The sequence below is a fragment of the Anabaena sp. PCC 7108 genome, assembly GCF_000332135.1.
Lineage (GTDB): Bacteria > Cyanobacteriota > Cyanobacteriia > Cyanobacteriales > Nostocaceae > Anabaena.
In genome coordinates, this window is record NZ_KB235896.1 from 2,466,833 (window position 1) to 2,582,175 (window position 115,343).

General features: G+C 39.6%; 86 protein-coding genes and 3 tRNA genes (2 of these 89 running past the window's edge). 55 read left to right on the forward strand and 34 right to left on the reverse strand.

Annotated elements, in window-relative coordinates; translation table 11 throughout:
• A protein-coding gene (locus ANA7108_RS0111875) for a hypothetical protein (protein WP_016951015.1) crosses the window boundary here: on the forward strand, positions 1 to 136 show its final stretch. The gene continues 293 nt to the left of window position 1, outside the view; only the last 136 of its 429 coding nucleotides appear in the window; its start codon lies beyond the left edge, outside the window; it ends in the stop codon at positions 134 to 136.
• Between the two features lie 102 nt (positions 137 to 238).
• Here ANA7108_RS0111875 and ANA7108_RS0111880 read toward each other — a convergent pair whose 3' ends face one another.
• The gene (locus tag ANA7108_RS0111880; protein WP_016951016.1) at positions 239 to 1,420 is read right to left on the reverse strand and encodes an RtcB family protein; all 1,182 of its coding nucleotides are present in this window, start codon (positions 1,418 to 1,420) and stop codon (positions 239 to 241) included.
• Between the two features lie 258 nt (positions 1,421 to 1,678).
• Here ANA7108_RS0111880 and ANA7108_RS0111885 point away from each other — a divergent pair, with 258 nt between their 5' ends.
• From ANA7108_RS0111885 to ANA7108_RS0111895, 3 genes are all read left to right on the forward strand, one after another.
• Positions 1,679 to 2,407, forward strand: coding sequence for an HAD family phosphatase (locus ANA7108_RS0111885; protein ID WP_016951017.1), 729 nt, complete (start codon positions 1,679 to 1,681; stop codon positions 2,405 to 2,407).
• A 42-nt stretch (positions 2,408 to 2,449) separates the two neighbouring features.
• A tRNA-Ala gene (locus tag ANA7108_RS0111890) sits at positions 2,450 to 2,522 on the forward strand.
• Positions 2,523 to 2,617: 95 nt separating this feature from the next.
• Positions 2,618 to 3,199, forward strand: coding sequence for a hypothetical protein (locus ANA7108_RS0111895; protein ID WP_016951018.1), 582 nt, complete (start codon positions 2,618 to 2,620; stop codon positions 3,197 to 3,199).
• A 135-nt stretch (positions 3,200 to 3,334) separates the two neighbouring features.
• Here ANA7108_RS0111895 and ANA7108_RS0111900 read toward each other — a convergent pair whose 3' ends face one another.
• Genes ANA7108_RS0111900 through ANA7108_RS0111910 form a run of 4 tightly spaced genes read right to left on the reverse strand, consistent with a single transcriptional unit; the run spans position 3,335 to position 7,837 of the window.
• Positions 3,335 to 4,378: an ATP-binding protein gene (locus tag ANA7108_RS0111900; RefSeq protein ID WP_016951019.1), complete on the reverse strand. Its 1,044-nt coding sequence runs from the start codon at positions 4,376 to 4,378 to the stop codon at positions 3,335 to 3,337.
• Between the two features lie 3 nt (positions 4,379 to 4,381).
• Entirely contained in the window at positions 4,382 to 5,557 is a 1,176-nt protein-coding gene (locus ANA7108_RS30915) for a WD40 repeat domain-containing protein (RefSeq protein ID WP_237741510.1), read from the reverse strand.
• 22 nt (positions 5,558 to 5,579) lie between these two features.
• Positions 5,580 to 6,437 carry a WD40 repeat domain-containing protein gene (locus ANA7108_RS30920; protein WP_052311095.1) on the reverse strand — a complete coding sequence of 286 codons (858 nt, stop codon included), beginning with the start codon at positions 6,435 to 6,437 and terminating at the stop codon, positions 5,580 to 5,582.
• Positions 6,434 to 7,837 carry an ATP-binding protein gene (locus ANA7108_RS0111910; RefSeq protein ID WP_016951020.1) on the reverse strand — a complete coding sequence of 468 codons (1,404 nt, stop codon included), beginning with the start codon at positions 7,835 to 7,837 and terminating at the stop codon, positions 6,434 to 6,436. Before ANA7108_RS0111910 ends, ANA7108_RS30920 begins: the two co-directional genes overlap by 4 nt.
• A gap of 217 nt (positions 7,838 to 8,054) precedes the next feature.
• Between ANA7108_RS0111910 and ANA7108_RS0111915 the strand changes: the two genes are divergently transcribed.
• Positions 8,055 to 8,357, forward strand: coding sequence for a hypothetical protein (locus ANA7108_RS0111915; RefSeq protein ID WP_016951021.1), 303 nt, complete (start codon positions 8,055 to 8,057; stop codon positions 8,355 to 8,357).
• Positions 8,358 to 8,720: 363 nt separating this feature from the next.
• Here the strand turns inward: ANA7108_RS0111915 and ANA7108_RS0111920 are convergent, their stop codons facing one another.
• Positions 8,721 to 10,028 (reverse strand): aminopeptidase P N-terminal domain-containing protein, encoded by a 1,308-nt coding sequence (locus ANA7108_RS0111920; RefSeq protein ID WP_016951022.1) that lies wholly within the window; start codon positions 10,026 to 10,028, stop codon positions 8,721 to 8,723.
• 627 nt (positions 10,029 to 10,655) lie between these two features.
• Between ANA7108_RS0111920 and ANA7108_RS0111925 the strand changes: the two genes are divergently transcribed.
• The 6 genes from ANA7108_RS0111925 to ANA7108_RS0111950 all read left to right on the forward strand — a co-directional run bounded on the left by ANA7108_RS0111925 (position 10,656) and on the right by ANA7108_RS0111950 (position 17,280).
• Positions 10,656 to 11,918, forward strand: a complete 1,263-nt coding sequence (locus ANA7108_RS0111925) for a VCBS repeat-containing protein (protein ID WP_016951023.1) — start codon at positions 10,656 to 10,658, stop codon at positions 11,916 to 11,918.
• A gap of 495 nt (positions 11,919 to 12,413) precedes the next feature.
• Entirely contained in the window at positions 12,414 to 13,787 is a 1,374-nt protein-coding gene (locus ANA7108_RS0111930) for an aminopeptidase P family protein (protein ID WP_016951024.1), read from the forward strand.
• 42 nt (positions 13,788 to 13,829) lie between these two features.
• Positions 13,830 to 14,315 (forward strand): hypothetical protein, encoded by a 486-nt coding sequence (locus ANA7108_RS0111935; RefSeq protein ID WP_016951025.1) that lies wholly within the window; start codon positions 13,830 to 13,832, stop codon positions 14,313 to 14,315.
• Positions 14,316 to 14,776: 461 nt separating this feature from the next.
• Positions 14,777 to 16,228, forward strand: coding sequence for a signal recognition particle protein (gene ffh / locus ANA7108_RS0111940; RefSeq protein WP_016951026.1), 1,452 nt, complete (start codon positions 14,777 to 14,779; stop codon positions 16,226 to 16,228).
• A 391-nt stretch (positions 16,229 to 16,619) separates the two neighbouring features.
• On the forward strand, positions 16,620 to 16,880 hold the full coding sequence (gene rpsP / locus ANA7108_RS0111945; RefSeq protein WP_013190489.1) for a 30S ribosomal protein S16: 261 nt from the start codon (positions 16,620 to 16,622) through the stop codon (positions 16,878 to 16,880).
• A 7-nt stretch (positions 16,881 to 16,887) separates the two neighbouring features.
• Complete coding sequence (locus ANA7108_RS0111950; RefSeq protein ID WP_016951027.1) at positions 16,888 to 17,280, forward strand: KH domain-containing protein; 393 nt, start codon at positions 16,888 to 16,890, stop codon at positions 17,278 to 17,280.
• A gap of 229 nt (positions 17,281 to 17,509) precedes the next feature.
• Here ANA7108_RS0111950 and ANA7108_RS0111955 read toward each other — a convergent pair whose 3' ends face one another.
• On the reverse strand, positions 17,510 to 18,088 hold the full coding sequence (locus tag ANA7108_RS0111955; protein WP_016951028.1) for a TetR/AcrR family transcriptional regulator: 579 nt from the start codon (positions 18,086 to 18,088) through the stop codon (positions 17,510 to 17,512).
• Between the two features lie 126 nt (positions 18,089 to 18,214).
• Here ANA7108_RS0111955 and ANA7108_RS0111960 point away from each other — a divergent pair, with 126 nt between their 5' ends.
• From ANA7108_RS0111960 to ANA7108_RS30175, 8 genes are all read left to right on the forward strand, one after another.
• Positions 18,215 to 18,691: a GNAT family N-acetyltransferase gene (locus ANA7108_RS0111960; protein ID WP_016951029.1), complete on the forward strand. Its 477-nt coding sequence runs from the start codon at positions 18,215 to 18,217 to the stop codon at positions 18,689 to 18,691.
• 350 nt (positions 18,692 to 19,041) lie between these two features.
• Entirely contained in the window at positions 19,042 to 19,995 is a 954-nt protein-coding gene (locus ANA7108_RS0111965; protein WP_016951030.1) for a PhoH family protein, read from the forward strand.
• Positions 19,996 to 20,129: 134 nt separating this feature from the next.
• Positions 20,130 to 20,537, forward strand: coding sequence for a ChuX/HutX family heme-like substrate-binding protein (locus ANA7108_RS0111970; RefSeq protein WP_016951031.1), 408 nt, complete (start codon positions 20,130 to 20,132; stop codon positions 20,535 to 20,537).
• Positions 20,538 to 20,676: 139 nt separating this feature from the next.
• Positions 20,677 to 21,438 carry a DUF6816 family protein gene (locus tag ANA7108_RS0111975; RefSeq protein ID WP_016951032.1) on the forward strand — a complete coding sequence of 254 codons (762 nt, stop codon included), beginning with the start codon at positions 20,677 to 20,679 and terminating at the stop codon, positions 21,436 to 21,438.
• An 88-nt stretch (positions 21,439 to 21,526) separates the two neighbouring features.
• Positions 21,527 to 23,347 carry an ABC transporter ATP-binding protein gene (locus tag ANA7108_RS0111980; RefSeq protein ID WP_016951033.1) on the forward strand — a complete coding sequence of 607 codons (1,821 nt, stop codon included), beginning with the start codon at positions 21,527 to 21,529 and terminating at the stop codon, positions 23,345 to 23,347.
• Between the two features lie 112 nt (positions 23,348 to 23,459).
• A tRNA-Tyr gene (locus ANA7108_RS0111985) sits at positions 23,460 to 23,542 on the forward strand.
• A gap of 90 nt (positions 23,543 to 23,632) precedes the next feature.
• Positions 23,633 to 23,704, forward strand: a tRNA-Thr gene (locus ANA7108_RS0111990).
• Positions 23,705 to 24,255: 551 nt separating this feature from the next.
• Entirely contained in the window at positions 24,256 to 24,408 is a 153-nt protein-coding gene (locus ANA7108_RS30175) for a hypothetical protein (RefSeq protein ID WP_158318360.1), read from the forward strand.
• 88 nt (positions 24,409 to 24,496) lie between these two features.
• Here ANA7108_RS30175 and ANA7108_RS0111995 read toward each other — a convergent pair whose 3' ends face one another.
• The 4 genes from ANA7108_RS0111995 to ANA7108_RS0112010 all read right to left on the reverse strand — a co-directional run bounded on the left by ANA7108_RS0111995 (position 24,497) and on the right by ANA7108_RS0112010 (position 27,801).
• Positions 24,497 to 25,360: an alpha/beta fold hydrolase gene (locus ANA7108_RS0111995; protein ID WP_016951034.1), complete on the reverse strand. Its 864-nt coding sequence runs from the start codon at positions 25,358 to 25,360 to the stop codon at positions 24,497 to 24,499.
• Positions 25,361 to 25,379: 19 nt separating this feature from the next.
• On the reverse strand, positions 25,380 to 26,084 hold the full coding sequence (locus tag ANA7108_RS0112000) for a CAP domain-containing protein (protein ID WP_016951035.1): 705 nt from the start codon (positions 26,082 to 26,084) through the stop codon (positions 25,380 to 25,382).
• Between the two features lie 288 nt (positions 26,085 to 26,372).
• Positions 26,373 to 27,119, reverse strand: a complete 747-nt coding sequence (locus ANA7108_RS0112005; RefSeq protein ID WP_016951036.1) for a DsbA family protein — start codon at positions 27,117 to 27,119, stop codon at positions 26,373 to 26,375.
• Positions 27,120 to 27,192: 73 nt separating this feature from the next.
• Positions 27,193 to 27,801 carry a Uma2 family endonuclease gene (locus tag ANA7108_RS0112010; RefSeq protein WP_016951037.1) on the reverse strand — a complete coding sequence of 203 codons (609 nt, stop codon included), beginning with the start codon at positions 27,799 to 27,801 and terminating at the stop codon, positions 27,193 to 27,195.
• Positions 27,802 to 28,054: 253 nt separating this feature from the next.
• Here ANA7108_RS0112010 and hemC point away from each other — a divergent pair, with 253 nt between their 5' ends.
• Both hemC and glgA read left to right on the forward strand, forming a co-directional pair.
• Positions 28,055 to 29,023 carry a hydroxymethylbilane synthase gene (gene hemC / locus ANA7108_RS0112015; RefSeq protein WP_016951038.1) on the forward strand — a complete coding sequence of 323 codons (969 nt, stop codon included), beginning with the start codon at positions 28,055 to 28,057 and terminating at the stop codon, positions 29,021 to 29,023.
• Between the two features lie 114 nt (positions 29,024 to 29,137).
• A complete protein-coding gene (gene glgA / locus ANA7108_RS0112020; RefSeq protein ID WP_016951039.1) occupies positions 29,138 to 30,550 on the forward strand; it encodes a glycogen synthase GlgA in 1,413 nt (470 codons plus the stop codon).
• Positions 30,551 to 30,878: 328 nt separating this feature from the next.
• Here glgA and ANA7108_RS0112025 read toward each other — a convergent pair whose 3' ends face one another.
• On the reverse strand, positions 30,879 to 31,943 hold the full coding sequence (locus ANA7108_RS0112025) for a D-alanine--D-alanine ligase family protein (RefSeq protein ID WP_016951040.1): 1,065 nt from the start codon (positions 31,941 to 31,943) through the stop codon (positions 30,879 to 30,881).
• Between the two features lie 343 nt (positions 31,944 to 32,286).
• Between ANA7108_RS0112025 and ANA7108_RS0112030 the strand changes: the two genes are divergently transcribed.
• From ANA7108_RS0112030 to ANA7108_RS0112050, 4 genes are all read left to right on the forward strand, one after another.
• Entirely contained in the window at positions 32,287 to 32,901 is a 615-nt protein-coding gene (locus ANA7108_RS0112030) for a chemotaxis protein CheB (protein WP_016951041.1), read from the forward strand.
• 98 nt (positions 32,902 to 32,999) lie between these two features.
• Positions 33,000 to 34,898 carry a CheR family methyltransferase gene (locus tag ANA7108_RS0112035; RefSeq protein ID WP_016951042.1) on the forward strand — a complete coding sequence of 633 codons (1,899 nt, stop codon included), beginning with the start codon at positions 33,000 to 33,002 and terminating at the stop codon, positions 34,896 to 34,898.
• Between the two features lie 353 nt (positions 34,899 to 35,251).
• Positions 35,252 to 36,958, forward strand: a complete 1,707-nt coding sequence (locus ANA7108_RS0112045) for a PAS domain-containing sensor histidine kinase (RefSeq protein ID WP_016951044.1) — start codon at positions 35,252 to 35,254, stop codon at positions 36,956 to 36,958.
• A gap of 225 nt (positions 36,959 to 37,183) precedes the next feature.
• Entirely contained in the window at positions 37,184 to 38,740 is a 1,557-nt protein-coding gene (locus ANA7108_RS0112050; RefSeq protein WP_016951045.1) for an NAD(P)H-quinone oxidoreductase subunit N, read from the forward strand.
• Positions 38,741 to 39,032: 292 nt separating this feature from the next.
• On the opposite strand, the gene ANA7108_RS0112060 is transcribed toward ANA7108_RS0112050, so the two are convergent.
• The gene (locus tag ANA7108_RS0112060; protein WP_026104140.1) at positions 39,033 to 39,434 is read right to left on the reverse strand and encodes a helix-turn-helix transcriptional regulator; all 402 of its coding nucleotides are present in this window, start codon (positions 39,432 to 39,434) and stop codon (positions 39,033 to 39,035) included.
• A gap of 141 nt (positions 39,435 to 39,575) precedes the next feature.
• On the opposite strand from ANA7108_RS0112060, the gene ANA7108_RS0112065 reads away from it, so the two are divergent.
• A complete protein-coding gene (locus ANA7108_RS0112065) occupies positions 39,576 to 42,068 on the forward strand; it encodes a heavy metal translocating P-type ATPase (RefSeq protein ID WP_016951047.1) in 2,493 nt (830 codons plus the stop codon).
• Positions 42,069 to 42,706: 638 nt separating this feature from the next.
• Here the strand turns inward: ANA7108_RS0112065 and ANA7108_RS0112070 are convergent.
• Positions 42,707 to 45,082, reverse strand: coding sequence for an ATP-dependent helicase (locus ANA7108_RS0112070; RefSeq protein WP_016951048.1), 2,376 nt, complete (start codon positions 45,080 to 45,082; stop codon positions 42,707 to 42,709).
• Between the two features lie 99 nt (positions 45,083 to 45,181).
• On the opposite strand from ANA7108_RS0112070, the gene ANA7108_RS0112075 reads away from it, so the two are divergent.
• The gene (locus tag ANA7108_RS0112075) at positions 45,182 to 46,855 is read left to right on the forward strand and encodes a glycosyltransferase family 39 protein (protein ID WP_016951049.1); all 1,674 of its coding nucleotides are present in this window, start codon (positions 45,182 to 45,184) and stop codon (positions 46,853 to 46,855) included.
• A 113-nt stretch (positions 46,856 to 46,968) separates the two neighbouring features.
• Here ANA7108_RS0112075 and ANA7108_RS0112080 read toward each other — a convergent pair whose 3' ends face one another.
• A complete protein-coding gene (locus ANA7108_RS0112080) occupies positions 46,969 to 48,054 on the reverse strand; it encodes a RuBisCO accumulation factor 1 (RefSeq protein ID WP_016951050.1) in 1,086 nt (361 codons plus the stop codon).
• Between the two features lie 178 nt (positions 48,055 to 48,232).
• Here ANA7108_RS0112080 and ANA7108_RS0112085 point away from each other — a divergent pair, with 178 nt between their 5' ends.
• From ANA7108_RS0112085 to ANA7108_RS0112095, 3 genes are all read left to right on the forward strand, one after another.
• A complete protein-coding gene (locus ANA7108_RS0112085; RefSeq protein ID WP_016951051.1) occupies positions 48,233 to 49,180 on the forward strand; it encodes a response regulator in 948 nt (315 codons plus the stop codon).
• A 558-nt stretch (positions 49,181 to 49,738) separates the two neighbouring features.
• Positions 49,739 to 50,428, forward strand: coding sequence for a bifunctional demethylmenaquinone methyltransferase/2-methoxy-6-polyprenyl-1,4-benzoquinol methylase UbiE (ubiE, locus tag ANA7108_RS0112090; protein WP_016951052.1), 690 nt, complete (start codon positions 49,739 to 49,741; stop codon positions 50,426 to 50,428).
• Between the two features lie 120 nt (positions 50,429 to 50,548).
• Positions 50,549 to 51,784 (forward strand): DUF445 domain-containing protein, encoded by a 1,236-nt coding sequence (locus ANA7108_RS0112095; protein ID WP_016951053.1) that lies wholly within the window; start codon positions 50,549 to 50,551, stop codon positions 51,782 to 51,784.
• Positions 51,785 to 51,883: 99 nt separating this feature from the next.
• Here ANA7108_RS0112095 and ANA7108_RS0112100 read toward each other — a convergent pair whose 3' ends face one another.
• From ANA7108_RS0112100 to topA, 6 genes are all read right to left on the reverse strand, one after another.
• On the reverse strand, positions 51,884 to 53,026 hold the full coding sequence (locus tag ANA7108_RS0112100; protein ID WP_026104141.1) for a cold-shock protein: 1,143 nt from the start codon (positions 53,024 to 53,026) through the stop codon (positions 51,884 to 51,886).
• A 160-nt stretch (positions 53,027 to 53,186) separates the two neighbouring features.
• Positions 53,187 to 55,817, reverse strand: coding sequence for an HD family phosphohydrolase (locus tag ANA7108_RS0112105; protein WP_016951055.1), 2,631 nt, complete (start codon positions 55,815 to 55,817; stop codon positions 53,187 to 53,189).
• A gap of 166 nt (positions 55,818 to 55,983) precedes the next feature.
• Positions 55,984 to 56,895 carry an ADP-ribosylglycohydrolase family protein gene (locus ANA7108_RS0112110; protein ID WP_016951056.1) on the reverse strand — a complete coding sequence of 304 codons (912 nt, stop codon included), beginning with the start codon at positions 56,893 to 56,895 and terminating at the stop codon, positions 55,984 to 55,986.
• A gap of 87 nt (positions 56,896 to 56,982) precedes the next feature.
• Positions 56,983 to 57,483: a type II 3-dehydroquinate dehydratase gene (gene aroQ, locus ANA7108_RS0112115; RefSeq protein ID WP_042490445.1), complete on the reverse strand. Its 501-nt coding sequence runs from the start codon at positions 57,481 to 57,483 to the stop codon at positions 56,983 to 56,985.
• Positions 57,461 to 57,598 carry a hypothetical protein gene (locus ANA7108_RS30490; RefSeq protein ID WP_016951058.1) on the reverse strand — a complete coding sequence of 46 codons (138 nt, stop codon included), beginning with the start codon at positions 57,596 to 57,598 and terminating at the stop codon, positions 57,461 to 57,463. Before ANA7108_RS30490 ends, aroQ begins: the two co-directional genes overlap by 23 nt.
• Positions 57,599 to 58,190: 592 nt before the next feature.
• Positions 58,191 to 60,839: a type I DNA topoisomerase gene (gene topA, locus ANA7108_RS0112125; RefSeq protein WP_016951059.1), complete on the reverse strand. Its 2,649-nt coding sequence runs from the start codon at positions 60,837 to 60,839 to the stop codon at positions 58,191 to 58,193.
• A 1,259-nt stretch (positions 60,840 to 62,098) separates the two neighbouring features.
• Between topA and ANA7108_RS0112135 the strand changes: the two genes are divergently transcribed.
• The 6 genes from ANA7108_RS0112135 to tilS all read left to right on the forward strand — a co-directional run bounded on the left by ANA7108_RS0112135 (position 62,099) and on the right by tilS (position 68,728).
• A complete protein-coding gene (locus ANA7108_RS0112135; protein ID WP_016951061.1) occupies positions 62,099 to 63,127 on the forward strand; it encodes a serine hydrolase in 1,029 nt (342 codons plus the stop codon).
• A gap of 280 nt (positions 63,128 to 63,407) precedes the next feature.
• Positions 63,408 to 64,388, forward strand: a complete 981-nt coding sequence (locus tag ANA7108_RS0112140) for a metal ABC transporter substrate-binding protein (RefSeq protein ID WP_016951062.1) — start codon at positions 63,408 to 63,410, stop codon at positions 64,386 to 64,388.
• An 85-nt stretch (positions 64,389 to 64,473) separates the two neighbouring features.
• A complete protein-coding gene (locus ANA7108_RS0112145) occupies positions 64,474 to 65,250 on the forward strand; it encodes a metal ABC transporter ATP-binding protein (protein WP_016951063.1) in 777 nt (258 codons plus the stop codon).
• Positions 65,250 to 66,101: a metal ABC transporter permease gene (locus ANA7108_RS0112150; RefSeq protein ID WP_016951064.1), complete on the forward strand. Its 852-nt coding sequence runs from the start codon at positions 65,250 to 65,252 to the stop codon at positions 66,099 to 66,101. Before ANA7108_RS0112145 ends, ANA7108_RS0112150 begins: the two co-directional genes overlap by 1 nt.
• Before the next feature lie 352 nt (positions 66,102 to 66,453).
• Entirely contained in the window at positions 66,454 to 67,494 is a 1,041-nt protein-coding gene (locus ANA7108_RS0112155) for a LuxR C-terminal-related transcriptional regulator (RefSeq protein WP_016951065.1), read from the forward strand.
• A 217-nt stretch (positions 67,495 to 67,711) separates the two neighbouring features.
• On the forward strand, positions 67,712 to 68,728 hold the full coding sequence (gene tilS / locus ANA7108_RS0112160; RefSeq protein ID WP_016951066.1) for a tRNA lysidine(34) synthetase TilS: 1,017 nt from the start codon (positions 67,712 to 67,714) through the stop codon (positions 68,726 to 68,728).
• A gap of 244 nt (positions 68,729 to 68,972) precedes the next feature.
• Here tilS and hmpF read toward each other — a convergent pair whose 3' ends face one another.
• A complete protein-coding gene (gene hmpF, locus ANA7108_RS0112165) occupies positions 68,973 to 70,733 on the reverse strand; it encodes a pilus motility taxis protein HmpF (RefSeq protein ID WP_016951067.1) in 1,761 nt (586 codons plus the stop codon).
• A 430-nt stretch (positions 70,734 to 71,163) separates the two neighbouring features.
• Here hmpF and ANA7108_RS0112170 point away from each other — a divergent pair, with 430 nt between their 5' ends.
• The 6 genes from ANA7108_RS0112170 (at position 71,164) to ANA7108_RS0112195 (ending at position 83,718) form a co-directional block, all read left to right on the forward strand.
• The gene (locus ANA7108_RS0112170; protein WP_016951068.1) at positions 71,164 to 72,369 is read left to right on the forward strand and encodes a response regulator; all 1,206 of its coding nucleotides are present in this window, start codon (positions 71,164 to 71,166) and stop codon (positions 72,367 to 72,369) included.
• Between the two features lie 194 nt (positions 72,370 to 72,563).
• The gene (locus ANA7108_RS0112175; protein WP_016951069.1) at positions 72,564 to 72,929 is read left to right on the forward strand and encodes a response regulator transcription factor; all 366 of its coding nucleotides are present in this window, start codon (positions 72,564 to 72,566) and stop codon (positions 72,927 to 72,929) included.
• A gap of 13 nt (positions 72,930 to 72,942) precedes the next feature.
• Positions 72,943 to 73,470 carry a chemotaxis protein CheW gene (locus ANA7108_RS0112180; RefSeq protein WP_016951070.1) on the forward strand — a complete coding sequence of 176 codons (528 nt, stop codon included), beginning with the start codon at positions 72,943 to 72,945 and terminating at the stop codon, positions 73,468 to 73,470.
• Positions 73,471 to 73,486: 16 nt separating this feature from the next.
• Positions 73,487 to 76,411, forward strand: coding sequence for a methyl-accepting chemotaxis protein (locus ANA7108_RS0112185; protein WP_016951071.1), 2,925 nt, complete (start codon positions 73,487 to 73,489; stop codon positions 76,409 to 76,411).
• Positions 76,412 to 76,530: 119 nt separating this feature from the next.
• Positions 76,531 to 81,414 carry a response regulator gene (locus tag ANA7108_RS0112190; protein ID WP_026104143.1) on the forward strand — a complete coding sequence of 1,628 codons (4,884 nt, stop codon included), beginning with the start codon at positions 76,531 to 76,533 and terminating at the stop codon, positions 81,412 to 81,414.
• Between the two features lie 234 nt (positions 81,415 to 81,648).
• Positions 81,649 to 83,718 carry a prolyl oligopeptidase family protein gene (locus ANA7108_RS0112195; protein WP_016951073.1) on the forward strand — a complete coding sequence of 690 codons (2,070 nt, stop codon included), beginning with the start codon at positions 81,649 to 81,651 and terminating at the stop codon, positions 83,716 to 83,718.
• Positions 83,719 to 84,022: 304 nt separating this feature from the next.
• On the opposite strand, the gene ANA7108_RS27255 is transcribed toward ANA7108_RS0112195, so the two are convergent.
• From ANA7108_RS27255 to ANA7108_RS28190, 5 genes are all read right to left on the reverse strand, one after another.
• A complete protein-coding gene (locus ANA7108_RS27255) occupies positions 84,023 to 84,373 on the reverse strand; it encodes a hypothetical protein (protein ID WP_016951074.1) in 351 nt (116 codons plus the stop codon).
• Between the two features lie 313 nt (positions 84,374 to 84,686).
• On the reverse strand, positions 84,687 to 85,895 hold the full coding sequence (locus ANA7108_RS0112205; protein ID WP_016951075.1) for an XRE family transcriptional regulator: 1,209 nt from the start codon (positions 85,893 to 85,895) through the stop codon (positions 84,687 to 84,689).
• Positions 85,896 to 85,906: 11 nt separating this feature from the next.
• Positions 85,907 to 87,343, reverse strand: a complete 1,437-nt coding sequence (locus ANA7108_RS0112210) for a 7-cyano-7-deazaguanine synthase (RefSeq protein WP_016951076.1) — start codon at positions 87,341 to 87,343, stop codon at positions 85,907 to 85,909.
• On the reverse strand, positions 87,340 to 87,867 hold the full coding sequence (locus ANA7108_RS0112215) for a hypothetical protein (RefSeq protein WP_144052380.1): 528 nt from the start codon (positions 87,865 to 87,867) through the stop codon (positions 87,340 to 87,342). The genes ANA7108_RS0112210 and ANA7108_RS0112215 overlap by 4 nt, the downstream gene beginning before the upstream one ends.
• 478 nt (positions 87,868 to 88,345) lie before the next feature.
• Positions 88,346 to 93,109, reverse strand: a complete 4,764-nt coding sequence (locus tag ANA7108_RS28190) for a Calx-beta domain-containing protein (protein WP_016951078.1) — start codon at positions 93,107 to 93,109, stop codon at positions 88,346 to 88,348.
• Positions 93,110 to 93,885: 776 nt separating this feature from the next.
• On the opposite strand from ANA7108_RS28190, the gene ANA7108_RS0112225 reads away from it, so the two are divergent.
• Entirely contained in the window at positions 93,886 to 96,636 is a 2,751-nt protein-coding gene (locus tag ANA7108_RS0112225; RefSeq protein WP_026104145.1) for a pitrilysin family protein, read from the forward strand.
• A 494-nt stretch (positions 96,637 to 97,130) separates the two neighbouring features.
• Here ANA7108_RS0112225 and ANA7108_RS0112230 read toward each other — a convergent pair whose 3' ends face one another.
• Both ANA7108_RS0112230 and hemJ read right to left on the reverse strand, forming a co-directional pair.
• A complete protein-coding gene (locus ANA7108_RS0112230; RefSeq protein ID WP_016951080.1) occupies positions 97,131 to 97,991 on the reverse strand; it encodes a DUF6671 family protein in 861 nt (286 codons plus the stop codon).
• A 67-nt stretch (positions 97,992 to 98,058) separates the two neighbouring features.
• Positions 98,059 to 98,652 (reverse strand): protoporphyrinogen oxidase HemJ, encoded by a 594-nt coding sequence (hemJ, locus tag ANA7108_RS0112235; protein WP_016951081.1) that lies wholly within the window; start codon positions 98,650 to 98,652, stop codon positions 98,059 to 98,061.
• Positions 98,653 to 99,126: 474 nt separating this feature from the next.
• Here hemJ and ANA7108_RS0112240 point away from each other — a divergent pair, with 474 nt between their 5' ends.
• The 3 genes from ANA7108_RS0112240 to ANA7108_RS0112250 all read left to right on the forward strand — a co-directional run bounded on the left by ANA7108_RS0112240 (position 99,127) and on the right by ANA7108_RS0112250 (position 100,380).
• A complete protein-coding gene (locus ANA7108_RS0112240; protein WP_016951082.1) occupies positions 99,127 to 99,309 on the forward strand; it encodes a CsbD family protein in 183 nt (60 codons plus the stop codon).
• Between the two features lie 85 nt (positions 99,310 to 99,394).
• Positions 99,395 to 99,835, forward strand: a complete 441-nt coding sequence (locus tag ANA7108_RS0112245) for a hypothetical protein (RefSeq protein WP_016951083.1) — start codon at positions 99,395 to 99,397, stop codon at positions 99,833 to 99,835.
• Between the two features lie 23 nt (positions 99,836 to 99,858).
• On the forward strand, positions 99,859 to 100,380 hold the full coding sequence (locus tag ANA7108_RS0112250; protein WP_016951084.1) for a hypothetical protein: 522 nt from the start codon (positions 99,859 to 99,861) through the stop codon (positions 100,378 to 100,380).
• A 60-nt stretch (positions 100,381 to 100,440) separates the two neighbouring features.
• Here ANA7108_RS0112250 and ANA7108_RS0112255 read toward each other — a convergent pair whose 3' ends face one another.
• The 3 genes from ANA7108_RS0112255 to rpe form a co-directional block, all read right to left on the reverse strand.
• A complete protein-coding gene (locus tag ANA7108_RS0112255) occupies positions 100,441 to 100,788 on the reverse strand; it encodes a hypothetical protein (RefSeq protein WP_016951085.1) in 348 nt (115 codons plus the stop codon).
• The gene (locus tag ANA7108_RS0112260) at positions 100,785 to 101,036 is read right to left on the reverse strand and encodes a hypothetical protein (protein ID WP_016951086.1); all 252 of its coding nucleotides are present in this window, start codon (positions 101,034 to 101,036) and stop codon (positions 100,785 to 100,787) included. Before ANA7108_RS0112260 ends, ANA7108_RS0112255 begins: the two co-directional genes overlap by 4 nt.
• Positions 101,037 to 101,292: 256 nt before the next feature.
• Positions 101,293 to 102,000, reverse strand: a complete 708-nt coding sequence (rpe, locus tag ANA7108_RS0112265) for a ribulose-phosphate 3-epimerase (RefSeq protein ID WP_016951087.1) — start codon at positions 101,998 to 102,000, stop codon at positions 101,293 to 101,295.
• Between the two features lie 92 nt (positions 102,001 to 102,092).
• Between rpe and ANA7108_RS0112270 the strand changes: the two genes are divergently transcribed.
• The 4 genes from ANA7108_RS0112270 (at position 102,093) to ANA7108_RS0112285 (ending at position 108,499) form a co-directional block, all read left to right on the forward strand.
• On the forward strand, positions 102,093 to 103,691 hold the full coding sequence (locus ANA7108_RS0112270; protein WP_016951088.1) for a S8 family serine peptidase: 1,599 nt from the start codon (positions 102,093 to 102,095) through the stop codon (positions 103,689 to 103,691).
• A 383-nt stretch (positions 103,692 to 104,074) separates the two neighbouring features.
• Positions 104,075 to 104,581 carry a DUF4347 domain-containing protein gene (locus ANA7108_RS30925; RefSeq protein ID WP_016951089.1) on the forward strand — a complete coding sequence of 169 codons (507 nt, stop codon included), beginning with the start codon at positions 104,075 to 104,077 and terminating at the stop codon, positions 104,579 to 104,581.
• A 120-nt stretch (positions 104,582 to 104,701) separates the two neighbouring features.
• Complete coding sequence (locus ANA7108_RS28195; protein ID WP_016951090.1) at positions 104,702 to 107,707, forward strand: hypothetical protein; 3,006 nt, start codon at positions 104,702 to 104,704, stop codon at positions 107,705 to 107,707.
• A gap of 579 nt (positions 107,708 to 108,286) precedes the next feature.
• Positions 108,287 to 108,499, forward strand: coding sequence for a hypothetical protein (locus ANA7108_RS0112285; protein ID WP_016951091.1), 213 nt, complete (start codon positions 108,287 to 108,289; stop codon positions 108,497 to 108,499).
• Positions 108,500 to 108,533: 34 nt separating this feature from the next.
• Here the strand turns inward: ANA7108_RS0112285 and ANA7108_RS0112290 are convergent, their stop codons facing one another.
• Positions 108,534 to 109,709, reverse strand: a complete 1,176-nt coding sequence (locus ANA7108_RS0112290) for an AI-2E family transporter (RefSeq protein WP_016951092.1) — start codon at positions 109,707 to 109,709, stop codon at positions 108,534 to 108,536.
• Positions 109,710 to 109,990: 281 nt separating this feature from the next.
• Here ANA7108_RS0112290 and ANA7108_RS28800 point away from each other — a divergent pair, with 281 nt between their 5' ends.
• Together ANA7108_RS28800 and ANA7108_RS0112295 are read left to right on the forward strand one after the other, a co-directional pair.
• On the forward strand, positions 109,991 to 110,377 hold the full coding sequence (locus tag ANA7108_RS28800; RefSeq protein ID WP_084776921.1) for a hypothetical protein: 387 nt from the start codon (positions 109,991 to 109,993) through the stop codon (positions 110,375 to 110,377).
• A 293-nt stretch (positions 110,378 to 110,670) separates the two neighbouring features.
• On the forward strand, positions 110,671 to 112,083 hold the full coding sequence (locus tag ANA7108_RS0112295; protein WP_016951093.1) for an LCP family protein: 1,413 nt from the start codon (positions 110,671 to 110,673) through the stop codon (positions 112,081 to 112,083).
• 112 nt (positions 112,084 to 112,195) lie between these two features.
• Here ANA7108_RS0112295 and ANA7108_RS0112300 read toward each other — a convergent pair whose 3' ends face one another.
• Complete coding sequence (locus ANA7108_RS0112300) at positions 112,196 to 112,348, reverse strand: hypothetical protein (RefSeq protein WP_016951094.1); 153 nt, start codon at positions 112,346 to 112,348, stop codon at positions 112,196 to 112,198.
• Positions 112,349 to 113,004: 656 nt separating this feature from the next.
• On the opposite strand from ANA7108_RS0112300, the gene ANA7108_RS27275 reads away from it, so the two are divergent.
• The 3 genes from ANA7108_RS27275 to ANA7108_RS0112315 all read left to right on the forward strand — a co-directional run.
• Positions 113,005 to 114,042: a glycosyltransferase family 2 protein gene (locus ANA7108_RS27275; RefSeq protein ID WP_016951095.1), complete on the forward strand. Its 1,038-nt coding sequence runs from the start codon at positions 113,005 to 113,007 to the stop codon at positions 114,040 to 114,042.
• Between the two features lie 365 nt (positions 114,043 to 114,407).
• Positions 114,408 to 115,127 (forward strand): TVP38/TMEM64 family protein, encoded by a 720-nt coding sequence (locus tag ANA7108_RS0112310; RefSeq protein ID WP_016951096.1) that lies wholly within the window; start codon positions 114,408 to 114,410, stop codon positions 115,125 to 115,127.
• 175 nt (positions 115,128 to 115,302) lie between these two features.
• A protein-coding gene (locus tag ANA7108_RS0112315; RefSeq protein ID WP_016951097.1) for a glycosyltransferase family 39 protein crosses the window boundary here: on the forward strand, positions 115,303 to 115,343 show its start. The gene runs 1,576 nt beyond the window's last position; only the first 41 of its 1,617 coding nucleotides appear in the window; its start codon is at positions 115,303 to 115,305; its stop codon lies beyond the right edge, outside the window.

The following is a 115,343-nucleotide window of genomic DNA, read 5'->3' on the forward strand; positions in this document are numbered from 1 at the left end:
CACCGAACGCCTCTCCGACTATTGGGAAGTTACATTTGAAAAACCACTTCCATGTGAACAAGAAATTGACAATGTTCAGACTTGGTTTGTCTATAAACCCCACGTGCAAGAACTCAGAAGTGTTCTTGTTCCTTAGGGACTTTTAATTCAAAAATTTCCTATTTTTACGGTGCGTTATTAACGCACCAATCATATTAAAATGATCGTAAAAAAGGTGGGCATTGCCTACCCTAAAAAATTAACCTTTAACACAAAGCACTTGCTTAAGAGTTGCCACTATTTCTACTAAATCAGCTTGATTTTCCATCACCTGCTCAATTGGTTTATAAGCACCGGGAATTTCATCTAAAACTCCCGTATCTTTACGGCATTCTACACCCTGAGTTTGCTCAATTAAATCATCAAGTGTGTAGACGTTTTTTGCCTTACTTCTGGACATTAACCGCCCAGCACCATGACTACAAGAGCAAAAACTATGAGCATTACCTTTACCTTTAACAATGAAAGATTTCGCTCCCATTGAACCAGGAATAATCCCATAATCTTCTGTCTGGGCGCGAACTGCACCTTTCCGAGTGACATACACATTTTCACCAAAATGTACTTCTTTTTCGGCGTAGTTGTGATGACAATTTACCTCTAATAAAGGTTTAGTAACTTTCCCTCCTGTCAGATGTTTTTCGACAATTTTTTTAAATCGCACCATCATGACATCACGGTTAAAAAGTGCGTAATTTTGCGCCCATTGTAAATCTTGCCAATATGCTTGGAATTCTGGTGTACCAACTACAAAGTGAGCTAAATCAGGATCTGGTAATTTATTACCTGCCATTTTTGCTAGTTCTTTGGCGGTGTTAATATGGCATTGTGCTAGTTTATTACCAATGTTACGAGAACCAGAATGCAACATTAACCAAACTTGGTTTTCTGTATCGAGACAAATCTCAATAAAGTGATTTCCTCCCCCCAGGGAACCCATTTGTTTCATTGCTTTGCTTTCTAAATCTTGCACACCACGATGCAAGTTAGAAAAATCTCGCCAGCGTTGCCAGTTAGTTACTGTTTTTTCTACATCTTTATTTTCATTAAATCCTGTAGGAATTGCTGCTTCAATATCCAGGCGAATTTTCTTGAGTTTACCTTCTAATTGTTCAGCAGTAAATGATGTTTTGATGGCGCTCATCCCACAACCGAGATCAACGCCCACAGCAGCAGGAATAATGGCATCTTTAGTGGCAATAACTGAACCAACTAATGCACCTTTTCCTAAGTGAACATCGGGCATTAAGGCAACGTGTTTAAATACAAATGGCAAGGATGCTACATTCTTAGCCATTTTGGTTTCATCTGAGCCTAAAGAATGATTTGCCCAGGATAAAACGGGGTGTGGCGTGGTAATTCCTAATTGTTCGTAGGGCATAAATTTAATTAATTTGATTAATTAATTTGGGATTTTGTATTGGGGAAATTTATAGATAGACTATTAGAGAAGTTACAGAAATAATAGTCTATATTATTGGTATAGATTTAGACATTGTGAAGAATAATACTATTTGTTTGTATTACAAGAGTAATATATAAGTAATATATTTGTCAAGCGATCGCTCACATTAACAGACACCAGAATGGATCATAATAATTTTCAGGATATTGCTTTCCCAGTGTTTGGCATAGTGGCATGAGTTTAAAGGCAGTTTTATTCGATTTTAATGGTGTGATTATTAAGGATGAGCCAATTCATCTGAAACTGATAGACGAGATTCTGGTGCAGGAAAATCTTCAACCCCAAAAGGTGCATGAACTTCAAGCTTCTCTGGGAAGGAGCGATCGCGCTTGTTTTCAAGACCTGCTCAAAAATCGTGGTAGAGTTATTACTGAAGAATATCTCATCCAGTTGCTGACTCGCAAAGCTCAGGCTTATGTCCTGGAATTGGAAAAGCTAGAAAAACTGCCTTTGTATCCAGGGATAGATGACTTAATTTTTCAGGTGCGATCGCATAATCTTAAACTAGGTTTAGTTAGCGGTGCTTTACGTCAGGAAATAGAACTGGTGTTAGAACGTGGCAAACTAGCAGAATATTTTGAGATTATTGTTGCTGGGGATGATACTAACACTAGTAAACCCCAACCAGAAGGTTATTTGCTGGCAGTAGAACGCTTCAACCAAGAATTTGTAGAATTAGATTTGCAACCCCAAGATTGTTTAGCCATTGAAGATACCCCTGTGGGTATTCAAGCAGCTAAACGCGCCCATATGCAGGTAGTTGGTGTAGCGAATACTTATCCTTTTCATATGCTCCAACGTCAAGCTAACTGGACAGTTGATTATTTAACTGATTTAGAATTGGAACGGGTAAAGGAAGTTTTTTTGCAAAAAGATATAAAATCTGCCGTGCCTGAGTGTTAAAATATAGTACGTCTGTCAGAGTTTCTAACTCTGCATTCACAAGGGGAATTAGCTCAGTTGGTAGAGTGCTGCGATCGCACCGCAGAGGTCAGGGGTTCGAGTCTCCTATTCTCCATTCTACATCTGGTGTCACTTGCCAGATTATTTGACCCTTTTTTTATTTCTTTGTGAGAAATCCGGGCTAAATATAAAACCTTTCCTAAAATTACGATGAATAGCAAAACCAAAATCTTCACTATTGCAACTCTCACCCTCACTGCTTCAGTTTTCACAGTGGGAACAGTTACCGCACAGACAAAATTAACAAGTCAGTCAAAAGTAACTATTAATGGTATTGGTGCAGTAAAAGCAGGAATGAATCTTCCTGAAGCTGCTGAAGCTGCTGGTGTTCGTTTATATGTTTCCCCTTCTCCCAGTGACAGCTGTTACTATATTCATGGAGAAGGAGAACTGAAAAATATATCCTTTATGGTGACAAAAGATGATGTTAAAAGTCGTCAGAAATATGTCACCAGTGATGTTATTGCTAGAGTTGATATAGATGACCCCAGAGTAACTACAATTTCAGGGGCAAAAATTGGTGACACTGAAGCAAGAATTAAATCTCTTTATCCAGGACAAATTGCAGTGACACAGCATCAGTATATTCAAAAAGGGCATTACCTAACTTTAATACCCAAGGATAAAGCTGACCAAAATTATCGGGTTATTTTTGAAACTGATGGACAGCGTGTCACTAGATATAGGTCAGGTAAATTACCAGAAGTAGCTTATGTAGAGGGATGTAGTTAAAATTTGGGAATGGGGAATTAAGTATTGGGAAATCAATTTCTAGGCAATAGTTAAAGTACGTTAAAACGCATTCTGAACATAGTTGGTTTCAACCGACTTTAGCTATCAGACTCTTAATTTATTCCCTGACTTTATTTATTCCCTGACTTGTACAATACCTTGTAAACATCCCCTCAACCACAACCGAAAACCATGATGATATAATTGATATTTAGTTTCCTTATCCGTGCGAAATTCTTGCATAAATTCCAACAACATTTCTATAACTTCCATCACATCAAAAACATCAACATTAATTTCTTGACTAATAGTTAAAGCTGACATTGGTTGCATTTCCCCAACAGTCAAAACCCACAACACATTAACAGCAACATCAGAAAAACCATCACCTTGCATTTTCTCCCAATGTTGTTGATAATAACTTTCCAAACCTAGAGGAAAATTATTAACATCATTTTCATCATAAAAACCCTCAGCAAAAGCTGTTAAAACCTGCTGCACATACATAAAATTATCTTCATCATCAATCAAATCAATTATATTCCTCTGTGAACTCTGTGTCTCTGTGGTTCGTTTTTTCCGAATAAATTCCTTCACATCCTCTCGATTTTCCCTCTGAAAATCCGATAAATCTAAAACCTGAGAAGGTGCTTCAATTAACAACCCTGTATGCGACTTTTTATAAGGACGACGTGCAAAAATAAAATAAACTTTATCCGGTAAATATCGGGGAAGATGAAATAAATTAGTCCCAATAGCTTGATCTGCTAAATTAATCGCTTCCAAACCATCAATAATAATAATTAACTTTGATTCTAGTGATAACCTCTCGCTGATTTGTTGTAACAACAACGAAAAAACCGAACTATCATAATTATCAAAATGCAGATTTTCCCGATTTAAGCAACTCTGGAATTTAGTAATTAACTGTGTGCAAACATCTGTGAAAAATTCCTCAACCCGATTTTTACCAGGAAATTGGGCATGATAATAAATAATATCAGGATTTTGCAGTACCAATTGATCAAGAATCGTACTTTTACCGCTACCGGGAACACCGACAATAGTAAAATAACCCTTGGGGTAACGGTGGAGAAAATTATCAATAGCAGAGAAGACAAAATCACGACCTACAAAATTTTCACTCTTTACTAAAGCAGAGAAAGATAAACTATTCATCTGTCACCTTCCTTGCAAACGCAGAAAATGTAACCTTCCTGATGCTTCCCCTGCAACAATTGTCACCCCATCGGGAGCAACTACACAGCAAGTTATAGGACTTTCTCCAGTGAAGGTTGCTATTTCCTTTCTGGTTGCTAAATCCCAGATTTTGATAGTTTTGTCATCTGAACCAGAAATCAGGGTTTTACCATCGGGTGTGAGTGCGATCGCATTTACCCAGGAACTATGACCTTTGAGGGTGAAATTTTCTCGTCGTGTTTCTCGATCCCAGATTTTGATAGTCTTGTCTCTTGAACTAAAAATCACCATTTTTCCATCGGCTGTGTAGGTGATCTGTTCTCCTCTTCTTTGTAGATTCCAAATTTCGATAGTGCTGTCAACTGAATGAGAAATATCGCGTATGACTGCTTTACCATCAGGTGTGACTGCGATCGCATTTACTGAGTAACTATTACCTGTGAGGGTAAACTTTTCTTTACCTGTTCCTAAATCCCAGATTTTGATAGTCTTATCCCAAGAACCGGAAATCACATTTTTTCCATCGGGTGTGACTGCGATCTCTCTTACCGGATTAGTATGACCTTTAAGAGTAAACTTTTCTGTTCCTGTGATTAAATCCCAGATTTTGATAGTCTTGTCATGTGAACCAGAAATCACGTTTTTACCATCGGGTGTGACTGTGATCGCATTTACTGAGTCTCTATGACCTGTAATGGTAAACTTTTCTGTTCCCAAATCCCAGATTTTGATAGTGTTGTCAGATGAACCAGAAATCAATGTTTTCCCATCGGGTGTCACAGCGATCGCATTTACCGAGTTAGTATGACTTCTAAGGGTGAACTTTTCTGTTCCTGTTCCCAAATCCCAGATTTTGATAGTGTTGTCCCTAGAACCAGAAATCACAGTTTTTCCATCTGGTGTCAGTGCGATCACATAAACCGGTTCACTATGACTTGTGAGGGTTAACTTTTCTGTTCCTGTTACCAAATCCCAGATTTTGATAGTCTTGTCAGATGAACCAGAAATCAATGTTTTTTCATTCGGTGTCACTGTGATCACTCTTACCCAATTCCTATGACCTATAAGGGTGAACTTTTCTGTTTGTGTTTCCAAGTCCCAGATTTTGATAGTCTTGTCAGATGAACCAGAAATCAATGTTTTTTCATTCGGTGTCACTGTGATCACTCTTACCCAATTCCTATGACCTATAAGGGTGTAACTTTTCTGTTTGTGTTTCCAAGTCCCAGATTTTGATAGTCTTATCAGATGAACCAGAAATCAAGGTTTTCCCATCGGGTGTGACTGCGATCGCATTTACCGAGTAATCATGACCTTTTAAGGTGAACTTTTCTTGACCTGTTACCAAATCCCAGATTTTGATAGTTTTGTCAAATGAACCAGAAATCACTGTTTTTCCATCCGGTGTGACTGCGATCGCATTTACCAAGTGACTATGACCTAGAAGGGTTAATTTTTCTTGACCTGTTCCTAAATCCCAGATTTTGATAGTGTTGTCCCTAGAACCAGAAATCACCGTTTTACCATCGGGTGTCAGTGCGATCGCATTTACCGATTCACTATGACCTTCTAGAGTGCGAATTAATCCTCCACCACCAGGAGGTGTGAGGCTACCTATTAAACTATATAAACCTGTATTTTTATCTGTGGCGATTTGTGCTAATAAATTTTTAATTTCTGGTAAATCAAAATATGTTAGTCGTGCTGATAGCTGTGCCTTGACTTGTTTTGGATCTTTAAATATTATGTGTGTTGAGCTAAATAAAGCCCTTTGAATTAATTTTAATGCTTTGACAATTTCCGCATACTTTGAATTATTCCTAATTTCAGAAGTATATAATAAATCATAATCTTCAATTAATGCTTGCACTCCAAATAAAGGATGATTAATTTTTGCTTCGATAAAGTAGTAGTTAGACAATAATTTACATAGTTTTTCGTACTCTTCATTATTTAATCGTAATTGGAGATATTCACGTAAAAACTGTTCTTGTTCTTCCTCTGACTTTGCATTAAAGAAACTGGGAAAGTTACTCATAGCATTAATCCCTCATCCATCTTATTAGCAACTTCCGCGCTAATTTCTGGTAAACTCACCCCCGCAGCTTCCACAATATCGTTACGTTGTAAAAAATCTCGAAAACTCTCATGATAAAAGCGATAACGGGGCGGTTGATAGGTTTTTTGTTCCTGTAGAAATTGTGTCCAACCTTTAAGAACTTCCTGGACTGTGAGATCATCTTCCTGGGAATATTTGATAATCATCTCACGGGATACAGGACTTTTTAAAGCACACATTACATAAATAATTTTAATTTTATCCTTGGGTAAGGGTTTCTTAGTCATTCCCATAATGCGCCAATGACTCTCATAATATCCCTGTAAACCTGCGGGTAATTCTTCTAGTTGTTCATTTTGATAAAATCCTTCTGCAATTGCTTCTAACACATAGCGTAAATACATGAAATTATTTTCACTTTTAGCAGCTATAGTTTTAACAAATTGCAGTTTACTGAGGTTATTTTGTTGATTAATCCAACTTTCTAAACCTGCTTTGTACTTTTCTAAACTGAGAAATTCTAAAATATAGGATTCAACATCATTTTTACTGTTTTCTTGATATTGTCTTAAATCCAATTCTGTATATTTAGTATTTGGGGAAAGAGATAATCTCTTATCATCTAAATTATAAGGTCTTCTGGTGAGGATGATGTAAACTTTGTCTGGTAAAGACATTGGTAAATTTAATAAATTACCATGATCATCTTGATCAACTTCATCTAAAGCATCAATGACAATGACTAAATTTTCAGAAGCAGATAATTTTTGACTAGCTTTAATTAATAAAGTTGATAAATCATCATTTTCTACATTAGCAATATCAAATCTTTGAGTTAATTGTTGACGAATTAATTTCAGAAATACATCGGGACGATTTCTACCTTCAGCGCGAATATTAAAAAAGCAAATAGTTCCAGGATTATCTACTATATATTTGGCAGCGATGGCACTTTTACCCATTCCCGCATCACCAAGGATGGTAAAATAGCCACTTTGGTGATTTTCGATAAATTGGTTAATAGCGTTAAATACAAATCCGCGACCGCAAAAGATTTGTGTTTTATCTGCAATCACTATTTTAAAATCTTCTGGTATCAAACTTGGATACCAATTATCAACAATATCTGAGGGGTGGAGTTTTTCATCTATATCATTTTTTTCAAATTCTGCATTTATAGCATTCACCACATTTTCTATAACAAATCTATCAACCTGTGTAATATTGGGGCGATTTTGTCCTATTAAATATTTAATTTGGTCTTCACTTGCTTTTGCTGCTTCTGCTAGGGATGCAATAGTAAAACCTGCTCGTTTATATTCTGCTTTGAGTTTAGCTTTACCTGACTCACTAGCTTGGACTTTCCCTGATTGAGTCATAAATAGTATTGATAGTAAGTTGAATTTTTTATACTATAGCAAAACTGAGTGATTTATGTCTAGGGAATTTGGGGTATTGATCTTTCCCTAAACTCCCTAAAAGCTAGGGAGAAAAAGTCAATATTTATAACCTAATTATATCTTTTTAATGTTTTGTACATTGCTTACTATATGAACAAGTTAAGGAAATTGATTGAAACTAAAAGGAAGAAAAGCTATGAAATTCAAATTTTTCACCAAGAACCAACCTCAAGAACAGGAAGTTAAAAAACAGATGCAAGAAAAAATCATTGCTGAATTTATCAGACAAACTCAACTCACATTTAATTTAGCTTTAGGTGTCAGCACTGCATCAGCAATTATAACTTTATTAGGTGTGGGTTTATTGTATATAGATAAAATTCCCGAAGCAAGTCTCACCGCAGGAGGGGGAATTATGGCTAGTATTGGTAGTGTACAATTTGCAAAAGAAACTAGAGAAGAGTTAGAGGAAATTTTACAATCTTTAGATGATGTCTGAAAACCGAATAATGGTTAATAATGTAAGGGTTTAGCAATGCTAAACCCCTACCCAATTTTACAATTTTCTGTTCTTTAGTCATCTTTAGATGACTTTTGCTATGAGACTGGGAATATGGCTTACGCCACGCTTCGCTATCATTCCCAGGCGGTTTATCGGTTTTAGGTTAATTTAACTCAGCAAAAAAGTATTTTATTTAATGAGAATTGATCTGTTAGCTTCCACACCCGCCCAGAAATGAATTTCCGGGCTAATAGCCAAAGTTTACTAAAGTAAACTATAAAAGACCAAATCAGATCCCCGACTTCTTTGATATCTCCTCAATAAATTCCCAAATTAATATCAAGAAGTCGGGGATCTATATCATCTTTCTACATCCTTAATTTCTTTAGGCACTCTCGCAGTTAAAACCTCATTTCCGTCTGCGGTGACTAACACATCATCTTCAATTCTAACCCCAATTCCCACCCAACGGGGGTCAATTTCTGGTTGGTCTTCTGCGGGTTTGGTATCAGGTACAATATAAAGTCCTGGTTCTATTGTTAGCACTTGACCAGGTTGTAAAAGTTGCGGATTTTCTCCATGTTGATAAACACCAACATCATGCACATCTAAACCTAACCAATGACTGGTGCGGTGCATATAAAATGGTTTATATTTTTCCTCTTCAATTAATTTGTCAATTTCCCCTTTCAATAAACCCAATTCTACTAAACCTTCTGTGAGAATACGCACTGCTTTTTTATGAGGTGCATCAAAAGCATTACCGGGTTTGACTTCTGATATGGCTTGTTTTTGTGCTTCTAAAACAATTTCATATAACGCTTTTTGTTCTGGGGTAAATTTTCCACTTACCGGAAATGTACGGGTAATATCAGAATTGTAATAACCGTAAGCACAACCAGCATCAATTAATAACAATTCGTTTGCTTGCATCTGACAATTATTTTCTACATAGTGCAGAACGCAAGCATTTTTACCAGCAGCAACAATGGAAGGATAAGCTGGTCCCATTCCACCCCGCAGTCGGAAAATATGTTCTATTTCTGCTTGGATTTCATATTCATAGCGTCCCGGTGCGGTAATACTTAAAGCGTGATTATGTGCTTCCACCGCAATATCCGCCGCTTGACGCATTAAGTCGATTTCGGTGTTACTTTTATGTAATCTCAAACTATGTAAAATAGTGCTGGTATCTTCTATCGCAACTGGTCCTGTTCCCCGTTTGGGATAGGTACGCAGTAAACTTTGATAATGTTTAAGAATGGTATCATTAAAATTGCGATCGCGTCCTAGATGATAATAAATGCGATCGCTCTTTTCTAAATACTGCGGTAACTTCTCATCCAACTCTGCAATGGGGTAAGCTTCATCTGCACCATAGATTTCCTTTGCTGCGTCCACTCCACAGCGATAACCACTCCAAACTTCCTTTTCCCTATCTTTAGGTTGAACAAACAAAATAAACCGATGTTCTGAGTGATGGGGTGCTAAAACTGCGACTGCTTTAGCTTCATTAAAACCAGTTAAGTAGTAAAAATCACTATCTTGACGATAAACATACTCGACATCGTTGTGCATGACTGCTGAAGGTGCGCTGCGAAAAATCGCTGTACCACTACCTATTTTCGCCATTAACTGCTCACGACGTTGCTGATATTCTGATTGCATAGCTAATTGACTTTTGGAAATATAGTATCGTTTTTAACTTTAGTAACTAGATGATTAGTTACTACTTTAAGTTATTCTAGCCAATTTCTCATGCACGCAATTAATTATTTCATGACTTACGCAAAGAAGCCTCAAAGTCTCATTCATCATTTATTTGTGCGAAAGTTCTGTTATAGCAATTATCATTCAAGTGAGATCCAAGCTGTAATAATTAAACGCAGCGAAAAGTTCCTCGAAGCCGGGTTTCCCGGCGTAGGAAACTTTTCAAGACAGATGAACGCAGATGAACGCAGATGTTTTTGTACTTCACTCTTCCTAGGAAAGGCTATATTTGTTTTATTTCCATAGAATTAATAAATCTTCTCTAACATTAATTGCCACTAATTGAAATTGTCAAAGAAGCAAGACTTTATCCTGAAATTATGACATTGACAAACAAAAAATAAAATCTTTTTTTGATTGTTTAAGCACAACTTTTATTTTGGCAAAATATAATTTTTTAACATTAAGGATATTATCTTTAAATAATGACATTTGCTCAAAAGAATTAGCTAAATGTTTTTGATTAACAGAATCTTTATTGAAACCAAATTAAAACTTTATATTAATTACTCTTAAAAACACACCATGTTTAAAGCAGCAACTCAGTCAGGATTATATTTAGAAAACCAAGCGACTGCGGGATTAGACTCTCTTGCTAAATCACAAGATTTTACAACTTCTCTTAATACCTCAACTGCCAGCAAGAGTTCTGCCAGCACACTAGAGAACGAACAATCTCCTCTACAATCTCCTTTCCCACTTGATTTAATACCTCAGTTCCCATCAGGAAGTTCCAACCCCAATCCTAATCCTTATTTAACTAGTGCAGCCATTGTTCCTGATTTCAATGGTGATGGTAAAACAGATAAACTTTGGGTAAATGCTCAAACAGGTGAAATTATCGTTCGCTTAATGAATGGTACACAAGTTATGGAACAGGCTTCTTTAGGTCAATATGACTTGAATACCTGGACTTATAAAACCGCTGATTTTAACAGCGATAATAAAACAGACTTTCTGTTACGCAACAAAGAAACAGGTGAGAATGTAGTTGTACTAATGGATGGTGCAAGAGTTTCTAGTTACCTGACTTTAGATAGAGTTGATCCAGGTTGGACTGCAAATATTGGCGATTTCAATGGCGATCGCAAAACCGATATTTTCTGGAATAATGCTACCACTGGTGAGAATGCCATTTGGCAAATGGATGGAACAACAGTAGTTAGTGCAAATGTGCTAGAAACTACAGACCCAGGTCTGACTGCAACCATTGTTGACTTTGACGGTAACGGTAAGAGTGACATCTTCTGGCGTAACAGCACAACCGGTGAAAATACCGCTTGGTTTATGGATGGTAGCCAAGCCACCAAATATAATCTCCAAGCACAGGATGCATCCTGGACTTCTACCCTAGGCGATTTTAACGGCGACTTCAAAACCGACATTCTATGGCGTAACACCAGCACAGGTGAAAATAAGATATGGACAATGAATGGTATTTTTGTTACCGAAGGTACTGTTAATACATTGGGTACAGACTGGGCTGCGAATATTGGCGATTTCAATGGCGACGGTAAAACTGACATCTTCTGGCACAATTCCACAACTGGCGCAAACACCGCTTGGTTGATGGATGGTACTGCTATTAGTTCTGAAGCTTTCTTGCCTAGCAATAGCACAGCTTTAACATCATCTCTTGGTGATTTTAACGGTGATGGCAAAACCGATATCTACTGGAGAGATCAACAAACAGGTGCAGACACAATCTGGACAATGAATGGCACTCTAGCCAGTGAAACTCCTGTAGCTGATGCAGATAAGCTGACTTCAGAATGGTACACAGGCTAATATCATGTCTAGTTGAATACTTATCATTTAGATTGACGCGGGGACATAAGAGACGCGGAGACATGGGGACGCGGAGAGTTTTTTTGATAAGTGATTAGACGGACACAACATAACTGACGACTTTTCTGAAATTTTACCAAGCGATCGCTCTTTTGATTTAACAGAGTGCGATCGCTTTTTTTGATCTATATCTCGTTCCCAGTCTCTGACTGGGAATGCTATCACAGAGTCTCTGACTCTATTTTATCCCGTTCATCCTTAAATCCTGGAAATCCTGATTCAGACATCTTCCGTAAATGTGAACCTGACGCATAGAGAGGAAGAGAAGTATTGACATGGAGTTTTGGATGTGTTATCGTTAACTTGATAAGGAAGAAATATCATGCAATAAAATTAAAATAATTAAGCTCATAACTTAAAAATATTTAATAGTTTTATTCCATCAGACAGGGGTTTAGCATTGCTAAACCCCTACAAAATATGTGGTTTTAACTTATGCACACCTCCACCAACCTCACCGAAACCCTCCGTCACCGTCGCCAGAAACTAGCTACCCTGATTGATTTTCCGGCAATTCTTTGGTCTGGTAGTAGCAGTCCCCGCAACTTCCTCGCTAATACCTTTCCCTTTCGCGCCAATAGCCATTTCCTCTATTTCGCCGGAATTCCTTTACAAAACGCCGCTATTCGCCTAGAAAGTGGCAATCTACAACTATTTATAGATGACCCCCACCCCAGCAGCGCCCTGTGGCATGGAGAAATGCCCACTCGTGAAGAAATCGCCGCCAAAATAGGCGCAGATGATGCCAGACCAATGGCAGAATTAGAAGATTATTTAGAAAATGCTGCTACTCTTCCTGTTCAAGATGCTGCTACTTGGACACAGCAAACACAATTATTAGATAGATGGGTGTTACCAAAAAATCAACTTGCAGGAATTGATTTAGAACTAGCTAAAGCTATTGTTTCCTTACGTCTCACCCACGATGCAGCGGCGTTAGTAGAATTACGTAAAGCAGCGGCTGTGAGTGTAGAAGCACACAAAGCAGGAATGGCTGCTACACCTCAAGCTAAACTAGAAGCAGAAGTCCGCGCCGCAATGGAAGCAGTAATTATGAGTCAAAATATGACCACTGCTTACACTAGCATTGTGACGGTACATGGCGAAGTTTTACACAATGGGCATTATTACAACTCCCTGCAACCAGGGGATTTACTTTTAGCTGATGTCGGTGCAGAAACTGAGACAGGTTGGGCTGCGGATATTACCCGCACTTATCCGGTTTCCGGTAAATTTTCATCTACTCAAAGAGATATTTATGATATTGTTTTAGCTGCCCATGATGCTTGTATTGAAAATATTGCCCCTGATGTGGAATATGCAGAAATTCATCTGTTAGCGGCAACTGTGATTGCTGAAGGTTTGGTAGATTTGGGGATTTTACAAGGTAAGCCAGAAGATTTAGTCAAAATGGATCTTCATGCGCTGTTTTTTCCCCACGGAATTGGGCATCTTTTGGGTTTAGATGTTCATGATATGGAAGATTTAGGCGATGTAGCAGGATATGATGAGGGCAGAAAAAGAAGCGATCGCTTTGGCCTGAGTTATCTGCGGTTAAATCGTCCCCTGCGTCCGGGAATGTTAGTCACCATAGAACCAGGATTTTACCAAGTTCCAGCCATTCTCAATAATCCGAAAACTCGTTCTCAATATCAATATTTAGTCAATTGGGAAAGACTAGAACAATTTGCCGATGTGCGTGGAATCCGCATTGAAGATGATGTATTAGTTACAGAAACAGGTAGGGAAGTTTTAACCGCTGATTTACCAAATCAAGCTAGTGCTGTCGAAGACTTGCTAGTTAGTTAAACTAAATCGTGAGACAAATTCAAAGTTATCAGGAGCAAGCCCATGCGATCGCTACTCGCCGGAGTTATTATCAGCCTAGGACTATCGCCATTCTTAGCTCAAGCACAGCAACCAGTTGCAGATTCCAAAGTTGCAGCAATGGTAGAAGCACTGCGACTAGCTGCACCTCAACCCAACAAGCCAAATGATGGATATTATAGTCAATGGCAAGTCAAACCAGAAACCCTCAAAGGTTGGTCAAAAACTTGTCTGAAAAAAGAATTAACACCAAGTCAGTTTGAAAATAACCCCAAAATAGCCCGTCAAGTTATCTCTTGCATCACACAACGAGAGTTAAATAATCAATTTCTGGCTACAAAAAATAACGAAACCGCTGCTGTGCGTGGAGTCGCTTGTTGGTGGATGACTGGTAATTATACAGGCTGCGACAAAGGTTTTACTGCTGACTACGTTAAAAAAGTTGTCAGTCTTTATCAACAAGAACGTTCAAAACCAGCAGCCAATCAATCAAAAAAAGGCAGTTCTTAAATAATTCGTAATTCGTAATTCGTAATTCGTAATTCGTAATTCGTAATTCGTAATTCGTAATTCGTAATTCGTAATTCGTAATTCGTAATTCGTAATTAAGTTTTGTGACGGGGATTTAGACCCCGACCCAAAACTTGCCGGTTATTGAACAGGGGGATTTAAACCCACGGTACTCGGTTAAAAAACAGGACTTACGTAAAAAACCTTTCAAACCCTCTTTCCTTCGCGTTCTTCGCGTCTTCGCGGTTCAATAGTTCATGATTCGTGCGTAAATCCTGTAAATATTGAATATTCTTCCTCTCCCTGCACCCTGCGGTTAGCAACCTCAGCCTAGATGTCGGCATACCGTTGCTACACTCGCCGTGAAAACTACTAAGCTGGTAAAAAGAATCTTAAAATTCTGAATCGCACCCAGCAGCAATTCAGACTCCCCCATTGACTAACTACGTTGTAACTGAATTATGTTTGATGCACTGTCTGACCGTTTAGAGTCCGCCTGGAAAAAACTGCGGGGACAAGATAAAATCTCTCAATCCAACATTCAAGACGCTTTGCGGGAAGTGCGCCGCGCCTTGTTGGAAGCAGATGTCAACCTCCAAGTAGTTAAAGATTTTATTACCGAAGTTGAAACCAAAGCTCAAGGAGCCGAGGTAATTGCAGGCGTGCGTCCTGACCAACAGTTTATCAAAATTGTTTACGATGAACTGGTGCAGGTAATGGGGGAAGAAAATGTTCCCCTGGCAGAAGTTGAGGGTAAAACCACTGTTGTCCTCATGGCTGGTTTACAAGGTACTGGTAAAACCACCGCTACTGCTAAATTAGCTTTACATTTACGGAAATTAGAGCGTAGTTGCTTATTAGTTGCCACAGACATATATCGTCCCGCCGCTATTGACCAGCTAATCACACTCGGTAAGCAAATAGACGTACCAGTATTTGAATTAGGTAGCGACGCAGATCCTGTAGAAATTGCCCGCCAAGGTGTGGAACGCGCCAGGGCTGAAGGGATAAATACAGTCATTATTGATACCGCAGGTCGGTTACAAATTGACCAAGAAATGATGGCGGAATTAGCCCGGATCAAGTCAACAGTCCAACCAGATGAAACCCTCTTGGTTGTTGACTCAATGACTGGTCAAGAGGCAGCAAATCTCACCCGCACCTTCCATGATCAAATTGGGATTACTGGGGCAATCCTGACCAAAATGGATGGTGATAGCCGGGGTGGTGCAGCCTTGTCAGTACGCCAAATTTCCGGTGCGCCAATTAAGTTTGTCGGTGTCGGTGAAAAAGTCGAGGCGCTGCAACCGTTTTATCCTGACCGGATGGCTTCCCGGATTCTCGGTATGGGAGACGTTCTGACTTTAGTAGAAAAAGCCCAGGAAGAAATAGACTTGGCAGATGCCGAGCAAATGCAAGAGAAAATTTTGTCGGCCAAGTTCGACTTTACAGATTTTCTCAAACAGATGCGTCTGTTGAAAAATATGGGTTCTTTGGGTGGGATCATGAAGATGATTCCGGGCATGGGCAAGCTTTCCGATGACCAGTTAAAGCAAGGGGAAACCCAGCTAAAACGCTGTGAAGCCATGATTAATTCCATGACTGGCCAAGAACGGCGTGATCCAGATTTATTATCTAGTTCTCCGAGTCGGCGGCGGCGAATTGCTTCTGGTTCAGGCTATAGAGAAGCAGATGTCAGCAAATTGGTAGCTGATTTCCAAAAAATGCGATCGCTCATGCAACAAATGGGTCAAGGCAATTTCCCCGGTATGCCCGGAATGTTCGGCGGCGGTGGCAACCCCTTAGCCGCAGGTAATCGCCCCTCTCCAGGTTGGCGCGGTTATCCTGGTGGCGCACTACCCGCCCAAAAGAAAAAGAAAGAGAAAAAGAAAAAAGGCTTTGGCACACTTTAACGATTGGGAAAAAACTCTTCCCCAATCACCGAAGAGGACGAGGAGACGCGGGGATACGGGGACGCGGACAGTTTCCCTGTCATCTGCCCGACGCGGGATATGAAGCTCCCTTGGGAACGAATGTTCATGGGTATGAAGCCCCCTCTGAATCTTCGATTCAGACGCTTAGAATTGGGTTCTGTTGCAATCCTCGTCCAATTCCTGTCTCCGCGTCCCCCCATCTCCGCGTCCCCGCGTCTTTTCATGAATCGTCACCCAATAATGCCTAGCAAGTGCTAAAATTGTCATTTCAACATCGGAACTTTTGAATAGAGGCAGTCTAGCCTAGTCACTGCTTCATTAACTAGCCACAAACTAAGCACCTAACCAAACAGGAGAACGATTTCTCAACATGATCAAACTGCGCTTGAAGCGATTCGGTAAAAAGCGGGAAGCAAGTTACCGCATTATTGCTATTAATGACCTATCTCGTCGTGATGGTCGTCCCCTAGAAGAACTAGGATTTTACAACCCCAGAACCGATGAAGTCAGACTAGACGTTCCCGGCATCGTCAAACGACTACAGCAAGGCGCTCAACCCACCGATACTGTACGTCGCATCCTTGTAAAAGCTAATGTTTTTGAACAGGTCAGTGCAACAGCCGCATCATAAACTTGAGATGAAATCACTAACAGCCAGTCCTAACTATGTTGGGCTGGTTAAGTTTCTTGTCCAACCGTTTTTAGAATCTCCAGAGTCTTTAAGCGTCGATTGTGAAATATCTGAAAACCTTAACAGGACTTGGATTCGCATCGCCTTTGAAACCACAGACAAAGGAAAAGTCTTTGGTCGTGGAGGACGGAATATTCAGGCGATTCGTACGGTAATCGCCGCAGCCGCAGAATTAGCAGGGCAATCAGTATACCTGGATATCTACGGTAGCAGTTCCCAAAGTCGAGATGGTATGTCTTTTGATGAAGAACAGGAAGAAAGAATACCACCACCAAAATCGAGAGAAAGAAGTGGAAGCATTCCCATGCCTGTTGCTAAACCCCGCTCTCGCTTGGTCTAAACTGGGAAATTTAAGAAGACTTAACCAGTAATCAGTTGTGGGAAAGATTGAGACAGGTAGCAACAAGATAGTCAAAGCTTTTCGGAATCTTTCGTTACTATGACGGAGTTACCAGTAAGTATGGACATCTGTTGCTGTCCTATTCTCAGAATCAATTGAATTTTAGATTTTGGATTTTAAAGCAAAGATTTATATAAGCCCTTTGAAACTTACGGATCAGTGTTCAAGATCATGCCAGTAAAGTATTGATATGTCGCCGCACAAGGTATTTTTGTTGCTCTGCCGAGAATTGCTCAGGACAGATGACAATTCTAGTGCCAATGCCATCCACTAGGGCGATGAGTGCATTGGCTTCGAGGGTTACATCAAGATCGGCTCGAATCAGATTAGCTCTTTGCAAGTCAGCTAACTCTTGAGAAATAATTTGCTGTAAAACGTCATAGCGTTTTTGGTGTTCCTGAACTAGATGTTCGCGCCCGATTGAATAGCCCAAAAACGCCACCCAAACTTTCCAATCGGCTTTATCACTGATATTCAGAGGGAGAGCCGTAAAAATTATCTGTTCTAGCCTGTCAATTCCTTCCTGTCCCTTGATACATACTTTCATATTCTCTAGCACGTTTTCAAACACTCGTTCTAGGGCAAATAAGATGAGTTCTTCTTTATCTCGAAAGTAGTGGGTAACAACCCCAGTCGATGAGCCAAGTTCCTGCGCGATCGCTCGCATACTGGTACGATCTAATCCTTCACGGATAATCACCCGCCATGCCGCATTAGCAACTTCAATGCGGCGGTTATCATAACTCATAACTCTCCCTAGTTTGCAGCCACATAAAACAATCATCTTGACATCTAATCATAACAGTTGTTATATTTTTTCTTGAAACATAACAACTGTTATCATATTTATTTTTTTACACACCTAAAGTTTGCTATGATCCGACCAATCATGCCCGATGACACAGATGCACTAATTGCCTTAGCTGACTCTATCGAATTCTTTTCGTCTGACGAACTAGAGGAGTTGCGTCAGATGTTGACCAATTCGTTGAGCAAAGATAGCGACATTCATCCATTCTGGATTACAGACGACGATGACGGACTTGTGGGATTAGCCTACTGCGAACCGGAACGAATGACCAGCGGGACATGGAACCTGCAATTGATTGCCGTCCACCCGACTCACCAAAGGCAAGGACGTGGTGCGAAACTGCTACTCTTTGTAGAGCAGACTTTGGCAAACCGGGGTGCGCGGGTCTTACTGGTTGAGACGATGGGTACGCCAGATTTTGAGTATGTGCGAGCATTCTATCGCCAGAACGGTTACGAAGAAGAAGCACGTATACGCGAGTTCTATGCACAAGGGGCAGACAAGATAGTTTTCCGCAAGGCACTCTCTACTCAGGGGTAGTGAATTAGAAACACTCACTTTTTCTATACTCAATGCCACTTAGGGCTTAAGGGAACACCAGAAAATAAATTATCCAATCTTGTGGGATGGGCATCCTACCCGTCCTTTATTGATTAGCGGGCTTTTCGTCCCGCACCACAAGAAATTTTTGTACATTTTTTTATTTGGAAGTCCCTAACAGAACCGTATTGTCCTGACTCCTGAACTCTTGCAATTTTTTCATCATACTTTAAGTTAAAATAGTATAAATTTTTAGAAATTTTAGAAAAACTTAAAAAATAATTTGTTGGTTTCTTCAGGACAACATCATCTTGATCAAGAACTGCTCCTCAACTAATTGTAAAAAAACTATGGCAGGTGCTTTAACAATTCAGCTGCCTAATATTCCTAGTGCGATCGCACTAGCAGGATATGGGGAAGCAAATCTCAAATTCCTATCTCAACAAACAGGAGCCAGCTTAGTTTTACGTGGACAGGAACTACTGATTGCTGGGACAGACAAGCAAGTTGAACTAGCGGCGCAATTAGTGCGATCGCTCGAAAGTCTCTGGAGTAAAGGTAATAATATCTCAACTGCTGACATTTTAACAGCCCGTCAAGCCATAGAGAGCGATCGCCAAGGTGAACTACAAGACCTACAGCGAGACATCCTTTCCAAAACTCGCCGGGGTCAAGAAATTCGCGCCAAAACCTTTCGTCAGCGACAATACATCGAATCCATCCGCAAGCGTGACCTCACCTTTGGTATTGGACCTGCTGGAACTGGTAAAACCTATCTCGCCGTTGTTGTCGCCGTCCAAGAACTCCTCTCCAATCAGTTTGAACGGATCATTTTAACCCGTCCAGCCGTCGAAGCCGGTGAAAAACTCGGTTTTCTACCCGGAGATTTACAGCAAAAAGTCGATCCCTATCTCCGCCCTCTTTATGATGCCATTCATGAATTTATCGACCCCGAAAAAATCCCCAATTTGATAGAACGTGGTGTAATTGAAGTTGCACCCCTCGCCTATATGCGAGGGCGGACTTTGAGTAACGCCTTTGTAATTGTCGATGAAGCCCAAAATACCACACCCGCGCAGATGAAAATGGTTTTGACTCGCTTGGGTTTTGGTTCTCGCATGGTGATTACAGGTGACATCACCCAAACCGATTTACCCATTAACCAACAATCAGGTTTATCTGTAGCTTTACAAATTCTTAAACACGTTGAAGGCATTGCCTTTTGCGAATTTACCCAAAAAGATGTCGTGCGTCATCCTTTAGTGCAGCGTATTGTTGCTGCCTATGAACAGTACGAAAAATAGTTAATTAATCAGACAATTTGGGATTTTAGATTTTAGATTTTAGATTTTAGATTGATTCCATAAATCCGTGGGCTTCTAACATCAATAAATCATTAGTTATTAGTCATTAATCATTTAGTAAAAAAACCTAGCTTATGAGTACTACTTTGAGAGAATTTATAGAAGCTTGTCAAAACTTAGGTAATGTCAGGCTTATTGTCACCAGCAGCGCCACTGTTTTGGAAGCAAGATGTAAGATTGAAAAACTATTTTATGCCGAATTGCTCAAAGGCAAATATGCAAATATGCACACCGATGACTTTGAATTTCACCTGAATATGGACAAAATTACTCAAGTGAAATTTGAAACAGGTGAAGCCAAAAGAGGCAACTTTACAACTTATGCAATTCGGCTTTTAGATGAAAAACAAGAACCTGCATTAAGCATATTTCTACAATGGGGTAAACCCGGAGAATATGAACCAGGTCAAGTAGAAAATTGGCAAGCATTAAAAGAAAAATATGGAGAAGTTTGGCAACCTTTACCAATTGAAACTTTGTAATCCCTCGTTCCCAGTCTCTGACTGGGAATGCAATTAGGAGGCTCTGCCTCCCTAAAAATATCAATTAACACCAATTATTAACCCTAAATCTTCCTATAATATTAGTATGTTTATTAAAATAAGTTTCAGCTTTTTTTTAATGCTTTTACTCGTAGTAGGAAACAGTGAAGCTCAAGCCGGAGAATTAGCAGAACGATTAGCACATTTCCCTCAATGGGAAAAATTAACTTCAGTTAAACCAGCCGAAGGGGATTTAGTATATCCTGATTGGATGGCTGGAAATTGGCAAGTTACCAGTACTTTAGTAGATTTAGCCGCACCTTTAGCACCAGATATCATCACACCTGGGTTTGAAGGAAATCGTCGTCAACTAAATCAACCTGTTACTTTTTTAGTAAGATTTATAAAAGTTAAACCGCAAGTTTCCGGTTCAAAACTTATACCCAAAATAGATAATCAAAATCAAATATTAGTAGCTGATAGAGTATTTAATAGCTTAAATTTATCAAGAGCTTATTTAGGAAATGAAGCTGTTTTATCAGTCAAAGTAGATCCAGAATCTCCTAATCGTCAAATTACATTTTTACGTGGCGAACGTCAATTAGTTTCTATTGTTACTGCACGTACTACAGAAACATCACCTAATAAGTTCATCACGACAGAAGTATTTCAACAATTATTTAAAGGTGGTTCTCGTCCCTATTTCAATTCTGTAGAATCGACAACAGCCTACCACAAACTTTCAAAATCTCATCCATCTATTGAAGCAGATCAAGTTACTGCTGTCTACCTTTCTCCCCAAGATCCTGATTACTTTACTGCAGGTTCTCGACCTGTTGCTCTTTATCGTTATCGTCTGGAATTTTTCTCCTCAACACCGCAGAATACGTCTCAAGAATGATTTAATCATTTACAGCTTGACTCTTTTGTAGCATAACTGTAGTATAAAGTTTACCAGCCAATGGTTATGCTTTATAATATTATTCATCATGGCGAATTTTCGCGATATTCTCAATTATTTTCGTCCTTACTGGAAGCTGAGTATTTTCAGCATTACCGCAGCCAGTCTTTACGAAATTCTTGATTTAGTTCTCCCTTATGCGATTGGACAAATATTAAATATTTTGTCTAATCAACCCTTAGACCAACCAATACAAAAAGCGATTTTTACTCTGGGAAATATCACAAATTATCCAGTTGATAAAAATCTATCACTAGCTTTTTTACTGGGGTTAATCTTTTGTGTTACCGTAGTTAGAGCGCCAACACAGCCTTGGTTAACTAGTTGGTTTCACTGGGATATCGCTTTAAGAGCGCGTCGAGATAAAAGCCAAAAAGCTATCGAAAAAATTCTCACTCTCCCGCTGGAATTTTACGATGAAAATAATCCTGGACGCATTGCAGGAAGAGTATCGAGAGGAATTTTAAACCATACTTGGGGTTATCCAGAAATTGCTGGACAATTTATTCCTAAACTCATGCGTGTGGTGGGAATATTTGTATTTATTTCCTTGATTGAATGGCGAATTGCAGCCTTATTATTAATTTCCTTTGTAGTTATTCTCAGCTTTACATTCCAGCAATTACAGCGGCTAATTAGGTGTGAAATTCTGATAGATAAACATATCGAAAATACAGAAAGTCACACTTCAGAAATTATCACAAATATCAAAACAGTCAAAGCATTTGCAACAGAATCTCAGGAACTTGAGCGACAAAAACAACGTTTGCATCGAGAATTAAAAGTAGTGGATTACCGACTTCACAAAGGTTATGTAAAACTAGCAACTTTGCAAAAAACTGTAATTCAGTTTTGTGTGTTTATGATTTTGGGTTTAACTCTAGCTGCCACACTAAATGGTAAAATTTCTCTTGGTCATTTTGTAATGACTTTAACTCTTTCTAGCATGGCATATTCTGAGTTAGAACCTATCAGCAACCTGGCAGAATCTTTTGCTCGTCGTTATTCTTCTATGATGCGGTTCCATGAATTGCTACAAACACCATCAGGAGTAGATTCATATGGACTTATCTCAGAAAAAATTCAGACGGAAATCCCTGATGAATTTACTGGAAAAATAGAATTTTCTCACGTTAGTTTTGGATATGATGGCAATCGTCAAGTCTTGCAAGATATTAACTTGTTAATTGAGCCATATCAAACAGTAGCCTTAGTAGGAATATCTGGATCTGGTAAATCTACTTTAGTTAAGTTGCTTTTGCGCTATTTTGAACCGCAAACAGGGCAAATTTTGATTGATGGTGAAGACATTCGCACCTTAGATGTAGGTAATTATAGACGCAGATTAGCAATTGTTCACCAAGAAGTAGATATTTTCAACGGTACTATCCTAGATAACCTCAAATATGGTCGGCCAAATGCGACTTTTGATCAGGTACAGGAAGCTTGTAGAATGGCCAAAGTTGACGAAGTAGTTCAGCACCTACCCCAAGGTTATTACACAGTTGTGGGTGAAAGAGGTGTGAGGTTATCAGGTGGACAAAGACAGCGCTTAGGAATTGCTAGGGCGTTGTTGGTAGAACCGGACATATTGATTTTTGACGAAGCTACCTCTAGCTTAGATTATGAGTCTGAGCGTTCCATTCAATTAGCCATGCGTTCAATTCAAGGAACTCGTACCACAATTATCATCGCCCACCGTCTCACCACAGTCAGAGAAGCCGATAAAATCGTAGTCCTCGACAAAGGGAAAATTGCCGAAGTTGGTAGCCACGCTGAGTTATTGCACCAAGAAGGCATTTACCACCGTTTACACTCCCTGCAAGAAACAGGAGATATCATCGTTTAACCACTCGAAACTCTTTTGGTATAGACCTTTTAGGTTTTACAGAAAAAAAATTGTTTTTAACCCTTGCCAAATCTAAAAGCTAGTGATATTATTGTAAAACGTGGGACATAACGGGTCGATGTCCGAGTGGTTAATGGAGACGGACTGTAAATCCGTTGGTTTACGCCTACGCTGGTTCAAATCCAGCTCGGCCCACTGCTCCTACAGAAGTGAGTTACAATAGCTGAGTATTGAGCAAATTTTTCAGCTTTGTAACTCATAACTCTAAGTAATAGGTAAATTTTCGCCCGTGTGGCTCAGTGGTAGAGCACACCCTTGGTAAGGGTGAGGTCACGAGTTCAATCCTCGTCACGGGCTTTTTAGCATAAGCAGCCATGTTGCCCCACGTCTCACTCTTAGGAGCGTGGGATGAATTGTGAGTGAGTGACGAATTGAGCAACGAGCGAAATTGAGCATAGCGAAATCAGCAATGTTGGTCGGTGTTAGCGAAGCGGCACGAAGTGCGGAATGAACACTTTCTTGGTTTTTTCCAAATATTTGATATAATTTTAACCAGTAGGTGTAATCCAATTAAATGCTGAAAAGCAGCCTATTAAAATAAAAGCTAATTGTTTGGCTCAACCAAAGAACTGTGGGGCGCACGGTCTTAAAGCTCAGTCAACGTCTTCATAGAAGAGTCGCGCTCGTTGCCCACACTCACCTGTTCGCGTAGCGTGCCGTAAGGCATAAGGGAGTGTGTGGAGTACGTCACCACTATCGCATTACAGGTAATAACTTACATAACAGGATTAGTAATCAAACAAGATTTACATATAAAATCTTTGTTATCAGAAAAAATCAAAATCTAGACCTCTTGCAAAATTATTTTATGCTAAGGTGAGAGACTTTGACCTGAATTTGCCCCGCCAATGGAATACGAACAAACAAAGCGATTGTCCAATCGAGAATTTAAACGTCTGGTTGGGGTACAACGTCGCACATTTGATGAAATAGTCCATGTATTGCGAGATGCTGCAACTAAAAGACTTTTCACACTATTATCTGCCATATCTCATTTATAGCAACGGACAAGGGGGTTAGGACATCTACCAATGCTAAAACTTAGACAGCAAAAGAGTTTTAGCACTGTCACCTGTCACCTGTTAAGAGTCACCTGCTATACTTACAATCTGCTGTAATTACCTGTGGGTAGGCTTCTAACCAAGCATCAATATCAGATAGCAACTCTTGAGAAATTTCCCACGGGAAAAGATGGGCAGTGTTGGGGTAACATTGCCACTGAGAATTTCTCAGGTGTTTGGCAGTCTCTAAACTAGAATCAGCGGTGATGTGGCGATCTTGAGAACCAGCAAGTACTAAACTGGGGCATTCAATATGTTTTAGGTCTGGAAGTCGGTTATAGCCAGCTTTAATGGCGCTATAAAGGGCGCGGGTGGCATGAGTAGATGTTTGTAAATAGGCTTGTATGGCTTCTTTGGCGATATAGCTGTAAGCCGTAGTTGTGTGTTGTTGAATTAAGTAGCGCAAGAGCGATCGCTTGCCAAAAGTTTCAATATTCCACTGCCAACCAGGTTTGATATAGTTTAATAGTCCCGCAATAGCAGTATAGACATTATCCTGTAAAGAAATCGGCGGATGATTGCCCCAAGGTCTAGCTGAAGTTGCTACCAAAATTAAACCAGTTATACGCTGTGGTAAGCGGAGTGCCAATTCCATCGCCAAAATACCACCAAGTGACCAGCCTAATACTAAACATTTTTCAATTTGAAAGCGGTCTAGGAGAGCTTCTAAGTCATCTAAATGCTCATGCATTTCAAATTTGCTATAGCAGCGACTTTTGCCGTATCCTCGCAAATCTGGGGCAAATGTTTGGAAGCGTTTTGATAAATGATTTGTAAAAACTGAAAGATTACGACCAGTTCCAGGATGACCATGTAAACCTAGAATCGGAAATCCTTGACCTTGAATGTGAACATTCAGAGGTACAGATTTAGTATTATAGCGATCGCTCATAACTTGCCACTACTCCTGTTTATTTTTCGATATAGCCGCCTGCATAGGTAATTACACACATATTTCTATAGGATTTATGAGAACCGTAAGCGACACCAGTCACCTTAAAAGCCGGGTTAAAAATGTTTGTTCGATGACCGCGTGAAGGTACACCATCATCAATAATTAATTGCATGACAATATCTTGTCCATTGTTGATGCCATAGCTGATATTTTCCCCAGCAGTGGTTTGCCATTTACCATAACGATTAATGCGAGTAGCAGAAGTACTCCCATCACTACCATTATGACCTGTATAACCTTTTGCTCCTTGGTCTTTGACGTGATCTTTAGCACCTAAAGACATTCCCTTAGAGGCTTTTAATGTACCTACAGGACGGACTGATTTAAGAAATGCGATCGCTTCATTAACTGGTTTTACCCCTTCTTGAGTAATTAAATAGGTATTATTAGCAATTTTGACTTTATTACCCTCAAAGCGTTTTTTATAGTTTTCTAAAATGGGTAAGTATGACTGAGGATTAGTTCTAACTTTGTTAGTTTCATCAATCACTTGTTGTTCTAATGGTGACAAGTAACTTTTCTGCGCGAACAAAGTCGAATTATTATTCTTAACTATATTTGGAGTCAATTGTGCTGTTGATTGTTGAGATTGCAGCAGTTGCTCATAAAAACTAGCTACCAGAGTCAAAGGCAAAACTATCCAAAATCCTAATTTACGCATTTAATAACCTCACATTTTGATTTAGACAAGTTATAAAAAGCCCCAATTTTCTAAATTAAGGGCATTTTGACTATAGCGGTTGTCAGTTGGATGAAAACATAAATTTATCATAAGATATAGCTCTAGCATAGCCTTAGCCATATGCCACTCTATCAGATGCCAAATGACGTTTAAATCTGTTACCTGCTATCAGGACAAAGTGTGATGTTAGTTCACTTAATTAAATCTCAAAATGAATCTCCGCATCAAAATATCTCTCCTTTGATATAGACTTGAGCTAAACTAGTGCTATTTCTCACTTGTCAATATATTCTCGATTTCTGATAGCTGAACTGGCCCAGAAAAATTCTGACTATTGAGTATGAAGGAAGGTGTGCCAGCAAGTCCCAATTTATAAGCCATTTCTAGGTCTTTTTCAATTGCTTGATTAGCTCGATTTTGATCAGTTTTAAATTTTGCTAAATCCAACTTGAGATTTTTAGCAATATCTAAATACAAAGTCTCACCTAGTTGCTTTTGATTAGTAAAGAGGGCATCATGATATTGCCAAAATTTACCTTGTTGAAATGCCGCCCAAGCTGCTTTTGCCGCTGGTAAAGCTTGCTCATGAATTTGGCTCAATGGCAAATGTTTATATACTAAAGTAAATTGATTTGGATACTTTGCTAACAACTCTTTGAGTTTTATATGTGCTTCTGCACAATAGGGACATTCAAAATCAGAAAACTCTATCAACACAGTTTTTAATTGACTCGAACCTGTAGTGGGTGAATCACCTATGACATCTTTTGTGTTAGTTTTGAAATTCTGTAGAAATTCTTGCCTTGCTTGCTGTACTTTCTGCTGCTGTTCCTGTTGATAGGTTTGCACCGATTCGATAATTATCTCTGGGTGTTTGCGGATAATTTCTAGTACTTGCTGTTCTAGTTGGGGATCGATTTTGGTATCAGCTTGAGCAGGAAGTGACCAGAAAAGACTCAAACACAGTAAGCTACAAATTACCCAGATACGCAGGGGTTTCAAAATATTGAACATGGGAAAATACTAGAAAAATTAAGACTATTTTAGTATCGCTGATAATGAGTTACAAAACATAGTGATGATATATCTAATCTGCTATTTCTCTAATTTTTTCCCGGAAGGCTATGGCCGCATCTAAAGGATCATCTGCTACTACATATTGTGCCAAGATTGTCAAATTTAAGTTTGGCAATAGTTCACTTTTTGAAACCAGTTGATAACTTTCACCACGCAAATTGTAAACTGCAAATTGATTGTTTTGGAAAAACCAAACTTCTGTCACACCCAATCTTTTATAAACTTCTAATTTATCAATTCCCCCACTGGTGACTATAACTTCAATGGCTAGATCAGGAATTTCCTTTTCTACACCTATACAGTAGGATTCATCTGGTTCTACTCCTCCTCTTTTTGCTTGTTTGCGGAAGGTTGTAGAACCAAGGGGAAAATAACGAATGCGTTTTTCTTGAAAGTAACTTTCTAATAAAGAGCCAATCACAGTTTTGCGAATTTCGTGGCGACGACTTGGTGACACTAATTCTATGACTCCATCTAAATATGTAACTCTATATTGTAAACTGTCACCCAAATCATTGAGTAAAGCTTCATAATTTTCCCAATTAACGCCAGTAATAGTTTGCCGTTCTTCTGGATCTTCTGCTTGTAATAATTCAGATAATTCTTGAAGTAAAAGCATATAATTTCCTAAAACCGAATTATTGCTAACTTGATTATATTATAATTTCCATAATTTCCAGATACCCGACTTCTTTGAGAAGTCGGGTATCTATGTTTTATTTCTATTCCGCCAATTTGGCTAAATTGTAAATAAATGTAAAGCCACTGGCAAATAAAATCTTCAGAGAATTAGATTGATCTAATCCAGTAAGTCACTCCCTGCGGTAGTCTAGATAGATGTTAATTTATTGCCTGGTTTGACAAATAGTTTTATGACTTCAGTTTCTAGTCCTGCACGCACTATTCGTATTGGTTCACGTAAAAGCCAACTAGCTTTAGTTCAAACATACTGGGTACAAGCGGAACTCCAGAAAAGCTTTCCCGACATTACTTTTGAAGTCCATACCATGTCTACCCAAGGGGACAAAATCTTGGATGTAGCATTAGCCAAAATTGGCGATAAAGGACTATTTACCAAGGAACTTGAATTAGGCATGATCAATAAAGACATTGATTTTGCTGTTCATTCCCTCAAGGATCTACCAACTAACTTACCCGAAGGGTTAACACTGGCAGCTATTACAGAACGGGAAAACCCCGCAGACGCTGTAGTGTTGCATGAAAAGCATAAAGGTCAGCAAATCGAAACTTTACCAGCAGGTGCGGTAATTGGGACTTCTTCTTTGCGAAGATTGGCACAGTTACGCCATAAGTTTCCTCATTTTACATTTAAGGATGTACGGGGCAACTTAATTACACGCATGGAAAAACTGGATAAAGGTGAATATGATGCGTTGATTTTAGCGGTAGCTGGTTTAGAAAGATTGGAAATGAGCGATCGCATTCACCAAATTTTGCCCCCAGAAATTTCCCTTCATGCAGTCGGACAAGGGGCTTTGGGCATAGAATGCCGGGCTGATGATACTGAAGTAATTGCCTTACTGAAAGCCATTGAACACCCACAAACACGCGATCGCTGTTTGGCTGAAAGATCATTTTTACGAGTTCTAGAAGGCGGTTGTCAAGTTCCCATTGGTGTAAATACAGAAATTAATGGTGATGAATTAACACTAAAAGGTCTAGTTGCTAGTGTTGATGGTCAACGACTCGTTAAAGATACTGTTAGCGGTGCAGCTGCCGATGCCGAAAAATTAGGAGCAGAACTAGCCAGTATTTTACGGCAACAAGGTGCTACAGAAATTTTGGAGGAAATCTTTACCGATATCCAACGCGGCTCATAAGGTGATAGGTTACACACAATAGATAACAGACAAAACAAAAATTTGAGATTTGAGATTTGAGTTAATCAATCCAAAATCCAAAATCCAAAATCCAAAATCGAATTACTAATCACCATGAAAATTTTATTTGTTGCAGCAGAAGCTGCCCCCATTGCCAAAGTTGGCGGAATGGGTGATGTTGTAGGTGCATTACCCAAATTCTTAAGAGAAATGGGTCATGATGTCCGGATATTTTTGCCTTACTATGGCTTTCTCCCAGACAAAATGGAGGTTCCTAAAGAACCGATATGGCGTGGATATGCAATGTTCCAGGAGTTTGCCGTTTACGAAAGTGTTCTGCCTGGTACTGATGTTCCCTTGTATTTATTTGGACATCCAGTCTTTCTACCCCGCCGGATTTATGGTGGAGAAGATGAAGATTGGAGATTTACCTTATTTTCCAATGGTGCAGCGGAATTTTGCTGGAATTACTGGAAGCCAGAAATTGTCCATTGTCACGATTGGCACACAGGAATGTTGCCAGTATGGTTAAACCAATCTCCCGATATCACCACTGTCTTTACTATTCATAACTTGGCATATCAAGGTCCGTGGCGTTGGTATTTGGAGAAAATTACTTGGTGTCCCTGGTATATGCAAGGACACAACACCATGGCCGCAGCAGTGCAGTTTGCCAACAAGGTGAATACAGTTTCTCCGACTTATGCAGAGCAAATTAAAACACCTGCTTACGGAGAACAAATCGAAGGTTTATTGTCTTTTATTAGCAGTAAGTTATCAGGGATTATCAACGGTATAGATACTGAAGTTTATAACCCCGCAAATGATAAATACATTACCCAAACTTTCACCACCGATACCCTAGACAAACGCAAAGCTAACAAAATTGCTTTGCAAGAAGAAATGGGTTTAGAAGTTAACTCTGGTGCCTTCTTAATTGGCATGGTCAGTAGGTTGGTAGAACAAAAGGGTCTGGATTTGGTTTTACAAATTTTAGACCGCTTTATGGCTTATACAGATGCTCAATTTGTCTTGTTGGGAACAGGCGATCGCTATTATGAAACCCAAATGTGGCAACTCGCATCTCGCTACCCTGGACGCATGGCAACTTATTTGCTGTATAACGATGCCCTTTCTCGTCGCATTTACGCTGGTACTGATGCCTTCTTAATGCCTAGCCGTTTTGAACCTTGCGGTATCAGTCAAATGATGGCTTTGCGTTATGGTTCTGTACCAATTGTCCGTCGTACAGGTGGATTAGTGGACACTGTATCGCATTACGACCCAGTAAATGAAGCAGGTACTGGTTATTGCTTTGACCGTTATGAACCCTTAGACCTTTTTACCTGCATGATTCGCGCTTGGGAAGGTTTCCGTTTCAAACCGCAATGGCAAGAATTACAAAAACGCGGTATGAACCAGGACTTCAGTTGGTATCGTTCTGCCAAGCAATACGATAAACTGTACAAATCAATCTACGGTTTACCAGAAGAAGAGCCACAGTCAATATTAACCGAGGCTGTATAGCAGGTGACAGAAGAGGACGCGCAGAGTGGGAGACGCGGTGAGGAAGTCGGAGTCTTGGCGGTTGCTATACCCGATTAAGATGAAGCTGCATAGAATAGGAGATCAAGACTAATTGACCGCAGATATAGACATCCTTAGGGTGGCTTCTCCAAAAATACGCAGATACAGCAGTTATCGGTCGAATGCAATACAATCGAGGGCGGGGAAACCCCGCCCCTACAGGCTTGGCGATGAAACCCTGTACCTCATAACAGCAGGAAGCGCTGTAAATGCAGATAAATCAATGAATTTCATGATTCTATGCAGCTTCACATAAAATTGGCAATTGCTATATTTTGGCAGTAGAATGTCTTTCTATCGCTAGTTGAATCAATTGATCTACGAGTTGGGGAAAGAGAATACCAGTATTTGCCCAAAGTTGAGGATACATACTTGTGGCTGTAAACCCTGGTAAGGTATTAATTTCGTTAATTAAGATTTCCCCAGTAGCTTCTACATAGAAAAAGTCTACTCTCGCTAAACCAGCAGCGTCAACGGCTGCAAAGGCTTGTAATGCCATTTCTTGAATTTGCTCGACAATTGCTTTTGGAAGATGTGCAGGAATGAATAAATCGGCTTTACCTTCGGTATATTTAGTTTCGTAATCGTAAAAATCACTATCAAAAGTAATTTCGCCAATTACAGAAGCTTTGGGATTATCGTTCCCTAAAACGGCGCATTCTACTTCTCTGGCTACAACTCCGGCTTCTACTATAATCCGTCTATCATAAGTGGCGGCATTATCTAAGGCGGCTTCTAATTCTCGGCGCGATCGCACTTTGGTAATTCCCACCGATGAACCTAGGTTAGCAGGTTTGACAAAACAGGGATAGTCCAATGTTGCTTCAATTTCATCACAGAGTTTGGGAAACACACAAGAATTTGACCAAACTTGCGCTCTCGTTATGGCTTTATATTTTACTTGTGGTAGTCCCGCTTGGGCAAAAGCGGTTTTCATGCCGATTTTATCCATTCCCGTAGCTGAACCTAACACCCCAGAACCCACAAAAGGCTTTTGCATTAAGGTGAGTAAGCCTTGAATTGTACCATCTTCACCATTGGGTCCGTGGAGAATGGGAAACCACAGATCAATTTCTGCCGTTTGTGGTGGAAATTGCCATAAATTAAGTGTAACGGCGGGATTTTCCATAGCCACACCAGATGTTAAAACTTGCTGTGCAGTTTCCCCAGCTTGCCAAAAGCCATCTTTTTGAATGTAGAAAGGCAGAATTTCGTACTTATTACTATTTTCTTCTGCACTTAAGGCTTTAGCGATCGCTCGTGCTGAAATTATTGAAACTTCATGTTCTCCAGAACGTCCACCAAACAGCAAGCCCACCCGCAGCTTAGTCATCTTCTCTACCTCGATACTTCTAAAGCAGATAGCGTACCATAAGATATCCAACTTCTTAGATAAATGCTTCTTTAAGCTGGGTGACAACATAGGCCAGTTTAAAGTCAAGGCTTTATTTGAGCTATCAATTCATGGTCAAATTTTTGACATTACTAAACTTTATGACTATGATTTTTTCTCATAAATGATTTAAGATGGCTATATATAGAATTAATATTTGATTTTTAAAATATACGTAGGGTGGGCAATGCCCACCTAAGACTGGTTTTGGTGGGCTTAAAAATTTTCAAATATCAAATATGATTCCTATAGTTGGCAGTAATATTTAAAGAAGATTGAAAAAATGGCAGACAATGCCGAGAATAATCTACCCCACTTTAATAACGCCGCCTTTGATATTGTGGCCATGGCAGCATCCGCAGGTGGGTTAAATGCTTTGAGTGCCGTACTATCGACATTACCCGCAGATTTTACAGCTGCGATCGCTATTGTGCAACATCTCGCTCCCCGTCATCCTTCACTCATGGCTGATATTCTGGATCGACGTACCGCGTTGCAAGTCAAGCAAGCAGAAGAAGGAGATCAGCTTACCCCAAGAACAGTTTATCTTGCTCCTCCCGACCACCACCTGCTAGTTAACTGTGACGGCACACTTTCTTTATCACAGTCAGAATTGGTACACTTCTTGCGTCCCTCGGCTGATTTATTATTTGAATCAGTTGCAGATAGTTACAAAAACCGTGCCATTGCTGTTGTCTTAACTGGTACTGGTAATGATGGAACGATGGGAGTACAAGCAGTGAAAAAAAAGGGGGGTACTGTCATTGTTCAAGATGAAAACACGGCTGAATTTTTTGGAATGCCAGGCTCGGCCATTGAAAGTGGTAATGTGGATTTTATATTGCCCTTAAATGAAATCTCACCAGCCCTGGTGAGTTTGGTTATGCATGGTGTTTAAATAAAAAAAATAAACCAAGAGGATGAATCTACCACAATCAAATTTATCCGCTGACTGGTAATGATTTATGTACTGATGGATTGACTGCGGATGTTTTTATGAATTACATAGAAAAAGATCCTGAATTTGAAAATCTACTTATATATTTGCGGCAAAATCGGGGCTTTGATTTCACCGGTTACAAGTATTCGACTTTGATGCGACGTGTATGCAAGCGAATGCAATCATTGAATTTAGAAGACTTTGGAAGTTACTTAGACTATTTAGAAGTACATCCAGAGGAATTCAATTATTTGTTTAATATTATCTTAATCAATGTCACCAGTTTTTTTCGCGATCCCTTAGCTTGGGAAGCCATAGTTGAGAAAGTTTTGCCTAATATCATCCAAGGCCAGAAAAAAACTGACAAAATTAGGATTTGGAGTGCAGGTTGTGCTTCTGGTGAAGAAGCTTACACCATCGCCATGCTGATGACGGAAATGTTGGGGTTCGAGGAATTTCGCCATCGAGTCAAAATCTATGCTACTGATGTAGATGAAGAAGCTCTCAACCAAGGGCGGCAAGCTACATATTCAGCTAAAGATATCCATCTAGTACCACAGCACCTACAGAAAAAATATTTTGAAGTCATCAATAATCGTTATGTCTTTCAGCAAGATTTACGCCGGACTGTAATTTTTGGTCGTCATGACTTGCTGCAAGATGCCCCAATTTCTCGCTTAGACCTGTTGGTTTGTCGCAACACTTTGATGTATTTTAATTCGGAAACTCAGGGGCGGATTCTGAGAGGGTTTCATTTTGCCTTGAAAGACACAGGTTATCTGTTTTTGGGTAAAGCGGAAATGTTGTTGATGTATCCTAATCTGTTTACACCTTTAGACTTAAAGAACCGTATTTTTACTAAAGCATCACAACCTAATCTGCGTGATCGTCCCTTATTTATGGCCAATTCGGGACAAGAGGAATCGAGCTATTTTTTATCTAAGCAAGTGCGTCTGCGGGATTTAGCTTTTGATGCTACACCCATCGCTCAAATAGTCGTTGATACTGATAATAGATTAGTGATGTTCAACGAACAGTCCAAGATTTTATTCAATCTCTCAAATAAAGATTTAAATTGCCCTTTTCAAGATTTGGAAATATCTTACCGTCCCCTAGAATTGCGATCGCTGATTGAACAGGTTTATAACGAGCGCCATTTCGTATTCGTACCTAATGTAACGAGATATTTGTCTAATACTGAAATTCAATCTCTAGATGTGCGAGTTAAACCTTTATTAGATACTAATGATATAATTTTAGGTGTGAGTATAACCTTTGATGATGTTACTAGTTATATTCACCTTCAAGAAGAGCTACAACGTTCTAAACAAGAACAAGAGACAACAAACGAAGAACTCCAGTCTACTAATGAAGAATTAGAGACAACAAACGAAGAACTCCAGTCTACTAATGAAGAATTAGAGACAACAAATGAAGAACTCCAGTCTACTAATGAAGAATTGGAGACAATGAACGAAGAAGTCAATTCTACTAACGAAGAGTTACAGTCCATCAATGACGCATTAAACCAGAAGACTAGAGAACTAAACAAAACGAATGTTGTTTTAGTCAGCATCCTCAGAAGTCTACAAACAGGCATATTAGTTATTGATCAAAATTTCACTATTTTGGTTTGGAATCATTTTCTCGAAGATATGTGGGGGTTGCGAACCGATGAAGTATTGGGTCATTCCTTGTTTAGCCTTGATATTGGTTTACCAATCGAGCAATTGCGCTCTCCCATTCTTGATACTCTCTCCAACAAACAAGGATTTCAAGAAATGGTTTTAAATGCGCTCAACCGTCGGGGTAGACAAATCAGATGTTACGTTTCTATTACTCCTATGTTGGGTACAGATATGAAAGGAGCAGTTTTGATGATAGCAGATGTAGAAGCAGTTAACAGTATGATGTCGAGCGAAGATATTGAAGAACGAAGGCAGCAGAATCAGTAGGTCGGCGTATTTATCTTAGGATCAGGCAGGGGGTAGGGGGACGCGGGGATGGGGAGATGGGGAGATGGGGAGGAAGAGGACGCGGGGACACGGAGACGCGGAGACGCGGGGAGGCTCAAGATGGGGCAGAGAGGAGGGGGAAAGAGGATTTTAAGTAATTGGACAAAAATATTTACAGTCATTGCGAGCGAAGCGAAGCAATCCCAGCCCTTGCGATTGCGTCATTCCACTGCGTTCCATTCGCAATGACATTGTGTAATTAATTCTGTCCTAGTACTTAGCGTAGGTCATCTTTCTTCACATAGTTTGGTTTTTTTGCGCCAATCGACTTAAACCATAGAAGCATTTTGATCATGACACAACAAAATCTAGAACAACTGATGGCGATCGCGCAAACAAGACTAGATAACCTGTTAAAACGTGCCAATCAACCAGAAGAGCAACGTAGATCGCAAGATTCTCATGCAGTTCTATTAAGTGAAGCGATCACCGAAATTTCTATTTCTTTAGAAGAATTAAACGTCTTAGTAGAAGAACTACAACAACAAAATGAGGAATTAATCGCTACCCGTCAGCAAGTAGATGCTGAACGCCAACGATACCTAGATTTATTCAACTTTGCCCCCGATGCTTATTTAGTTACTGGTGTGGATGGTTTAATCCAAGAAGCGAACTATGTTGCCGCTCAGTTACTCAATGTCCGTCATTCTTATCTAATTGGCAAACCACTGACTGTGTTTGTGCATCCACAGGAACGGCAAAACTTTCGCAGCTTAAAGTTGCAGTTGCAACAGGAAGGTCAAATCCGCATCACCGAGTTACACATATTTCACAATGAAGGTAGCACAGACTTTCCGGCTGAAGTGACGGCAGTTATTGAACGCGATCGCACAGGCAAAGTAACTAGTTTACGCTGGCTGTTCCGAAATATTAGCGATCGCAAACAGGCGGAACGGAAAATCCGTGAACAAGCGGCTTTAATTGATGTTGCTACTGATGCTATTTTTGTCTGCGATTTGGAAAACCAGATTTTATTTTGGAGCCAAGGGGCTGAACGCTTATATGGTTGGACGACCGAAGAAAGCTTAAGTAAAACAACTCATCAACTTTTCTACAAAGAATCATTATTGCCACTGGAAGCAGGTCTAAAGGCTACTATCGAACAAGGTTCTTGGCAAGGTGAGTTAGAGCAAATCACCAAAACTGGTAGAGAAATTATCGTTGCTAGTCGTTTGACATTGGTACGCGATGAATCTGGAAAACCCCAATCCATTCTCGCAGTCAACACCGACATCACCGAGAAAAAACAAATAGAGCAACAATTTTACCGCTCTCAACGGTTGGAGAGTATAGGAACTCTAGCTAGTGGCATTGCTCACGATCTCAACAACGTCTTTGCTCCCATTCTGATGATTGCCCAATTTTTGCCTTCAAGATTCAAAAATGCTGATCGGCAGAATCTAGAACTTTTCAAAACTATAGAAACCAGTGCCGAGCGTGGTGCTGGCTTAGTTAAACAAATTCTCACCTTTGCTCATGGTACTGAAGGAAAACGCATCCTTTTAAACCCTGGATATTTGCTCCAAGAATTGCTGAAAGTCATCAACCAGACATTTCCTAAATCTATTGAAGTTCGTATTGATATTCCTATAAACACTTTGTGGATGGTGCGAACCAATCCTACCCAACTAGATCAGGTATTTATGAATTTGGTAGTTAATGCCCGTGACGCTATGCCCAATGGTGGTATTCTCACAATCACAGCCGAAAACCGCATAATTGACCAAACCTTTGCCCAAATGCACCTTGATGCCAAAACAGGAAGCTACATCGTTGTTACTATCTCAGATACAGGAACGGGAATTCCTCCAGAATTTTTAGAGCGCATATTTGATCCCTTTTTTACAACTAAAGAAATTGGCAAAGGTACAGGACTAGGGCTGTCAACGGTTTTAGGTATTATCAAGAATCACGACGGCTTTGTGCAAGTATCGAGTCAGGTAAGTAAAGGGACAAAATTTCAGGTGTTCTTACCCACAATAGAACAGTCAGTGACGTGAGGATAGATGTGGAAAAATTTAACTAGTTGAGAGAAATTTTTCAATGTTTATGGCCACAATAAAGCATTGTGTATCTCTATGTATATAATTACAATTATTTATGTTGAATCTCTAACCAGCATCTGAGAGTTTAAAATATACGGATAAATGCAATTTTGGTTAAGAACTATAGATAGAATGAACAGAGTTAGCCTTAATATCTAATCGCCAGAACCTATACAACTCATGGATTTTGCTAATATTGCATCCCAGTTAAATGCTGGAACGATTTTACCAGAGGGGATTGTAATTATCACCCTCTTGGGGGTTTTGATTGTGGATTTGATTTTGGGGCGTACATCTTCACGCTGGATTGGATATCTAGCGATCGCAGGTTTGCTAACTGCAATTGTCGCCCTATGCTTCCAATGGGATGCTACCAATCCTATCGGCTTTACTGGTAGCTTTAATGGAGATGACCTCAGTATTATCTTTCGCGGTATCATTGCTCTGTCTGCCGTTGTCACAATACTGATGTCAATTGGCTACATTGAGCAGAGTGGCACCGCGTTAGCAGAATTCATCGCCATTTTGATGACTGCGACTTTGGGAGGAATGTTTTTATCCGGTGCTAGTGAGTTGGTGATGATTTTCATCTCCCTAGAGACACTGAGTATTTCCTCTTATTTGTTGACAGGTTATACCAAGCGTGACCCTCGCTCTAATGAAGCAGCGCTGAAATATCTGTTAATTGGAGCTTCCAGTACAGCAGTATTTTTGTACGGTGTATCACTGCTGTATGGTTTATCCGGTGGACAAACAGAACTGAGTGCGATCGCTAATGGTATCGCTGCCGCTAACGTCAGTCAATCTTTAGGTTTTGTAATTGCCCTCGTTTTCGTGATTGCAGGTATTGGTTTCAAAATCTCCGCTGCCCCCTTCCACCAATGGACACCAGACGTTTATGAAGGCGCTCCCACCCCAGTAATCGCCTTTTTATCCGTTGGTTCCAAAGCAGCAGGTTTTGCTCTCGCTATCCGCTTATTGACGGTAGTTTTCCCCCTCGTCGCTGACGAATGGAGGTTTGTTTTCACTGCCCTTGCAGTGTTGAGTATGGTGTTGGGTAACGTCGTTGCTCTAGCCCAAACCAGCATGAAACGGATGTTAGCTTATTCATCCATTGCCCAAGCAGGTTTTGTGATGATTGGCTTAATTGCTGGGACTGATGCCGGATATTCCAGTATGATATTTTACCTACTGGTTTACCTGTTCATGAACCTGTGCGGCTTTACTTGCGTGATTCTGTTCTCTTTGCGGACAGGAACTGACCAAATAGCCGAATACTCAGGTTTGTATCAAAAAGACCCACTTCTCACTTTAGCATTAAGCATCTCTCTCTTATCCTTGGGTGGTATTCCCCCACTAGCAGGGTTTTTTGGGAAGATTTACCTATTCTGGGCAGGTTGGCAAGCCGGTCTTTACTGGTTAGTCTTGCTGGGCTTAGTTACCAGCGTTGTTTCCATCTACTACTACATTCGTGTAGTTAAGATGATGGTAGTCAAAGAACCCCAAGAAATGTCCGACGTGGTGAAAAATTATCCCGAAATCCGTTGGAATTTACCTGGGTTTAGACCTTTACAAGTGGGTTTGATAGCAACTTTAATCGCTACTACTGTAGCGGGAATTTTGTCAAATCCGTTGTTTACCTTAGCAAATAATTCTGTTGCGAATACTCCCATTTTGCAAGCTGAAAAAATTGCCAGTACTCAAGCAAGTGCAATTATCACTGAACAAGCAGAGTAATTCTCGGTAAGGTAATTGAAAATATCAATTACCTATTACAATACCTTGTCCATTTTCTGTAGGTTGGGTTAACCGATAGCGCAACCCAACAAATGGGTTGGGTTTCATCCTTCAACCCAACCTACAAATCAAGGCTTTTCCCAATTTGGACAGGGTATTGCTATTACCAAATTAATAGCTGCATAGAATACAGTATCAATAATAATTGAACGCAGATAAATGCAGATAAACGCAGATAAACGCAGATAAACACAGATAAAGATTAAGCAATTGAAAATCTAAAATCTAAAATCTAAACTTCATCCAAGTGTTCTGCTAAAGAACTATATAAATTAATAATGTGGCTGTCAGCCAAACTGTAATAAACATTTCGTCCTTCTCGACGATAGCTGACTAAACGCATGGCTTTTAATAATCTTAGTTGATGACAAACTGCTGATTCACTCATTTTCATCAACGCTGCTAAATCGCAAACACACAATTCTTGGTTTGCTAAAGCAGATAGTAAACGCAGACGGTTTGGATCTGCTAATACCCCAAAGATTTCTGCCATCAGCTGCGCTTTATTTGTAGGTAGGATTTGTGACTGAGTTAAGCGGACATTATCTAGATGTATCAAATGAGTTTCACAAGTGGGCGTGGCATCAGCACTTTGTAGTAACTCGTTTTCTGACTTTGAATTTCGCTTATTCATCACTTTTTGGTTCGCAGCAATGGTAATCAATATCAATATTCATATTAACTAAAAATGTACTGATTAAATAGTTGAACAGTTGTTCAATTGTTGTATTAGAATATTGACAGTTAACTTTGTAGCCTTTTTTGTAAAGCTGCTATGACTCAAACTCCCTCAATTAAAACTCAAGCTTTGCAGGTTGGTGGCATGGACTGCGGAAGTTGTGCTAAGACAATTGAAGTCAGCTTGCAGCAGTTAAGCGGCGTGACGGAAGTATCTGTGAGCTTTGGGACAGAAAAAGTTAAAGTATCCTACGACCCACAGATAGTCACTGAGAAAACAATTTTTGACCGCATCAAAGCTTTAGGTTACACAGTTGAGCAGAGTCATGAAGCGGCTACCCATAATCACAGTAATTCATGCTCTCACGACCACGATCATCATGTCGATGTGGCTTCAACTCAAAGCCTACAAACTATGATTGGCGGCATGGATTGCGGTAGTTGTGCTAAGACTGTTGAGGTTGGTTTGCAGGAGATAGCAGGTGTTTTGGAGGTATCGGTCAGCTTTGCCACCCAAAGAGCGGAAATATCCTATAACCCTCAGCAAATTAATGAAACGGCAATTTATAACCGGATTAAAGCTTTAGGTTACACAGTTGAGCAAAGTGATGAGGCTTCCACAAATCACAGCCATTCCCATTCTCATGACCACAAGCACGAACACCAACACCCTCATTCAGTTCGCCAGCAAACTCAGAATACAGACCCGACAAATTGGAAGTTCTGGATTCACAACCGCCGAGGATTAAGTGTAATTTTAGCAGGAGTGGGTTTAGTTCTGGGTTTGATAACTCAGTATTTGGCGCTACCGATTTGGATTGTACGAGCTTTTTATGGCGTTGGTATTATCGTAGCTGGATTTCCTATTGCACGAGCAGGTCTGATGGAGTTACGCTTGCGCCGTGCCGATATGAATTTGCTGATGACAATTTCGGTGATTGGTGCAGTAATTTTAGGAGACTGGTTTGAGGCGGCGTTGGTGATTTTTCTATTTTCCTTGGGGACAACGCTGCAAATTTTCACCTTCAGTCGTACCCGCAATGCTATTAGTAACTTGATGAATTTGACTCCACCGACTGCAACCCTGAAGCGGGGTTCTCAGGAAGTAAGTGTGCGGGTTGAAGAAATTCAAGTTGGGGAAATTCTGACAATTCGTCCAGGACAGCGAGTTGCTTTAGATGGAGTGGTAGTATCTGGAAATTCAGCAATTGACCAATCACCAATTACAGGAGAATCTATTCCTGAAGATAAAGAAATAGGCGATCGCGTTTTTGCGGGAACATTAAATCAAACTGGCTTTTTAGAAGTAAAAGTCACACATACTGCTGCTGACACAACAGTGGCGAAAATTGTTCATTTAGTCGAAGTTGCCCAATCAAGCCGCGCACCTTCCCAGCAATGGGTAGATAAGTTTGCCGAAGTTTACACACCCATTGTCATTGTCAGTGCGATCGCTCTGTCCTTAATTCCGCCCTTGGTATTTGGTCAATCCTTTAATGTTTGGCTTTATCGAGCGCTAGTTTTATTAGTAATTGCTTGTCCCTGTGCATTGGTGATTTCTACCCCCGTATCCATTGTCAGTGCTATTGGTGCAGCCACCCGTCAAGGCATATTATTCAAGGGTGGTAATAGCTTGGAAACTGCGGGAAAACTCACCAGTCTTGCTTTTGATAAAACGGGAACATTGACCCAAGGTGAACCCGTAGTACTTCAGGTTAAGGAATTGGGGGAAACGAGTGCAACGCAGATATTATTCATCGCCGCTGCTTTGGAACAACAATCTGAACATCCTTTAGCTAGGGCGATAGTTGCAAAAGCCAGAGAGCAAGGAATAGAGTTAGAGAATCCCCAGAATTTTACAGCTTATCCTGGTAGAGGTATTGCCGCAAATGTTGGCGAAAAGCAGTATTTTGTGGGCAATCGGCGGTTATTTGTGGATCAAGGCATCAGTTTATCACTAGCTGCGAAATCTCTTTTGGGTGAGATAGAAAATTTGGGACAAACTCCAGTTTTAGTCGGTAATAGTCAGGGTTTATTAGGAGTGATATCCCTAGCTGATGGTTTACGCTTGGAGGCTGGGGAAACTGTACGATTGTTGAAAAAGCAAGGATTACAACATTTAGTCATGTTAACAGGCGATCGCACTCAGGTTGCCCAGCAAATTGCTCAACAGCTGGATATTCAAGAGTATAAAGCAGAACTATTACCAGAAGATAAACTGCAAATAATTCAACAAATGCGCCGTTCTGGGATTGTGGGTATGGTAGGTGATGGTATAAATGATGCTCCAGCTTTGGCGGCTGCGGATATCAGCTTTGCGGTAGGTGGAATAGATATGGCGTTGGAAACAGCTGATGTTGTACTAGTTAGTGGTGATTTAAGAAAACTCGCTACAGCTGTTGATTTGAGTCGCCGTACCGTCAAGATAATTCAACAAAATATTGTCTTTTCGTTGGTAACAAAAGCACTATTTTTACTTTTAGCCACATTCGGGTTTGTCGGTTTAGCAGTTGCAGTTTTAGCTGATACCGGCAGTTCCTTGTTGGTAACGGCGAATGGGATGCGGCTGTTTAGAGCTAAACTACCTTAAAACTTTCCGGCGTTGCTAAGGGGATAATTGAGGCTGACGCGGTGATTATATACTCAACACGGCTTAATTATTTGATTCTGCGGGTAGGGGTTTAGCAGTGCTAAACCCTTACAAATCTGGTTTTTTCGTGATTTGACAAAAGTCCATATCCTAACGGTTTTGAGTATATTAGGACTTACGCAAGTGTCACACTAAAAATCTGTTGTAGGGTGCGTCAGACCGCATAAATCCAGCAAATAAACAGATTGTTGATATCTGACGCACCCTACCAATGTGCCAGTTGCGTAAGTCCTGTATATATTGATGTAGATTCTCCAATCATTCCGCAATGATACAACGCCACAAAAAAATATAGCAATCGCCAATTAAGCAATTCAAAATTCAAAATTCAAAATTTTAAATTTAAATAGGGCTTGCTAAATAAGGATGAAACCTTTTATTAATAAGGGTTTTGCGGATTTTTAAAACAAGAAAGTGCAAGATTTGGGCTTATGGTGTCTCAAAATTGGTGCATTTTCCTTGGTCGGATTTGGGAAATTGAGGATATCCAGATGGCTGAAACTGTTAAGAGTTCCCTGTTCCCTGTTCCCTACCCTCACAGACAACTTTTATGGCTTACGCTACGCTATCAGCAAGCCCTAAATAGCAACTACATTTTTAGGAAACTGACGCTTTAAAGCTGCAAATACAGGACAAGGGGCTGAAGCTTGTAAATTATGGGGTTTATTCCAAGTAAATGGTGCTTGTTGAGCCGCAGACATCCATAACAACTGCTTGGCTCTGGTCATGGCAACATAGAGTAAACGATATTCTTCTGCGGTTTTTAAGTGTTTGGCTTGTTCCCAAGCTTGGCTAATATCAGGTATATCTTCTGCTTTTTTATGGAGGGCGGCGCGAATTTGGGCGCGGGCAACTTCTGATAAAGTAAAATCACCTAGAAATTTGCTTTGGAGAGGAACCCATAATTTACCGGGAATGAGATTTTCGTGCAAAAAGGGCAAAAACACATAATCCCAATCTAGTCCTTTAGCTTTGTGCATGGTGATAATTGTCAATTGACCTTTTTTGGTGTATTGTTCTTCCAGATTTTCTGTGTCTACTGGTTCAAATCTTTCAGAACTGACAATTTCACTTAAAGCTGATAACATCGCTGCCATTGAGGTGTTACCAAATAGTTGCTGATTTACTCGTTCTGTCAGTTTGTCAGCGGTTGCTAATTCGGCTTGGTCATAATTTAGAGTTAAGGCTAAAAAGGAAATTATCTGATACAAAGGCAGTTCTAAACGGGCGCGGAGTAAACTACGACAAAGATGAGCTGCTTTTTGGACTATATCTGTTTGGGGTGCGGCTAAGGGGCTAGGATATAAAAATTCTTCTGGGAGACTAGCCAGGGTATTGATGTCTTGGGTAGGAATTAATTGACGTTGGACTAATACCTCAAGGGCGGCTTTGAGTTTTCCGGGGGAATGAGGGCGATCGCAAAATTGCAATAATGATAAAATTTCTTGGGGTACATGAGAACGTCGTTCTCTTTCTCCCACGTCGTAAAGTTGAATGTTATGCTCTTTACATATCGGTTCTAAGGCTTCAGCTAACCATCTTCCTTGGCGATTTTCTCGCACTAACACCGCCGCACAGGAATCAGATTTTTCTGTAAATAACTCAATTACTCTTTGGGAAAGTAATTCAACTGTTTGATAAATATCACGGGGAATATAAAGTTCTAATCCCCTTCCTACTGGTTGAGGATTTCCGTTTGTTTGATTAACTAGTTGAATTTTTTGGTTGATAAATGGTGTTTGTCCATATTTATTTTTTGCGAACTCTTGATTATTTACCCATTCCAAAGCAAAGTTAGCTGCATCAATAATGATTTGTGTACTTCGACCTGCTTGATCCATTGTTGCTAGTTTTTCTTGCTTGTGGCAATTTTCGCAAAAGTCCCGAAAATAAATTGGGTCAGCAGGTGTAAAAGTTGAATTAATCGCCTGATTAGGATCACCAACTCTGATTAAGTTCAGTGCTGATTTATTTAAATTCTCCCTATCTGCTTCACTCGCTAATATTTCTAATAACTGAGTTTGCAATGGGCTAGAATCTTGGGCTTCGTCTTCAAATACAGCGAAAACTTTATTCTGTTCAATGCGTCGGGCGCTATCATTTTCGAGAACTCGCAAAGCGGCTAAAATCATATCATCGTAGTCAATAAACTCTGGTGATATCTCCGACGATTTTCCGCTACGCATCAAATTTTCATACTGCTCATATAACCCTGCTGCTATTTGCAAAATTCCATATTTATCTGTGGTTTTTTGACTCCACATCTGCAACTTTTCTGGTAGAATTCCTGAACTTTTAGCTTCATGAATAACGGTATAAGCTAAATCTGGCAATACTTCTGTTCGCAGTACTGACTGACGACGTAATTTTTCTGTTTCTTCTCCATCAAATTGTTCCCCTTTGAGTAAACGCCCATAACTTTCGGGATGGTTAGCAATCCATTGTTCTACAGCGGTGCGAATGAAGCGGTGAGTTTGGTTTGGTGTAATTAATGTGATATTTTCTAACTGCAAACCTGATAAATCAGGATAACGAATCGCAATATCTAAAGCTAAACCATGTAAAGTATGCACAGCAAAGCCTGTTTGCGGTAAAAATAAATCATCTCGTAAATATTTACGGATTTTTAATTTAAGATTAGCAGCAGCAGAACGGGTAAAGGTAACAACTACCAACTGTCGTCGATAATTGCTGTTTGTGGAACGGGAACGCTCATACTGACGCGCAATGGCAATTGCTGCTGCTGCGGCCATCCCTGTAGATTTACCAGCACCAGGAACAGCAGATACAGCCAATGAACCAGATTCCCAGTCAGCCATTTGCTTTTGTCCGGGTCGCAGTGTGGCGCGAATTGCTACAATGTTATCTTGTAATTTAGTAACAGGTGATGACTGAAACACCTCTTCCATTTGAGGTTCTGGAGAAACTGTAACCGTAAAATTATCTTGAGACATATAAAATTTAGACTTTTATTTCAATTATTACAGCGCAGATATGAACAATATTGATTTATTATTTATGTGTATTTTTAGTTGCCAATCTTCAAGTCAGCAATGAGAAATCGCAGAATTTTTCTACATTATCTAGGTTTAGCTAGTGCGATCGCTCTGGGTGCTATCTTGCGTTTTTGGCATTTAGGCTCAAAACCCTTGTGGATGGATGAAATTATTACTGCTATTTTCAGTTTAGGTAAAAATTACTATAATTTACCTTTGGATGTCATCTTTCCTCTTAACCAGGTTCAGGACATTTTTACTTTTCAGCCAGGGGTTAGTTGCGCTCAAATTGCCGAAAATCTTGCTAATTATTCTACCCATCCACCGCTGTTTTTTTGCGGAATGTACAGTTGGTTAGGTTGGATCACTGTGGGTGCAGATTGGGTAACGAAATTGCGATCGCTTCCAGCTTTATTTGGTGTCGCTGCTATTATCGCTATTTATGGTCTGAATAGAGTTGCTTTTTCTCCCACATCTGGAATTATGGCAGCATTCTTCATGGCGTTATCTCCCTTTGCTGTTTACCTATCTCAAGAAGCAAGGCACTATAGTTTACCTATGTTTCTAATTATCTTATCATTATTCTTGCTCATCCAAATTCAAAAAGATATCTTCGAGAATAAACATCTAAGATTGTGGATTTGGTCATTATGGGCAATTGTTAATAGTATTGCTCTTTATGTTCACTACTTTTTCGTAATCGCATTTATCTCTGAACTGGCTACACTATTAGCATTAATTTATCGGGATAAAGCAAATATCCGAAAATTACCCCAAATCTGGTTGTATTTAATTACTTCTATCACCAGTGTTCTGATTAGCTTTATTCCTTGGTTAGTGGTTATATTTAGCCATTTTCGCAAATCAGAAACTAATTGGTTACCTTCTCCCCATCATATTGAACCCATTTATCAAATTCTCATGCATTGGGTATTGATGATCATTACTCTCCCAGTGGAAAATCAGCCTCTACCAATTGCAGTTATTTGTGGTTTTTTAATGGTAATGTTTACAATTTGGGTGGGTTTAAAAGTATTTCCTAATTTAAAGTTACTCTGGTCTAATAGTACAACTCATTTATCTACATTCACTCTTTTAAGTTTTACTTTTTTTGTATTATTACAATTTTTCTTTATTGCTTATTTATTAGGTAAAGACATTACTGTTGTTCCCCGTTATAGCTTTGTCTATTATCCTAGCTTTTGCTCTCTCTTAGCAGCCAGCTCGGTAAAAATGAAAAATTCCCAAAAAAATCCCAAATTTATCTTTTTACTAGTTGGTATCGTCAGTTGTATTTTTGTTGTTAATAATTTAGCATTTCAAAAACCATTTCAACCTGAAAAAGTTGCCCAAAATATGAATCTAGATCCTGCTATACCATTGATGTTGGTGGTAGGATATGAAAGTTATCAAGATGTAGCAGCAGGATTAAGTTTTGCTTTAGCATTAGAACAACTCAGAAGTCATGAAATAAACAGCAAATTAGATCAGGATAGTTTGGCTTTTGTACATAAATATCCTGATTTTTCTGACTTAAATAACCAGCTTGCTCAAATTTCTGTTAGTAATTTATCCCAGTTGAATTTATGGTTTGTAGGTTCAGGGATGAGAAAACAAGATTACCCGCAAAAATTAACAATTACTGGGCAAATTACTTGTAATATAGAACCTACCCAGCACTATCGTATCGGTCAATTTCCCTATCAGCTTTATCGATGTAGTAATTCGTAATTTGGCAATGGGAAAACTCTACGGAATAACGAACCACAGAGGACACAGAGAACACAGAGGAAGAGGAGTTTGAGTGTTTTTTGCGTAAGTCCTAAATTACGAATTACCCAATCTTATTCATCAATCTGCCAAGCATCCTTGGTAAATTCTTCATCAAGAACTTTCTTAGGACGTAAAATTACAATTACTTTCCCCAATAGAGGATTTTCTGGTGCAGTTTCAAACCACTGAAAATCAATTTCACCAGCATTATCAACTGCAAAGTAACTAGACGCATCCCATTCTCTTTGAGCGCGATCTATTACCACCAGCACAGGTTCTATTTTAATGTGGGTAGGGTTGGGGAAGATATCGCTACTAGCAATAATTACTACTGGGTCTTCAGCAGATCGTAGCACGTACCAACCTGGTAAGGATACCCAAGCTTGTTCTCCAGTAAATTTGACGATGCGAAATGGTCCAGTTTCTGTGATTATGGGTACAGCTTTCAAATCCTGTGGTGACAATGGCAACTCACCCACAACAGGTACAAGTCGAGGTAAATCTTCATCTGACTCTAGTCGGAAAAAGGGTAAAATCGGGGCTGGTTTACTGGCGATGTTGGTAAAATCAATTAGTAATTGTTCTATTTGTTTTCTAGCTGCTGGTGAGTGAGCAAAGCGCAACCCCTTAGCAATTAAACGCGATCGCTGTTGTAAGTCTGAGTTCTGCCTAGCCAACTTCCAAACTTGATAAGCTACTGCATCCCCTGGATGAGCCGTAAAACCCTCTGGTGGGCTGGAAAAACGGGAAAAATCTTTAATTGCTTTGGCAATGTCTCTCACCTCGTCTACATCAAGTTTATGGAGGAAAATTAAATCCGCTGCTGCCGCTCGATCTTCTTGTGCAAGTAGGCGTAGTTCATACAAAATATCACTAGCCCTCATACCGTAGTATGCTCTTGTGTCCTCTGATGCGCCAAACTTTTCTAAAGAACTATAAACTTGAGAACCAACAATTAACTGATTTTGTTGGATTGGCTCAAATCCAGTGGCTTCAAAGATTTCTTGGGGATTGTAATTGGCCTTTTGGAGATAAGCAATAGCTACTCCCCATTCCACCCAGTTACCTTGCTTTTGTCTCAGCTTAACTAGTAATTCTTGTGCCATGTCGTTGGCTACATTATCAGAATTTTGAGCGTTTGGTGATACTTCAGTCATAATCTAGAGATTTTCCTATGAATAAATATTAAGCCTGTCAGCATCTTTGCTGCTATTCTCTGTATCCTAATTAGTCCGCAGGAAAATAATTATTTCCCAATACTAAATAACTAATAGAGTCTTCTCAACTCAGCTTAGTATGGAATATAACAAAAACGTGAAGATATGAAATTAATTTATGAATAATCCCAATCTCGAATTTAATCAAGCTACTTCTCCATTAAGTACCCGTGAACGTTCAAAAAAGCTGAAAATTTTAGTAGTTGATGATGAACCAGATAATCTGGATCTACTGTATCGCACCTTTCGTCGAGATTTTGATGTCCTCAAAGCTGATAGTGGTATGAGCGCTTTGCAATTGTTGGAACAACAAGGGGAGGTGGCGGTAATTATATCTGATCAACGAATGCCAGAAATGAAAGGAACCGAATTTCTGAGCAAGACTTTACCACAGTTTCCTGACACGGTGAGAATTATTCTCACTGGGTTTACTGATATTGAAGATTTGGTAGAAGCGATTAATAGCGGACAAGTCTTTAAATACATTACCAAACCTTGGGACTCTGGAGAATTGAAGGAGGTTGTACAAAGAGCAGCAGCGACCTATGATTTGCTTAAACAAAGAACTGAAGAATTGCGTCGGGCTAATGCCCAAATTGATCTTTTGACTGTTTTAGTGGAGGTAACTCAAGCAGCTTCCGGCTTAGAGGAAATTCTTGCACCAATTGCCAAGGCTTTTAGTGAGACATTTACGTCCGATGGTTGTATTATACAACTCATTGAAGAAAATGTTTTGGTTGCAACGCAAGGTGTTTACAGTAAAACTGGTATAGTTAAAAACTGGCTTTCTCAAGATCCATTGACAAAGGAAGCGATCGCCACTCATCAAATACAATCGTCCTTAAATATATCTAAAGATCCTCGCCTTAGTAGTCTTAGTTACTACCAGGATGCTGGAGTTAAAGCTCATTTAATCATCCCCATTAATTATCGAAATGAAATGTTGGGGGTGTTATCACTACAGTGGCAAGAACCTTGTATTTTAAGGGCAGATGAACTCAAACTGATTCACTTATCAGTGGAACTAGTAGCGATCGCTCTAGCAGGAAGCCATCTGCCAGCCTAGCAATAATGTGTATTTAAAAAGACAAATATTAACCACTAATCACATCGTGTTCAGTTAAAAACTAGAACTTACGTACTATATAAATTAGACATGATCTGAGTCAACGATAATTGGTGATTATAGGCTTTGGGAACAGCATATTAGTAGGGTGCGTCAGACTCGATAATTTGGCACAATTAATAAATTTCCTATATCTGACGCACCTGAAAAGAGACACAAAACCCAGACATCATATTTGATGTTTTTTGTCAATTCGGAAGTCCTAAGTCCTAAAAACTTATAATTAAGGCTGACGCGGAAATGGGAGGATACTCTGACGCAGTGACGTGGAGCGTTTTTTAATCATTCAGAGGGAACAGGAAGCAACTCTTAACAGAAAAAACTCATGTTTAAAAACATGAGATTGAAATAATGACACTGTTTTTTTCGTGTCACTCTCCTTGTAAAAACATCCTTTTTTTGACTGAGCTTTAAACTCAGAACTAAAGTTTTTTATTTGTTCACTGTTCACTGTTCACTGTTCACTGTTCCCTTCTTTTGTAATTAAGCAAATATGATATGAGTAATGAAATTCGTGACATTTTTAACCGTATTGCTCCAGTATACGACCAACTAAACGACTGGTTAAGTTTGGGACAACACCGGATCTGGAAAGAAATGACAGTTAAATGGAGCGCAGCTCAACCCGGTGATACTTGCTTGGATTTGTGTTGCGGTAGCGGCGATTTAACTTTTAGGTTAGCAAGGCGGGTAGGAATGACGGGAAAGGTTTGTGGAGTAGATTTCTCCCCCAAATTGCTGGAAACTGCCAAAGAACGCGCTCTTACCTATTATCACCAAGGAGAGATAGCTTGGTTAGAAGCGGATGTTCTGAATTTACCCTTTCAGGACAATCAATTTGATGCAGTCACCATGGGCTATGGTTTAAGAAATGTTAAAGATATTCCCCGCAGTTTGCAAGAAATATATCGCGTTCTCAAACCTGGTAGCAAAGCCGCAATTTTAGACTTTCATCGACCAAGTGAAATACCATTTCGCGCCTTTCAGCAATGGTATTTGGACAATTTAGTTGTTCCCATGGCTACTAATTTAGGAGTCAAGGAAGAATATGCTTATATCAGTCCAAGCTTAGATCGCTTCCCCATTGGGAGAGAGCAGGTAGAGTTAGCCCATCAAGTCGGTTTTGTCAACGCTACACATTACCCCATCTCTAACGGTATGATGGGGGTATTAGTAGTAATCAAGTGATTGCTGGGTAACTGGTAGAAAAGACAGAGGGTTAAGAGTAAGAATATTCGTCTTTGCTCCCTACTACCCTGTTTTTTTCCCATCCCCATCCCTATTCCCCGTTCTCTAATCCAAAATCCTGTGGATTGGTCTCATCTTTGGCTTTATGTATCACCCCCAATTCTGGGTGGAATTATTGGCTATTTCACAAATGATATAGCTATCAAAATGTTATTTCGCCCTTACCGAGCGATTTATATTTTTGGACGAAGAGTACCGTTCACTCCTGGATTGATTCCTAGCAATCAGGAGCGTCTGGCTCAAAAAATTTCCAATACCATTATGGGATCGTTGTTAACGCCAGATGAATTACAAAAACTGGCTAAACGGCTCCTACAAACTGAACGAGTACAAAGCGCAATTCTCTGGTTATTGCGGCTGGCTACTGAACAAATTCAAGGTGATAAAAATCAAAAAAGTGCCAAAGTTGTAGCCGCAATTTTACGAGATTTATTAGGGGAGTCATTACCACGTCTCCTCAAAACTCTGGCGCGACAAGAGAACTTTTTAGAAACACAGATCAACCAAATTTTTGATCAGGTGTTGCTAGAATTTCAACTGAGTGAAGAACAATCCATCAGGTTAGCTGATTGGCTGTTAGAGGTAGTTTTACCACCGGATATATTACGACAAGCAATAGTTGATTTTTTAACAGATCGGACAATTCAAACTATTGATGACAGCTTTCGGGAAAAAACCAGCGGTACTTACTGGGTAGTTGCTAATCTATTTGGTTTACGCAATACTCTCACCAGGTTACGAACATTTTGCTTAGATGAAAAAGAAGCCAGTAATAAGCGCTTGCAAGAATTAATTCAAGATTTGCAAATGCGCGATCGCTTCAGAAAATTATTACAAGATTTATCTTTCCAAAATTTACCAATTGGTACAGTCCGTCAATTAAGAAAAACTACCAGGGATAGTGTTCGTCATTACTTGCAAAATAGTGGTAGCAGTTTATTACAAGAATTAACGGAATCAGCCGATTGGGAAAATATTTCTGTCGTGTTGCTGAAGCGTTTGAGTAATTCCCCTGTTGTCAGTACTTCCTTGGAAGTTGTTGCTCAAGAATTGGCTTTAATTTTGGAACGGTATTTGGAAAGAGATTTAGAAGCGATTGTTGCCCAAGTCATTCCCATTTTATCGATAGATCAAGTGATTGTTGACCGAGTAAAATCAACTTCACCTGCTGATTTAGAAGCAGCAATTGAGGGAATTGTTAAAAATGAATTACAATCAATTGTGACTTTAGGTGGAGTTTTGGGTTTTGTTGTTGGGTTATTTCAAATCGGCTTTCTAATTTTAAGTCGATATTAAAGTTGTCTTGTCTGAATCAAGATTTCCGGAATTATTTTAGCTCTCTTTCATCACTATCGGATAAATCGACAGATTTTCAAGGTTATAGCCTAGGAAAAATTAAGATTTATCTATTACTGCTAGATTTGCTGATAGTTCGTCTTCTTCAAAGGCATCTGAATAAAGTCTTTTATTAAAGACTTTAATTAAATCTTGAACCGAAACTTCTTTAACCCGAATTCCATCAACATCGTACAATTCCCTAGTGATATTTTTGCTGATTATCCATACCTGACAATTTTTACCTTGAATTTGCAGAGTTTTTTTTCTAACACCACCATCTGTTAATCTGAAATCAATTGTGATCTGAGAATTCTTCAATTTATTGACATAATTTTCAATTTGTTCTTTTTTATGTTCTTCAAAATTATTTCTAAGAGTACAGTCGTACATAACTGCAAGACTACCAATTATGAAAAAACCATCTGCTCTACCAGCTTGATTTTTTTTGTCATATTGATACAAGCTGTGGATACCAAGTAGCCTGAGAATCATGAATGTATAATCTTCAAACTCTGATGGATCTGATAGTGTTTTGTAACTACCCAATGATAAGCAAATTTTTTCCTTAACTAATTTGAGATTGAACGTCTCTATATCAGAAGTTGATGAATTTGAAACTAATTTTATATGAGAAATTGGTGAATTTGGAACTAATTCTATATCAGAAGTTGGTGTATTAGTTAATAATTCTGTAGTTTGATTAACTCTAGGTGCAAGCAGTCGAATATTTTTAACTGATTTAATAACTCTTCCATCTCTATAATTTATGATTTGTACTATAAATTCAACCTGATCTCCTTTGGCAATATTTTCTATTTCTATTTCTTCTAAATCTTCTTTAAAGAAGAATAAATCTTTATTCAAACTATCTAAGGGTTTATCTGTTTTGATAAAGCCGTTGCCTTTCTCTACACTTACCCAATTAATAACACCTGTTAAGCTGATAGATTTATTTAAAAAGCGTATTTCTTCGGCAATTTTTTGGATATTGCCATCTTTTCTCTTCCATTCTGTAACACTGAATTCTACTAAATCTGCTCGTTCTACATATTCAATACCGATGCCAATTAGCTTATCAGCGAAAAAAAGGATGTCACCTTCATGTCCAGGTATTGGTCTATCAGAATCAATAAATCCAAGACCAGCTTTACCTTCCTTAAAACTAATAGCCCTAATTTTTCCTGTGAATCTCATGCTCATTGACTGAAAATCTCTCAAAAGTGGTAAATATATAATTTCCCAAAAGCCTTACAATCTAACAGTTTCAGGTGTAAAAATCTTGGCATTATATATTTTGGCAGTTAAGTGTAACCTGAGAAAGTGATCTCTGTCACCTCTTCATTCATGATTAGTAACTTACTTAACTACCAGCTTTTAATTTTGGATAAGCAATCCGTTTATGATGAAATTGTTGCCAAACATCCACAAAGATTTGGGCAATTTTTGACATTTCGTCCCTTGTCAATCCCGAATCTATTAATTGTTCATCTTGCCATTTAGCACGCAAAATATTATTAAGCATACTTAATGCTTGTTCTGGAGTAGCATCTTTGAGACTTCGCAACGCTGCTTCACAAGAATCTGCTAACATGACAATTCCTGTTTCCCGTGATTGAGGAATCGGTCCATCATAAGAAAAATCAGCTTTGTCTACCGTTATAGTCGGGTCTTCCTTCGCCATTTGCTGGGCTTGGTGATAAAAATAAGCGATCGCCATTGTTCCCTGATGTTCGGGAATAAAAGCCTGAATTGCTGTGGGTAAACTATGTTTTTTTGCCATCACCAAGCCTTCTGTAACGTGCTTTTTGATTATGGCTGCACTCTTCCAGGGGTCTTTAATTTCTGTATCATGTTTATTTGAGCCACCCATTTGGTTTTCAATAAATCCCAGAGGGTCGTGCATTTTCCCGATATCATGGTATAGCGTGCCAGCCCTAACTAATTCGACATTGCAGCGCAGTTGTTTAGCCGCAGCTTCAGCCAGAGTCGCAACGAACAAAGTATGTTGAAAAGTTCCCGGTGTTTCTGTAGCCAGTCGCTTTAACAAAGGACGGTTGGGGTTTGCTAATTCTGCCAAGCGGATCGGGGTAGTGAGATCAAACAGTTTTTCCAGATAAGGACTTAACCCCAAGGCGATAATACTCCATGCCAAACCAGATAAAGCGAAAAAAGCTGACTCTTGCAAGACAAGATACCAGCTAGACCGGAATGCTGCGCCAACAATTATATTTAAAAGTAAATAAATACCCCCTTGGGTTAAGGCAGTAAAAATACCTAATAATGCCAGTTCTTCGCGCGATCGCAATCTTTGTGCTACACAACTGCTCAAGATTCCCCCAGCCGCACCAGCCAGCAGCCCCATCTTACTAATTTCTATGGTTATTGGTAGTATGAGCGATAGCAGCCCGACAACTGTTACAGCCAAAATCGAGCCGTAGAAACTACCTAACAATAAACCAATAGCGCTCCAAGTGGTATATTGTACACCCATTGCTATCACACTAGGGACACTAATAGCTAGTAGCAATATCAACAAGCGATCGCGTTCTCGCAACTGACTATCAATCCGCCGTTCTAGCCACACAAAAATGCCAATAGCAACGCTAACCAAGCCTGCTAATCCTATTAAATTTAGCCAATTCACCTGTCGGCGAATCAAGTGATACTCCTCTAGGACATCAAATTTCCATTCTGTAATCCGTTCTCCCTTTTTAACAATCACCTCCCCGCGCCGCACGTCTACCATTACAGATGAAACCTTCTCAACTGCTTGTTGAGCTTGCTGTTTCGTTTGTTCTTTATCTTGCGTCAGATTCGGTTTCAGTACAGTTAACAAAACTTTAGTTGCTAATGATTCGGCTTCTCCAGGTACAGATACTTGTACTTGTAGGCTTACTGCATCCTCTAAAATGCGACGTGGTAGTCCTGAGGGTAGCCCTTGGGTGAGTATTCGCTCTGCACTTTGATGGATTCCTTTTTGGGTTTCTGCCCAGTTTTGATCTGACAATTCCAATAGGGATGTTTCTACATAAACTCTTTCTGAACTTTCATTCTCTATTTGTAAAAGTTTAGCGTTAGCTTGAAAATATTTCTTCCTGCTTTCAGATATTTGAGTAATTAGTGAAGATGAATCTTTTTCTGATGTTGTAAGTCGGTAAGCGTCTATTTCCAACAACGCTTGATTAAACTCAAGAAGATGACTTGGTGACGCGGGGAATATCTGATTATTTCCCTGCTGAACTGTAGGAGTAGATGATTTAGAAGGTATTTTTTTAGCTGCTTGACCCAGCTTGGGTTTGGAAAATTTTAAATATGGTTTTTGAGTATTTTCTAAAGTTACTAATAGCTGTTGCCACTCTGATTCTAGACAAGAGCGGAGATAGCGCTGGGTAGGAATAGGCAAAACTGAAATATCGAAAAAAGGAAAAGACCCCGCTACCGCACGAATTTCATTACCTTCATCTATAACTCGCTGCAAATGTTTTTTGATTTGTTCATTTTTTTTAGCATCGATCATCAATACTGGAACGGAATTTGTCGTAACTGTTTTGCGCTTCGCTTCTGTTTGTTTCTGATCTTCTATGCTGGCAGAATAGGGGGCAATAAATGTTTGCGGTGCAATAGTTCCAACTTTCATCTGGGGCTGGTTGTATAATTGATGACCCATCACACCCGTGAGGGATACTATCGCCATGACCAAAATTACGGAAGAACGCTTTTCATGCAGCCAACAGAAAACTTTATTTCTGAGAGATTTTGCCGTTGATTTGGGTGCTAATGTTCGTTTTCGGTGTCTCTTTTGATCAGTCTTGGATAATAAATACAGGAGTAGATTTTTGAGGATAATCCTGTAGGTTTTCTGATTATGGCTTTGGCTTTTGGGACTGCTGAACACATTCAGCCACCTGATTTTACGGCATAACACTTTGTACTGTCTGCGCCATTGCCTCAATTGCTGGGTCAAAGATTGCAAAAATTGCTGCGTTTTCATTACCTCTGGCTGTAGTTGCTTACTTTGATCACCCAAAACAAGACAATTGTTACTGAATAATTACGAATTACTTTGACACTCCGTTGCTTTTTCAGCTTTAGCTTCAGTGAATTATACCAGTTGATTTTCCAATGCATATTAAATGCTGTTGCCAGACAATGATTTTTTAGCGCGGGCGAATAACCCGTGGTGCGGCAAATATTAACAGTGAATCTAAGTCTGATAATACACTCTTCTCTGGCTCAAGGTCATAAAGTCCTGACCAGACTCCTACCAGTGCATCAGCTAATTCTAATATCTGGGCAAAACTACCCATTCCCCATGCTGGCTTTGTGACTGAGAATGAAACCTGCCAATTTACGGGAATACCTGTTGTACTATTATATGCGCCTGATAATGCCCCAGTAATTGCACTTATGGTTTGTGATTTTAAAGACCAGATATTTGGCATTCGATGATTATTTTGATCAGTAGCCCGTAAAACTGCCAGCCGGAAGTCTTCTAATGTACTCAAAAAGCAGTAAAAGGCTAATGCAATATTGTTACTCAGTTCTTCTTGCTTACTCAACTCAGTTCGCGCTTGTTCTAATCCCGCTCCTTGTTGTAATAAGCTATTGACTGTGAATAAATTTTGTGGTAAGGAAGTTGGTGTCTTTCCCAGAAAAGAAATTGTTTGGGGAATGAGAGTTCGCGGGTGGAGTTTTTCTGTTAGAGATTGTGCGATCGCATATCCTATAACTAGAGCCGCATCTTGTATTATCGGCTCAATCTGCCAAATTTGTAATACTTGCTGTAGGTTTTGTTTAAGTTTAATATCATCTTCATGAAAAAAAATTGCCACTGGTAAAGTGGCTAAAATTATTTTTCCCCAAGCAGTCTCTGTTGTTTCTACCTCTACAGAGGCTTGTTGGTAAAGCCTTAACCAATCATCTAAATCTAATCTACCTGCTGCAATTAAACTTTTGCTACCCAGAATCGCTACATTACCTAAATTACCAGGATTCTGTCTAGCTAAATTTTCCCCTAGGAACGCTCCCAGAAAAATACCTCTAACCCGATTTACGAGAGAATAACGCATACGATTTGGGAGTTTAGATTTTGGAGTTTAGATTTTGGAGTTTAGATGGCAGCATTTAGTCCAAAGACTAAAATTTACAGCATAATTTTAAACTTCGTCTTTTCTTAGATGCTGTACTAGTGCTTGTAAACCCAACAAATAACTTTGGACACCAAAACCACTAATTTGACCAATCACTACCGGGGCGATATAAGAATGATGTCGAAAATCTTCTCGACGATAAATATTACTCAGGTGTACTTCTACCGTAGGTAAGTTTACAGCAGCGATGGCATCGCGTAAAGCTACACTTGTATGGGTATATGCTCCGGCATTAATCACAATTCCCTGATATTGCCCTAAAGCCCCGTGAATAGTATCTAGTAAAACTCCTTCATGATTTGACTGTAAAGTCGTAATTTTTGCCTGGAACTTTAATCCTTCTGCTTCTAAGAGGCGATTAATATCCTCTAGGGTTAGAGAACCGTAAATACCCGGTTCTCGCTGTCCTAGTAAATTCAGGTTTGGCCCATGCAGTACTAAAATACTTAAAGGTATCAACGTCAACTCCAAAACCTTGAGGTTATTAACGACGGCGTGACCGTTCATTCACAGGAATCGGAATCAGTTCCGGTTCCGCTTGTGCCTCTGGACCTAGCAATGCTTCAATTAGCTTCCGCGCCAATTCTTTCAGCTTTTCCAGTACCTTTTCTATATAGTCCATTGAACTGACCGCTCCTGAGATACTACCTCAATTTTAATTAACTTTCCTCGTAGAAACTAGTGTTTTGTTCCACTTTTGGTTTCTAACGCGGTTGATAAACTCACACATCTAGGGTATAAGCCAATTAATTTGGTTTTGTGTTTTTCGCTTACCTACATGGATGTTTGGGAACAATTTAGTTTGATTTGAGCAAGTTTATTGTTACTGTTTACAAACCTTACTTCTTAGAGTACCACATGATTTTGTTGATTGGGTAAGAGGTAATTAGTAAGTAGTTGGACAAAATTAAATTCATTGGTGGAGACTTTTCACAGGGAACTCTGAACCGAGCTAAAAAAAGAGACCGCTTGCCAAAATTGGGAAAAGAGGAAGGTGGGGTAAGTAGGTAAACAGAAAAATTTAAAGGTATGTGAAGAAAAGTAAATAGGGCTGAAACCCTCTTTCCCCCTGCCCCCTGCTCCCTGCCTTACCCCAACGACAATTTTTAACGCCCACCTACTTACTAATTTCCTGGGGTGAATATTAATCCACTCACTTAAAGCTACAAATGAATCTCTATATCCCCAGTCCCCACATTCCCAGTCAAGATTTCCTAACTTGATGTATCTTTCTTTTTTCCACCTGTCGTTGATGACTTGGTGGTTGACTTAGTTTTAGAATTCGTTGATTTAGTTGTTTTGCGGGTAGATTTGGTAGATGCTTTAGCTTGTAGCAATTCCAGGGCTGTAGACAGCGTCACCGTTTCTACTGTTTGACCTTCAGGAATACTCACATTAGTTTTGCCGTGCTTAATGTAAGGTCCATATGGGCCATCATAGATATTTATGGGTGAATCGTCCTCTGGATGTGTACCCAGTTCTCGTAAAGCTGCTTTGGATTTGCTAGTGCTAGAAGCGCGTCCCTTTTTCGGTTCCGATAATAACTCGACTGCACGTTCTAGGGAAATTGTCAATACATTGTCAGCAGCTTTGAGGGAGCGGTAATCTTTGCCCTCTTTCCCCTGGTCATGAACAACGTAAGGACCAAAGCGTCCCAAACTAGCTTGAATTTTACAATTAGTGAGTGGGTGAACTCCCAAGGTTCGAGGTAGCGCCAAAAGACCCACAGCCATGTCAAAAGTGACATTTTCATGTGTCACACCTTTAGGTAAGGAAGCTTGTTTTGGTTTAGGGTTTTCGTCGGTTTTGTCCCCCAACTGGACATAGGGTCCGTAAGTACCAATTTTCACATAAATCGGTTCACCAGTTTCGGGATGGCGACCTAATTGGTCGGGGCCTGTGGTTTTTTGTCGCAGTAGAACTTCTACCTGTTTGGGGTCGAGGTCTGCGGGGGTGAGGTCTTTGGGAATGGAAGCGGTGACAACACCATCACCATTTTCGACTTCGATGTAAGGGCCATATTTACCAATACGGACTTTAGCATCTAAATTTTCTAATACTACGGTTCTAGCAATAGTGGCATCAATTTGACTTTCTTGTTCCCTCACCAGAGTTTCTAAACCTTGCTCACCCAGATAAAATTTCTGCAAGTAGGGCAACCATTTGGCTTCACCTGTGGAGATATCATCTAGGGTTTGCTCCATTTTTGAGGTAAAGCTGGGGTCAACAATGTCAGGGAAATGTTTCTCCAGTAAGTCAGTGACAGCAAAAGCGGTGAAGGTAGGAATCAAGGCATTACTCACCAACTGGGCATAACCTTTGTCGATGATAGTGCCGATGATGCTGGCGTAGGTACTAGGACGACCAATACCTTCGCTTTCTAAGGTTTTGACTAAACTTGCTTCGGTGTACCTAGCTGGGGGCTGGGTTTCATGTCCCACCGCTTCTAGTTCTGTACAAGTTGGATGATCCCCAACTTTTAAGGGTGGTAAAATTACTTCTTGGTCTTCTAATGCGGCTTCGGGATCATCAGAACCTTCGACGTAGGCGCGGAGGTAGCCAGGAAAATCTATGCGCTTCCCAGAGGAACGAAAACCAGCATCTTCAACTTGCAGTTGGACAGTAATTTGGGTTTGGCGAGAGTCAGCCATTTGACAGGCGACGGTGCGCTTCCAAATTAGGTCATATACCGCAAATTCTCTGCCGCCTAACCCAGTTTCTTGAGGGGTACGGAAACTGCTACCTGCGGGGCGAATGGCTTCGTGTGCCTCTTGTGCGCCTTTGGATTTGGTGGTGTATTGCCGAGGTTGCGGGCTGAGGTATTGTTTGCCATATTTTTCTTCTACACAACTCCGGGCAGCTGCGATCGCTTGCTCTGACAAATGTACCGAATCTGTACGCATATAGGTAATATACCCTTGCTCGTACAAATTTTGGGCAACCCGCATGGTGTCTCTTGCTGAAAGGCGCAATTTGCGGTTAGATTCTTGTTGCAGCGTTGAAGTGGTAAAGGGTGGGGCGGGTTTGCGGGTAACTGGGCGTTCTTCAATGTCGTTGACATTCCAAGTTTTACCCGTCAGTCGTTCTTTCAGAGCTTCGGCTTGTTCCTCACTCAGCAACACGACATTGCGCCCAGCGGTAATTTTTCCGGTGGCGGGATCAAAATCGCTGCCTGTAGCCACTTTTGTGCCTCCTAGCGCCACTAACTGAGCGTTAAAAGGGGTTTTTTCCTGAAGTAGGCTGGCTTTTAAATCCCAATATGTACCCTCATGGAAAGCACGGCGTTGGCGTTCCTTTGTGACTAACAGCCGCACCGCTACAGACTGGACTCGTCCTGCGGATAAACCCCAAGCGATTTTTTTCCATAGCAAGGGCGATAGGGTATATCCTACCAACCGATCTAAAATTCGTCTGGTTTCTTGGGCGCGAACTAACTGCTCATCAATAGTACGGCAATTTTTCAAAGCCTTTTTGATGGCATCTTGGGTAATTTCGTGGAACACCATTCGCTTTGTCGGCACTTTTGGCTTCAGCAACTGGTATAAATGCCAACTGATGCTTTCACCTTCCCGGTCTTCGTCGGTTGCCAGAATTAATTCATCAACACCTTTGAGGGCTTCTTTAAGCTGGGTGACAACTTTCTTTTTATCCTTGGGGACAACATACACCGGTTCAAAGTCGGCTTCTATATTCACCCCAAGCTGCGCCCATTTTTCCCCTTTGACGGCGGCGGGAATTTCACTAGCTGACTGCGGGAGGTCACGCACATGACCCATTGAGGCTTCTACCCGATAGTCTTTGGGCAGGTAGTTGCGAATGGTACGAGCTTTGGTCGGAGATTCGACAATGACGAGAGTTGACATGGAAATTTTAAAAAAAGAATAGCTGTGAAGCTAAACAGTCAAGTTGAGATAATTTTGGCGAAATGTCAAGATGAAACGTCACGCTGAGGTGGTGATTTAATCCTCACAACTACCCGCTAGGGTGAAAATCTGCTCAACTTCAGGTTTAGTTCTGCCCAGGAGACTGGGTAGGAAATGGTCACGTGTAGAATTGTCAGATATTTCCATCTTTAACTTATCTAACGCATAATTGGCGACTAAAGTTTTCAAAACATACAGCAAGTGTTACACATTGATACCTTCTTTCTTTGAGGACTAAGGGTTCTGAGCAATTGTAAATTCTTATACTTATCTACATACGGAGTAAGTTGAGCGGCAAAGGATACCTCATCTGACTCTAACTAAAGTGCGATCGCTTCCGGCAAATTTGGAGAAAAGGATAGTAAGTCCCCATACCAAAATATATGTCCATTTTTTAAAAAATTATCTAAATCTTTATATTCCTGCTCTGTTGTCCGTTAAAAGATTCCTGTTATTTGGCATAAGTACTTGTTGGCAGAAAAAACTTTCTATATTTAAATACCTTATCCATTTTCTGTCGGTTGGCTTAAGCTACACCGTAACCCAACGCATTTGTTTGTTTTTATGCTGATTGCTCCGCGAACGTTTACGTTCCACAACCCAACCTAAAAATCAAGGCTTTTTCCAATTTGGACAAAGTATTGATATTTTAAAGTTATTAATTAATGAATCTCTTGTCAATGATGGCAAAATTGTGTAATCTCTGCGCCTTAAACGTCATTACAAAAAAAGGGAACAGTCAACAGTGAACAAATAAAAAACTTTAGTTCTGAGTTTAAAGCTCAGTCAAAAAAAAGGATGTTTTTACAAGGAGAGTGACACGAAAAAAACAGTATCATTATTTCAATCTCATGTTTTTAAACATGAGTTTTTTCTGTTAAGAGTTGCTTCCTGTTCCCTCTGAAAAAATAACCTAAGTAAGACTGAATTCCTGACTACAAACCTTTAATTATTTACATTGCTCTACTTAATTTTCAGATTGCTGTTTAGATAATTAGTAAATAGCATATATGTAAATTTGCTGGATCTGATTTTGTGCTTTTAACTCATATTTTCTGGTTCCTAAATTACAGTATATTACGTTATCTAAATATCTTGACATAGAGTAGTTTAGTGAATACTATGTCAATCAATCAGGATTTAATTTACTTTTCTGGGAATCTCTGTCATATCCTTTACCACTATCCTCACATCAATATATGAAACTAAACTGGTTATTACTTAGCCTCACAAGTGTTCTTCTAATATCCTTGCCAGCAAAGGCAAATTTTAACACGAATCAAGTTGAGAACGCAAACGTTGGACAGGGAAATCGCTCAAATTTACAACTACCAGAATTAAAATTTATTCCTCCAACTCTTTCAGAAGATTTTGCCAATCCAATAGATACTGCTAAATACACTGGTATAGTCCCTTTAGGAAGAGAATTATCAGAACTACAGACTCCGATTAAAGCATTAATGGCTCGATACAGATTCCTCACTCCCGGAATCTTTTTTATGGACTTGCAAACCGGAAATTATTTAAATATAAATGGTGATCAACCTTTCTCGGCTGCTAGTACAATTAAGTATCCTATTTTGATTGCTTTATTTCAGGAAGTAGATGCAGGGAGAATCAACTTAAATGAAACATTGGTGATGCAACGTAAACACGTTACTGGTGGTTCTGGAGATATGCAGTATCGGCGAGTAGGAACTAAGCTGAGTCTTTTAGAAACTGTCAATAAAATGATGACTATTAGCGATAATACCGCTACCAATATGATGATCGACCGTTTAGGTGGTAAGGCAAATTTAAATCAGCGGTTTCGGGCTTGGGGGTTACAAAGTACTGTAATTAAGAATATGTTAGGAGACTTTAAAGGAACTAATAAAACTAGTGCCAAAGACTTAGTCAGACTGTCAGCTTTAATTACAAATAATCAATTAATTTCTGATACAAGTCGCTCTCAAGTTTTAGGTATTATGATTCATTGTCATAATAGAAGCCTACTGCCATCTGGCTTGGGTAATGGGGCAAGTATTGCTCATAAAACAGGAACTCTGAGGTTTGTACTGGGAGACGCGGGTATTATTGAAACACCATCAGGTAAACGCTATTTAGCAGGAATTTTCGTGCGAAGACCAAATAATGACAGTAGAGCCATAGCTTTTATTCGTCAAGTATCTCAGGTTGTATATGGTTATTTCGAGCAACCAAAAGTTACCAATCTACCTCAATTATAAATTTGATTAATTTATAAATTAAATTGCCAATTTCATCAAAATAACGGGGCTTAAACAACCATTAAGCCCAAAATAGCTCCAGTCACAGCAAATATGTCACAATTAAGTAGTTTTTTGATGTTAACTAATAAAATTTTTCCTCATAAATTTACAAAAGTTCATATCTTAGCAGAACTGTACAAGTAAACCTTGAAAAACAAGGTGTGATCTTAAGTCTTCTCATTTTTATCTGCCATGTGGTAAGGTTATATAAAAATGAGAAGATTATGAAAATAAATAAATGAACATAACTGTCAATAGTTTCCCAGCACAACTATCGGCTGTTGCATCTGGGCTATTATTAGGTTTTTGGCTGAGTGGATGTAGTTCCACCCCTGATGATCAATCCCAGGTAAATGCTACACCTAAGGCTATCAGTGCTGTAAATCCTGCCAAGAAAGACAAAAAGGTAATTCTCACAACTTTCACTGTTATTGCAGACATGGCTAAAAATGTAGCGGGTGATCAGGCAATTGTGGAATCAATTGTTAAACCTGGTGCAGAAATTCACGGCTATGAACCGACACCCAGTGATTTAGTTAGGGCGAAATCAGTTAACCTAATTTTAGACAATGGTTTGAGTTTAGAACGCTGGGCAGAGAAATTTTACAACAGTGTTCCTAAGGTTCCTCACATTACTCTAAGTGACGGAATTAAACCTGTAGAAATTGCGGAAAATGCTTACAAAGGCAAACCTAATCCTCACGCGTGGATGTCACCCCAAAATGCGTTGATTTATGTCGAAAATATTCGCAAAGCACTGGTAGATTTAGACCAAGAGAATGCAGATACTTACAATGCTAATGCTCAAGCATACAGTCAAAAAATTCGGACAATTGACCAAAAACTGCGAAAAAACCTGTCAGTCATTCCTTCTGATCAACGCTACATAGTTAGTTGTGAAGGTGCTTTTTCTTATCTTACCCGCGATTACGGTTTAAAAGAAGTTTATCTCTGGCCAGTAAATTCAGAACAACAAGGCACGCCGAGACAGATGGAAAAGGTAATTGAAACTGTTAAGACAAATAAAATACCTGCTATTTTCTGTGAAAGTACAGTCAGTGATAAAGCTCAAAGAGAAGTTGCTAATGTGACTGGTGCAAAGTTTGGTGGGGTATTCTATGTAGATTCTCTTTCTTCATCAGATCGGCCAGCAACAACTTATCTCAAGTTACTTGAATATAATGTGAACACACTAATTCAAGGTTTACAGGGAAATTAAAAATGTGGAAGTGAGTTAAGTTTTTTAGGAGAGAATATAAATTTTCTGTCTTTACAAACTAAAAAATAACAAGTGATAAATGAATATGAACTTAATCAGTATTGATGTCGAAAATGTCACAGTTGATTACCACGGCAAGGTGGCTTTACATGGTGCTTCTATGCAACTCAAAACCAGTTCAATTTGTGGGTTGGTGGGGATGAATGGTAGCGGAAAATCAACTCTATTTAAAGCAATTATGGGGTTTGTTAAGCCGACAATAGGCAGGGTGTTAATTAATGGCTTACCTATGAGAATGGTACAAAAAAATAACCTGGTAGCATATGTACCACAGTCAGAGGAGGTGGACTGGAATTTTCCGGTAAGTGTTTATGATGTGGTAATGATGGGGCGTTATGGGTATATGAATATATTGAGAATTCCCTCAGTTCAGGATAAACAGGTAGTGAGGGAAAGTTTGGAGAGAGTGCAAATGTGGGAAATGTGCAATCGCCAAATTGGAGAACTTTCTGGTGGACAAAAGAAACGTGCCTTTTTTGCGCGTGCTTTGGCACAACAGGGAAAAATATTACTGCTAGATGAACCATTTACAGGGGTGGATATCAAAACAGAAAAAGCCATGATTGACCTATTATTAGAATTAAGAGAACAAGGTCATACAATTTTGGTTTCTACTCATGACTTGGCATCAATCACAACTTTTTGTAACCAAGTCGTTTTAATCAACCGTACTATCTTAGCTTACGGCAATACCTCTGAAGTTTTTACAGCAGAAAATTTATCTCGTACCTTTGGCGGTTCCCTCGGTGAATTGACGTTTACTAAAAGCCGTTTAAATTCTAATAATCAGGAAGAAATATAATGGAATTACTTCAATGGTTTACTGTCCCTTTGCAAAATGCATTCATGGTTAAGGCAATTTTAATTAGTGCCTTAGTTGGGATGGTTTGTTCAGTGCTATCATGTTACATGATCTTGAAAAGTTGGGCATTAATGGGTGATGCAGTTTCCCATGCAGTTATGCCTGGGGTTGTAATTGCTTATATATTAAAAATACCCTTTGCTATTGGGGCATTTGTATTTGGTGTCAGTTCAGTTGTTGCTATTGGTGTGATCAAGTCTAAGACAAGAATTAAAGAAGATACCGTAATTGGATTAGTTTTTACTGGTTTTTTTGCTTTGGGCTTAGTGCTAATTTCTAAAACACCAAGCAGTATAGATTTGACGCATATTCTGTTTGGTAATGTTCTGGGTATTTCTCAATCAGATATCATTCAAACTGTAATTATTAGCGTTATTACTTTAGTAGCAATCGCCATCTTACGCAAAGACCTATTGTTATTTTGTTTTGACCCTACTCATGCACGTTCTATCGGCTTAAATACAGGAGCGCTCTACTATCTTTTACTATCATTACTATCTTTAACTGCTGTGGCTGGACTACAAACTGTAGGGATTATTCTGGTTGTAGCGATGCTGGTGACACCCGGAGCAACTGCTTATTTATTAACAGACTGCTTCGACCATATGATGCTGATTGCTATGGCTTCTGGAGTGTTTTCAAGCGTTATGGGAACTTACATTAGCTATTACATCGATGGTGCAACTGGTGGTTGTATTGTTGTGTTGCAAACCTTATTGTTCATTGTAGCCATGATATTTGCACCTAAACATGGTTTATTGGTTAGAGCTAAGAAACAGAAACTCAGTTAGAATTAATAATCCGGCTGGGATAGATTCTCAAAGAGTCCAAAAAAATGATAAGTACCTGAGCAAAATTAATTGAATATTTTCGGAACAAATAAAAATCCCTATAGTGCTTATCTGTTCCCTGTTCCCTGTTAAGAGTTCCCTATTCCCTCTCCTAAATGTACAATTTATTTTGCACGACTACTTATTTAAGTATTTTACAACCCATCTCTTTGAAGATGTCAACTCCAGAAAACTTATGCAAGTATCACAGTTGCTTGAGTCCTAATAGTGATAGGAACATAATTATTGTTAACTTGTTGTAAAATAGTTACAGGCGTGAACTAGTTAATTACTGATGCAATTAAAACCAAGGATGAATCAACAAGAGTTTGAACACATCTTCGACAAGCTGACAGATCGACGCAAAGAAGTGTTGCAAAAAATACTAGCCGGGGAGACGGATATTGATATAGCTGATGCTATGAACATTGGGGAAGCATCTGTCAGAAAATATGTGGAAAGAATATGTTATGAATTTGGACTGAATAATGAACCTTCTGATAATCGTCGCTACAAACGTTTGGAGTTGGTGGCGCTGTTTGCTAAACACAAACCTGAGTTACTAACTGAACGTCAAGCTAAATTTAGAGAAGAAGACACAGCAGCAGAACTAGTAGACTCAGAAAAAGTAAATATCAGTGAATCTATCGTGCGCTTGCTATCTGTTAGTCAGCATATGTTAGATGATGTAAAAAAGGTGCTAAATCGGATTAACTTTAATGAACAAGAAAAGAAACAAATTGCTAAATCTCTAAATGAAATAGGACATAAAAACTACCTCAACTATGACTTTCCTAGTGCTGTAGCTTATCTGGAATTAGCAGTTATATTTAATCCAAGCTATGCTTTTGCTCACTATAATTTGGGAGCAGCTTATGAAAAGCTAGATAATTTTAACAATGCTTTCTATCACTATCAGATTGCAATTAAATATAATAATCGGGCGGCTGATGCTGCTGTTAACAACTTAGCTCGCTTGGAAATTATTCGCGGAAATAGTGCTGATGCTGTAGAAATTATTGAGCCTATTTTGTCAAGGGTAAAAGATAGTACGGTCAAACTTGCACTTCATAAAAATCTGGGTTGGGCATATTTTCAACAAGATAATTACGAGCAAGCAAAACAACATTTACTTATCTGCTTAGAATTAGAAAATGAATATGCTCCAGCTTATTGCTTATTAGCACAAGTTCAGGAAGCGGAGGGAGATAAACAAAGTTCTTTAGCATCATGGAGTAATTTTCTTAAATATTATTCCCATGATGAGCAAATCAAAAAAGCACTTTGGAAATTACCAGAATTAGAAGCTTGGAAGCTTTACGCAGTTAGAGTTATCAAGTCCTCAACTCACTAAGTTATATCAAATGGATATTGCATTTATCATTTAGATATAGCATTTCCTAGTCTAATGAATTACAAAATTATCTGCGTTTATCTGCGTCCATCTGTGTTTAATTATTACTGCTCATACCTGACTTGAATGGGAATTGCTAACAATCCTAAATAAGATATGTAATCAATATTTAGTATAGTTGAGTCAGTGGACGAATCAAGCAGTTACAAATCTCCTCATGACATGGACTCCCATACACGCTCAAATACACCGCACCATTCGCGCACGTCGTCTATTTGAGCATAACCAACGCCTATTAGTGGCGGTATCTGGTGGACAAGATTCTCTTTGTTTAATTAAATTGTTATTAGATTTACAACCCAAATGGGAATGGAATTTGGGTATTGCTCATTGTGATCATTGTTGGCGTGAAGACTCCCAAGCTAATGCTCACCATGTTGAAAATTTGGCTAAATCTTGGGAAACACCTTTTTATTTAGAAACGGCTAATGAACCTATAAATACTGAAGCTACAGCTAGGAATTGGCGCTATCAAGCTTTAACTAAAATTGCCCAACTTCATGATTATCAATATATTATTACCGGACACACTGCAAGCGATCGCGCGGAAACGCTAATTTACAATTTAATCCGTGGTACTGGTGCTGACGGTTTACAAGCTCTGACTTGGGAACGCTCACTAACTGATAATATTAGGTTAGTGCGACCATTATTAGAAATTACTCGTTCTCAAACACTGCAATTTTGCCAAGAGTTTAATTTATCTATTTGGGACGATTCGACAAATCAAGATTTAAAATATGCGCGAAATCGTATTCGCCAAGAACTATTACCATATTTACAAACAAATTTCAATCCCAAAGTAGAATTAAATTTGGCTCAAACAGCCGAACTGCTACAAGCAGAAGTGGAGTATTTAGAACAAGAAGCCCAAAAATTGCGACAAAAAGCAATTTTCATACCGTCTCCGACTTGCGGAGATGGGTTGGGGGTAAAGGATCGATTGAATATCAGGCTAAATCGAAAAATCTTAAAAACAGCACCTTTAGCACTACAACGCCGTGTTATGCGTCAGGTACTGCAAGTAATACTTGATGATGCTCCCAACTTTGAGCATATTGAGAAATTAACGGCTTTAATTAGCGCTCCGAATCGTTCTCAAACAGATCCTTTTCCTGGTGGTGCGATCGCTTTAGTACAAGATGACTACATCTTGATCGACTACCAAAAATGAAGGATGAAGTAGTTTTGACATAAGTAGGTAAACAGAAAAATTTAAAGGTATGTGAAGAAAAGTAAATAGGGCTGAAACCCTCTTTCCCCCTGCCCCCTGCTCCCTGCCTTACCCCAACGACAATTTTTAACGCCCACCTACTTACCTCCTCGTCCTCAAGGAGCGAGAATTCCTTTACAGTTCGCTGGGTTGCGCCACAAGTGGTCTTATCATCCCTCCATGTCCGTGTCATTCTTAGTTCTTGCTAAGATGCGACTACTTCTGGAAAGTTAATTAGACTCTGGATAGTTTGACACACTTCGCTAATAGTCTGAAGATGAGAATCACCACTTTCTTGGATATGAGCCAAAGAGTCTGCAATTGCTTGCATTTGATTCCGTAAACTATCTAAAGAATCTTGAATAGGTTGTAGTGCTTCTTGATAGAGATTCACCTTACCCCAGCATTCAGCAGTTGCTGTTTGCAAGTTGAGTAATTGTTCTTCTATGGTTTGGAGTTCTTGGCGCTTTGACTCTAAATCATGGGTTTGATGACCAATTGCTTCTTGGATCGTCTCCATATCTACACCCAACTGTAATATTTCACTTTCCAGTTTTTGCACCTCTTGGGACTGTTGTTGTCGTTGGGTATCAATTTGCGAAAGGATTGACCCTAAATTAATTGTGTTATCTCCTGGAGAATTGACAACAGTCTGTCCTTGTCGTTGCAGCAGTATAGTTTGGTGTTGAGAGAGAGTTTGCTGCCGTTCTAGCAAATTGCGGCGTTGTCCGACTAAACTCTCATTGAGCATTTGGTAGAGGACTGTTTCATCTCCTAGTTCTAGTTCTAGATTTTTTAAATCTTCCCCAGACGCTTGCTGAATCTTTGTTTGCAATTCTTCTATACTTTCTTGTTTGTAATTTAGTTCTTGTTCTTGATCTTGAACAAAACTAGAATCGATTTCCAATTTATTCTGCAAATCCTGTACCATTTTTTGCAGTTCTTCTAAGGGCATTTTCTGCAAACTTTCCACATCAACTTGCTGACCGAAAACCACATTACCAGCTGTTGCTACCAAGGTGTGGGTTTGTTGGTATAAATGTTCTTGATTTCGCAAATGTTCTTTGAGTGTGGCAGCAAATTCTTGTTTGTTATGAAGTGTAGTATTGGACAGTTGTAACTGATTTATTTGTTGCTCCAAAGAACTTTGTAATTGTTGAAGTTCAGTGTGGCGATCGCGCAAGGTGCGTGATAATTGTTCAACTTTCCCTTGTTGTTGTTGAGCTAAAGTCCGTTGTAACTCTAGTTGTTGCCAATGTGGGTTCAGAACCGCTTGTTGCTGTTCGATGAGTTCAAAAGCACAATTGAGATTTTCTTGTACTGTTCCCGTAGAACCAACACCACCAGATAAGCGCTCAAGCAAATCAGTAATTACCCGACTTTGCTCTTCATCCAAAAACTGGACAGGCTGCGAATTTACTTGGTTTTCGTCCAGACGACGCTGCTCTCCCCGTAGATGCTCCCAAGCACCTTCTAGTTCTTGACGGTTCCGTTCAATTTCTGCCTGCAACCGTTCAATTTGCTCACGAGATGTATCAACCTCTTGTTTTTGTGATTCTAATCGTTGAACATCATCTTCTAGTTGCTGTACTTGTTCTAAGCGCGATTCCATTTCCATTTCGCGGCGATTTAGCTCTTGGACTTGAAACATCAGTGATTGCTTCCACTGATCAATTTCATCTTCTTTGAGCTTAAATTTTTCCATTTGACGGGAAAAATTCTGCAAAATGTTAACTAGCGGCCGGCCAGCCTCCTGAATTCGCTGTACTTGACGATTCGGACTCAGTTCTACTAGTACTAGTGAGCCATCATTTAATTTACTTCCATCCTCATATGCAATAGTTTCTTCCGACACAGTATTCCAATTCTGGTCGCTTCGTTGACAAGTCAGTAGTTTTAGTTCTGTTTTAGAACCACCACTGAGTAAGCCGCCTTTTTGCTTTTGTACTTCTGCTAAATACAGCACACCGTTAATCCTTTGGATGCACTTTACGTCCGTGTTTTGGGATATATCTTAGGTTATTCTCTTAACTTGTTTTGCTTAACTTAAGTCTAGCAGCACAAGATAGACAAAACTACTGATAGAAGTGATATTTCACATCTTGATATATCTTGATATTTGGTAGACGCGGCTGGGTCGCATCTTTTATATCCTGTACTCATGATAGTGATTGTGACTACCGTATGATCACCAACTTTGTCAAATATCGCTCACAAAAGCTTCATCTTTGGGTTGCTCAAATGCTTATATAGATAATAGCCTTGCGAGTATATTACCTTATTAGGCTACTGAAAACATGAAAAAGTTGAAGAATGGTCATAGCTAACAAATTAACACTGATTGACAATTAATCAAGTAATCTTAACTAGAATGTCAAGGAGTACTTTTTAGCTAAATGCAAGGAAATTTAAACGAGATTGATATTTGCAGTATCTTACAACTAATCGAGCTAGGACAACGAACTGGGCAGTTGTGGGTAGAAGCTCATAGTTCTTACCAAAGTCATAAACTGAGTGAAGAAAGCGGTTCCCAGCATTTTCCTGCGTGGGAAAGTAAACCACAGTCTTGGTTTGTATTTTTCTTAAACGGTCAAATAGTTTATTGTCAAGCTGGGGAAAGTAGTTTATCTCGGATTGATGATTATTTACGTCATTATCGAATCGATAAGCGACTTAATCAAAAGCAACTTGCTACCTTAGAATCCACAAATTCACCTGAGTATGCCTACCTTTGGGCGCTCTTGGAACATAATATTATCACCCCAAAAGTAGCAAGGAATATCATTCATGGCTTAGTGCATGAGACACTGTTTGATCTGCTGAGTTTACACCAAGGTAGTTTTATTTTTGATTTAGGGACAGCACTTGTTCCGCAATTAACTAGCTTGGAAATTACTATCTTAGTCACCAAAATTACGAAGCAGGTACAAGAGTGGAAGCAACTATATCCACATATTCAATCACCAGAACAGTTACCAGTCTTAGCTGACATATCTAAATTGAGCAACTCACTACCAGCATCAACAGTCAATAAATTACAACATTGGGCAGATGGAAAAACATCCCTCCGTCAGTTGGCTCGCTATCTCAACCGTGATATTTTAACCGTTGCCAAAGCAATGTATCCTTACGTACAACAAGGCTGGTTGCAATTAGTATATTCAGTTACATCTAAACCTAAGGTTAAAATTGAAACCTGGGAGCAAGCAGACAAACGTAAAAGACGCATAGTTTGTATTGAAGATGCGATCGCAATCTGCGAAACTGTAGAGTCAATATTGAAACCACAAGGGTATGAAGCGATTTCTATCACTAAGCCTTTAGAAGCCCTCAGCCTAGTGTTCCAACTCCAACCAGATTTGATTTTATGCGACATTGCCATGCCGGAGCTAGATGGATATGAGATTTGTGCCATGCTGAGACATTCCAGAGCATTTCGGCTCGTACCAATTATCATGCTGACGGGAAAAGAAGGCTTTATTGATCGCGTCAGAGCGAGGATGATTGGAGCTACAGATTATTTAACAAAGCCATTTGTAGATACTGAATTACTCATGCTTGTAGAAAAATATATCAACATAGATTCTGTTGTGGGAATATAAACGGAATACAAGACTTGTGGATTTGCTCAAAGATAGGGTAAAAAATGTTATCACAGAATCAGCTAACCCCAGTAAAACATCCAGACTCAGTAAATTAGTGTGAAGTAGAATTAAATTATACAAGTAATATTTTGTAAGGGAATCAGGGAATATTCCAGAAAGGAAAGTCTAAATCAGGAGGTAGATAGGCATTTATGAGTACAGTTTTGATCGTGGAAGACAGTATCGCCCAAAGGGAGATGATTACAGACCTCCTCAAAGCCAGTGGCTTAAAAGTTACCCATGCTTGTGACGGATTAGAAGCTTTAGAAGCAATTCAAAGTACACCTCCAGATTTAGTAGTCTTAGATATTGTCATGCCCCGGATGAACGGTTACGAACTTTGTCGGCGATTAAAGTCCGATCCGAAAACCCAAAATGTCCCTGTAGTCATGTGTTCTTCCAAAGGTGAAGAATTTGATCGATACTGGGGCATGAAACAGGGGGCTGATGCTTATATCGCTAAACCGTTTCAGCCAACCGAGTTGGTAGGAACAGTCAAACAACTGCTGCGGGGATAAGGATGACAACAACATGGTTAGCAAACCAGACTTTTTAAGTGGCAGCGGTCAAGATCAATTTCGCCCGGAATTACAACTAGAAAGTCCCGAAGGTGAGTTACATTTAAGGTTTTACATTTCTGCTGATCAGGAATTTGCATTACAAGCAACTGGTATTCGGGAGGTGATTGAACTAAGTCCAGATCGCATCACTCCAATTCCTAATGTTTCTCCATTACTTTTAGGGACTCTAAATTTACGAGGGCGATTAATTTGGGTGGCAGATTTGGGTCAATTTTTGGGGGAAGGAACGGCATTAAACACTGATAGATCTGAGATACAAGTAATTGCTATTGAAGATCAAGACATCATAGTAGGCTTAGGAGTAGAAGAAATCTGTGGTATGGACTGGCTTGATGTACAGTATCTGATGCCATCAAATAATGTGCCAGATACAATGGCTCCTTTTTTGCGTGGTGAATGGTTAGATACTACAAAAAATAAGTATCTGCGATTAATTGATCAAACAGCAATTTTGCGAAGTGCGCGATGGGCAGGATGAAGTCGGGAGGGAGGACATGGCAATAAATATAAATGATGATAATTCAACATACCAACAGGCAATGACAGCCTACGTACAAGGCAACTATGAAGTTGCTGCTACTTTGGTCAGCCAAGTGGTGCAAAATTTTCCAGATGACCCCAACTCTCATTTGTTGCGGGGGCATACCTACTACGTTTTGCAGCAGTACGATATAGCCAAAGCAGAATATCACAAGGTGTTGGATTTGACAGATGATCAAGAAATTGTTGGTTTTGCCAATAACGGTATTGAAAGTATTAATTCATACTTGCGAACATTAGAATCTGATCAACTGACAGAAGAGCCGAGTGAGATCAAGAATGCTCACGAAATATCCAATGAACCAGTAACCGGTGAGCTAGAATTGCTAGACTTGGGAGTTGATGGAGAATTGGATAACACCAGTTTTGATATGGCATCTTTTGGTGATTATCAACCATCTGAGGATGCGCTTGAAGACATATCGGAGAGTAATCCTTTTAATATCGCTGTCAACAACACAGAATTCAATGCCACACCAAATAACTCAGTAGCATTTGATGATGATCCCTTTGCGCTAGATCAGCAATTTCTAGATCCAGTAGAAAACAGTGGTGAAGAATCAGGAGCTTTAGAGTTACCTGCTTTTTGGCAAGAAGATAATTCCAGTGTAAATATTGAACAATCATTTGGAAACAGTCCTTTTACAGACTTTGATCTAAATTCAGAAATTAGTGAAGAGGAGAATAATTCACCTTTTGGACTGAATAATAACTGGCAACCAACACCTGAATTAATCAGGGAAGAAGATTCACCAGAATTGGAAGAGATGAGTCTGGGAAATTTAGACTTTGCCAATGAGAGTCAGGAAGATATAAATATCGGGGTTGCCGAACAGGAAATCAACAATAGTTTGACAAATAATGATTTAAGCAACATTGATGAAGATATATCTTTCCAAACCCCAGATAATTGGTTAAATCAGATCCCAGAAGAAACAAACTCTGCATCAGTTTCTAATTCAAATCATCAAGGCTCATTATCTCTGAACAGTAACCTGGATGGTTATAACCCGCAGGTTAAAGTCAATAGTTATCAAAATCTAAATAATTTTGATGATGACAGTTTTGATCCAGAAGCATTTGATCGGGCTTTTGGTTCAGAGAGCTTTGGAGCAGATGAAGATAACAGTAGTATCCTGAGTGGAGAAAACTCTGCAAACAAAATCGATTTTCTAGACGACTTTGGAGATTTTGGAGACTTTGATGATATTGGTAGTATTCCTAGCTTTGATCTAACAGGAGATGCTGACTTTGATGATTTAGAGTCTGAATCATCAGAAAACAGGGATGATATGACCAGTAGTTTTACTGACAGTTTATCCGGTAATAGCGCTGTTGATCGGGATAGATCAGATGATTTTACAATTACAGGCTCTCAAGATGCAGTTTCAGTATTTACACTGTCAGATGCTCCTAAGCTAGAACCCAACGTCACAGTTGACCAAGGCTTGTTTGGATTTTTTGAGAATGCCTCACTAGAGAAAAAGCAGTGGTATATTGCTGGAACCGTAGGCTTAACATCAGCAGTGGTAGCAGCTTTAATCAGCTTTGGAGCTACTTCCTTTTCTCCAAGTTCACAGCGAGAATCAGTCAGGAACACAGGCTGGGCAATGGCTTTAGCGGCCGGATTAGCAGGTGGAGTGACCGCAGGTTTTATGGGCAATCTCACACTCAAGCAAATTCGGCGTACCACCAAGGATTTGCAAACTCAGTTTGATGCCGTCCGGGAAGGAAATCTGAATGTTCAAGCCACAGTTTACTCAGAAGACGAATTAGGGTACTTAGCGACCAGTTTCAATGATATGTCGCGGGTAATTTTCACGACAACCAATGAGGCGCAACGGAAAGCTGTTGAACAAGAAGAAGCCAAAGAAAACCTGCAACGTCAAGTAATTCGTCTCTTAGACGATGTGGAAGGGGCTGCTAGGGGCGATCTAACTGTGCAAGCCGAGGTGACAGCCGATGTACTAGGAGCTGTAGCTGATGCCTTTAACCTGACTATTCAAAACCTGCGGGATATTGTCCAACAGGTAAAAGTAGCCGCACGGGAAGTAACTAAAGGTTCAACCAACTCAGAAACCTTTGCTAGAGCCTTATCCGGTGATGCCTTACGTCAAGCCGAAGAGTTAGCCGTCACCTTGAATTCCGTACAGGTGATGACCGAATCCATCCAACGGGTAGCAGTAGCGGCAAAAGAAGCAGAAACTGTAGCCCGTGATGCCAGTGCGATCGCTCTTAAAGGCGGGGAAGCAGTAGAAAATACGGTAGCAGGGATTTTGGAAATTCGGGAGACAGTTGCAGAAACTACCCGTAAAGTCAAACGATTAGCCGAATCTTCCCAAGAAATTAACTCTATTGTCGCCTTGGTTTCCCAAATTGCTTCTCGTACCAACTTGTTGGCACTCAATGCTAGTATTGAAGCAGCTAGAGCAGGAGAAGCAGGTCGTGGATTTGCGATTGTAGCAGATGAAGTCCGCCAGTTAGCAGACAAATCTGCCAAGTCCTTAAAAGAAATCGAACAAATAGTCATGCAAATTCAGAGCGAAACTAGTTCTGTAATGACAGCGATGGAAGAAGGGACACAACAGGTAATTCAAGGGACAAAATTGGCAGAAGAAGCCAAGCGATCGCTCGAAAACATCATTGAAGTCGCCAAGCATATTGATACTTTAGTACGTTCAATTACCAGCGACACCGTAGAACAGACGGAAACCTCCCGTGCTGTGGCTCAGGTGATGCAATCAGTCGAACTTACAGCCCAAGAAACCTCTCAAGAAGCACAGCGAGTTTCCGGCGCACTACAGCACTTGGTGGGCGTATCCCGCGATTTAATCGCCTCTGTGGAACGCTTCCGAGTGGAAACTATTGAATCTAGGTAAAGGATGAAGTATAAAGTATGAAGTATAATTTATGCTTCAGACTTAATCCTACTCTTAGGGTTCTCATGTAGAGTACGGGAATTTACGGACTATATCATTCATCCTTTATTCTTATGCAGATGCAGCCGGAACAACAACAGAAAATTTTGGGTTATTTTATCGAAGAAGCTAGAGAACACCTGAATACTATCGAACAGGGGTTACTGAAGCTCCAAGATACCCTGAACGACCCAGAAATGATCAACGAAGTCTTCCGGGCTGCTCACTCCATCAAAGGAGGGGCGGCCATGCTAGGGTTGAGCAGTATCCAGCATACCTCTCATCGCTTAGAAGATTATTTTAAAATTCTTAAAGAACATTCAATTAAAGTTGACCAAAAGTTAGAGTCACTGTTTCTTGGTGTTTCTGATACATTAAAAGCTTTGTTAGACCATCTTGGTAGTCCCTTTGGTCTTTCAGAAGAAACGGCGAATACTTTGATGTCAGAAACTGAGCCAGTCTTTGAATGGCTGAATCAGCATCTACAACTACTGGTACAATCGGAGGGTCGTACAGCCCCAATCGCTGAACACCCAACATTAATCCAGATGTATCCTGTTGCGATTGCTGCTACACCTAGCAAATTGTCAGAACAGGCTCCTGTATCAGCACCTCAAGTCCAGAAACCTCCAGTAGCAAACAGTAGAAATGATGATTGGTCAGAGTTTCAAAACCAGGTGTTGCAATCCCTGAGGGAAATGTTGCAACTGTTTAAACAAAGTACCACACCATCATCACGAGAAAAACTCCAGGAAAGCTGTTACCAGTTGGTGAAACTGGGTGAAAAATTAAATTTGCCCAATTGGTGCAGTTTATCTCAATCAGCAGCTAATGCGATCGCTAATCCTGAAAATAGTTATCTGACTTTAGCTAAAATCGTGATTACCGAGATCAAAAAAGCTCAAGAATTAGTAATCCAAGGAAAAGAGGCTCAAGTAACCACTAGTCCCCAACTAGAAGCACTTGAACTGATTCCAGAACTAGATTTCTTGGAACTAAATTTTGATGCCGTTGATTTCGGTAATGAACAACCACAAACGGTAACAGAATTTACCATCACTCCAGAAATAAATCCAGAATTTTCGCTGCCAGCAGAAAGCAGCACAATTATACTAGATTCAACAGAAGAAATAAACAGATTAGCAGAATTAAACGATAGCTTTGTTGATGACTTACCAGAGATTACAACTCATCCAAACCAAACACTCACATCCAATAGTAATATTATTGAGGGACTGGAAGTAGGCATTGCCGAGTTAAATACTCTAGATGATATATTTCAAGGTGATACTCTCGATTTGGAAATAACCTGGCAACAAGAAGAAATTCTCAACACTACTATTAATCAATTAGGAATTAGTAGCGATGATTTAGAAGATGAAAATGACGACGATTTACAAGAATTGCTGTCATTAGATGATCCTAAAAATAATGACTTTCCTCAAAATCTTGCCAAGATTACAGAAGACCTCAATCAATTATTTGGTGATAACGTTTTTGAAGAAGAGATTTTAGAAACGCCAAATCAAATCACAGAAAGTAATGATGTTTCCAGTCCAAATATAGACTTTTTCTTAGCGGATTTTACCGACGAAGAATCGGTAGTAACTTCTAACAACAATAGTTTATTATTTTCACAGGAAGTAAGTTCAAAAGAACTAGAAACTATTGCCAGCAATGAATTATCTATCATATCATCAAATAGTTTTGATGAATTTTTATCAGCAACTACAAATGTAGATTCTGGGGAAGAACTTGATTTTAGTGACACCATAGATTCAGAACTAACTCAATCTCAACCAGAAACCTGGTCTTTTGAGAATATATTTGATGAAATAGCAGAAAATACAATCCGTCTGACAGATGATGAGGATATATTTGCTTTACCAGAAACAACAGCAGCAGAAATTTCCAACGCGGAAGAAAATCTGAACAACTTCTGGAATTATGCAGATGTACCACCACAAATTGCGTCTGTATTTGACGAAGATATGGTTAGTGAAGTAGAAGCAAGTATATTTGTATCTGCCTCCGAAGACAATGTTGGAATTGAAGATTTTGGGTTCACTTTCAACGAAGAAGAACAAGTTGCGGATCTTATATTCACCTCAAATGCAGGGGATGACTTATTTGATGATTTGGCTTCCGCCCTCAATGTTGATGAAAGTGAATTATCACTACCAGATATGCAGATTTTATCATCAGCAGCAGAGGCGATTGATTTCACACCAGAATTTAACAATCAGTCTCTGGAAATATTAGTTGATGAAATAGATATATTTGGGAGTTTTGAGGACAACAGTAGTCAAGAATTACCAGTTGTATTAGAGGATAAAACAGCAACTCACTCACCAAATATTCAACAAGAAATCACAGATAGCGATACCTCAGAATTCACAGCCCCATTGAATTTACTTGCTGATTTATCACTAACAGAAACTGATTTACTAGCAACAACAAATCAAGTCGAGTTAATTGCTAATACTCACAGCAATGACTTAGAGGATATTGACTCAGCCCTAGAGTTTGATTTCTCTGGATTCAGTTTAGAAGACGACGAAAGCACAACAGATACATCAGCAGAACATCAATTGGTGAGTGAGATAGATGTATCTGACTTGATGATTGAAGAGGAAAATACTGAAGAACTAGAAATAGAAACTACAGCAGTTAATACCAATGAAAATGAGTTATCATTCGCAGATGAATTTGACTTTTTAGACGCATTACTAGATGATTCATCAGAATGCGCTACCAACTCTGTCTCCATGGCAGACAGAGATTTTGACGCTTTAGCAGTATTACTGGGTACAGACAATGTTACAGCAGCAGAAATGCCGCAAGAGTCAGTAACATTATCTCCACGAGTCTTTGGCAAATCTTACAATGCTGCGTCAGTCCCAGAAAAGGTTGATGATGACTTTGATGAATTAGCCAAACTGCTGGACGAAGCGGATCAAACAATTAATGCACAAGGGAGAGCGCCCAAATCCAACAGCACCAAAGCACAACGTCTGAATACTCGTCGTGTGACTAGAGAAGAAAGCATGAAGATTCCAGTCAAGCAACTGGATGAAATGAGCAACTTAGTTGGGGAGTTGGTAGTTAATCGCAATACATTAGAACAGGATCAGGAACGTCTGCGGCAGTCACTAGATAACTTGCTGATTCAAGTACAACATCTGTCGGATGTAGGAGCGAGGATGCAGGAATTGTACGAGCGATCGCTATTAGAAGCATCTCTCCTCAGCAGCCGGAGTCGTTCCAAAGGACACAGCAGCGAATCATCCAGAAATTCTCACGATAGAGGTTTTAGTGAGCTAGAAATGGATCACTTTACCCTTTTCCATACATTGTCCCAAGAGACAATAGAGTTCATTGTTAGAGTCCGTGAATCAGCTAGTGACATTGACTTTGTCACCGAAGAAACCGAGCGCGTCGCCCGACAATTCCGCCAAGTCACCACCCAGCTACAAGAAGGACTGACTAGAGCGCGAATGGTACCTTTTGCTCAAGCCATAGATCGCTTACGCCGAGGTGTGCGCGATAACGGCATCAAGTGCGGCAAACAAGTAGAGTTGGTGACAGAAGGAGCAGATACATTAATTGATAAGATGATTTTAGATCATCTGACTGACCCGCTCACTCATATGCTCAATAATGCGATCGCACACGGGATTGAAACTCCAGAAGTACGACAAGCTGCTGGTAAATCACCCGTAGGTACCATTACCATCTGTGCTTTCCATCAGGGAAACCAAACAGTAATTTCTGTAGGTGACGACGGCGCAGGAATCGATCACGAAAAAGTTAAAATCAAGGCGATTGAGAAAGGTGAAATTACACCAGAAGAAGCTCAAAGCATGACGCGCCAAGAAACTTATGAACTTTTGTTCCTGCCTAGTTTTAGCACCGCCGATGAAATTGATGATATCAAAGGTCGGGGTGTAGGCATGAACGTAGTTGAAAATAACATTAACGAAATTCGTGGCACAGTTACCACTGACTCCAGCCTTGGCAAAGGAACCACTTTCACCATTCGTCTACCACTCACCCTCAGTATCTGTAAAGCTCTTTGCTGCGTCTCCGACAAATCAAGAATCGCCTTCCCAATGGACGGAGTAGAAGACACACTAGACATACCAGCGACAGATATTCAGCAAGATTCCGATGGACAATCATTTATTTTTTGGCGGGATACAGTGCTACCATTCCGACCTCTGAAGGAAATTTTAGCCTTTAATCGCCAGATTAGTCGCGGTAACGTCTACAGCGCCACCAGAGAAGATGACATGGTTTCTGTAGTTGTCGTCCGTTCAGGAAGCACAATGGTTGCTCTACAGATTGACCAAGTACTAAGTGAACAAGAAATAGTTATTAAGCAATTTGAAGGACCAGCACCCAAACCTAGCGGTGTAGCTGGTGCTACAGTTCTCGGTGATGGTCGGATTATGCCCATTGCCGACGTTTTGGAAATCATTGATATCTTCCAAGGTAAGATGTCCAAACAAATTGGTGGCGGTTCTTGGCAACGGAAAACTGCTACTTCTTTCTCTGAACCAATGGAGGCGAAAATTGAGCCAACTGTGCTGATTATTGATGACTCCATTACCGTCCGAGAGTTGCTCTCTCTAACCTTTAGTAAAGCAGGTTATCGTGTGGAACAGGCGCGTGATGGTCAGGAAGCCTGGGATAAGCTACGTTCTGGACTTCCCTGTGATATCGTCTTCTGTGACATCGAAATGCCTCGCTGTGACGGACTGGAATTGCTATCACGCATCCAGAAAGATAGTACTCTTAATCACTTGCCTATTGCCATGCTTACCTCACGAGGTGCAGACAAACATCGACAAATGGCAGTACAACTCGGTGCCAGTGGCTACTTCACGAAACCATATTTAGAAGAAGCACTTTTAGAAGCTGCTACACGGATGTTAAAAGGCGAAAAACTCGTTACTGCTTAATTGGAGTGATATCGTGTTCGGCATATTGAATTTTCATCCCTATGTCTAAGTAGGACGGTGTAAATAATTAAAAGTTTGTAGTGAGGAATTGAGTCCGCAAATAAGGGCTAAAGCCCTGACTACGAACTGAATTATAATAATTTTACATTACTTAACATGGTTTGATTTAATTCCGTCAGGTTACTCATTACCAATCAGATAATAGGATATGTACAAGCTTATCTATCCATAACCATGACTGACTCTAAAAAATTTATAACCTATCCAACTACTAGCAAAAGCAATCAAGTTGATGATTATCACGGTACTGTAATTGTAGATCCTTACCGGGCTTTAGAAGACCCTGATACAGAAGATACAAAGGCTTGGGTTGAGGCACAAAATCAAGTTACATTTGGCTACTTGAATGAAATTTCTGCCAGGGAAAAAATTAAACAACGTCTTACTAAGCTTTGGGATTATGAAAAGTATGGTACTCCCTTTAAAGAAGGTGAAACTTACTTTTATTTCAAAAATAATGGTTTACAAAACCAAAGTGTTCTCTATACTCTCCCTTCTTTAGACGCAGAACCCAGGGTTTTACTTGACCCAAATAAACTTTCAGAAGATGGAACTGTTGCTCTTTCAGGAATTGCTATTAATGAAAATGGGAAACTTTTAGCTTATGGTTTATCAACATCTGGTTCAGATTGGCAAGAATGGAAAGTTAGAGATATTCAAACAGGTGAAGATTTAAACGACCATTTACAATGGGTTAAATTTTCCGGTGCTTCTTGGACTCATGACCATCAAGGTTTTTTCTACAGTCGTTATGATCAACCAAATGAAAAAACCAAATTAGAGGATGTTAATTATTACCAAAAGCTTTATTACCATAAACTTGGTACATCTCAATCAGAAGATATATTAATTTACCATCGTCCTGATCAAAAAGAATGGGGTTTTAGTGGTGAAGTTACAGAAGATGGCAAATATCTGATTATTTCTGTTTGGTTGGGAACTGATTCTAGAAACTTGGTTTTTTACAAAGATTTGACTCAAATTAATACTGAAGTTGTCGAATTAATTAACCAATTTGAGGCAAATTATAGTTTTATTGATAATGAGGAAAGTATTTTTTATTTTCGGACAGATTTAAATGCACCAAGAGGCAGAGTTATTGCCATTGATACTAAAAATACCACATCAGAAAATTGGCAAGAAATTATTCCTCAAACAGCGGAAACATTAGAAAGCGTAGGCATTTTAAATAATCAATTGGTGGCTGATTATCTGCAAAATGCTCATAGCCAAGTTAAAATATTTGACCTTACTGGGAATTTTGTTAGAGAAGTAGAATTACCCGGACTAGGTTCCGCAGGAGGATTTGGTGGTAAACGTCATGATACAGAAACATTTTATAGTTTCACCAGCTTTACTACTCCAGGAACTATCTACCGCTACGACATGAAAACTGATAAAAGTGAAATTTATCGTCAGCCCCAGGTAGATTTTAATGCTGATGAATATGAGACAAAACAGGTCTTTTATCAAAGTAAAGATGGTACACAAGTACCGATGTTTATAACTCACAAAAAAGGCATTAAATTAGATAGTAATAATCCAACTTATCTCTATGGATATGGTGGCTTTAATATTTCCTTAACTCCCAATTTTTCTGTAAGTTTGTTGGTCTGGCTAGAAATGGGGGGAGTTTATGCTGTTTCTAATTTGCGCGGTGGTGGTGAATATGGGGAAGAATGGCATCAAGCTGGCATGAAGGAGAAAAAGCAAAATGTGTTTGATGATTTTATTGCTGCGGCTGAATGGTTAATTACAAATAATTACACCAAACCTGCAAAATTAGCTATTGCTGGAGGTAGTAATGGTGGTTTGTTAGTGGGGGCTTGTATGACACAGCGCCCTGATTTATTTGCTGCTGCTTTACCCGCAGTGGGTGTTATGGATATGTTGCGTTTTCATCAATTTACCATTGGTTGGGCTTGGGTAGCTGAATATGGTTCTTCGGAAAATGCAGAAGAATTTAAAACTTTGTATGCTTATTCACCGTTGCATAATTTACAGTCAGGTACAACTTATCCTGCGACTTTAATTACTACCGCAGATCATGATGATAGGGTAGTTCCTGCTCATAGTTTTAAGTTTGCAGCGGCTTTGCAAGAATGTCATGTTGGTGAAGCACCTGTCTTGATTAGAATTGAGACGAAAGCGGGACATGGTGCGGGTAAACCAACAGCGAAAATTATTGAGGAAGCGGCTGATAAGTGGGGGTTTTTGGTTAGGGTTTTGGGGGTTGAGGTTTAGGTTTTGGGTGGGTAATTCCCACCTTTTTTTCTCACACAATCTCCGTCAGGAGATCCCGCAGGGTAGACGCAAAGGCGCAAAGAGATGAAGATTAAGAAGCATTGATCCACCAATTTCGCAGAGGATGATTGTTTGATGGTCTATAACCTATCTTCCGCACCCTCAACTGTCACAATCGGTTTTTACTCTTTTTTGTGATGATATGAGGATGTATTGTATACCACATCTCAATGAATTAACGGATACATGATGTCGATAAGGCATAATTTATATCCAAAAATCAAGAGAGAATTAAGTGATAATACTATGTGACACCCCAGGGTGCGGAATGTGGGCTATAACGTCCTTTAATCCTAATAGCATTGAGTACATCACGTAATGTTGACGAATCAACACCTATTTCTTCTGACCAATGTTTTATTATTTCTAAGGTTGATAGAATTTGAAGATGGGGAAAATTCTTTTGAAGAAACTTGATAGCCTTGTCGTCATCAGTTGCTACTGCCCATTTTCGATGAACTGCTATTGCACAAGTTGCAGATTCGCCATCATCGAGATCAACAGCATAGTTGACAAAAGAGTCTTCCTCTTCTTCTGATTCAAAATTTACAATTTTTAGTAAACCTTGTTTCATAGCTTCTTGAAACTCTAACACAGCATCATTTTCTTCTTCCTGAAGTAGTTGGAGTGTATTTAATTCGCGTTCTTGTAAGTACTAGGACAGAATTAATTACACAATGTCATTGCGAATGGAACGCAGTGGAATGACGCAATCGCAAGGGCTGGGATTGCTTCGCTTCGCTCGCAATGACTGTAAATATTTTTGTCCAATTACTTACAACTGTTGTAACAACAATTTCAGCAGGAAGAGATTTCAAAATTGCCAGAAATTGCCCCGACGCACAAAAGTTGAAAATACAGCAAGCATCAAGAAGAACGTGGGAGTGAGTAATTTGCATAAATTAACCTTACTTCCCAGTAGTTTGGATTTGACGCAAATCAAAATCCGTGTCTTCTTCCATCATTCCGCTTGAATACTCCCTTAATACTTCTGCAATGCGACGGGCTTCTAAACGGTTAACACAGAGGAATTCAGCAAAACGCCCTTCCGTAATTAGGGCTTGATCTAGTGCTTCAATTGCTAAGTGTTGATAATGTAAAGGCATCATATCAACCCTTTGCAGGATTTGTTCTAAGCCAAGTTCCTCTTGTACCTTTCTAACTTTTAAACCTCTATCTCGCAATTTATCCCAAGTTCCAGACGGTAGAAGTTCCATTTCTTCTAACCGATAAACTAGGGCTTCTACAGAAACACCATAATAATGCGCTAGTGTAAATAAATTAGTCGGTGTGAATTTGCCGTGTGTACGGTACATATCATTAAACCGCTTCAGCAATCCACTGGTAGGCATCAAGAAATATTTGGGGAAAGTTTCTGCTAGTTGCTCACTTTCAGGATATCGTTGATATTGACCATCAAAATGAAACTCTGGTTTTTGCCGATGTGCGAGAAAATGCAGGTATCCATGCGCCATTGACCAACGTCGGCGCTCCTCTGGATGATTGGCATTGATAGCCATACAACCGCCAACTTCTTCGTTATAGCTATACACTTCTGAGTATTTTTGCGGCATCTGCAAATAGAAGATCCGTAAACCCACGTCTTGTTCTAGGATGTCCCGCAGTTGGGAAATAGGCGCATCACCTAAACCCAGCCTGTGACGTTCTGCTACTGCTATACTCTCCGCAGCAGATTTAATGGGCATATCTGTTACTTGATACTCAAGAGGATAGTTTCGCGGTAGTGGCGCATCCATGATTTTCTCAAGTTCTAGGTAATTTTGACATAATTCCTCTAATTGGGAGATAAAGGGTTCAATTTCTGCTTGTTGTTCTTGACTGCGTTGATAAACTGCGCGAAACTGCACTTCAAAAGGTTGTACGACAGGACGTTGACGAACAAATTCACTTACAGAACGTCCGTAAGCACGAGCAAGTTTAATCAGTTCATTGGCTTTGAGACGACGTTCTCCCTTCTCAATTGCAATCATAGTGGTGCGTGCAGCATCAATAATCTTTGCTGCATCCGCTTGAGTCATGTTGCATTTTTTACGGGCTTGTTGCAGGAGTTCACCTAATGTCCGCAGGTCAATGTTATCCAGGATGTTGGTAGTCATGATGGTTTTCCTCAACTTTGTTGAGATGAGACTACATATTTACTAGATGCCTTCTGATCACTTAATAATCCGTTCGCAATCTGTGATTCCACAGCATTCCATTCAGAAACATAATTTTGATAAAGTTGAATTAAACGACTTCGCATATCAGCAGGTGATAGATTTTCTGCCATAGCAGTTCGATCAACAATATCATCCAACACTGGAAACCTTTTAGTTAGAGTAATCCAAGGTTCATTTGAGACAGCAATCAAAGAATCAAGGGTACGAACCTGAGCTTGCATATTCAAGAAACATAAACTCGGCTCTTTAACTGGACGCTCTCCATGTAAGACCACATAACGAGTTCTATCTTTTATGGTAGAGGCTGCAAGTGATTGTCGCCTTAAAAGACAAGAGGAGCAGTAACCACATTGAACTGGTTTTTGACGATGTGGACTGTCACAGGACATAGTTAAAGGTGGTAAGTCATCTCTCCCATTTTTCACCAATGCTTTGCACATTTCGGCTTTAGTCCAAAAAAGAAAGGGGTTTTTGACCTGGAACTCTTCTCCTAAAAGCTCGGAAACAACCTCACTCACCATTAGTAAAGTTAAGGGATGAACAGAACGAGAGTGATCCAATCCTACAGCCGATTCACGATATGGAAGGTTGATTGCACCGATTCCGTTTTCATACAAACAAAGAACCTTTTCTCCCATAAGGTATGCACACGCAGAACCAAGAAGAGTGAATACAACACCCCTCGCACGGGAAAGCTTGTTTTTTGGCTGCTCACTACTATCATCAAATCGGATTGGGAGGCGGAAAAGATAGCAGCGACCGGGAAAGATAGATTGAATTTTCTTATATACTCTTTCCTGGCGGGCATATACACTATTGTTGCTCCCAGTTCCAAATAAGATAAACCGTTTTTCTGGATACATCAGAAGCCGAGTGTACAAACCAGCCAGCGCATCTAGTCCACCACTCCACAACGTCACTTCACATCCTTGGGGTGCTAACGGAAGAGATTGGTGTTCAACAAGGCGTTCCGGTGCAATCCGTTTTTGAAAGTCGAAAACCCATTCGGTATCAGTTGTCCATTTAAGCAGGTCATCTAGTTTTGCGCGAAATGGTTCAGCACTAAACAATTCTGGATGACGTAATGGCAGTATCACATAAAATCGGCGTTGGTTCTTTGTAAGACTTTGAGGAGCAAGACGATCTGAGGTATATATAGCAACAGCAAGGTCAATGAGATCAGCAATAATAGGGGGAAACTCTCCTAGAACACGATATTTTAACTCTGTATCACCTACATTAATTCCAATAGTTGCCTTTTTATCCTGAGAGTGATCAACAAATAGCACAGATCCATTACTGTTCTCTACAGGTTGAAAGTGTAAAGTGTAATCTTTATAGTTACTTTCAGTTGGTTTTTGTTGACGTGAAGGTGTATGGTTCATATTGCTAGATTCTCCTCAAGGTCTATCTCCTTGATTTGCGATCGCCTACTTCGTCTCAAGTGGGATACACTCTCATCTAAATTTGCCTTTTTTGCTAATCTTGAAATCTGCTCAAAGATATCTCTCTTTAATTCCTCCATACGGTCTGCCAAAATGAAATTATCAACTTTGGCGTGGTGATCAGGAATTAGTGGAATTTTTCCTTCAAATTCTGATACATACGCCTTCTGCATATATCTTTCTATAACTTTTTCTGGAAGAGTATCATTGTCAAATTGTTGCCCATAACGCAAATCATGAATAATATCAATTCCAGCATCCTTAACCAATGTCTTAGTTCGATGTGGGATGTTAGCTTGTTCTGCTAATTTATGAATCTTTTTACTTAAATCAGCATAGTTTATAGATTTATTATTGCTAGAACTTTGAATTTCTTGAGCTAGAAGTTCCCCCATACTCTTGGCTATCACAATAGCTGCATTACCTTTTTTCTTCAGATCATCGAGAAAGGGTTTCATTGTCATCCAAGCACATTCTTGAGGCTCTAGTTTTCCCTCACACAGTATTAGGTATGGCTTTCTATAAAGTCCTAAAAGCCGATGAAATACATCCCCGTCCACGCTTCGATCTCCAATGAGAGCCTACTTATATGATCAGCTTAGAACATTATTTTAACAATGTCAATAATTAATAAGGCGATTCTGAGTAAAATGTCAGGTTTTCGATTAATAGAGAAATGGGCGCGGTTGGTTTCCCCTCTTGATCTTCACATCAAAATTTCATGACTACACTAGAAGAATGGGAAAACCTGCTTAGTCATTCACATCCCGACTTTTGATAAATATCTGTCATCACCCAAAAGAGAGATTTTTTAATTAAATTTACCGTTTACCCCTTAGCTACCTTGTCACCCGTTGGTTTTGGGGTTTGAATAATTTTTGGGTGGGCATTTTTGCCCACCTTTTTTATTTCACATTCCCGACGTAGAGAAAGGAAGTACTATTAAGCAATAAGTGAGATATCTGTAGCAGCTAAGACAGTACCGACTCCCAAATTAGCGAAGATTCCACCGCCACCACTACCAAAAGCCGACAAGTTGACATTGTAGAACAAGTCTCCAGTACCTTGATTGTAAACCAAGTAAGCATTCTCACTGTCAATACCATCATTAGTAACTTGGTTAACCAAGCTAAAACCATTAGCAACCGATGATAAATCTGAACCGGCAGGACCAACAGCTGTAAAGGTGCTAATATCCAGCAAAATCTGATCTACTCCAGTAGCAAAGTCAGTAATTGTATCCTTACCAATGGAAATACTTTTTGGACCTATCAACCCTAAAGTTGTACCCGTTTCCTCAGACAACCCAGTGACTGGATTGACAGCTACAGCTTGACCACCAAATTCAAAAATATCAGCGTCGGCTCCACCGATGAGAGTATCATCACCTGCCTTTCCTTTCAAGGTGTCAGCACCTGACCCACCAAATAAAATGTTATTTTTGTGATTACCAATCAGGACATTATTTCCAGCATTACCAGTACCGTCGATAGATGCTGTTCCTGTCAGAGAAAGGTTTTCAACGAAGGGTGGTAAAGTAGTGGTGACAGAAGCAGTCAGGGTATCAGTGATAGTCGTAGTGGCACTGGTTTTTGTACCCAAACTGGCATTGGTAGGAGATGTTAGGCTTAGAGTAAAGGTTTCATCGGCTTCATTGATGAAATTATTAACAATGGGGATATTAATGACTTGACTGGTAACACCTGGGTTAAAGGTCAGAGTTCCTGTTTTGCCAGTATAGTCTGAACCTGCTATAGCTGTACCGTTACTAGTAGCATATTGAACAGTAATGGTTTGAGTGCTAGTGTCGGAAAGAGTCACCGTATAGGAAACATTTTGAGAACTAGTACTGCCTTCAACTATGGTTTGGTCGTCACTGAGGTTAATAGTGATTAATGGCAAGTCATTATCAGCAATATTGACAGTGGCACTCTTCGCTGCACCCAGGGTATATCCTGTGCCAGTGGCTAAGTTGAGGATAGCTGTTTCTGTACCTTCAACAATGGTGTCATCAATGGGATTAACTGTCACCGTGGCTGTTGCAGAACCCGCAGCAAAAGTTACAGTTCCCGTGAGGTTGCTGTAGTCAGTACCGTTAGTAGCTGTACCTGCGGTGGTGTAATTAACAGTTAAGGCACTGGTTGTGCTACCTGTTCTGGTGAGGGTAAAGACTCCTGGATTCGTCGGTTCAGCCGCATTAGCATCTGTAGCCGCTATGGTAATTACAGGTAAAGGAGGCAAGTCATTATCAGCAATATTGACAGTAGCAGTTTTAGCTGTACCCAGGGTATATCCTGTGCCAGCAGCTAAGTTGAGGATAGCTGTTTCTGTACCTTCAACAATGGTGTCATCAATGGGATTAACTGTCACCGTGGCTGTTGCAGAACCCGCAGCAAAAGTTACAGTTCCCGTGAGGTTGCTGTAGTCAGTACCGTTAGTAGCTGTACCTGCGGTGGTGTAATTAACAGTTAAGGCACTGGTTGTGCTACCTGTTCTGGTGAGGGTAAAGACTCCTGGATTCGTCGGTTCAGCCGCATTAGCATCTGTAGCCGCTATGGTAATTACAGGTAAAGGAGGCAAGTCATTATCAGCAATATTGACAGTGGCACTCTTCACCGTACCCAGGGTATATCCTGTGCCAGCAGCTAAGTTGAGGATAGCTGTTTCTGTACCTTCAACAATGGTGTCATCAATGGGATTAACTGTCACCGTTGCAGTATTACTACCAGCCGCAAAAGTTACAGTTCCCGTGAGGTTGCTGTAGTCAGTACCGTTGGTAGCTGTACCTGCGGTGGTGTAATTAACAGTTAATGCACTGGTTGTGCTACCTGTTCTGGTGAGGGTAAAGACTCCTGGATTAGTCGGTTCAGCCGCATTAGCATCTGTAGCCGCTATGGTAATTACAGGTAAAGGAGGCAAGTCATCATTAGTAATAGTGCCTGTAACAGCCGTTGTTGTGCCAACAGTGTAACCTGTACCGGAAGCTAAAGTTAAAGCAACGGTTTCATTAGCTTCAACAGTAGTATCTGCGGTGGGATTGATGGTTAATATTGCTGTACTCGAACCTGCTGCAAAGGTAATGGTTTTTCCGGTTCCAGGAGTTGCACCAGTGTAGTCACTACCGTTAGCTGTGCCGTTGATGCCATAGTTAACACTTAAGGCATTGGTGGTACTACCTGTACGGGTGAAGGTGTAAATCAGATTGGCTGTTCCATCTTCAGTGACACTGGGAGGAGATACAGCTAGGGTAATGACGGGAATAACAGCTACATCATCATTAGTAATAGTGCCTGTAACAGCCGTTGTTGTGCCAACAGTGTAACCTGTACCGGAAGCTAAAGTTAAAGCAACGGTTTCATTAGCTTCAACAGTAGTATCTGCGGTGGGATTGATGGTTAATATTGCTGTACTCGAACCTGCTGCAAAGGTAATGGTTTTTCCGGTTCCAGGAGTTGCACCAGTGTAGTCACTACCGTTAGCTGTGCCGTTGATGCCATAGTTAACACTTAAGGCATTGGTGGTACTACCTGTACGGGTGAAGGTGTAAATCAGATTGGCTGTTCCATCTTCAGTGACACTGGGAGGAGATACAGCTAGGGTAATGACGGGAATAACAGCTACATCATCATCAGTGATGGTTGCAGAAACAGGAGTAGTAATAGCTATATAACCAGTTCCACTGGTGACATTAACCGATATGGTTATATCGCTCTCAAATAGTGTGTCAGCAGTTGGATCGACTGTAACAGTTGCTGTACTACTGCCAGCTAAAAAAGTGACTGTACCAGTTGCCGTACCATTTAAATTGTCAGTGAAAGTGGTTGTACCACTTTCTGTGAAGTCAGTTCCTATGACTCCATTGCTAGAGGCACTAAAGTTGACTGTTAAAGTATTAGTAGTGCTACCTGTACGGGTGAAGGTATAAATCAGATTGGCTGTTCCATCTTCCGTGACGCTGGCAGGAGATACGGCTAGAGTGATAGTAGGTAAAACATTATTAGTAAGAGTGATGGTTTGATCGGAAAATTGTACTTTTTCGACACCAGATAATGTATCTATGCCATCACGATTACTTACTGAATCGGTAATTGTGGTTACTCCTGCATTGGTGGTGATTTGATATTGGGAAAAAGTACCTGAATAAACAGCAGTATCAGTTCCTTCACCTCCATAAAGAGTATCGTTACCTGTTCCCCCAAGTAACCTATCATCCCCTTGTTCACCGAATAAACGGTCATTGCCTCCACTACCTTGGAGAGTATCATTACCCAAACCACCAAACAAATCATCAGTGTTGTTACTACCTGTAATGGTGTCATTAACAACAGATGTGCTGAGAATATAATCTGTGGCTGCTAGTTGACTGCTACTAAAACCGTTGATTTTCAGTCTATAGCCATAAATGGGGTTAGAAGAGTTGTTAAAGCGGGCAGTAATGACGGCATCACCTAGAGAATCATCACTGATAAGAGTTAAGAGTGTTTGATAGTCAGCAATACCAACTGATCTGAGGTCAATTTTGTCTTGTCCTTGGACAAAATCAGTGACTACATCTAGGTCTTGGGAAAGAGTGGAATTATTGAAAGTTTCAAAGACAAATGTATCTAGTCCTGTGCCTCCTATGAAGGTATCAGAACCTGTTCCTCCCAGGAATCGATCATCTCCCTGTTCACCAAATAAACGGTCTTCACCTCCACTACCTTGGAGAGTATCATTACCCAAACCACCAAACAAATCATCAGTGTTGTTACTACCTGTAATGGTGTCATTAACAACAGATGTGCTGAGAATATAATCTGTGGCTGCTAGTTGACTGCTACTAAAACCGTTGATTTTCAGTCTATAGCCATAAATGGGGTTAGAAGAGTTGTTAAAGCGGGCAGTAATGACGGCATCACCTAGAGAATCATCACTGATAAGAGTTAAGAGTGTTTGATAGTCAGCAATACCAACAGTGCTGAGATCAATTTTGTCTTGTCCCTTGACAAAATCAGTGACTACATCTAGGTCTTGGGAAAGAGTGGAATTATTGAAAGTTTCAAAGACAAATTGATCTGAACCTGTGCCTCCTGTGAGGGTATCAGAACCTGTTCCCCCGAATAATTGATCATTTCCACCTTGTCCAAGAAGTGTATCATTTCCACCTTGTCCAAAAAGTTTATCATCACTAGAAGTTCCTTCAATAGTGTCATTACCTGATGTTCCGGTGAAATCCTGCTGTTCTACCTGAATAGTTTGCCCATTTACCGTAATTGTGGCTGAATCATCTTCTGCTTGCAAAGCTTGTAAGGTGGCATCATCTAGACTGTAACCTTGTACTAACTCAGCAAAAATTGCTCCTTCGTCTCCTGCACTATCTGTCAGGTTAATTTGAGCATCCACAAAATGTCCAATTTCTTCTAATAAAAGCGCACTAATAGCTGCTGGTGTGGCTGTAGCAACAAAATTAGCTGATAGATAAATCTGATTAGTGCTACTAGCATAAGCACCGTTAGCTGTTCCCAGAATGCTGCTATCAAGAATCTCAATTTGCGGAATTTGACTAAAGTCACCAGTTTGCCACTGTAAACGCAGAATTTCCGCTATGCTACGGTTGTACTGCGTACCAAAAGCTGTGTCGAAACTCTGCCAGAAACTGTCTAAACCAGAAAATGCGCTTAATTGGCTGTATGTTAGCGTCAGGGCAGAATTGAGTAAAGGATTCATAAAATAAGGCTTGTATGTATTTTTAACATCTTAGCCTTGTTTAGTTTTGATCCGCAACTAGTATATTGTTTGATCACAGTGATATTTCTGATACTTAGACTACAAAATAAGTAAAAACTTTAAAGAAGCTCAAATATGATCAGGACTTACGTAACTGGAACATTAGTTGTTGGTGCGTCAGACTGTATAAATCTAGTAAGTAAACAGATTTTTGATATCTGACGCACCCTACAATAGATTTTTAGGTGCTGGAACATTAGTTGTTGGTGCGTCAGACTGTATAAATCTAGTAAGTAAACAGATTTTTGATATCTGACGCATCCTACAATAGATTTTTAGGTGCTGGAACATTAGTTGTTGGTGCGTCAGACTGTATAAATCTAGTAAGTAAACAGATTTTTGATATCTGACGCACCCTACAATAGATTTTTAGTGAAAATTAAATATGCGTTTCCTAAAACCCTTGTAGAGAAGTGACCTGGGTAGATATTCTCGGCTCTACAATCTTTTTTGGAGATGTCTAATAGAAACCGATAACTTGTCTACCGATTTCTCTGCGTCCTCTGCGCCTCTGCGGTTCGTTCTTCCCTCCTTCAAGCTAGAATTTCATGACTACACTAGAGGAATGGGAAAACCTGCTTAGTCATGTACATCCCAAACTTTGATAAATATCAGTCTTTTGATAAATATCTGTCATCACCCAAAAGAGAGATTTTGTGATTAAATTAACCGTTTACCCTATATTTCAGGGTTTTGTTGTCTCAAATTAACTGCTTATGAAGCTGCGCTCATATATGTTTTTAGGTTTGTTTATCAGCCTGTTCTTGAGTATTTTGCCTTTCTCCGGTAATGTCACTAATGCTGCTACACCAGCAGTACTCTCATTTACGCAAAATGTGCAGAAAACGGTGTTAGACAATGGCTTAACAGTACTCACCAAAGAAGTGCATACTGCACCAGTGGTAAGTGTGCAGGTTTGGTATCAGGTTGGTTCTCGCAATGAGGGAACTGGAGAAAATGGTATTTCTCACCAACTGGAACATTTAATGTTTAAGGGTACTACCGACCGTCCGGTGCAATTTGGCAGGTTATTTAGTGCTTTGGGTAGCCAGTTTAATGCTTTTACTAGTTTTGATGAAACTGCTTATTTTGGTACAGTGCAGCGAGATAAATTAGAAGCATTGTTGACTCTGGAAAGCGATCGCATGAAAAATGCTTTAATAGGCTCAGAGCAACTCACCAGTGAAAAGCGTGTAGTCATTTCTGAGTTACAAGGATATGAAAACTCACCAGGTTATCGTTTAGATAGAGAAGTCAGAAAAGCTGCTTTTCCTAACCGTGCTTACGGTTTACCTGTAGGAGGGACAAAAGCCGATGTAGAGAAATTCACGGTTGAGCAAGTACGCAATTATTACCAAACTTACTACAGTCCTAATAATGCAACTTTAGTAGTGACTGGAGATTTTAGCACCGAACCAACTCTAAAAACTATCAAAGCCACTTTTGGAAAACTCACAAAAGGGAAAAAAACAGCTTTGAAAGTTTCTCCGGCTGTAACTGCAGTGAGTACTGCAAAAAAAGCGCCAATTGTTCTCAAACAACCGGGAAGCGCAGCATTACTACAAGCTATCTATCCTCTACCAGATATCAAACATCCTGATGTTGCTGCAATTGATGTTATGGATGCTATTCTTACGGGTGGACGTAGTTCCCGTCTGTATCAAGCCGTTATAGAAACTGGATTAGCCAGTTCAGTCAGTGGTAGCGCTGCGGAACTTATAGAACCGGGTTGGTATGAAATTAGCGCCATAGCTGCACCAGGTAAGAAATTAAGCAATATTGCGGATAATATTCAGCAATCTTTGACAAAATTACAACAGGAACTTGTTAGTTCAGAAGAATTAAATCGAGCGAAAACGCAATTACAAACTGGGTTAATCTTGAATAACCAGGATATTACCAGTCAAGCTAGTCAATTGGCATATAACCAAATCATTGCTGGAGACTATAATTATACTGAAAAGTATTTGAGTGCGATCGCTCAAGTTACGCCCCAAGATGTCCAACGAGTAGCCAAAACTTACCTCAACCCCGCAAAACAAACTATCGGTTTTTTTGAACCAACTCAAGCAAACGGTGAACCAGGAACTTCTAGTGGTGGTTCTGGTCGGACGGTTGAAAATTTCAGTCCTGGTCAACCTGTAGACCCCGCAGAATTAGCAAAATATTTACCACCAACAACATCAGCTACCAATTCTAATCAACAATCTTTACCAGAACAGTTTACCTTAGCCAATGGCTTAAAAGTACTGCTTTTACAAGACCGTAGCCTTCCCACCATTAATATCAGGGGAAAAATTAACGCTGGTAATGAGTTTGATAGTATTCAAAAAGCAGGTTTAGCAAATTTGACTGCTACCAACTTAATGAATGGTACTAAAACTCAAGATGCTTTAACTTTAGCGCAGACTTTAGAAAACAAAGGGACTGAATTAGGTTTTAGTGCTAGTCGTGAAGGTGTGAGTATCAGCGGACAAGGATTATCGACCAGCTTACCAATACTGATGCAAACCATAGCAGATGTAGTGCAGAACGCCAACTTCCCTGCTGACCAATTAGAACTCAGTCGTCAACGAGAATTAACCAGTCTTAAAGTACAGCTAGACGACCCCAGAGGACTGGGAAGAAGAGTATTTCAACAAGCAATTTACCCCATAAATCATCCTTTCCACAGCTTCCCCACCATTGAGAGTTTACAAAGTATTACTCGTGAAGATGTGGTGAATTTCTATCAACAACACTATCGACCGGATGCTACAACACTTACCTTAGTTGGTGATTTTGAACCAAACCAAGTTAAATCCTTGTTAAATAAAGCTTTCGGTCAATGGACAGCGAAGGGTGAACCTCCTGTACTCAACCTACCAACTGTAACATTACCAATAGACTTACAACAATTAAATTCAGTAATTCCTGGTAAAACAGAGTCTGTTACTTATCTAGGATACAACGGCATTTCTCGCCAAGATCCACGTTTTTATGCTGCACTAATCCTTAATCAGATTTTGGGTGGTGATACCTTATCAAGTCGGTTAGGAACAGAAGTGCGCGATCGCTTGGGTTTGACTTATGGTATTTATAGTGGCTTTGCTGCGGGTATGAATCCTGGTCCATTCGTGATTTCCATGCAGACAGCACCCCAAGACACTCAAAAAGCGATTTCTAGCACCATAGCTTTACTAAAACAATTTCGGGAACAAGGTATAACCGAAGCCGAATTTAAGACAGCGAAACGTTCTCTTATCAACAGTTACCCTGTGGAGTTAGCTAGTCCTAGTCAAGTAGCCAGCATCATTTTGGAAAATGCCATTTTGGGATTATCCGCCTCAGAAATCCGCGAATTTCCCCAGCATATTCAAGCAGTAACGATGACTCAAGTACAAAAAGCAATTGCAGAATTAATTAAACCAGAAAATCTGATCATTGTCACTGCTGGCCCCGACAATACTATCACCAAAGGTAATTAGGTCAAACTAAAAAATAGCAGATAGACCTAACTTCCTTCCCCAGGAAATAATCTAGGTTTCCAAACCTCTCTTCTACAAGGAGAGAGGTTTTTTAGTAAAGTTTAAGACTTTGGAAATATCCTTTAAGCATGAAAATATACAAGATGAAGCTAATTAATAAAAGATTTCTCTATCTAATGGAGGAATAAATATACATACCATAAAGACTAAATAATTAAGTATTCCGATCACCTGACGAAGTTTAGTGATATTATCCCCGTTGATATCTGACAGCGGGGATTTTTTTAAATTATACCAAATGGTAAAATTAATCATAGATTTATCTGTCTAAAGGAAGACTGGATATAGAGAGATTAAATATTAAATATTAAGTAGCCCGATTACCCTACCGGACTTTAGCTTCAAACCTCCTCTTGTTATTAACCGTTCAGGAGGAGGCTTTATTAAACTAATTTCAGTGTTCTCTATTTTTAATCATCATGCTAGATTTTAATCTAAGGATTACAATAGTTACATAAACTAGGGTCAGCAGAATTTATCCCATCAGGAAATAACTTTTGTTCTATAAAATTACACTTTTGGCATTGATAAACTACCGCATAAATCTGGACAGTAGGTTGATAACAACTCGCACAAGGCAATCCTTTGATAGATTCAGTTATAGCAAATCCAGGTGTAGAACATTTTGGACAGCAGCTATTAATTTTATTTAGTAAATCTTGAGTAGCTTTTTCTATATTTTTCATCCGCTGAGGATTATATAGCGCCCTCATATCTGTTTCTATATAAAAACTTCCACTAGCTGAATTAACCAAAGCCAAATTTACAGACTCTCTCAATTTATCCTCAGTAGTAATACCCTTAATAATTTCCGAAGTTTTGCAATCTCTTTTTTCAAAACTAATTACTAAACCATGTTCAGGAAAACCAACCTTGAGTGCAAATTCTTCTGCTTCTTCTAGAGAGTTGACAACCTGATGATTAAAATTAGTTTCCGTTGAAAATACCTCCCCAATAATTTCTAAATCATTCTCTTGATCTAAAAAAACAATAATTTCTCTGTTAGCATAAATATAAGGAAAACTAGGATGAGGTGCAAAACTACCTTCACTAGCTATAGCCAAAGTTTCCCCTGTGATTTCAATAGCTTTATCAGCTTTTAACTTAGCCGCAGCAATTTGCGTTCCTGGGCGTTTGATATCTCTGGTAAAAGTACCAAAAACATCAGTATTGAAATTGTCTGGGACAATCACCTTAATCCCTAATTCCTGCTGTAAAATAGGTGCAATTACTTTTTCTTTATGGTGCATTGTTGCTAATACAGCCACACGATTATTAAATAATTGCTTCGTCATCTTTATTTTTAACTCCTAGATACTAATTAATCCTAAAAAGTAAGGTGGGGATTACCCACCACACAACTTAATTTTGCCCTTGAGGAACTTGATTAACTTGACTGAGTTCAGCCATCAACTTTTCCTTATTACGTCTGCGGATTTTAGCGTAAAGCTGAATACTTGCAGCCATGAAAACCACTAAACCAAAAATTAACCAAGCAGTAATATCTGTAGGCAAATTATTCTTGAATATAGCCAACATCACAATCACCACTAACAAAAGAGTTGGTGCTTCATTTAAAGCCCGTAAATGTTGACCACTCCACTTACATTCATCTGCTGCTAATTGCTTGATCAACCTACCACAATAATGATGATAGCCAATTAAAATAGCAACAAACCCTAATTTAAAATGTAACCAGGGTTCTTTTAACAAATCTGGATTAGTCGAAAGGATACCAATAGCCATTGCTACCGTTACAAACATCCCTGGAGTAGTAATGATATCGTAAAGACGCTTTTCCATAATTTGATACTGATTTTTCAGTATCGTTTTTGCTGGTTCTGGTTCCTGGTTGGCTTCAACGTGGTAAATAAAAAGTCTGACCAGATAGAATAAACCCGCAAACCAAACCACAAAGCCAATAATGTGAAACGCTTTAAACCATGAATAAGCCATGAATCCTAACCTACCTTTTTATGTTGTCCTAACTCTCATTATCAGCTTAGAGGACTTAGTGGCAAGGATACAGATAGGTTAATTTACATTTTGCAGCATAACTATGACGATTTTAAATCATTTACATCATGCTTTAGTAAGACATATGTATAAACACAAAGTCTACTGAAACTGAAGATATCACTTTAAGGTTAATACAAATGGAAACATTCATTTGTTACTGTAATTCAGTGAATTGATAATTAGATCAATATTTTCAATAACCTGGTTTTTTAGGAAAAAACTTTTTATTAACATATAGGAATAATATTTTTTTATAATTTAATCAATTTGAATTTATAAAAAACTGCTGTCTATTTCATTAGATAGAAAGTCTATATCTTTTTGCATACGTATTAAATGTACCTGATGATAGAAGAATTAAGCAACTGGATTAAGCTATTCATAAAGGGTAAGTCATAAAGGAAAGTTAAAATGAGCTTAGAAGAACGGGCAAAAGCCACAGCTAAGAATATAGAAGGTAAAGGTCAAGAAGCGATAGGAAACATAACTGGCGATCCAAAGGATAAAGCTGAAGGTCAAGCCAAACAGGCAGAAAGTGAAGTTAAACACGCTGTCGAAGATATGAAAGACACTGTCAAGAAAAACATTGATTAGATATTAGATAAGTAATGGAGTTCGTAGTTGCATTTATCAAGCAATTACGAACAAAACAAAATGTATGATATGAGGGATATAAAATATGGTTTTGTTTCAGCAGAGTCGTCAAGTTTTGATGGCTTTCGTCTTGATGTTAGTAGTGACATTAACTACGGCTTGTGGTGGTGGAACAACTACAGAAGCTAACCGCGTAAATACCCCAACAGCCATTGGTAAAGATGTTGCTTATGCAGAATTGGAGCGTGGTAATACTTCAGGGGGACAGAATTTTGGTAACTGGGTTGTCCAAACTTCTCAAGGATTAGTTCAGGATGCATATGTTCGAGATAACAATAAGCTAGGCGTGATTATTTCACCTCAAGTTAGTCCTCAGAATGTCAAACCGTTAGCAACATCTTTAGTTCAGGGATTTCGTAAAAACTTCCCTAATCAAGACTTGAAAGTTTTAATTTATGCTCCTGACAAAAAACTGATTTTGACTGCTGATTATGATCGGCAGACTAATCAAGTTAAGTACAGCTAATTCTCATAAAGGAGATTAATAAAATGACAAATAGCGAACAATATAAACGTGAAATCATGAAAGATTTGGCTCAAGGGAATGTCGAATATTTAGATAATGTGAATACAGATTCTACTGAAGAATATCAAACTTTTGATGATTTTGCCCAGAGGACAACAACAGATCAACGTCGGCAGTTATTTAATCAATCTTTACATCCAGAACGCATCTCTCCGAGCCAAATGGAGCCAGAATTACAAAAGGCAATTTCTCAAATTAAACCCAATGAACGAGATGATGTAGCGCGTGCCTTTTTCAAACAATTGAAAGAGAGAGGACTGGACGAGAACCGTTTACAACAACAACTAAGTCTCTCCACTCACAATACTAACCGTATGACTGCTGAGGATGTGAGTAAACTTGCATCTTTCACATATCACAACCACCCTGATGTTTTTCGTCAAGTCTTAGCGGAACAACCGGGAATTATCAAGTTTCTCAGTAATCCTATTGTTGCGGGAATTATTGGGATTGCAGCAGCTAAATGGCTGGGTAGTCGGAAGTAAGAATGTAGATGGGGTGGGCTAAATTCTTCAAAAGCCCCCCTTTCTCAAGAGGATTTGCAGCTACCCTTCACCCTGACTACCTGATTGCCTGATCAAGTAATCTAAAACCCTGTCAATTCGTTCCAAAGCAGCATTATTTGTACGCTGAAACTCTTGATTATTTCTTTGAAACTCCTGAAATTGTCTTTCAGACTGCCTCAGTGCTTGCTGGTGTAAACGTGCAATATCAGCAAGGTTGGTTACTGTTCTTTCTAGTCGTGCTAGTGCTTGACTGTTAGAACGGGTTTCACGTCTGACACCCTCCTGAATGGTACGGACTAAATCAATTTCATCTCCAAGTTGATCTAATCTGCTGTCAATATCATCTAGCCTTGCAGAGATATCTTCTAATGGCTGTGAATTAGTCATAATACCTCTTTCTGTTGTTGGTTTTCTTTGTTTTTCTCCTTAATAGCTTTCGTAACAATGTACGCCGCAAAGTTAGCTGGTGTACGCTCCTGTTCTTCAGCTATATGTATAAGCTCTTTGTATATTTCTTCATCCAGTGTAATTGTAACTCTAGGTCTTATAGCCATAGGGGTAATATCTAGCATTGACACTATTTTAGACTCCTGTTGCTCAAAAAATATTATGTTGACTATTAACGCGATTAACATCAATCATCTACTATAGCATCATAAGCAGCAAATTGAACTTTCTTTCAACCAAAAAATAAATCCTCGATTTCTTTGAGAAGTCGAGGATTTAAGTTTTACCTAATTAGCAGTATTCAATTAAGTAGGTAGGCGAAAATAAATAGAACTATGTTAAGTAAGGTAACAAATTCTGAAATTGGCTCGTAGTTAGGGCTTTAGCCCTACTTTCCGGTCTAAAGACCTTACTACAAACCTTTAATTATTTACGTTACTCTACTTAAACAGCAGCTAATTCTGGACTAGGACGCTTGCTGTTACGGATATTGGTAATAGCCTCAGCATAATCAGGAGCATTGAAAACAGCCGAACCCGCTACAATAGCATTAGCGCCAGCTTCCAAAACTTGCCAAGTATTATTAGCTTTTAGTCCGCCGTCAACTTCAATCCAAGGATCTAAACCGCGTTCATCGCACATTTGACGCAACTTGCGAATTTTAGGAACTACGCTAGGAATAAAGCTTTGACCACCAAAACCGGGGTTAACGCTCATAATTAGCACTAAATCGCACAATTCTAGGACATATTCAATTAACTCCAAAGGTGTACCCGGATTAAGTACAACTCCAGCTTTCTTACCGAGTTCTCTGATTTGTCCGAGGGTGCGGTGTAAGTGAGGGGAAGCGTTGTGTTCAGCGTGTACGGAAATAATATCAGCACCAGCCTTAGCAAAACCTTCTACATACTTTTCTGGTTCCACAATCATCAAGTGGACATCCAGGGGTTTGGTTGTAACTGGACGAATCGCCTCCACAATCAGGGGACCTATCGTAATATTAGGTACAAAACGACCGTCCATTACATCAACGTGAATCCAATCTGCTCCAGCTTTGTCTACGGCGCGAATGTCGTCACCTAACCGACTAAAATCGGCTGATAGGATAGATGGAGCGATAACTATAGGCTTTTGAGATGGGTTTTGGGTCATGGCTGATGGGTTTTTAAGCGTCCTCGTCTGTAAGTATTGTAACAAAATATGGAATTTTTGGTAATTGGGGAACAAGTAACAACTGACTACTTATGAACAAAAAACTAACTTGGGTAATTTGGGGATTGGGTGTTTCCTGTTTGAGTTTGCCGGTCTTGGCTGCTATCAAGTTTGGTAGTTCTTTGGCAACTAATGGTATTGATGCGCTGAAACTACATCAACCTCCTTACAATTTAGCTGGTCGAAAAATTGCCATTGGTCAAGTTGAAGTTGGGCGGCCGGGAATGTTTGGTTGGGATAAAGCGGTATCTAAAAACCGGGCTTTAAATCCTGTCGCTGTGTTTACACGTAATGTACCAGCTAAGTCGAATAGCGGTGTTGACCCCCACGCTTACAATGTTGCTGCTGTGATGGTTAGTAAAGATAAAGCCTGGCCGGGAGTGTCTCCGGAAGCGCGACTATATTCTTCTGCTGTTGGTTCTACAAAAAATATGGGTCAACCAGAAGAGTGTTTATCAGCACAACATATAGCATTACAAAACGGTGGAGATGTTCGCGCGATTAACTTCAGTTTTGGTGAACCACTCAACCGTGACCCCAGACCAGAACCTATTTTGGATGGTAAAGCTTTACTCACTTTATGTATTGACTGGTCTAGCCGTGTTCATGACGTTCTGTATGCGATCGCAGGTAATCAAGGCAAAGGTGGGATTCCCATTCCTACAGACAATTTTAACGGAGTCAACGTGGCTTTTTCATCCCGGAGAGAAGGAATTTTTAATAAAGTAGATGTTTCCAATCTGGCAAGTAATAACCAAGGTGTAATTGGTCGTTTATTAGGGAAGGAGTTTAATATTGATGGACGCACGGCTATAGGTTTGGTTGCACCAGGTAGTAATATTCCTTTACTTAATCCTGATGGTAAGTTGAATAAATCTACAGGTACGAGTTTTGCCGCGCCTCATGTTACAGCTACTGTTGCTTTATTACAGGAATTTGCTGATCGCCAGTTAAGAACAAAACAACCTCATTGGAGCATTGATTCACGGCATCATCAAGTCATGAAAGCTGTATTAATGAATTCCGCAGATAAAATTCAAGACAGCGGCAATGGTTTACGCTTAGGAATGACCCGAACATTGATTGATAAAAAAAATCAAGATTGGTTAGCTTCCGATGCTGACAAAGATCCCAAAATTCCTTTAGATGCTCAAATGGGAGCAGGTCATTTAAATGCGTTTCGCGCTTACCAACAGTTTAGTCCTGGTCAATGGCAACCTTCAGAATCTATCCCAGCCATTGGTTGGAATTATAGCACAATTAATGCTAATACATCTAGAGAATATGAGTTAGCAAAACCTTTAAAACAGAATAGTTTTGTCGCTATTACTTTAGCTTGGGATCGATTAGTAGAACTAGAAGATAAAAATCAAAACCAATTATATGATGTGGATGAAAATTTTAAAGATAGAGGATTTAATAACCTTGATCTCTATTTAGTAAAAGCTGATACTAAAAATTCAGAGTCTGGTACTATTTGTTCATCAATTAGCGAAATTGATAGTATAGAACATATTTTTTGCCCAGTTCCTGCTACTGGGAATTATAAAATTCGGGTGCAATTTCGACAACAAGTAAATGAAGCAATTCAACCCTATGCTTTAGCTTGGTGGACTGTACCTGCAAATTGATCCAGCAGCTTTGATCTGAATTATTTGTTGTCTGAATCAGGATGCTCAAGATTTAAGGATTTGCAGGATTTTTAGTTCATACTTAATCAAATCAGATGAAAATATCACAAAAATCCTCATCCTGAAAATCTCTAAATCCTGTAAATCCTGATTCAGACAAATAATTTCACATATGTCACACCCGTGGTACTAGGTATTTATCACAAATTCATATTTCATGACCGCAAAATTACGGTTTACTCTATAAATCAAATACATTACGATTATAGCCATATTTAAACCTGTTTGTATTAGAAATGGTAGGGGTTTAGCACTGCTAAACCCTTAGAATTCACAGTAAGACAGGAAACTACACTCTGTTATCTGGTGCAAAACTAAAAACTATGTTAAACAACTCTTTAATCAATCAAACCACCACAGTTGTCTTTATTGATTCTGCTGTTTCCGACTACCAAACCCTACAAACAGGAGTTGTAGAAGGAGTAAAAGCGGTTATCCTTTCCCCAAATCGAGACGGAATTGAGGAAATTACGGACTTCTTACAACAACATCCCCAAATTAGCACAGTACATATCGTTTCCCACGGTTCTCCGGGATGTTTGTATTTAGGAAATAGTCAACTTAATTTAAGCAATATCCGTAAATATGCTGCTTTATTGCAGCGTTGGCAAAGTCAGAATATTTTACTCTATGGCTGTAACGTCGCTGCGGGAGATGCTGGGGAAGAATTTATTCACAAGTTACATGAGATTACCAACGCAACCATTAGCGCAACCGCAACAAAAACCGGAAATGCAGCTTTAGGCGGAAATTGGGAGTTAGAAGTTAATATTCCCGTCACAGATAAAATCAAATCTCTACCTCTCCCTAACCCTCTCCTACAAGGATAGGGAACAGGAACAGAGAGTTTCAACATTCCCCATTCCCTTGTAGGGAAGGGGGTTAGGGGGTTAGGTTCTGTTTTTCATGCAGACACCCTCAACACCTATCAGGGAGTATTTGCACCTACATTGGTCGGAAAGTGGGATTTTTTAAGCTATGCCAAGGATGTGACAGTCGTGGGTAACTACGCCTACGCAGTGGGGGATACACTGGAGATAATTGATATTAGTAACCCCAACAACCCAGTTTTTAAGGGTAATTACGATATTTCTGATGGTAGTAGTATACAAATAGTAGGCAACTACGCTTATGTTGCTGACTTTACTTCAGGACTGCAAATCATCGACATCAGCAATCCCACTAACCCCATCCTCAAGGGCAATTATGATACTTCTGGCTATGCTTCAGATGTACAAGTTGTAGGCAACTACGCTTATGTTGCTGACTTTACTTCAGGACTGCAAATCATCGACATCAGCAATCCCACAAACCCCATCCTCAAGGGCAGTTATTATACTAATGGCTTTGCTGTGGGTGTGCAAGTTGTAGGCAACTACGCTTATGTGGCTGATTTGTATTCAGGACTGCAAATCATTGATATCAGCAATCCCACTAACCCCATCCTCAAGGGCAGTTATGATACTAGTGGCTATGCTTTAGATGTACAATTAGTAGGCAACTACGCTTACGTTGCTGATAGTTTTTCAGGACTGCAAATCATCGACATTAGCAATCCCACTAACCCCGTCCTCAAGGGCGGTTATGGTACTAGTGCCTATGCTTATGGTATACAAGTAGTAGGCAACTACGCTTACGTTGCTGCTCAGGTTTCAGGACTGGAAATCATCGACATCAGCAATCCCATTAATCCCTTCCTCAAAAGCAATTATGATCCCAGTGGCTATGCTAGGGGTATACAAGTAGTAGGCAACTACGCTTATGTTGCTGATGATGATAAAGGACTGCAAATCATTGATATTAGCAATCCCACTAACCCCATCCCCAAGGGCAGTTATGATACTAGTGGCTATGCTGAGGGTGTACAAGTAGTAAGCAACTACGCTTATGTTACTGATGGTAATTCAGGACTGCAAATCATCGACATCAGCAATCCCACAAACCCTATCCTCAAGGGCAATTATGATACTGGCTATGCTTATGGTGTAGAAGTAGTAGGCAACTACGCTTATGTGGCTGATAGTGATTTAGGACTGCAAATCATCGACATCAGCAATCCCACTAACCCCATCCTCAAGGGCAGTTATGATACTAGTGGCAATGCTTCAGATGTACAAGTAGTAGGCAACTACGCTTATGTTGCTGATAGTTTTTCAGGACTGCAAATCATCGACATCAGCAATCCCACAAACCCTATCCTCAATGGCAGTTATTATACTGATGGCTATGCTTCAGATGTACAAGTAGTAGGCAATTACGCTTATGTTGCTGATGGTTTTTTAGGACTGCAAATCATCGACATCACCAATCCCACCAACCCTATCCTCAAGGGCAATTATGATACTTCTGGAGATGCTACAGATGTACAAGTAGTAGGCAACTACGCTTATATCGCTGACTTTAAAGGTGGCTTAAAGATTATTAATGTCAGTGAGTTTACTGCTACTAACACCATCACAGGTACAGCAGCTAACGAAAACTTCACCACCACACCCCAAACAGACATCATAGACGCTCAAGGTGGCAACGACACCATCACCAGCACCTTTGCTAACCTCCAACAAAACGACACCCTCAAAGGTAACACAGGCACAGATACCCTGATCATTACCGCTGGAACAGCAACCGATACCATTCTCATTGATACCAGCAACACCACCAATCAATTAGACATCCCCGGTACAACAATCACCGGCTTTGAACGCTTTGATTTAATTGCATTTGCAGGTACAACCAGCTTTTCCGGTACTGCTGCAAGCGATTGGATTCAAGCCGGTGCAGGAAACGATGATTTATATGGTGGAGATGGTAATGATTACCTGAACGGAGGAACAGGTGCAGATTTATTAGGTGGTGGTGCTGGCAATGACACCTTCGTAGTAGATAATGTCGGAGATGTCATCGCCGAATTTTTAAATCAAGGTATTGATACCGTTGAATCTTCAATCGCTTGGACATTAAAAGCCAACTTAGAAAAATTAACCTTAACCGGCACAGCAGCAATTAATGGTATTGGTAACAATTTAAATAATACCCTCACAGGCAACAGTGCTAATAACGTCTTCAATGGTGGTACTGGTGCAGATACCATGATTGGTGGATTGGGTAATGACACTTACTATGTCGATAATATCGGAGATATCATCACCGAAGCTGCTAGTGCAGGAACTGAAGCTGTGTTGAGTACTGTAACTTACACATTAGCCAATAACGTAGAAAACCTGACTTTACAAGGAACCGCTGCCATTAATGGTACAGGTAATACCCTAAATAATAGCATTACAGGTAACACTGCCGCTAATACTTTAACTGGTGGTTTAGGCAATGATGTCCTCAATGGTGGTGCAGGTATCGATACCATGATTGGTGGTGCTGGTAACGATTCCTACTATGTTGATAATGTCGGAGATATCATCACTGAAAATATCAATGAAGGTACAGATGCGGTTTTCAGCACTGTTAATTACACCTTAGCCAATAATTTAGAAAATCTGACTTTACAAGGAACTGCTGCCATTAATGGTACTGGTAATGACCTCAATAATACCCTCACAGGTAACACAGCAGCGAATATCCTTTCCGGTGGTGGTGGTATCGATACCCTCAATGGTGGTAATGGTGCAGATACTTTAGTTGGTGGAACTGGTGACGATAAGCTGTATTTAGGTTTAAACGATAATGCTGTGGATATCGTGAAGTATGCTTTTGGTGATGGTGCAGATACAATTGTTCAGTTTGTGCGTGGTGTCGGTGGTGATAAATTCCAGTTTACAGGTATTACTAATTTTGACGTGGTGACATCAGGTGCTAACACTCTCCTACGCATTGGTGATGGAATTAGTAATAATTCTGGTTTTGGAACTGGACAGTTATTAGCTACTTTATCAGGTACATCTGGCTTTGTTGGTGCTGATGTCAATGTCAACCTGTTTGGTGGTAATTTCTTGTTTAGTTAAGCATCCAAATGGTTTAATTATTTGATTAGACCTGTAAGGGTTTAGCAATGCTAAACCCTTACATTTCAGGGGAAGACAAATCTGCACTAACCAACTCTACAGTTTGCTAATGTTGGGTTTCGTTCCTTAACCCAACCTACAGTACTTAATTACGAATTATCCTGTAAATCCCTAAATCCTGGAAATCCTGATTCAGACATCTTCCGTAAATGTGAACCTCACGCATAGAGAGGAAGAGAAGTGTTGACAATGAATTTTAGATGTGTTGTGCTGAAGTCGATAAGGAAGAACTATCTTAATACTTAACTAATTGGCGACAATAAAATCCCCGATTTCGTGAAGAAGTCGGGGATATGAATTTTGTTGATAGAATTTTCATCCTGCAAATCCTTAAATCCTGTCAATCCTGATATGGCTTACGCCACGCTACGCTATCAGACAGCTGTATTGGGCGTTTTTTAGCTGTTACCAAAACTGTAACCATGAACTGTTTATGTACCTGTAAATGCGATAGTGAACATCTGACATATTATGAACGTCTAATTTGATAGACAGATGAAACAACAAATGAGGTAGCAGATGAACGGGCAGAAGTTTAAGGCTGTACAAGAAAATTTTTTACAAAGACGTTACGGCGTTAGTCTAGGTAGACGCTATGTTTTAGCCGCAGCGAGTATTGTGCTGTTGGGTGTATTAGGTTGTTCCCAAGTTGATAATACTAACAATTTAATTACTAAATCCCGTCTACCTAGTTCCGCGCCTAAATTATCACACGAAAACACTCAACAATAGTTTTCTCCTGCTTGTATTTTGAACTTTGAATTGCTTAGGGTAAAGTTGCTTCCGAAACGCTGAGGGAATTTTGAGATTGAGTTTGGGTAGATTCTTCTGCTGTCATGGGTGCAACTATTTCCCCAGGAGAGGAATCCTCTGTATCCAGACCAATTTCTGGAGGACGGATGGCGCTAATAACTGTCTTAATGACGACAGCACAGGGAACCGCCACAATTACCCCTAAAAGTCCGCCAATTCTTGCACCTGTCAAGACTGAAATTAGAATCCAAACAGGATTTAAACCTGTAAAACTCCCTAAAATGCGGGGTGCAATGATATTTTCAAGAATTTGCTGCACGATAACTGCGGCTAATAAAACTCTTGTACCCATCCAAAAATCTTGTAAACAAACCAACAAAGTTGTCAGGGCGATACCCACAGAACCACCAAAGGGAACAAGAGCCATCAAGCCAATAGTCAAGCCAAATAATAGACCAAATGGCACCTTCAACCACAAAAATGTGGGAATCAGGGCAGAAGCCATACAGGTAGATAAGATTAATTGGGTGATAAAGAAGTTTTGAAAACTCAGGCGCACTGTTCTAGAAAAAGGGTCACGAAATCGAGAAGGTAGCCATTCAACCAAGCTTTGCCAAAGTTCACCGCCGTGCTGTAAGAGATAGAAAGTCAAAACCATTGTTAGCAGGAAGTCTAGCAGGCTGGTAAAGGTGACTACAGCCAGATTTAAAACTTGTCCAGCAATGGCTTGTAATTGTCCCTTGACGCGATCGTTAATTTGAACGACGATCGCATCAAGGTTAATAGGTAAGCCCATGCTTTCGGCTTTCTCGTTGAGAATCATTAACTGCGATCGCCCAGAGTCAATCAATTCTGGTATGCGGGCTACCAGTTGTTGAGCTTGGGTAAGTGCTAGAGGAAAGAGGGTGACACCCAGCGCTAATAAAATGGATAAAGCTAATAAAAATACTAAGATAGCAACTTGTTCTCGCCTAGCACCGTGGCGTTCCATCCAACTTACGGGGTAGTTGAGTAGAAATGCTAGAACTGAGGCTCCGACTAAAATAACTATCAAAGAATGGAAATAATTGAAAATTGCCGATATAGCCCAACCATTGAGAAATAATAGCGGAGTGAATAGCACGATCACTCCGATTTGTGCTATTGGTGTCAGTGTTTGCCACCAGTCGAGTAGCTTGCGTGTCTGCATTTTCAGCTGATTGCGGGATAGAACTAAATTGAATTCTTCTTTACAGACTATTATCTTTAACTACATGAGTGTGATTCATTTCTCTAGTTTATCTAGAGAATACAGAAATTTGGGAGTGCTAATTCTTGGCAGTTAATCTCACAGAATTTTCTGGACTCTTGGACAATCTAACGTTATGGTAACGAACGAAAGGGTTTAATAACTCAAACCAAAAGCATTCGAGACTGCTGTAACTCCTATATTTTGAACTCCTTCTTTAATTTAAGATTAGACCAATCAGCATGGACAATCTACCACCAATTGAAAATTACTCAAATTCTGAAGACACGGCTACCTCTAAAAGGCTGCTGTTTTTATATTTAATTCCAGTTCTCGGCTTTTTCCCGTCCCTGTGGACTCTTTATCGTCGTCAAGGTAACAGGGAACAATTGGCAGTGAGCCGCCTGTCCATTACCATAAGTTTTACATGGATGTTGGGATACTTATTTTTAACGACCGGGGCAGCAACTACAAACTTTTTTACACTGCGGTTGTTAATCCTCAACAGCTTTTTCACATCTGGTTACTTTTTGGTGAGTGTTTGGTTAATCTTTCGTCTCATCCAAGGGAAGTCTTACAGATTACCAGGATTTAGCAATTTAGCTGAGAAAATGCTACGTAAGTACTAAATTTCAATTTTTGCCAGTGATTAGATTGTCATGATTTTTACTCATGATACATGACTTTACAGTTAATCTTTCACCAGCTTTGGTTAAATGTGGTTTATTATTGCCATACTTCCATAAACATCTCCGGATTAGCAACAAAAAAGCAGAAAGACCGCTATAGGTCTTGTAGTTTTTACCCTCGCAAAAAAGTCAACATTGTGAATTCAGAGTTAGCTATTATGGTTTGATTTGTCTACATATTATATAGAGTCTGCAAATTTAGGGTATTTTATTCAGTCAGTGTGAGGAAGTTTGTGACTAGTCAAAGAACATCAGCAGAAAATAACAAATCAGCGAAAACCAGATCCAGAGGCAAAAACTCTCGTAAGTCAAAATCTGGGCGTTGGCTATGGTTTGCGGTGGGTATGGGCGGCATTGCTATGGTATCAGGAATGGCAGGGGCATTGTTAGCCGTTTCTTGGGACAGTACACCTTTGCAACAGGCTCAGTTGAGTGCAAAGGAGGCAGCAGTATTTGATGGCGATCGCATTTCTGGTAATGGATTCCAATTTTCTCAATTAACTCGCCCTGTAAATATCTTAGTTATGGGCATGAGTGTACTGCCTCCAGATGTGCAGAACCCCCCAGCTGATAGCAAAGGACTCCACTATCTACCCCAAATAAATTCTTTTGACGGTCTTGCTGATGTCATGCTGTTGATCAAATTTGATCCAGAGAGCAAAAAAATCGTCATGCTTTCCATTCCCAGAGATACCCGTACAGAGATTGAAGGCTTTGGAGTCAAAAAAATTAACGCTGCTAATGTGGACGGTGGTCCGGCGTTAACTGCTAAAACTGCGAGTAATCTCCTCGGTGGAGTCGGGATTGATCGCTATATTCGCATTAATATTTTGGGTGTTGGTAAGCTGATTGATGCTTTGGGTGGGGTGAGTGTCTATGTTCCTAAAGATATGAAATACCAGGATGATTCCCAGCATTTATATATTAATTTAAAGGCAGGTCAACAACATCTTCAAGGTGATCAAGCCTTACAATTGCTGCGTTTTCGTCATGATGAACTGGGCGATATTGGCCGAATTCAGCGCCAACAAATGGTTTTGCGGGCTTTGATTGAGCAAACCCTCAACCCGAAAACACTCACCCAATTACCCCAAATTCTAAATACTGTTAAAGAACATATTGATACCAATTTAACTGTTGAGGAACTAGTGTCTTTAGTCGGCTTTGGAGCGCGAACCAATCGCTCTAATACACAAATGCTAATGCTGCCTGGTCGTTTTAGCGAGAAAAATGAGTATGACGCTAGTTATTGGCTACCAAGTAAAAATGCTATTGCCAAATTAATGGCTAAAAACTTTGGTTTAGAATCGACATCATTGGAATCAGAAATCACTGAGCCTGGTAGGTTACGTATAGCTATTCAGGATAGTCTAGATGGCGATCGCTCTCAGATTCGTCCTTTAATCCGAGCTTTAGAAAAAGCTGGATATCGTAATATTTTCATTTCTAAGCCTTGGGGTGAACCTCTAGAAACGACTCATATTGTTGCCCAACAAGGAGACAGTGACAGTGCTGAATCAATTCGCAGCACTTTGGGATTTGGAGAAGTAAGGGTAGAAAGCACCGGTAATATCGGTTCAGATATCAGTATTCAAGTCGGTAAGGATTGGTTACAGAACAAATCTCTTTTTGAGACTGGTAATTAGTTAATGGCAATAAAACATATCAATTATCTATAACAATAAAAAGGCGTGGGATTTATCCTCACGCCTTTATTTTGATCGCGGTTAAAAATGTTAATTATTGCTAAGTAAATAACTACCAAGATTCTGCCCTACCTCTCTTATAAGGATCACCAGTAAAAGGTTGAAAACCAATTAGGGGATAGGCATCATCATTGGGTCCAAAAATCCGAATTACTGCTTCAGAAATAAACTGAGTTATACTTGCAAGAATTCTGAAAATAGCCATAATATTCAAACTCCTTTTTTATGCGCTTGAGTGGCGATGTCTATACTGTAGTTCCATTATTTTCTAATTGCTCATACTTGCAATATATTGATAATATCCGCAATACTTTTTTAGATGTCTTTGCAATACTTTATTTTGATAGATAAAGTCAATAAATCCCCTCATCTACTTTGTAAGTAGAATTACAAGTCTTGAAACAAACACCATATCTCTAGTATAATTCTAAGAGCGAGAATTACAAGCCTTTTACCATTTGATAGCACAGCTTGGCGTAAGGCATATTTTGATTTTCAGTTTCCACCTCATTTACTTACAATCTACGGTATGTTAGTGTGTAGCAAATTAACCTAAATCAATTTAACTATGGGATTCTCTCAAGGGTATCTACTTACATCTTGCTTAATTCAATAGTGCCGACAGGCAAAGAGTATTGACTGAACATTACAGATAATTGTGCTTTTAAACCAGGATGATTGGTCGGTCTTCCAGATTCTCCTATCTGTGACTATATTGATATGAGCAAAGCTACAAGCGATCGCATCTGTTACCTTTTGCAGCTTCTGTACCAATTTCAAACTACTTGTCCAGATAATGAGAGTTAATCTCAGCTTTTTTGCTTAAAGATTGCACCGTTGAACTCATCTAGAGAAGATCAGATGCCGAAACCACCCAATGAAGTTGAGCTTTCTATTATCGTTCCCATGTTTAACGAGGAAGCAAATATTGACTACCTCTTGGAACGACTGATATCTGTTCTAGAACCTATGCATACCAGCTACGAAATTGTTTGTATCAATGACGGTTCAAGAGATAACACACTACAATGCCTAATTGCCCATCATCAGAAAAATCCCACGATTAAAGTGATTGATTTGTCACGCAATTTTGGTAAAGAAGTTGCCCTGACTGCTGGTATTGATTATGCCAGAGGCGAAGGTATCATTCCCATCGATGCTGATCTGCAAGATCCACCAGAATTAATTCAGGAACTCGTAAGCAAGTGGCGAGAAGGTTACGATGTAGTCAATGCCACTCGACGATCCAGACAGGGTGAAAGTTGGCTGAAAAAGTTCACTGCTAATGCTTTCTATCGGGTAATTAGTGGTATCAGCCAGGTACCAATTCCCGCAGATACTGGAGATTTTCGTTTAATTGATCGCCAAGTAGTTGACTCACTCAAACAAATGCCAGAACGAACACGATTCATGAAAGGGCTGTTTGCTTGGGTAGGCTATCGCCAAACTTCAATTTATTTTGATCGCCCACAACGCTACAAAGGTAATACTAAGTGGAATTACTGGAAACTTTGGAACTTTGCCATTGACGGGATTGCTTCTTTTAGTGTTGCCCCTCTGAAAGTTTGGAGCTATGTCGGACTTGCCATATCACTAATAGCATTTGTTTATGCAGCCTTTCTTTTCTTGCGTACCTTGATTTTGGGCATTGATGTTCCTGGTTATGCATCCTTGATGGTAGCACTTTTGTTTATGGGAGGAATGCAACTAGTTACCTTGGGTGTAATTGGAGAATACATTGGACGAATTTACGAAGAAGTCAAAGGTCGTCCCCTCTACTTAGTGCGTAACTGCTACGGTTTTGTGACTAATTCAGCTTCGACTAATCAGATTTCTCAAACCAATATAGAAAACTCAAAAATTAACAATTATCCCATAGATCATCAAAGCTGTGAGTAAATTTGTTGGTTATAAAAATTTGCAACTCCATTGAGAGGTTATTCAGAGGAAATAAAACAGATGATTTATCGTCAAGTATATGTTTAGTATCAGCAAATCCAAGGATTACACACAGCTTATTTACGTAAGCCATGAATATTTTTTACTGAATCTTGATTTAAAACCAGCTTGTATAAAAAAACCATGAAGATGTCAACTAGAAAAGTAACTAACAAACACACTTTATGCTAATCTTTATACAAGATATTGCAATTTTTAATTTAATATAGGCAGTATTTTAATCTACATTTAAATTCTAAAGTTGTATCTTTGATTTTCACGCCTACCAATTTTTACTAAGATAGCTCTAATCTTTAAGTTTTAAAATGCTGAACTTTAGAATCGGTGTTTTCCTGATCATAGGTATATGCATAATCGCCACTGGACTAGCAGTATATCTACTAGGAGGTGTTGAACCAGAACAAATACAAGCTTGGCTTAAATCTGCTGGTATTTGGGCCCCTATTATCTATATTTTTCTGTACGTTGTGGCAACTATGCTGGTTCTGCCCTCAACTGCACTAAATTTAACTGGTGGTGCAATTTTCGGACCAGTACTAGGAATTATCTGGACTAGCATTGCGGCCATGATTGCGGCAATTGTGTCTTTCGTATTTACACGGACTATTGGACGTGAGGCAATAGCCAAACGACTAGCTGGTAAGTGGCAAGCAATGGATGCTGAGGTGCGTCGAGGGGGAGTATTCTATATGTTTGCTATTCGCTTAGTCGCAATTATGCCCTATGGTTTGGTGAATTTTGCGGCTGGGTTAACCTCAGTAAGTTTTAAAGATTATGTTCTAGGTACAGCCTTGGGTACTGTTCCTGGTATTCTACCTTTTGTACTATTAGGTAGTTACGGATTGAAGGCTTTTAGGACAGGTGATTTTTTGCCATTGATAGGAGCCTTGTCTTTAACAGGCATATTAGTATTAACAGCTACTTGGTATCGCCATCGTCGTACCTTTCCAAAAAAAGGAATTGAGATTTTAAATTCATCAAAAGGATCAGATGAAAAAGAACCGCAAGAACCTCAAGACCACTAAATATATTTGTGAGATTACACCATTTAAAATAAAAGGCTTTGCTTGTATGAACGATCTGGATGCATCTTTCTAAGTACCTGGTATTTTGTTATTTCCTATGTAATTTCTAAAGTTATAATTATCAAAATATTAGGTTAGAAATCAATAAATTTACCAGAATACCAAACAAAAAATTATGTCGAAAAATACACTTAAAAACTTTTTAATAACAAGTCG

Excerpts from the sequence above, each read along its gene's own strand:
- tilS (WP_016951066.1), top strand. The coding sequence starts at position 67,712 with ATGACATGGACTCCCATACACGCTCAAATACACCGCACCATTCGCGCA.
- ANA7108_RS0112185 (WP_016951071.1), top strand. The coding sequence starts at position 73,487 with ATGGCAATAAATATAAATGATGATAATTCAACATACCAACAGGCAATG.
- ANA7108_RS0112215 (WP_144052380.1), bottom strand. The coding sequence starts at position 87,867 with ATGACAATGAAACCCTTTCTCGATGATCTGAAGAAAAAAGGTAATGCA.
- ffh (WP_016951026.1), top strand. The coding sequence starts at position 14,777 with ATGTTTGATGCACTGTCTGACCGTTTAGAGTCCGCCTGGAAAAAACTG.
- ANA7108_RS0112065 (WP_016951047.1), top strand. The coding sequence starts at position 39,576 with ATGACTCAAACTCCCTCAATTAAAACTCAAGCTTTGCAGGTTGGTGGC.
- ANA7108_RS0112005 (WP_016951036.1), bottom strand. The coding sequence starts at position 27,119 with ATGTTCAATATTTTGAAACCCCTGCGTATCTGGGTAATTTGTAGCTTA.
- ANA7108_RS0111980 (WP_016951033.1), top strand. The coding sequence starts at position 21,527 with ATGGCGAATTTTCGCGATATTCTCAATTATTTTCGTCCTTACTGGAAG.
- ANA7108_RS0111895 (WP_016951018.1), top strand. The coding sequence starts at position 2,618 with ATGAATAGCAAAACCAAAATCTTCACTATTGCAACTCTCACCCTCACT.
- ANA7108_RS0112300 (WP_016951094.1), bottom strand. The coding sequence starts at position 112,348 with ATGGCTATTTTCAGAATTCTTGCAAGTATAACTCAGTTTATTTCTGAA.
- ANA7108_RS0111995 (WP_016951034.1), bottom strand. The coding sequence starts at position 25,360 with ATGAGCGATCGCTATAATACTAAATCTGTACCTCTGAATGTTCACATT.
- ANA7108_RS0112195 (WP_016951073.1), top strand. The coding sequence starts at position 81,649 with ATGACTGACTCTAAAAAATTTATAACCTATCCAACTACTAGCAAAAGC.
- ANA7108_RS0111935 (WP_016951025.1), top strand. The coding sequence starts at position 13,830 with ATGCGATCGCTACTCGCCGGAGTTATTATCAGCCTAGGACTATCGCCA.
- hemJ (WP_016951081.1), bottom strand. The coding sequence starts at position 98,652 with ATGGCTTATTCATGGTTTAAAGCGTTTCACATTATTGGCTTTGTGGTT.
- glgA (WP_016951039.1), top strand. The coding sequence starts at position 29,138 with ATGAAAATTTTATTTGTTGCAGCAGAAGCTGCCCCCATTGCCAAAGTT.
- ANA7108_RS0112250 (WP_016951084.1), top strand. The coding sequence starts at position 99,859 with ATGACAAATAGCGAACAATATAAACGTGAAATCATGAAAGATTTGGCT.
- ANA7108_RS0112000 (WP_016951035.1), bottom strand. The coding sequence starts at position 26,084 with ATGCGTAAATTAGGATTTTGGATAGTTTTGCCTTTGACTCTGGTAGCT.
- ANA7108_RS0111910 (WP_016951020.1), bottom strand. The coding sequence starts at position 7,837 with ATGACTCAATCAGGGAAAGTCCAAGCTAGTGAGTCAGGTAAAGCTAAA.
- topA (WP_016951059.1), bottom strand. The coding sequence starts at position 60,839 with ATGTCAACTCTCGTCATTGTCGAATCTCCGACCAAAGCTCGTACCATT.
- ANA7108_RS30925 (WP_016951089.1), top strand. The coding sequence starts at position 104,075 with ATGTTAAACAACTCTTTAATCAATCAAACCACCACAGTTGTCTTTATT.
- ANA7108_RS0112225 (WP_026104145.1), top strand. The coding sequence starts at position 93,886 with ATGAAGCTGCGCTCATATATGTTTTTAGGTTTGTTTATCAGCCTGTTC.
- ANA7108_RS0112010 (WP_016951037.1), bottom strand. The coding sequence starts at position 27,801 with ATGCTTTTACTTCAAGAATTATCTGAATTATTACAAGCAGAAGATCCA.
- ANA7108_RS0112285 (WP_016951091.1), top strand. The coding sequence starts at position 108,287 with ATGAACGGGCAGAAGTTTAAGGCTGTACAAGAAAATTTTTTACAAAGA.
- ANA7108_RS0111950 (WP_016951027.1), top strand. The coding sequence starts at position 16,888 with ATGAAATCACTAACAGCCAGTCCTAACTATGTTGGGCTGGTTAAGTTT.
- ANA7108_RS0112060 (WP_026104140.1), bottom strand. The coding sequence starts at position 39,434 with ATGAATAAGCGAAATTCAAAGTCAGAAAACGAGTTACTACAAAGTGCT.
- ANA7108_RS0112145 (WP_016951063.1), top strand. The coding sequence starts at position 64,474 with ATGAACTTAATCAGTATTGATGTCGAAAATGTCACAGTTGATTACCAC.
- ANA7108_RS0111900 (WP_016951019.1), bottom strand. The coding sequence starts at position 4,378 with ATGAATAGTTTATCTTTCTCTGCTTTAGTAAAGAGTGAAAATTTTGTA.
- ANA7108_RS0112075 (WP_016951049.1), top strand. The coding sequence starts at position 45,182 with ATGAGAAATCGCAGAATTTTTCTACATTATCTAGGTTTAGCTAGTGCG.
- ANA7108_RS30175 (WP_158318360.1), top strand. The coding sequence starts at position 24,256 with ATGGAATACGAACAAACAAAGCGATTGTCCAATCGAGAATTTAAACGT.
- ANA7108_RS0111930 (WP_016951024.1), top strand. The coding sequence starts at position 12,414 with ATGCACACCTCCACCAACCTCACCGAAACCCTCCGTCACCGTCGCCAG.
- ANA7108_RS0111965 (WP_016951030.1), top strand. The coding sequence starts at position 19,042 with ATGGCAGGTGCTTTAACAATTCAGCTGCCTAATATTCCTAGTGCGATC.
- ANA7108_RS0112135 (WP_016951061.1), top strand. The coding sequence starts at position 62,099 with ATGAAACTAAACTGGTTATTACTTAGCCTCACAAGTGTTCTTCTAATA.
- ANA7108_RS0112310 (WP_016951096.1), top strand. The coding sequence starts at position 114,408 with ATGCTGAACTTTAGAATCGGTGTTTTCCTGATCATAGGTATATGCATA.
- ANA7108_RS0111975 (WP_016951032.1), top strand. The coding sequence starts at position 20,677 with ATGCTTTTACTCGTAGTAGGAAACAGTGAAGCTCAAGCCGGAGAATTA.
- ANA7108_RS27275 (WP_016951095.1), top strand. The coding sequence starts at position 113,005 with ATGCCGAAACCACCCAATGAAGTTGAGCTTTCTATTATCGTTCCCATG.
- ANA7108_RS0111970 (WP_016951031.1), top strand. The coding sequence starts at position 20,130 with ATGAGTACTACTTTGAGAGAATTTATAGAAGCTTGTCAAAACTTAGGT.
- ANA7108_RS0112240 (WP_016951082.1), top strand. The coding sequence starts at position 99,127 with ATGAGCTTAGAAGAACGGGCAAAAGCCACAGCTAAGAATATAGAAGGT.
- ANA7108_RS0112245 (WP_016951083.1), top strand. The coding sequence starts at position 99,395 with ATGGTTTTGTTTCAGCAGAGTCGTCAAGTTTTGATGGCTTTCGTCTTG.
- ANA7108_RS28190 (WP_016951078.1), bottom strand. The coding sequence starts at position 93,109 with ATGAATCCTTTACTCAATTCTGCCCTGACGCTAACATACAGCCAATTA.
- ANA7108_RS0112085 (WP_016951051.1), top strand. The coding sequence starts at position 48,233 with ATGAATAATCCCAATCTCGAATTTAATCAAGCTACTTCTCCATTAAGT.
- ANA7108_RS0111915 (WP_016951021.1), top strand. The coding sequence starts at position 8,055 with ATGAAATTCAAATTTTTCACCAAGAACCAACCTCAAGAACAGGAAGTT.
- ANA7108_RS0112155 (WP_016951065.1), top strand. The coding sequence starts at position 66,454 with ATGAATCAACAAGAGTTTGAACACATCTTCGACAAGCTGACAGATCGA.
- rpsP (WP_013190489.1), top strand. The coding sequence starts at position 16,620 with ATGATCAAACTGCGCTTGAAGCGATTCGGTAAAAAGCGGGAAGCAAGT.
- ANA7108_RS0112045 (WP_016951044.1), top strand. The coding sequence starts at position 35,252 with ATGACACAACAAAATCTAGAACAACTGATGGCGATCGCGCAAACAAGA.
- ANA7108_RS0112290 (WP_016951092.1), bottom strand. The coding sequence starts at position 109,709 with ATGCAGACACGCAAGCTACTCGACTGGTGGCAAACACTGACACCAATA.
- ANA7108_RS0111925 (WP_016951023.1), top strand. The coding sequence starts at position 10,656 with ATGTTTAAAGCAGCAACTCAGTCAGGATTATATTTAGAAAACCAAGCG.
- ANA7108_RS0112080 (WP_016951050.1), bottom strand. The coding sequence starts at position 48,054 with ATGACTGAAGTATCACCAAACGCTCAAAATTCTGATAATGTAGCCAAC.
- ANA7108_RS0112270 (WP_016951088.1), top strand. The coding sequence starts at position 102,093 with ATGAACAAAAAACTAACTTGGGTAATTTGGGGATTGGGTGTTTCCTGT.
- ANA7108_RS0112255 (WP_016951085.1), bottom strand. The coding sequence starts at position 100,788 with ATGACTAATTCACAGCCATTAGAAGATATCTCTGCAAGGCTAGATGAT.
- ANA7108_RS0112100 (WP_026104141.1), bottom strand. The coding sequence starts at position 53,026 with ATGAGCATGAGATTCACAGGAAAAATTAGGGCTATTAGTTTTAAGGAA.
- ANA7108_RS0112260 (WP_016951086.1), bottom strand. The coding sequence starts at position 101,036 with ATGTTAATCGCGTTAATAGTCAACATAATATTTTTTGAGCAACAGGAG.
- hemC (WP_016951038.1), top strand. The coding sequence starts at position 28,055 with ATGACTTCAGTTTCTAGTCCTGCACGCACTATTCGTATTGGTTCACGT.
- ANA7108_RS0111885 (WP_016951017.1), top strand. The coding sequence starts at position 1,679 with ATGAGTTTAAAGGCAGTTTTATTCGATTTTAATGGTGTGATTATTAAG.
- ANA7108_RS0112050 (WP_016951045.1), top strand. The coding sequence starts at position 37,184 with ATGGATTTTGCTAATATTGCATCCCAGTTAAATGCTGGAACGATTTTA.
- ANA7108_RS0111920 (WP_016951022.1), bottom strand. The coding sequence starts at position 10,028 with ATGCAATCAGAATATCAGCAACGTCGTGAGCAGTTAATGGCGAAAATA.
- ANA7108_RS0112140 (WP_016951062.1), top strand. The coding sequence starts at position 63,408 with ATGAACATAACTGTCAATAGTTTCCCAGCACAACTATCGGCTGTTGCA.
- ANA7108_RS28800 (WP_084776921.1), top strand. The coding sequence starts at position 109,991 with ATGGACAATCTACCACCAATTGAAAATTACTCAAATTCTGAAGACACG.
- ANA7108_RS0112110 (WP_016951056.1), bottom strand. The coding sequence starts at position 56,895 with ATGCGTTATTCTCTCGTAAATCGGGTTAGAGGTATTTTTCTGGGAGCG.
- ANA7108_RS0112175 (WP_016951069.1), top strand. The coding sequence starts at position 72,564 with ATGAGTACAGTTTTGATCGTGGAAGACAGTATCGCCCAAAGGGAGATG.
- ubiE (WP_016951052.1), top strand. The coding sequence starts at position 49,739 with ATGAGTAATGAAATTCGTGACATTTTTAACCGTATTGCTCCAGTATAC.
- ANA7108_RS0112230 (WP_016951080.1), bottom strand. The coding sequence starts at position 97,991 with ATGACGAAGCAATTATTTAATAATCGTGTGGCTGTATTAGCAACAATG.
- ANA7108_RS0112030 (WP_016951041.1), top strand. The coding sequence starts at position 32,287 with ATGGCAGACAATGCCGAGAATAATCTACCCCACTTTAATAACGCCGCC.
- ANA7108_RS0112025 (WP_016951040.1), bottom strand. The coding sequence starts at position 31,943 with ATGACTAAGCTGCGGGTGGGCTTGCTGTTTGGTGGACGTTCTGGAGAA.
- ANA7108_RS0111955 (WP_016951028.1), bottom strand. The coding sequence starts at position 18,088 with ATGAGTTATGATAACCGCCGCATTGAAGTTGCTAATGCGGCATGGCGG.
- ANA7108_RS30490 (WP_016951058.1), bottom strand. The coding sequence starts at position 57,598 with ATGGACTATATAGAAAAGGTACTGGAAAAGCTGAAAGAATTGGCGCGG.
- ANA7108_RS0112070 (WP_016951048.1), bottom strand. The coding sequence starts at position 45,082 with ATGTCTCAAGATAATTTTACGGTTACAGTTTCTCCAGAACCTCAAATG.
- ANA7108_RS30920 (WP_052311095.1), bottom strand. The coding sequence starts at position 6,437 with ATGAGTAACTTTCCCAGTTTCTTTAATGCAAAGTCAGAGGAAGAACAA.
- ANA7108_RS0112150 (WP_016951064.1), top strand. The coding sequence starts at position 65,250 with ATGGAATTACTTCAATGGTTTACTGTCCCTTTGCAAAATGCATTCATG.
- ANA7108_RS0112180 (WP_016951070.1), top strand. The coding sequence starts at position 72,943 with ATGGTTAGCAAACCAGACTTTTTAAGTGGCAGCGGTCAAGATCAATTT.
- ANA7108_RS0111960 (WP_016951029.1), top strand. The coding sequence starts at position 18,215 with ATGATCCGACCAATCATGCCCGATGACACAGATGCACTAATTGCCTTA.
- rpe (WP_016951087.1), bottom strand. The coding sequence starts at position 102,000 with ATGACCCAAAACCCATCTCAAAAGCCTATAGTTATCGCTCCATCTATC.
- ANA7108_RS0112190 (WP_026104143.1), top strand. The coding sequence starts at position 76,531 with ATGCAGCCGGAACAACAACAGAAAATTTTGGGTTATTTTATCGAAGAA.
- ANA7108_RS0112035 (WP_016951042.1), top strand. The coding sequence starts at position 33,000 with ATGAATTACATAGAAAAAGATCCTGAATTTGAAAATCTACTTATATAT.
- ANA7108_RS0112205 (WP_016951075.1), bottom strand. The coding sequence starts at position 85,895 with ATGACTACCAACATCCTGGATAACATTGACCTGCGGACATTAGGTGAA.
- ANA7108_RS0111880 (WP_016951016.1), bottom strand. The coding sequence starts at position 1,420 with ATGCCCTACGAACAATTAGGAATTACCACGCCACACCCCGTTTTATCC.
- aroQ (WP_042490445.1), bottom strand. The coding sequence starts at position 57,483 with ATGAACGGTCACGCCGTCGTTAATAACCTCAAGGTTTTGGAGTTGACG.
- ANA7108_RS0112170 (WP_016951068.1), top strand. The coding sequence starts at position 71,164 with ATGCAAGGAAATTTAAACGAGATTGATATTTGCAGTATCTTACAACTA.
- ANA7108_RS0112105 (WP_016951055.1), bottom strand. The coding sequence starts at position 55,817 with ATGAAAACGCAGCAATTTTTGCAATCTTTGACCCAGCAATTGAGGCAA.
- ANA7108_RS0112210 (WP_016951076.1), bottom strand. The coding sequence starts at position 87,343 with ATGAACCATACACCTTCACGTCAACAAAAACCAACTGAAAGTAACTAT.